The following is a 115343-nucleotide window of genomic DNA, read 5'->3' as shown; positions in this document are numbered from 1 at the left end:
AACCGGGGAGTAGAGCTCGGCCGCCCGGGCCGTGCTGATGTCATCGATACCCCCGACAATCCGGTCATGCTCCCGGATATTCTGGAGCAGCCGGCCCACCATTACCCGCTCGGGAGCGTGTGCAAGAGCAAAATCAACACCTGCCTCAAGGCCCGATCCCTCTTCAAGGATCTCCCGGGCAAGGCCGGTTGTTGTTCCCGGTGTGATCGTGGATTCGAGCACGACAAGCATACCGGGTGTGAGGTACTTCCCCACGTTCCGGATCCCCTCCACTAATGCCGAAAAGTCAGGCAGGAGATCTTCCTTGTTCAGAAATGGGGTCTGGATCGAGAGCGTGACCGCGTCCAGCTCCCGGATCTTCGAGAAGTCCGACGTGCAGGAGAATTTTCCCGAGGCAGTGACTTTTGCAAGGAGCTCTTCAAGACCCGGCTCCTCGCCTTTCAGCGGGCTCTCCCCCCGGTTCAACATCGCGATCTTGTAGCCGGATGACGGCGAATCGCGCTGGAACCCAAAGACCCGGTCAAAGACCGGTGCATCTGCAAACAATGCTGCTGCCGGTATCCCGACATAGCCCATACCGATAACGCCGATCTTCTTGATCGGCCCGCGTTTCCTGATCTGATCTGCAAGCATGAAAATCTCCGGACTCCCCCGGTTATAGCCCTGATAAGATGGTCTCGCACACCCGCAGGTTTTCCATGCCCTGTTCAGGAGTGACCGGGAACGGTTTTCTTTCGCGGACGCATTCAACAAAGGTGGAAAGTTCGCGTTTCAGGGGCTCGAGCTTGTTGACCATCACTTTCTCGATGATATTCTCCTGCACGTACCGCTCCGCCTCGAACTGGTACTGCCCGGGCTTGCGGTAGATGGTGATCTCCTGTGTCATGAAGTCGCCTTCGACCGTGAACTCTTCCTCTTCAATGTAGATCATCCGGATCTTCTTTGAGGATTTGCGGCTGGCCGACAGGGCAACGGGCATGGTCCCGCACGTTGCAAGGACGCTGCAGACATCCGCGTTCCCTGCGCTGTGAATCGTGTCCGGTTTCCCGAACAGGCTTATGAGCAGATCGATATCATGGATCATCAGGTCCTCAACCACCGTGCTGCCGGTCACCCTCGCCGATGCAGGGTTATGCCGTTTCATCTCGACATAGAGTGGCGTGTCCACGATCTTCCGGATCTCCTCGACGATCGGGTTGAACCGTTCTATATGCCCGACACCGACTGTGATTCCGGGCGGGAGATGCGTGAGGAGAGCAGTTGCTTCAGCAGAAGTTGCACAGATGGGCTTCTCGATGAGCACGGATAATCCTGCATCGAAGACCTGCCGGACCACACCTCCGTGGAACTGGGTGGGAACGCAGACGCTCACCGCATCGCAGGCATCAAGGAAGGCATCCATCGACGGGAACGCGGTTGCACCGTGCTGGTGTGCGATCTCCTCTGCTGCAGCAGAATTGAGGTCATATACCCCGACCGATCCCACGCTCTTGAGCTCGGAATAGACGCGGACATGGTTCCTTCCCATCATGCCGGTGCCGATGACCCCGACATCCATTCATCTCACCTTGTTGATGGTATCGCAGATGTAGGCCAGCTGTTTCTGGTCAAGCAGCGGGTGGACCGGCAGGCTCAGGACAGATGCCGAAAGTTTGGTCGAGACCGGACAGGGATCGGGACCGGTTGCCGTATCGTACATTGGCTGGCGGTGAATCGGGATCGGGTAGTGCACAGCAGAACCAATTCCCTTGGTCTTCAGGTAGCCCTGGAATTCATCCCGTTTCATGGGAAACTCTTCCGTGAGCCGGACAACGTACTGGTGGTATACGGGATTGTTGCCGGGCATGACTTTCGGGAGGACCAGCCCTTTTGCGGTGAGGTTGGTATTGTAGTACTCGGCATTCTTTCTCCGGCGGAGATTGAACTTGTCAAGCTTTTTTAACTGGACAATACCGAGAGCCGCGGCCATGTCCGTCATCCGGTAATTGTAGCCAAGCCGGGTGTGAAGATATTTCTCTTTCTGGCCATGGTTGATAATCAGGCGCAACCGGTCGGCAAGTGCCCGGTCATTGGTTGTGACCATCCCGCCTTCACCGGTGCTCATGTTCTTCGTTGCATAGAATGAGAAACAGCCAAGGTTCCCAAGCCCCCCCACTTTTGCATTGTTGCAGGTCGCGCCATGGGCCTGGGCTGCATCCTCGATGAGTTTTAAGTTGCGCGAATCACAGACTTTTTTCACGGCATCGACATCGAAGGGCTGGCCGAACAGGTGGACCCCGATCACGGCCCGGGTCCTTTCGGTAATCCGCTCCTCGATCCGGGCGGGATCGATCATGAAATACTGTTCGTCAACATCCACAAAAACGGGTTTTGCCCCGCACATCGAGACCGCGGTTGCCGTTGCAATGAACGAGAACGAGGGCACGATAACCTCGTCACCGGGACCAATGTCGATGGCAAGCAGGGCCGCATGGAGGGCAGCAGTGCCGTTATTGAGAGCAATCGCGTGCGTTGTCCCGCAGTAATCGCCAAACTTCTGTTCAAACAGGGCAACACGTTCACCAGCGGCAAGCATCCCGGATTCGAGGACTTCGGTTACCGCCAATATCTCTTCCTGGCCTATCACCGGCCGTGCAATGGGTATGGTGTCCACGAGTATTCTCACCACTTCGGATGAATTGTATAAAATTGTGCGTGACCATCCAATAATATCATTCCTGCATGTACCTCAATGGGGACACCGTATTATTTTCTCCCAGGCATACATGCCGACCCGGGGCAAGGATAGATAATTACGGCAGGAAAAACAACAGATCCTGTACACAGAATCAGGGAGGAGTGGGAACGCAGCACATCATTTCCATCGGCGATTTTGACCGTGACGGGATTGACCGCCTGCTGGATCATGCAGGCCAGATAGACAAGAAAAAGTTTGATCCGGATGCACTTGCAGGCAAGATCCTTGCCGTCCTCTTTTTCGAACCCAGCACCCGGACGCGGATGAGCTTTGAATCCGCGATAGCGCGCCTTGGGGGAACATCCATCTCGGTAGGGAGCGTTGATGCCTGTTCCATGGCAAAGGGAGAGACCCTTGCCGACACGATCCGCGTGGTGAGCGGGTACGCGGATGCAATCGTGATCCGGCATCCCAAGGAAGGAGCTGCACGGCTTGCCGCGGAGTTCTCCACCGTACCGGTCATCAATGCCGGGGATGGTGCGGGCCAGCACCCGTCCCAGACACTCCTCGACCTGTATACGATCCGCCAGTCAATGCCCATAGATGGCATAGACATAGCTCTTGTCGGCGACCTCCGGTACGGGCGGACTGCCCACTCCCTTGCTTCAGCGCTCTCCCTCTACAATGCCCGGCTGCACACGGTCTCGCCAAACGGGCTTGAGCTCCCGCAAACCCTTGCCGCGAAATTGCGTGACAGGGGAATGGAAATAATTGAACATGACGACATCCGCGAGGTTATCCCGGATGTGGATGTCCTCTACGTCACCCGCATCCAGCGGGAGCGGTTCCCGGATTCGGCCTCGTATTTCAACGTCTCTTCAAGCAACCGGATCACACCGGAACTCCTTGAGGGTGCCAGGAAGCACCTGATTGTCCTCCACCCCCTGCCACGGGTGGACGAGATCGATCCAAGGGTGGACAATTCCCCCCACGCAAAATACTTCGAGCAGTCCAGGAACGGTGTCCCCATGCGGATGGCAATGCTCCTCCAGGTGTTACAATGAAAACGAACGAATCTGTGGAGAACGAAGGTCTCCTGGTGCGGAGGATCAAGAACGGTACGGTGATAGATCACATCGACGGTGGGGAAGCCCTCAACGTGGTCAAGATCCTCGGGATCACCGGAGCAACGCAGGAAGCCCTCTCCATTGCAACGAACGTGCCAAGCCGGAACATGGAGAGAAAGGATATCGTCAAGCTCACCAACCGCGAGCTCTCCAAGGAAGAAGTCAACCGCATTGCCCTCATCTCCCCTCACGCCACGATCAACATCATCCGGAATTTCAAGGTCTGGGAGAAGAAAGGGGTCGAGATCCCGACCCTGATCGAGGGGATAGTCCGGTGCCCGAACCCCGGGTGCATCTCCAATACAAACGAACCGATAACAAGCAAGTTCGAAGTGACCTCAAAAGGACTGCACTGCAAGTACTGTGACTGGGTTATCACCAAAGACCTGACAAGTCATATCATCTGATTTCCCAATCCTTTTTCTCAGACAACTGGTCATTCCATCCTGCAATGCAGGTTTTCTTGTATACGCTATATTGATCATTCATAGTACCACCAATCGTCTTGAGTGATGGTAATAAATATCATAACATAAATAGAGATTCACGGTGAAAACTATGAGATCGAAAGCACTTTTCTGGTTAGCAGGATTGGTAATCCTTCTGGCCCTGGCATTTCCCGGGGCAATGGCAGCGGATACCACACAAACGGGATATATCGTCGTAGGACTGAGTCCGGTAGCACAGTTTGATGCACACTACGCGTTTTCCACAATCCCGACCCGGGTGGACTTCGTGGACAATTCCCTGGGATCGGCCCCACTCAGTTATTCCTGGGATTTCGGGGATGGAGCAACCTCCACGGAGCAGAACCCCAGCCACATGTATAACAAGCGGGGAACGTACAGCGTGACCCTGACGGTCAAGAATGCATACGGCACCAGCACCGCAATCAAGAAGGATTTCATTTCAATCGGTATGGCACCGGCACCGGACTTCACCGCAAGCCCGACATCCGGCAACGTCCCGTTTATTGTGAAATTCACTGACCTTACCAAGGGACAGGTCACTAAATGGCAGTGGGATTTTGGCGACGGGATCTCGTCTAATGAGAAGAACCCGGCCCACTCGTACCGTAACCCCGGCGTCTACAATGTCATCCTTACCGTAACCAACGATTACGGTATCTCGGATGTCACCAAGACCAAGTATATCACGGCAATTGGCGGCCTCCAGTCAAAATTCCTGGCAGACCCGAATAACGGTAAAGCCCCCCTTGCAGTGAAATTCACGGATCTCTCCTATGGTAATCCCACCTCCTGGAAATGGGATTTCGGTGATGGGGCGGTCTCCACGGAACAGAACCCCAGCCATATGTTCACCAAAGGCGGGGCATTTGATGTCCAGCTCACGGTAACCCGTGACACTACCACGAGTACCTCAAAGCAGGTCGTGAATGTCGGCGGAGTTCCCGTAGTGGATTTCGCAGGGACACCCGTCTCAGCCAACCCGCTTGAGACCATCAAGTTCACGGATAAAACAACCAGCTCACCCACCTCCTGGGCCTGGGATTTCGGGGATGCAGCAACTTCCGCTGACCAGAACCCGAGCCACGTGTACCAGTTAAAAGGTGTTTACACGGTTACGTTGACTGCCAAAAATGACAATGGCAGGGATACGGAAACCAAACAGAGCTATATCAACATCGGCATGGGACCGGTAGCCGATTTCATCCCGACCTTCGCACCGTCAGAACAGTATAATGTACCAATGAAGGTGAATTTCATTGACCAGTCCGTTAACAACCCGACATCCTGGTCATGGAACTTCGGCGATGGACAGACCTCCACTGAACAGAATCCATCCCACTCCTATACCAGCGAAGGGATCTACACGGTCACCCTTACCGTAAAGAACTCCTTTGGGACTGACACCAAGACCATGAAGGATCTCATCACGGTTGGCAAGGGTGCGGCCGTTGATTTCGTTGCTGACAAGACTACTGTCGGGGTTGGCAGGATTGTTACCTTTACCGACCTGTCCAAGAACTCCCCCACGGACTGGGTCTGGGAGTTTGGCGACGGAACCGTTGGAACCGGTTCAAAGCCTGACCACACATACCGTGCAACCGGGGTCTATGATGTTACCTTAAAGGCATCGAACCCGTCAGTAACCAACACGGTGACCAAGAAGGCATATATCAAGGTCCTGAACCTTCCGCTTGCAGACTTTGCAGCAGACAAGACCCGCGGTGGCACGCCCATGACCGTTAAGTTCGCAGATGACTCAACGGGAAGCCCGACTGCATGGAAGTGGGACTTCGGCGACGGGGCATCCTCCACTGAACAGAATCCCAGCCACACCTATTCAAAGCTCGGGATCTATACCGTGACCCTGACCGCATCGAACGTTAATGGAGCGGACACAACATCCAAGGCAGAATACATTGTTACAACCCTTGCCCCGGTGGCAGACTTTACTGCAGACCGCCAGCAGGGAAAAGCCCCGTTCATAGTCCAGTTCAAGGACATCTCAACCGGAAGCCCGACAAAATGGTCCTGGGACTTCGGTGACGGAACATCCTCATCCGAGCAGAACCCGCGCCACATCTACCTGGCAGAAGGAGCATATGATGTCCGCCTGACCGCAACCAACGATTACGGCAGTGACACGATGTTCAAGACGGGAAAGGCGCCCGCAGTTACTGCCGCAGTAACAACGAAGGCACCGGTAACTACGCCACAGACCACTGCCGCAGCAACGGTCGTGACAACCCAGGCAACTCCGACACCAACCAAGTCACCGCTGCCCCTGGCAGTAACCGTCATGGCACTTGCGGTTGCACTCTTTGCAGCGGTGAGCGTGACCAGGAAATAATCTCTTTTTTTCTTTACCGCCGGTTGCGGTCTGTTCCGTTCTAAAAAAACAGGAAAAATGCTAGTGCAGCAGGTGTCCGTGGATATCAATCTCGCCCCGGAAGATCCGGGTGCTGGAGATCCAGCGGCCATCGTCGGCAAGCACGCAGCTGATCTGGTGAATGTCCACTTTTTTTGCCCCTTTCTGCCTTCGGAGCTTGTTGATCTCCACGGCAACGGGAAGGGTCTCCTCAGAGACGACGATCGCATCGAAATCCGCATCAATGGCAGGACCGTACCGGTCGCTCAGGGGCTCGATGTGCCATGAGGCCGGAAACCGGCTGTTTTCAATAAAAATCACGAGTTCTGCTTTTCTCGTGGAAAATGTGCGTATGGGGTGAACCTTCCGGCTCGCAAAAGTGTCCGTGGTGAGCCCGATAGTGACCTGGCCACCGGCTCCTGCCAGTTCGAACGACCGGCCGAGCAGCTGCTTGTGCCCGTCATGAAGCGGGTCGAACGTTCCCCCGACCATAACCTTCATACTCTTTGATTCTTAATTTCCTATGTTATTATGCATATGGATACAAAGGTCTCCGGCGTGCCGTTTTTCAGGGCGGCAAACGCCACGGTCATTGGTGATGTTACCATCGGCAGCAGGGTGGGAATCTGGTTCGGGGCAGTTATCCGGGCTGACAGGGACAGGATCGTGATCGGGGACCGGTCCAATATCCAGGACAATTGTGTGGTCCATACGAGCAAAGGGTTTCCGGTCTGTATCGGAAACGACGTCTCGGTAGGCCACGGGGCCATCCTCCACGGGTGCATCATTGGCGACCAGGTTCTCGTGGGCATGGGCGCAATCGTGCTCAACGGCGCAAAGGTGGGAAAGGGTTCCCTGATAGGAGCCGGTGCGGTTGTGACCGAAGGTATGGAAGTCCCCGAAGGCTCCGTTGTTGTCGGTATTCCGGGCAAGATAATCAAGCAGACCTCCGAGGCCCAGAAAGAGCACATCCTGAAGAATGCAGCATCGTACTATGAGCTTGCCGGGGAGTACGTACACCATGGGTAATGTTGTTGTCATCGGTGCGGGTATTGCCGGCATCCAGGCTGCACTGGATATCGCCGGCCACGGAATCCATGTGGACTTGATCGAGCGGGAGCCCTCCATCGGTGGCCATATGGCACAGCTCGACAAGACCTTTCCCACAAACGACTGCTCCATGTGCATCCTCTCCCCCAAGATGGTTGACGTTGCCCGCCACCCGCGGATAACAATCCATACCTGTACTGACGTTGAGAGTATCGACGGCGAAGTCGGCCATTTCCGGGTTATCCTGAAAAAACATCCCCGGTACATTGATGAATCCACCTGCACCGGCTGCGGCGACTGCATCCAGATCTGCCCGGTTGAAGTGTACAACCGGTTCGATGCCGGTATCGGCGTGCGGAAGGCCATCTACAAACCCCATCCACAGGTGGTGCCGGACCTCGTTATCAAGGACCCGGAACACTGTATTGAATGCGGTCTCTGCTATGACATCTGCGGCCCCGGATCAGTCCTGCATGAGGACAAGGAGAAAACGTTCGAGATCCGGGCTGCCAGCATCCTGATAACCACCGGGTATGCGGTCTTTGACGCCGGTAAAAAATCCCAGTTCGGGCACCTCATCCTGCCGGATGTCATAACAAGTCTTGAACTGGAGCGGATGATCAATGCGAGCGGGCCGACCGGGGGCAAGATCAGGAGGCTCAGCGATGGCAAATCCCCGGAGTCCATCCTCTTTATCCAGTGCGTGGGATCCCGGGACATGACGATAGGCCGGCCCTGGTGCTCGTGTGTCTGCTGCATGCAGGCCTTGAAGAACGCCATGCTCATCAAGGAGAAGAACCCGCAGATGGAGATCATCATCTGCTACATCGATATCCGCTCCTATGGCAAGGGATACGAGGAGTACTTTGAACGGGCAAAAGCGCTGGGCATCCGGTTCCTGCGGGGCATGCCCTCCGATGTCCTCGCCGACAGGAACGGCATGACCGTTCAGGTGGAGAATTCAGAGAACGGGGAGGTTCAGGTCATTCACCCAGGTCTCGTAGTGCTCTCGGTCGGGATGGGCCCTGCCAACGGGACCTCCTCAATTGCTGACAGATTTAACATCCCGGTCGAAGAGAGCGGGTTCATCCGTCCCGCAAACGATGCCGTGGATACGGTCGGGACAATCCGCCCGGGAATCTATGTTGCCGGGGCCGTGACCGCCCCAAAGGACATTCCCGACAGCGTTGCCTCGGGCGAGTCTGCGGCAATGCGGGCCTATATCGATGCCGTCAGGACGCGATCTGCTTGACTGACGAAGCAACAGCAACGCTCTGGTGGGATACCCCCTCACAGAGCATCCGGTATATCGACCAGACCCTCCTTCCGGGAGAGTTCACGATTGTTGCCTGCACAAGCGTAAACCGGCTTGCAACAGCGATCCGGCGACTTGAGATCCGGGGAGCACCGGCCCTGGGGGTGGCCGGCGCATACGGGGTTGCCCTGGCGGCAGCCACCAGCACAAAGACGAATCATACCGCATTCATGGAGGAGGTATCAGCAGCTGCCGGCATACTGCGCTCTACCCGCCCCACGGCCATCAACCTTGCCTGGGGAATCGACCGGGTCCTTGGGAAGATATCGCCATTAACAGATGCCCGTTCAGCCCGGGAATATGCCCTGCAGGAAGCACAAACCATTGCACGCGAGGACACGGACTGCTGCCACGCAATCGGGAAACACGGGTCCACACTTCTTCCCGACACCTGCACGGTTCTCACGCACTGCAATGCCGGGGCCCTTGCCTGCTCATCGTGGGGAACGGCACTCGGGGTGATCCGCTCGGCGGTCCGGGAAGGAAAGAACATAAAGGTCATCTCGTGCGAGACCCGGCCGCTCCTCCAGGGCGCCCGGCTGACCGCGTGGGAGCTTGCGCGGGATGGCATCGACGTAACCACCATAACCGATTCCATGGCAGCCCACTTCATGCGGGCTGGTGCAATCGACGCCGTGATTGTCGGGGCAGACCGGATCACAAGTGATGCCGTCTTCAACAAGATAGGAACCTACATGCATGCGGTCTGTGCCCGCCACCACAATATCCCGTTCTACGTTGCTGCGCCGCTCTCAACGTTCGATTGTGTAAAGACGGAACGGGACGTCATCATCGAAGAGCGAGGGAGGGAGGAAGTTACGACCATGGGGAACCGTGTCTATGTTCCTGACGGTGCCCACGTGCGGAACCCTGCGTTCGATGCCACACCCATGGACCTTGTTACAGCCATCGTGACCGAACACGGCATCGTGCGCCCGCCGCTGGACATCCGGTCGCTTTTATCCCACACCAGCACAATATAATCCTGCATTATCACCATCATGGATTTTGACCTGGCTACCTGGAACCACCTGATGTATCTCATCGGTGAAGTGACGGTCCTTCTCATACTCGGGGCCATAGCCATCGCGTTTGTCCTTGTCGTCATCTCGCTCTATTCCATCAAAAAAGGCAGGCTCTACTTCCCGAGGGTCATCAAAGCCGGGCTCGTCTTTCTCGAGGGCTGGATGAAATCCATGTTCCGGCTCCTTGGCCTTGAGGACCGGGAGATGTTTGCGTTCTTCATCAAGCTGCACAACTCGATGAACACTGCAGCTTTTGAGAAGATCCCCGTGAGTGAACGGGCGGTCTTTATGCCCCAGTGCCTGCGTTCATCCCAGTGCCCGGCCAACCTCACTCCGGAAGGCATCAAGTGCCGCTCCTGTGGTCAGTGCAGCGTTGGCGAAGCCCGCGTGATGCTTGAGCAACTCGGGTACAGGATCTTCATCGTGCCCGGGTCGTCGTTCATAAAAAGAATGGTAAAAAAGTACCGCCCGAAAGCCATTATTGGTGTGGGGTGCCTTGCCGAAGTCAAGGAAGGTATCGACATGGCCGACAAGATGGGTCTTGTCGTGATGGGAGTAGTAACCTTGAAAGAGGGATGCGTCGAGACGATCGTCAACTGGCCGGATGTCTACGAAGTAGCAATTCTGGGGATCGACCCGGCATCAATTCCCGAGGACCTTCATATTCTTGCCAACTAGGTTGCCGCTCTTTATCCGGCCGTGGACAACAATGGTATCCTGACTGGTCACATCCCCGACACTGACCCCCGTGCGCAGGATAACCCTCCCGCCAGCCAGGACGGAATGGATTGTTGCATGGTCCAGGACAACGACATCTCCACGGGCAACTATAGGACCCTTAACCCTGCACTGGCTGCCGATAACCGCGTTTTCGCAGGCAATATCGAGTGAAACGCTGGAGCGGGGACCCAGCTCAAGGTTGCCGACGATGTTGAGCCGGCCCCAGAAATGCGTCCGCGGCGGCACTATAAAGTTGCCGTCAATTTTCACGTTTCCTTCGAAATACGAGCCTTTCTTGGCATAATACGTATTCCCTTTCTGAATTACCGTTGGCATTGTCTCGTATGGTACCTGTGGAACGATCAGGGGATAAACTTGTTGCTCTCATTTCTGTGGGCCGATGGAAAATTCACCCGAGCAGAACCGCAGAAAGGGTAAAAACCACAAGGGAGGCAAACATCCCGTATTTCAGGAAGGTGGCTGCTTTTGAGGCCCGCACGCATGCCGGTGTTTCGCACCGGAGAGCCAGTGCCGCAGCGCCAAGGAGGAGTGCATCCACGATGAGGATACCGGCAATGTACCAGCCGCCCCACCAGGCTGATGGGAGGAGACTCGTGATCGCTGCAAGGACCATGAACCCGAATGCGATACGGGCGGTTTTCTTGACTCCAATCCGGATCGGGAGCGTCGATGCCCCGCAGGCAGCATCCCCGTCCACGTCCTCGGCATCTTTCAAGAGTTCGCGCACCATCATGGCAAGGAAGGTCATGAGCGCTATCGGGATCATGTGGAAAAGCCCGGCCGCGCCATTCAATGCCCCGCCGAACAGGAACATGCTGCCCGCAAGGTAAGCAACGGCAACATTCCCGAAAAGCGGGGTGGTCTTGAGCCGTGCCGCATAAGCGATGAGCAGGAGGGAGTTGATGATCGCAATCCCCATGCAGAGGGGATTTGTCAGGGTGCAAACCCCGATCCCCACAAGGAAAAGGATAAGGGAGTACCAGAGTGCAGCGGAGCGCGGAACCTGCCCCGAGGGGATAGGCCGGTCGCTCCGGTTGACGGCATCGATCTCTGCATCAAAATAATCGTTGATGGTATTACCCGCAGCGGTGATGAGCGCAACAACGATCAGGAGCAGCAGGCTGGAGGGGGTCACCGTTCCCGTTGCAATCAGGTATGCAATTACCGCTGCAATACCGGCAACAAATGCATTTACCGGGCGCGTGATCGAGAAATATCCGTGCAGGCTCATTGGTTTAGACTCCGTCAGACTTGCACATAAAATGAACGATCAGGAAAAACGGGCGAGGGGGGATTTGAACCCCCGGCGTTCAGCTTAGGAGGCTGACGCTATGTCCGGGCTAAGCCACTCGCCCTGCTCATATCCATTGCAGGGGAATATGTATAAGTTTTGCGCGCTGCAACATCTTTCCGCAATGGATTTACAGGAGTCACGGGAAGGGAGCACCTCATTTTTTGTCCCGGTACAGGATGATACTACCCAGTTTCCCCCGGGATCAGCCCCGATCTTCTTCAACCGGCGGATGGAGCTCAACCGCGACATCACCATCCTTCTCCTCTCCCTCCTGGAGCCATCCGATTACCTCGATGCAATGGGTGCCACCGGCATCCGGGGCATGAGGGTGGCCAATGAGTGCGGCATCCCGACAACGATCAATGACCGTGACCCGGCAGCTGTTGAACTTATCAAGCAGAATATCGAACGAACAGACTTCCCCATAACGGTGACGGGGCGGGACGTCAATGCCCTCCTCTCGGAGCAGTCTTTTGATGCCGTGGACCTCGACCCGTTCGGCACCCCCGCATGGATCATTGATGCGGCTATCCGGGGCTGCCGCAGGTTCCTCTTCGTGACGGCAACCGATACGGCACCGCTCTGCGGGGCGCACCTGAAAGCCGGGATCCGGCGGTACGGTTCCCTCCCCCGGAACACGGAATACCACAGCGAGGTAGGTCTCCGCATCCTCCTCGGGTTTGTTGTCCGCGAGACCGTGAAGTACGACCGGGGCATCGAGCCGGTCTTCTGTTACGCCCGCGAACATTTCGTCCGGCTCCACCTCCGGATTCTCCGGGGGGCAATTGCCGCGGATGAGTCATTAAAAAAGCTCGGTTTCGTTCTCCAGTGCCCGGCTTGCCCCTACCGGGTGGAGCAGCAGGGTCAGTTCCCGAGAACTACCCCGTGCCCGGTTTGTGGCGAAGAACTCAAACCAATAGGGCCGCTCTGGCTTGGCAGTATCTGGCGGGAGGGAATTGCAGAAAGCCTCAAGACCCTTGCGGAAAACCGCGAACTGGGATCGAGAAAAGATATCGTAAAACTGCTTGAAACCTGCCGGGAGGAACTCCCCATGTCAAGCTTTTATGACTACCATGTCCTGGCAAAACGACTGGGCTGTTCCCCGCCCAATATTGCAACGGTGCTCGACCGCATCAGAAAAGAAGGGTATGCAGTGAGCCGGACCCACTTCTCGGGGTATGGGATCAAGACCGAAGCACCGCTGTCGGTCATCCTTGACGCGATCAGCGCTCAACAATGATAGACAGGATATCCGAATCCGTGATCGCGTGGGTCAGGCCGACACGCTGGCCGGGGTGTTTGACGGATTTTCCCCAGACCCGGGCATACCGGAATTTCTGGACAAAGTCCCGGTGGAGCTTGCTGCAGATATCCTCAACCGTACTGCCCTTCCGGATAATCAGGGGCTCTTCGAGATCGGCTTCTTCCCCGTGAGGTTTGAGGTAGACCCGGATAAACCCGAGACAATCGTAGATCGCATCTTTGGTTTCCTCAAGATGATACCCGGCAGCGGCGGATATCATGAGAGGCGGACTCCCGAACCGGCCGGCAATATCATGCTCGATCTCCAGGTACCGTTCCTTGTCCACGAGGTCGACCTTATTGACCGCAATGAAGGCCGGGATATAGACCCGGTTGCCCTGGACTGCATCGATAAGATCGTCCTGCGAGGCATTGCCGCGGATAAGGATGTCAGCGTTCATCATCTTGCTCTCGGCAAGGATCGAGCGCACTTCCTCGATATCGAGGTCGAGCGTGCCCACGGCGTTGAGCCGGATTCCTCCGTGCGATGATTTCTTGATGGTGATATCCGGCTTGGGGACATTGATCCGGATACCGGCATCGTAGAGCTCCTTGATGAGCACATCGAAGTGGCGCTCGTTGAAGACGTCTACAAGGATGATGATGATGTCGGCCCCGCGGACAACCGCGATAACTTCCTTGCCCCGGCCTTTGCCCATGGCCGCACCGGCAATAAGCCCCGGTATATCGAGGAGCTGGATCTTTGCACCCTTGTGCTCAAGGGCACCGGGCACGACCGTAAGGGTCGTGAACGCATAGGCACCAACGGCACTGTCCGTACCGGTAAGCTTGTTGAGCAGCGTGCTCTTACCCGTTGAAGGGAACCCCACGAGTACCGCAGTGGCGTCACCGGATTTTTTCACCGAGTAACCTTCACCGCCACCCCCGGACTTCATGGCCCGGTTGACCGCTTCATCCTTGAGCCGCGCGATCTTGGCCTTGACCCGCCCGATATGCTTGGATGTAGCCTTGTTGTACGGAGTCTTGACTAATTCGTCCTCAAGCTCCTTGATCTGCTCTTCAAGACTACTCATTCCTATATTAATCGCCGCATGTCCGAGATATAGTTGTTCCTTTCAAAATCCTGCAGGAGTCATCGGACCCTCCAGGTATTCCGGGGACATATGCGATTATGTGAAGGGGAACAACAGATATGATTATTAACAGGTTCCAAGGAAAGTGATGCATATCCATCCGGCTCGTGAATGGTATGATATCTGTCCTGTACGTTGATGATGAACCCGAACTTCTCGAAATTGGCAAAATATTCCTCGAACAGAGCCAGGAATTTTCCGTTGATACAACAGTTTCCGCACTTGATGCCCTGAAGCGGTTGCAACAGAAAACATTCGATGCGGTCTTGTCCGATTACCAGATGCCGGAAATGGACGGGATCCGGTTTCTGCAGATCCTGCGGAGCCGGGGAGATCCGATCCCATTCATTATTTTTACCGGGAAAGGAAGGGAGGAAGTAATCCTCGAGGCACTCAACAGCGGCGTTGATTTTTATCTTCAGAAAGGCGGAGATCCGACATCGCAGTTTGCCGAACTGAAAAACATCATCAGTAAGTCCGTCCGACAGAAACGTGCTGAAGAAGCACAACGCCAGTCCGAGAAGCGGATCTACGATATCCTCAACCACCTGCCGGATTCCACGTTTGCCATCGACCGATCAGGCCAGGTTATTGCATGGAACCATGCAATTGAGATGATGACCGGGGTTGCTGCCGCAGCAATTCTCGGAAAGGGAGATCATGAATATTCGATCCCGTTTTATGGAGAGAGAAGACCGATTCTCATCGATCTGATCTTTGAAGACTTAACAACAATCGAATCACGGTACGTGAATGTTCAAAGAAATGGGGACATTCTGGTTGCAGAGGCTTCTGTGCCCGGTTCCTTTCAGGGAAAGGGGGCATACCTGTGGGCAATCGCATCCCCGCTCTATGATACAAAAGGAACTATTATCGGAGCAATTGAATCGATACGCGACATCACTGACCGGAAAAATGCTGAGGATGAACTGAGAGCAGCATACGAACAGATCACGGCCACAGAAGAGGAACTCCGGGCACAGTTTGAAGAACTGAAGGCTATCGAAGCAGCGCTCAGGAACAGCGAGAGGAGATTGCAGGGTATCGTGCAGGGCTCCCCAATCCCGCAATTCGTTATCGATAACAACCACAAGGTAATCAGCTGGAACAATGCGCTTGAACAGTACAGCGGGGTTAAGGCAGCGGATGTCCTTGGTACCCGTCAGCAGTGGAGGGCTTTTTATCCGGCAGAGCGCCCCTGTATGGCAGACCTGCTTGTTGAGGGCTCGTTTGATAAAATACCTGAATGGTATGCCGGAAAGTTTCACCGGTCAAAATATGTTGAGGGAGCGTACGAAGCCACCGACTTCTTCCCCAATATGGGAGAGCACGGGATCTGGCTGTATTTTACGGCCTCGACAATCAAAGATCCACAGGGTACCACGATTGGCGCTGTCGAAACACTTGAAGATATCACTGCAATTAAAGAAAAAGAGGCAGCACTCAAAAAAAGCGAGGAGCAGTACAGCTCTCTGTTCTATAAGAACTATTCCATAACGCTCCTCATTGATCCGGAATCCGGCCGAATTGTGGACGCAAACACTGCTGCCTGCACCTATTATGGCTATTCCTGGGAAACTATCACAACTCTGGGAATTTATGACCTGAACCGGCTATCCCAAAAGAAAGTCGTACAGGATTTGCAGAGGGCACGGTCCCAGAAGGAGAAACACTTTTTCTCAACACATTACCTTTCGGGGGGGGAACAGCGGCAGGTCGAGGTCTATTCGGGCCCGATTACGGTCAAGGACAAGCCGATGTTCTATTCGGTAATCCATGACATCACCGATAAAAAAAATGCAGAAGACGCACTCAGGGCCAGTGAAACCAAACTCAGTACACTCCTTCAGGGTTCCCCTATCCCCCAGTTTGTTATAGATGACAATCACCGGGTTATCCACTGGAACCGTGCCCTGGAAAAATACAGCGGGATTCGGGAGAAGGACATTCTCGGATCGAACCTTCAATGGAGAGCGTTCTATCTGGAGGAGCGTCCCTGCATGGCAGACCTCCTTATTGACGGGCAGACCGGGATGATTTCCCAATGGTATTCCGGTAAATATAAAAAAACCACCCTGATCGAAGGCGCATATGAGGCAACCGACTTCTTCCCGCACATGGGTTCATCAGGAACATGGCTCCACTTCACGGCAGCCCCCATCCATGACGGCAATAACAAGATCATCGGCGCTGTCGAGACGCTTGAAGATATTACTGAAGAGAAGAGAGCGGAAGAGGCGGTGCGGCAGAGCGAAATACAATATCGCAGTATTCTTGAGAATATCCAGGATGTTTTCTATCGATCGGATTGCAGCGGGAACCTGACAATGATATCCCCCTCCGGCACTTTACTGCTCGGGTACGATAACGCGGGTGAGATGATGGGATTGAGTATTGCGGGGCAGGTCTATGCAAATCCTGAGGATCGTGACGCATTCCTCAATGCAATGAACGAGAAGGGTTTTGTCCAGAACTATGAGGTGGATCTCAGGAAAAAGGATGGATCCGTGGTTACTGTATCCACCAACAGCCATTTCTATGCTTCCCCGGATGGAACCATTGGTGGCGTGGAGGGAATATTCCGGGATATTACTGATCTTAACCACACAGAAAAATTATTACAGGAGTCTGAAGCCCTCTATCGTACGATCTTCAACAACACCGGTGCGGCAACGATCATCATTGCTCCGGATACCACGATTCTGCTTGCCAATGATGAGTGGGAGAAGATTACCGGTGTCCCTAAACACCTGCAGGAACAAAAAACCAGCTGGACTGCCTTCATTGACAAGGATGATATTGAACGAATGAGGCAGTACCATTATGCCCGCAGAACCGATCCGTCACTCGCACCACGGGTATATGAATGCAGGCTCATCGATGCTCAGGGGAAGGTTCACAGCTGTGTGGCGAATGTGCTCATGATACCCGGCACATCCAACAGTGTGGCATCGCTGGTTGAGATCACGGAACTCAAACAGGCGGAAGAGGCACTCCGCCAGATCAACAAAAAACTCAATCTTATGAGCAGTGTGACACGCCATGACATCCTCAACCAGCTCACGGCCTTGTCCGGGGTTACTGAACTTTTAAAACCGGATCTGTCGAATCCCCGGGATCTGGCATATATTTCCCAATGTGAGGCCGCCATACAGAATATTGAGCGGCAGATTACCTTTACACGATTATACCAGGATATCGGGGTCAACAATCCGGAATGGCAGAACGTGGCAGAATCCATCAGGCAGGCTGAGAGTCACGGGTCGGATGGAACGGCTGTCATCAAAAATGCACTCAATAATCTCGAAATATATGCCGATCCCCTGCTGGTCAAGGTGTTTTACAACCTCATCGAAAATGCACACCGGCATGGGGAAATAACCGCGGGAATTCAGTTTTCCTGTCGGGAGACTCCACCGGATATTGTCCTTGTCTGTGAAGATGACGGCGTAGGTATCCCATATCATGAAAAAGAGCGGATCTTTGACCGGGGTTTTGGCAAACACAGCGGATTTGGCCTCTTCCTCGCGCGTGAAATTCTTTCGATCACCGGCCTTACGATCAAAGAGACGGGTGAACCGGGCAAAGGCGCACGGTTCGAGATTCATATCCCGGCCGGAACATTCCGGTTTGTCGCTGGCAAGGAGAGATAGACCAGACCAATTCCGGGCTGTGAGACTTTCCCCCCACAGACATCTTTAAGTAAAAATATCGCCCACATAATTGGGCAACTGCTGTTATAGTGTAGACCGGCCAATCATGCGAGCCTCTCACGCTCGCGACTGGGGTTCGAATCCCCATAACAGCATTTTGGCGCCGTACATTCTGTTCTCTCCCTGTTTCTTAAAAAGAGCGTAAGCGAGAATTTTTTGGATCCGGAAAAAGACCGATCGGTTTTACCGTTTTTCAGCAGATTCTGAATTCACAGGTTTTGTTCTCGTTGCAGTTCCGGCAGATTATGAGAATTATTTCGCAGGTTGAACAGTTCGGTTTTTTCTCCAGATCGCAATTATCGCAATCCGGTTCTTCCGAATCCTCGCAGACAACGTCAAGACCCCCGGGTGTGCCAGAATTTCCGGTTTTTTTCCTGAACTGTTCCGCACACGCATTACAGATGGCGTCAAGGCAGGATTCGCATTCTTCTGTCAGGGGGGTGCATCCCCAGTTCAGGTACGTCATGAGTGTACCTTACGGTTGATTTCGGGCATACAAAAAACCGATTGCGGGAGTGTGGTTCTATCCACACAAATCGAATTTTCACTCACAAAAATCATACGTTTTTTAGGAAACGACAGTCGCTTATATTTGGATTTCCTTTATATGGTTTTAATTGTCGGTCAGTTTATATTCCTGTTGCAGATGCCACTCCTGCGGGAAAGTGCGTTTTGGCAAATTCCTGACATCGGAAGGGATCCTGTTTTTGCGGGTACGATCGTTAACGAAGGGGGATATACATCATACCAGGGAACCGTTACCCGTTATTCCGCCAGTCCGACCAGTGACCGGATCAGGCTCTGCGTTTCCAACGGGGTTCCGGTCGTATTGACCAGGAATGCGGTTGTCCGCTCCAGCAGGCTTGCGATAAATTTCTGCCGGATGGCGCTCTTCCTGGGGTTATTGACGAGGAGATGGGGATTGAAACAACTGTTTTTGCAAAAAAGCGAAAGAGCTTCATCCGGATCAAGGTGCCGGCTGGTTTTCGGGTCAACAGGGTCCCGCTTGAGGATGATGAGCGTTTTTAAGGTGGTAAACGGGAGCTGACGCCCTTTTCCGACAACCCACCGGAGATTTGCAACAGCCCTCCTCTCGGCATCATATTCATCCGTACCGACAAGTCCTCCGAACTCTTTCCAGATACCGGTCAGGTCTTCCCGTATGTAAAAATTCTTCTCGGATCCATAGGCAAGGATATCCGGGCCGTATACCCGGGCAAAGAACCAGTCGTCGGAGATCACCCGGCAGCGCGGATCGTTGAGAAGGCCATAGGTCTGGGTGGTCTTCCCGGCCCCGGAGGTCCCGATTAAGCAGACCCCCCGGCCCCCGGCATCAACGCAGGCTCCATGAATGGAAGAGATCCCGTGTTCATCCTCAAGGATGTCACCGGCAAGGCCAAGGGCAATGGATTTGATCCAGCCATAGTAACTGAAATTGAACAGGAACGCAGTTTTCGAATAGGGATCCAGCAGGAGGGTATTGGGTGGATAGTCCTGATCGTTAAAAACGAACATACGCCCGTGGGAGCGGATGCTTTCGGACATTGCGTAAAAATTTTCCTGCCAGGTCTCTTTTATGACATGGCTGTCCGAGAGCAGCTTGATGCAGCACCCGTAAATATCGGATTTGATCTCGTACCGGACCCGCGGGAGGTACTGTTCCATCAACGGCTCTTTCTCTTCCGGGGATATCAGGGATATGGTGTAGGTCATGGGAATACCCGTGCAGATCCGCGATCTTATGAAGATAGAGTGTGGTGGATAGTATTATCTTTATTCCCGCGTATTCGAGCCATTTCATGCAGGATACTGACAACAGGGTCTCATGAGAGCCGGTTGAAAAATTCCTTGTAAGAGATACCGCGGCTCATCTCATGCGGATTGACCCAGAACATACCACGCCAGTTCCGCAATGCAGGCCGCTGAGCAGACAATGACGAGAGCGCAATTCAGGGATTTCTGCCGGGAGGTCATATCGGACCACCGGGTTTTCTGCAGCCGGGCTGCGTAACCGATAAGGAGGCCAAAACAGGTGCCGCCCAGGGTGCCGAGTGCAATAATCATCAGGATCTCAAACAGCGTTGCACTCATACCGGATCGTATAATCCCATTGCCTTTTTTTCATTATAAATCCGTGGGAGTCCGGGTTATTCTGCCCGGCATCCCATTCCCTCCTACGGGAATCCAGTTACTGCAACGGCCTGCGATACCAGATCCCCAGAAGGATGGCAAATACGGCTGCACCAATCGGGAGCAGGATGAAACCTGCTGCCCGCAGGGGGGACGTAGCAGACGGAGCAACCGTGGAGAGGACAACCGTAACAGGTACAACCCGGTCCCCTGATACGGTGACATTCTCCTGCGCGGTTATGTACCCCTCGTGACTGACAAGAAGCACATGGCTGCCGGTTGAAAGGTTGGAGAGGAGGATGGGTGCAATGCCCGCATAAACCCCGTCAAGCTGGAGGGTTGCACCGGGGGGAGTGGTATTGACCACAAGTGAACCTGCCTGCGGGACGAGGGGGGCATCTACCGTGGTGGTCTTCCCGGCATCCAGCCGCAAGGGGGTTGTTATCTTTGTGTATCCGAATTTTGAGATGGACAGGGTGTACGTTCCGGGGGTACGGTCCGGAATGGTCAGGGGTGTCATGCCAAGATATTTTTCATTGAGCACAACGGATGCCCCGGCCGGTTCCGTGAGGATTTCGAGGGTTGCCGGTACAGCGGGGGTATCCACGATAATCGTGGGAGTTCCCATGTTCACCGTTATGGTGCTGAATTCCGCTTCGCTTAAGCGGGAGCGATCATTGGGCCCGTTCACTACCCAGATCGTATAAGCACCTGCATCGAGCCGGCCTCCAACGTTTGCCGTGTTCCACTTGTAGGTCCAGCGATCGGTATTCCCATCAACATCCACAATCGTGAAACCCCCTTGGTCGGCCCGCCGGTTGATATTGTCCAGCGCAACGCCGTTTGCCGGGAGGTTGGGACCGGTAAGAAACAGGTAGGCATACTGGCTGCCATAGGAATGACCGGTAAGGGTGACGACATCCCCCATTGCGGTCTGGATGCCGCTTACTGCCGGTACGGTGGCAACAAGTCCCAGACAGAGTAGCAGTCCGATAAGAAAGATTCTATTTTTACCCATGAAAACCCCATGATCCATCAGTAACATCTCCAAACAGGATTTGGTTTTTTGTAGCATAAGAACTAATTCCCGCCGGGGGGAAAATGCCAGGATCGGACATAATTTACTCCCCCTTACCCATGAGAGACCTGCTGTGGAGAACTCACGGTATCTGTCACCATTTCAACGATTCCTGTCAGATGATTGCGGATCCATCGGGATCATTTCTGATACATTCTGGAGCAATACCCCCACCCGTTTTTGCACAAAAAAATTCGCAATCAATCTCCGGCAAAAAAAATTCAATCACCCCTTCACCCCCTGCCCAGAATTTTTCAATCGCACCTTGATTGCATTTTCCTGACCGTCGCGTCGGAGAACAAAAAATTTTGTCGCATGTACCTGCCGATTGTCGGATAATTATCCGATTATCGCCTCATCAACTGACACCCCATGATCGCGATTGAAAATTTTTACGCAGGGTCTGCCATGAAGCTGTGCTTGGAAGCATGTACTAAAAATATGATGCAGGGTTCTGCTCAGGTAATTTTGATCATTTTTTGATGATGGCACGAGTGTATCAGCCATCCATTCTGCCGGAGAAAGATCGCCGGGGAGGACTTCTTTTCGCCATTCCTTCCCCCACACGTTTTTAAAAAGGTCCGCTGCCAAAGCCGTTGATATCCATTGAACACGGCTCAACAATCTTCCGGAAGTCCTTTGTAGTGTTGCCCTCAGCATACCGGGAAAAAACGACCAGGACCTCTTCTTCCTGAACAGGGGAAAGTACCAAATCCATTCATGCGAGATGGATTTCATAATCTTTCCAGAATGGATGTAATCCCTCTTATGGTGTATGGGTTCCGGTGATTTCACTGATTTTTTGAAAAATCTGAAATTGCAGATACTATCGATTCAGATTCCGGAAAATTTCTATAAAATCATGTTTTTTTGAAAATAATAAAAAGGAAATGTTTATTTATTATTACAAATCATTGGCATTATTGCGCGTTAACGGTTTCCTATGTATTCAGTACTCTATGTCGATGACGAACCTGATCTCCTCAACCTTGCCCGGTTATTCCTCGAAGAATCTGGTCTTTTCACGGTGGACATAGCGGATTCAGGGGCGAGTGCGCAGCAGAAACTCAACCGGCAGCGGTATGATGCTGTCGTTTCCGATTACCAGATGCCGGGCATGGACGGGATTGTCTTTCTCAAGTACATCCGGCAGCATTTCGGGAACGTGCCTTTCATTCTCTTCACTGGCAAAGGGCGCGAAGAGGTGGTTATTGAAGCAATCAACAATGGCGCCGATTATTACCTGCAGAAAGGGGGGGACCCGGACTCGCTCTTTGCAGAGCTGATCCACAAGCTCCGGCAGGCAATCCAGCGCCGGAAAGATCAGGCAACCATCCGTATGAATGAAAAGCGCCTGCGGAGGGCACAGGAGATCGGGCACACCGGCTCCTGGGAATATTCGATTGCAAACCAGACGATCTGGGGATCAGATGAGGGATTTCGGATCTTCGGGATCAATTCCCCTGCAGGAGAAGTTCCTGTCGGGCAGGTCGAGGCCTGCATCCAGCAGGCGGAAGTCTCGCGAAAGGCATTGTATGACCTGATCCATCTCGGGAAGGAGTACAACATTGTCTATACCATTAACCCCGCTGATGGCTCACCCCCCCGGAACGTGAGGTCCATTGCAGAGCTGGAAAAAGACGGGCAGGGCAATCCGGTAAAAGTGCTGGGAATTATCCGGGACATCACGGAACAGACAAAAACCCGGTCTGCCCTTGTCGAGAGTGAAGGGAAATACCGGAGCCTTGTCGAACATTCGTTCCAGGGTGTTGCGATCTCCAGGGGCACACAGGTCCTTTATGCCAACAGGACCCTCCTGGAAATGTACGGGTACGATTCTTTTGAGGAATTTGAAAAAATCCCCGTTCTCGACCATCTTACCCGGGAGAGTCGGATCCGATCCATTGATCTCATGAAACGGTTCGCTCGTGGCGAGACCCTGGAAAGCGAACTGGTCCAGGACATCATACGGAAAGACGGGGCGGTCCGGACCCTCTCCTTCAATGTCACCCCGGTCGAGTTTAACGGAGAAAAATGCGAACAACTGACCTTCCTTGATATCACGGGCCGAAAAGAGGCACAGGAGGCGCTCTTCAGGAGCGAACACCGGTTCCGTGATATTTACGAGAATGCCCCGGTGGGGATTTTCCGCTCAACCCTTGCAGGGAGATTCATTCACGCAAATCCGGCCCTCGCGCGGATGCTTGGATTCGATTCTCCGGGGGATCTGATGAGCAGGGTCAACGACTCCGGCATACCGGAGAGCATCTGGGAAGAGGCATCGGGCCGGCCGGATTTTATCCGGGATGTGCTCAAACAAAAAGGCTGGCACAGTTCAGAGCACCGGTTCCGGCGCAATGATGGCCAGATCATCATTGTGAACCTGCTTTACCGTTCTGTTCTCAATTACCAGAGTGGTGAACTGGAACTTGAGGGGTTCTGTGCAGATATTTCCGATCATAAAAAAGCGGTTGAAGCCTTGATGGAGAGCGAGACGCGGTTTAAGGATGTGACAAGGAATACGGGGGAATGGATCTGGGAAGTCGATGCAGATGGCATCTACCGCTACAGCAGTCCTGCGGGAAAGACCATTCACGGATATGATGCCGAAGAGCTGGTGGGAAAAATGCATTTTTATGACCTTTTTGTCCCGGAAATGCGGGAAGATCTCAAACAACAGGCCCTTGGCGCCTTCCGGCAAAAAACCGGATTCCGGCATTTCATCAACGTTAATCTCCGGAAAGATGGCGGGATCGTTATCCTGGAAACGAGCGGGACGCCTATACTGGACGACGAGGGGGCTCTCCTTGGATACCGGGGGACAGATCTCGATATTACCAGTCGGAAAAAGGCGGAAGACGAACTGGTGAAAAATGAGGCCATGTTCCGCCAGCTCGTGCAGCAGCTGCAGGACAGTGTAATAATCATCTCCTATGGCGGGACCATCCTCTTTGGGAATCCCTCCGCGTACAATCTTGTCGGATATCCGGTGAGTGATACCATTATTGAAACCGACCTTTCCCGGTTTGTCGATAAGGCCACATTCGAGCAGGTAATGAGCGACCTTAAGGATATCGCAGCAGGAAATCCCCTGCGGGTTGCCGAATACCGGATAATTACTGCCGCAAACACGAGCCGGTGGGTCGAAGCTTCCGGAACCCGGATCAACTACCAGGGTAAGGATGCGATCATGGTTGCAATCCGGGATGTCACCGAACGCAGGCACGCCCGGGAAGAACTGGTGATGATCAATAAAAAGCTCGAGCTTCTCTCCAGTATCACCCGTCATGATATCATCAACAAAGTTACCGTGATTCTCGGGAATCTCCGGACGGCCCGGAAAACCATGTCCGAACCGGAGATCGTTGCTCTGCTTGACAAACTGGAGTCTGCTGCAAAATCGATCCGAAGCCAGACAGAATTCACACGGATTTACCAGATCCTCGGCAGTCATGAGCCCCGGTGGCAGAGTATTAACGATATCCTTCCGGTCAAATCCATACCCCCGGAGATTCATGCTGAATTCCCGACTGCCAAAATCGAGATCTTTGCCGACCCGATGCTTGAAAAGGTGTTTTACAATCTCCTTGACAATTCGATCAAGCACGGGGGACACGTCACGGAGATCCGGCTCTTTCCTGAACTGGTACCGGAGGGGATACGGATTATCTGGCAGGATAATGGATCCGGGATCCCGGCAGGAGACAAGGAATACATTTTCGAGAGGGGATTTGGGAACAACAGTGGTCTTGGGCTTTTTCTCTCCCGAGAAATTCTCGCTATTACGGGTATCGGGATTAAGGAGACCGGCACATTTTTAAATGGCGCCCGGTTCGAGATAACCATACCCGCAGATCATGCACGAATCCACGAATAAGAAACGAGAAAAGCAGGTGTCCCCCGGAGAATAACCGGGGGATATCCGGAACCGATTATACAATGCAGGTTCGTTCAGGTTGTTTTATGGGCATCGCGGGAACCGGTTGTCTTCCCAATAATCTGCCGCAGCTGGGTGAATTCCGAGTCAGGATCGCCGCCACGGTGGATATAATAATCCGCCCCGCTCTCCATGGCGGACCGTATATCTGAACCGATGTTGTGTCCGGAGTACAGGATGACGAGCGAGATACAACCGTTGCCTCTCAACTGCCGGATGAGCTCAGTGCCGTTCATCCCCGGCATGCGCCAGTCGGCAACGATCACATCGTATTTTTCATTTCTGGTTTTTTCCAGAGCTTCTGATGATGCGCTGCAGGTATCGACAGCAAAGGCTGGATCGTCTTCGAGATCAAGACGCATGATATCCAGTATGTCTTTGTCATCATCTACGAGGAGTATGTGGATCATCCTAGTACCGAAATGCTATTCCCGTATCTCTGTTAAGGACGGTGATATTTATGCATTGTTCTTTATGTGCCGGAATATTGCTTTTTTCCGTACTTTTTCTTTTAAAAAAAATCCCTGAAAATTCACACATCAGTAAGATTCCCTGTAATACGTGTCGGGAATCCCAATCTCAAATCGCGTGCTCGTCCCGTACAAACCGGTTTCCATTAAGGTGATACCGGTGAGGGAGAGGATTTCGCGCGCCATAAACAACCCCCGGTTTCCGAAAGCCTGCACTTCGAAAAGCCCTTCTTTGGCTTCCGGCTTTACCCCGTCACACTCGTACTCGATAACCAGGATGAGACTCCTCTCTTTCCGGATGGAGCCGATGCGGATATGCCGGGGCGCAGCATCCGGCATTATCCCTGACCCGAACAGCCGGTCAAATACGCGATCAATCTGTCCATCGGCATAAATTTCAGTTTCTGGCAGATCGATGGTGAATGTCAGTATTTCCGGATTCTGCTGTCGGATAACCCCATCCAGGACCGACCGGACATTCTGCCACTCGGGGGGCCTTGCCCCAAGATCCTTGAAATCCCGGGTCAGGTTGATCTCGTTTCGTATCGCCTTTGCCGCCAGTTCCTGCCGGTCCAGGTATTCCAGAACAACCGGATCCTTTACCGCTTTCTTTGTCCGTCCCAAATATCCCAGTAAGACCGTAATCTTGTTCTGAATATCGTGTCTGGCTATGCTTGTATAGATGTTGAGTTTCTTGTTTGCTTCCTGAAGTGCCCGTTCCATTCGTGTGCGTTCCGAGAGGTCCCGGGAAAAACAATACGCAAACTCCTTTCCCCGGTATTCCAGGGAGGTGAGAGTAACTTCCGCCGGGAAACGGCTTCCGTCATTCTTTATAAGGACCGTTTCAGAAGACAGGGTACCGGTTTTTTTGAGTCCCGCCCAGATCTCGTCCCAGGATGAAAGAGAGTACAGCGGAATAATCTCCGCAAAAGGAAGATTCAGGATATCCGGGCCGGTATACCCGAGCGTTTTTATCGCAATTGCGTTGGCGTACTGTATGTGAGCATTCCGGTTTACCCAGAAGATCATGTCCGCAGCATGATCTATGGCAAACTGCGTACGGAGCAGTTCCTCTTCCATGGTTTCACGCCGTGCAATCTCTTCATACATATGGCGGTTGATGGTCCGGAGATCTTCAGTCCGGCTGATGATGGTCTCCTCAAGAGTCTCCTGGGTCTTCTTGAGTTTCTGGCCTGCAACCACAATGTCGGTAATATCCATGCCGCACGAGGTGTAGTTTATGACTTCGCCCCGGGTGTTGAAATGGGCGCGATCCTGCCAGCGCAGATGTCGTAATTCTCCGTTCGCAACAATGGCCCGGTACTCGATCGTGCCGACCGGATACTGGACCGTGAGATGATCCAGGTGTTCCCGTATCCGCTCAGAATCATCAGGTGACACGAGGGGTTTGAATGGTCTTCCTACCAGGTCTTCCCGGCTCTTTCCCACCGCTTTACAGTACGACTCATTTGCAAAGCGGATGATGCCTTCGGGAGTGTAGGTAACAATATACTCTATCTCATCATCCAGAAGACTCACAAGATCCTGCGTTGCCTGATCTGCAGGGGACGGTTTTCCTGAGGGTGCAGTATCTTCCATGATCAGGGAAATACCGGGTTTTCCTGTTTCAAAGACAACGGGGAGGAGAAGAAGATTGCAGGGCTGGGTTATTGATCCAACCCGTACCTGCGAACGAACCCGTTGTTCAACACCTTTGAGCGTTCTTTTTAAGACCTGCTGGGACGTGCCCCCTTCCAGGAACTGGATCGGAAGGGAATCAACGGGTTTCTGGAGTACCTGGTCGGAGGAGAGGCCGGAATATGACTGGAACTCCTGGTTCATATCCGTTACAATAAAATCCTGATTACACACAAGAAGGGGTCGCGAACAGACTTTCCGTAAGGAAAATGCAGGAATGCGCTGGGAGTGATAATAGATCTTGGAAGTCCCGATCTTCCGTCCGTCAACAGCACCCTGTATCTGGAGAATATCCATATATTTTGCAACCGAGTTCCGGTTCAGCTGCAATTGGCCGGCTATATCCGTGATACTCAAACCTTCCGGGTGAGTGGAAAGGATCTCTTTGATACGGTCAATCTCGACCCGGTATTCTTCCATAGTACCAACCTGGCAGATATTCATCAAATTTCCATATAAATCTATTTTATTTGCCGTGCGTATTAGCCATGCGCATGCACATATTTATCACAATTTTCTTTCACATGATGATTTGTCATTCTAAAAGGCATGGCAAATCCAATGCACGATTCAAATTCAGGTGAATGAAATGGTAACAGACTCAACAGACGCATCATCCGGTGGAAAGATTTCATTCTCGCACAGGCAAAGCAGGGATGGTCTTCAGGAACAGGTCATCCTCCTGAACCAGCTGTCTGTGAAACTCGATGAATATTTCGCTTTACGGACTTTCGGGCCCGGCAATGACAGGACGGGGTAGTATCATGTTGCCACAGGATATGAAACAGACCGGCCAAGCCGGCCTCTGGAAAGAGATGCCAATCCATGTGAAGAGCACCTCCTCGGATGCAGGACGGGCACAGCTCCTCTACGGCTGGTTACACATCACAGGTATGGACGAGATGAACGAAATTCAGGGAAGTTGGTGATTACGCATGCAGACAACAGTTGATCCAGTATTTAAGAACGAGATGAGAATTTCTGACAACACGGCAAACCCGGGTGCACTGGGTCTACTGGCATTCGGGCTGACAACGATCATCCTGAATTTGCACAACGCAGGCCTTTTCGGTATGGGATCTGCGATCTTTGCAATGGGTATATTCTATGGGGGTATCGCCCAGATCATTGCAGGGATTATGGAGTGGAAGAAGAACAACACGTTCGGTATGGTTGCTTTCATATCCTATGGGTCGTTCTGGATCGCGCTTGTGTTCATGATCCTGATGCCGATCCTGGGATGGGGTGCTGCTCTCCAGAAAGAAGCGCTTGTATCGTTCCTTGCAATATGGGGCCTCTTCTCGCTCGTGATGTTTATCATCACATTCCGGCTGTCAAGGGCACTCCAGATAGTGTTCGGTCTCCTTGTGCTGCTCTTCCTGTTGCTGGTTATTGGCAATGCTCTCGGGAACGAGACGATCCTCCATATCGCGGGTATTGAAGGGGTCATCTGCGGGCTTGCAGCAATGTACACCGGCCTTGGTGAAGTCATGAATGAAGTGTGGAAAGAGAAAATTGTCAAACTCGGGTGAAGATGATGGTAGATCTCCAAGAATTTTCAGAAATGTTTGAAAAGAATCCGCTCGCCCAGGTGGTTATCGATGCGGATCTAAAAATTCAGATGGTGAATGATTCGTTCATGAAACTGGTCGGGTACGGCCGGGATCGGTTACTCGCAATCCGCTTCAGCGATTTCCGCACACAGAACATGATAAAATACCTTAAGGATTCCGGTGAATCTGTTCAGGACGCTATAACAACAAAAAGAATAACACGTGGCGAGAGCACCTTTGAAACCCCTACGGGGATCCATGTCATTGTCAGGGCCAACATCCCCCTTCTGGATGAAAAAGGGAATGTGAAGTACGTTTACATTACGTACAACGAGATCACCAAAATTGTCAAGTCCCGGGAGTTCATGGCAGGTCAGGTTGATATCCTGTCCCAGGCATATGCCAAGATGGCAGCTGGCGATCTCACAATCCGTGTGGATCTTTTAAAACCGGATGAGGATACCAAAGACGTATATGAACAGATCATCAAGCTCCGGGACGCGGTCCGTGGCATTGTAATCAGCCTTGAGAAGAATATCGCAGACGTCAACAAGCAGATGCTGAACCTGACCTCCACGGCAGACAACGCCACCAGGAGTGTTGAAGATGCCTCAAAGAGCGTCAACCAGATCGCAAAGAACTCAAGCGTTGTGTCAGAAAATGCCCAAAAGTCCTCCGAGGGTGTTGAGCAGATGTCCAAGGCTATGCAGGACATGAGCGCAGCTGTTGAGGAAATTACCTCCAGCATGGAAAGTGTCTCCACCCAGGCAAACACCGCAAACGCATCAGCCAAGAGCGGTGCCATCCTTGCAGAAAAAGTCAACAAGGATATGATGGATATCACCACGGAGTCCGGCAGGACATATGAGGTCATCAAGGAAATCGAGAAACAGATGACCGATATCGGCAAGATCATCGTCCTGATCCGCGACCTTGCCAGCCAGACCAACCTGCTCGCTCTCAATGCGGCGATAGAAGCTGCCCGTGCGGGAGAGCACGGCAGGGGCTTTGCGGTTGTTGCATCGGAAGTCAAATCGCTGGCACAGGAGTCCCGTTCAAGCGCGGAAAAGATCGAAGAGATGATCACGCAGCTCAACATTGCCACCAAGAAAGCAGCGGATGGTATGGAAGGTGCCCAGGTTCTGGTCAAGAAAGGTGTAGAGGAGTCACAGCAGGCCCTTGAAGCCTTCAGGACAATCCAGAAAGCTGCAGAGGCGGTTGCGAACAGTGCATCCGAAGTCGCCGCAGCAACCGAGGAACAGGCAGCAACCACTGAAGAGATCACCGCGAGCGTGCACGAAGTGGCAAACCTGATCGAGCGGACGGCCAAGGAGTCCGGAGACACGGCCGCGGCAACAGAAGAATCTGCAGCTGCGATCGATGAGATCACCCGGATGATCCAGACCGTCAATGACGTTGCACTCCAGGCAATGGAAGCCAACAAGAAATTCAAGGTGGATTGACCGGGAGGAAATTGCCCATGACAGCAAAGGTAAGTGAACCTGTTGCAACGGCAAATACCCCCGTTACTTCCGAAAGAGACATGACAAGTACCATTCAGGTTGTGGAGTTCGTGCTGGGAAGCGAGCACTTTGCCGTGGACCTGTTCGATGTGAAGGAGGTTGTGGAGTACACGACCATCACAAAACTCCCCAATGTTCCTTCTTACGTAAAGGGCATCATCGACCTGCGGGGAGAGATCACCATGATCATCGACCTCAAGCACCGGTTGAACATAACCGAAGAGAGTGTGACCAGCATCGATTCGTCCCGGATCATTGTCCTTGATGATAAGATCGCCAGGTCGAAGATCGGGATTCTTGTTGATGATGTGACCTCCGTCTCGACATTTGAGGGGAACCAGGTGGATTATACGTCTGCTTCAGTCAGCAAGGAGGAGACATCCATTATTGGTATCATCAAGCGCAAGATCAAGGTCAAGGACAAGGAGATCAACGAGCTTATCATCTGGATCGATATCAAACAGCTGCTCGGCGATATCGACTCCGGCCTGTAACCGGGAATGGCGGACATATGATGCTGGTGCTGTATGTCGATGACAACCCTGACGCTCTCAAATCAGGTAAGAAACGCCTGGAGGTGTCAGGAGACATCGCGGTAGATACAGCCCTGTCAGCACACACGGCTCTGGAAATGCTAAGACAGAAGTCCTATGATTCGATTGTCTCGGATTTCCAGCTGCCGGATATGGACGGGATGTTGTTTCTCAAAGAGATCCAGAAAAACGTACCCGTACTGCCGGTTATATTTTTTTCATGTGAGAATGCAACAGACCCGGCTCATGGAAACAGGATTTATCCGGAAATACCCGACCAAAAAAAATCCGAAGAAAACACGTCCCGCTATGACGGTTTGTATCGGACTCTTCTGGAAATGAAAAAGGAGTACCGGGAAAAGAAACAGTACCGGCAGATCATTGAGAATGCCCGTGAGGGCGTGCTCCTCGTACGGGAGGGTGTAATTATTTATACCAATTCCTCAGTCAGACGATCTCTTGGGGCATCTGCCAGGGAAGAGATGGAAGGACACCGGCTTATGGAGTTCGTTCCGGCAGAGGATCATAAGATGATTCCGTTGCTGTTGCAGGAACGATCCGGGGAAACCGGGCCGGAAGAAGAGATCACGTTCAGGGCACTTACCCGGTATGGTCTTTTTCGGCTCTTTGTTTGCACAAGACTCTGTATCGATTGGGATGGCCGACCCGCAACCCTGCTGTATCTTTCAGACATAACCGAGCAAAAAATGGCGGAGAATGCATTCGTGCTCGTGAACAAAAAGATCCGTATCCTCAATGAACTTACAAGGCATGATATCGCCAACCGGCTCACGGTTCTGCGTGGAAGACTGAAACGATCGCGGAATGCTGTTACTGACCCGGAGGTAATCCGACATCTCGATGAGGTGGATACTGCCGGAAAAGAGATCTTCAGCCATCTCGAAATGGCCCGTATGTACCAGGAACTAGGCAAGCTCTCCCCACAATGGTTCAACCTTGGTTCTCTCCTTGACGTTGTCATGATCCGGGCGGAAGTGCCGGAACTGAAATTACTGATAGAGACTAACAACATTGAGATCTATGCAGACCCCCTTTGTCCCCGGGTGTTTGAGAACCTGATCGATAACTCCCTGCGTCATGGAAACAATGTTTCAGAGATCAGAATTACCACCAGAGTTGCCGACAACTGCCTCGTGATCACGCTGGAAGATAATGGGAGTGGCATACTGGCAGAAGACAAAGAGCGCATTTTCGAACAGGGTGTAGGGAAACATACAGGCCTCGGGCTTTTTCTCAGCCGCGAGATTCTTTCTATTACCGATATCACCATACGGGAGACGGGGAGCCCCGGTTCAGGTGCACGTTTTGAGATTGCTGTTCCCAGAAGAGTGTACCGTCATAGCCGTCACCGTCAGCAGACCGGGTTGTCCTGCACCTGAATGACACGTATCTGGAGACGGAGCGGGACCGGAATTTAAAAAAAAATGCCCGGCGGGGATTCTGCTTCTATGTGGTAAAACGGTACCCCATTGCCTGTGCGAGGGTTATCATCTCCATGACCTGCTCTTCCTGCTTATGAGTCAGTCTCCTGCCCCTCTGGATGAGTCGGCCCATTCGCACAATCTGCATTCTCTGCTCCTGGGAGAGTGCACCGGAATGATGTGACCAGCGGAGGAGATCAAACCACTGGGCTCGGTTGAAGGAAAAACCGGGTTTAACCACATCATCAGGTTCGCCCGGCATATCCTCCATGGGCTCTTCAGCACTCTCCTCATATTCCGGTCCTGCAGATTCCTCATCATCCGAATCTTCAGTGTACTCTGAACCCTCTCGCACTTCCTGAACATTGTCGAAGGAAACACCCGGTTCTTCATTAAATGAATCCGTTTCGGGCAATACGGATTCAGCTTTTTGGCTGCTGATAACGTAATCAACTGTCCCGGGGAAGGCCGTTTCTGTGGGTTCTTTCCGTACGATCTCAGAAACGGGGACGTCATCTTCAAACAGATCTTCAACCCCGGTGATTCTCACAACATCCGGTTCGGGTTTTTGGGGGATTTTCATGGGTAAAGATGCCGGCCGCACGACCATCGGAAGATCTGGGCCTTTCACAATGACCGCCCGCTTCTTTACCGGTTCCGCTTCTGTATCCTTTGGGAGTGCCGGACCGGCGGGTCGATCCCTCACTTCGGTTGCCACCATCAGCTGTTCCTGGGCATTCATGTGGTCCTCCCATTCATCCGCAAGAGCAGTCCTGGCATGATCGATCTCAGTTGAGAGAGAAGAGATGGTATTTTCAGCAGCCATTTTTTCATTTACGTGTTCTTCCCATTCATCCGCAAGAGCAGTCCTGGCATGATCGATCTCAGTTGAGAGAGAAGAGATGGTATTTTCAGCAGCCATTTTTTCATTTACGTGTTCTTCCCATTCATCCGCAAGAGCGGTCCTGGCATGATCGATCTCAGTTGAGAGGGAAGAGATGGTATTTTCAGCAGCCGTTTTTTCCCTGATGAGAGTCTCAACACGTTCTTCAAGCGTCTTACTGTGGATGCGGGCAGAATCAAGATCTTCAGAAAGATTCTGAATTTTTTCTCTCTGTTGTGCAGCCTCATGTTCCTGCAGTTTTTCCATTTCCGCATGTTTTTCGCTGATTTTTTTCAGGTCTTGTAATGCAGCATCCTTTGCCCGCACTGTATCGGAGGAAGATGCCCTTGCAGATTCCAGTTCTTCAGAAAGAAGCCGCATTTTCTCGTTTTGCTGCAAGACCAGAAGTGACTGTTCTTTTTTTGTTTCTGCCAGTTCTTCACGGATTTTTGCCAGATTTTGTAATGCAGTGTTCCTTTCCCGCTCAGCGTTGTGGGTGGATGCCTGTGCAGCCTCAAAGGCGGCCTCCAGGGAGCCCCGTTCGCCCCGGAGGCGTCCGATATCCAGGCTGGATCGCTCATGGGCCGCAAGGGCAGATTGCATACTTTCTTCGGCAACACGGCGCAACCGCCTTTCCGTTTCCAGCGCCGCGCGGACCTGTTCCAGTTCCTCCCCGAGCGACCGGGCCTGCTGGCCGGCCTGCGCCTGGCCTGCCGAAACGGAGTGGATCTCCTGTTCAAGCAGATGGATCTTAACCTTGGCATCCGTCAGCGTGTTTTCGAGATCGGTTTTTTCCCTGACCACAATGTCAAGGTTGGACCGAGTCTGGACCAGGTCCGTCCGGTGAAGGTCCAGATCGCTTTTTACTTCGGTATGTGCCCCCTCTAGTGAATGGAGCCGGGCAGTCTGTTCAAGGATCACGGTATTGAGTCTCTCCTCAGATCCACGGCGTTGCTCCCTCTCGTACTGAAGTTCGGATTGGATCTCACTCAGTGTTTGGGAAAGGGCTGAGGTGGTGGCAGATGCCCGCTCTTTTTCTGATGTCATCTCAGCAATCTCATCTTCGCGTGCAGCCAGGTTGAGTTTCTCTTCCGTCAGGGCAGACCTTGTGTCTTCAAGTTCAGCGGTGAGACTGCGGACTTTTTCAACAGTCTTGTCCATCTCAAGGTTCAAAGCGGCAAAATTGACATCAAGGGATTTGAAGGCGGTTTCTTTCTCTTCAATGACGCCGGTTGCTGCACTGAACTGGACCTGTAATTCTTCGAGCTGTTCCCGCAGGTCGTCGATCCGGGCACCCAGTGCAGATTCTACCAGTTCTTTTTCTTTTTCCAGAGAGGTGATCTGGACTTCAAGATTTGCACTATGGGCCTTTGCATCTGCAAGATCCTCGTTCAGCCGTGCAATACCCGACTCCTGCTGTTTTGAGACCCCGGTCAGTTCCTCAATCACACGGGTGAGTCCGGTGTTTCGCTCTTCCGTTGAAGTGAGTACGATTTTTATCTTCTCTTCAGCCGCAAGTGCCCGGGTTTTTTCTTTCTCCCAGGCACTTTTCATATCATTATATTCCTGCAAACGGGTGGCAAGTGATACATCAGCCTGATCCTTCTGAACCCTGAGACCGGCCAGATCCTTTTCGGTTTCAGAACACCGGCTTGAAGCGAGTCGGAGGGAATCCGTTACACGTGCATGCTCATGAGTTAAAGAATCTATTTTCCCGGAAAGGTTTGTAATCTTTTCATTCAGGGTTCTGATTTCATTGTTGTGCGAAACGAGCGCAGCATCCCTGGCCTGTGTCAGTGTGTTCAGACTTTTTCTGGTATCCGTGAGAAGAGACTGGGTAATCTCAAGATCTTTTTGGAGGGTCTCTTTTTCCCCTTTCAATTCTGCATTCAGCTGGTCTTTGTCTGCAATCTCCGATTGGAAAACACGGATATCCTGATCTTTTTGATTCACGGTTTTGTTCAGAAGTCGGATGGCCTCCTTGTTTTCCTCAGTAGCGGATTCAAGTTTTTTCACGGACTGATCAAGGAACCGGATCTGCTCTTTTGCCCGCGAGATCTCCTCATGTTTGGTGACCGCAATCTCGAACGAGGAGAGAAGGAACTCGAGGAGTTTCCTGCGATCCGCAGTAATGACGAAGATATGGTCATTATGCTGGATCTTGAACTGAGTTTTGATCTGGTCTGGTGTCGGACGCTCCACGGGGGTATCCCGCATGCCGCCAATGAGTGAGAGGAGATAGGGAAGATCATAGGGAAGTGAGATGAAATTGTCCGCATTGCTGTCCAGCACAAACAGAAGATCCGATAACGCTGAAGCGCCGGTAAGGATAAGGACGGGGATTACCCAGAGATCCCGGTCAGCTTTCATCTGCCGGCAGATATCAAAGGCGGGCAATGCCGAATCCGTTGTATCACAGATGAGGAGGTTTGGTTTTCCCGTTTTTAAGGTTTCAAGGAGGTGTTCGCCGTCATCGAAAAGGGTTACTTGATATCCATTCTGCTCCAGATGCTCCCTGATCATCGGGGCAAGGGTTCCACTGGTACTTAAAACGAAAATATCAACGATACCTTCGTTTCCATTTGGCGGGGGGCCGTTCATCACAATCGCTCACAGGACTGAAATCTCTCACTGGTTTTTATCTTTGTTTATATGTTCTTGTATACTCTATTATAGCATTTCTGGTCAAAATCGGGATGTCGGGGCAAATTCAGCGCTAAAAGCGTGAAATGAACAAATAGCAACAATAGAAAAAATGGATCCATCCGGAACGTTCTCTCGATCATGAGGATGGCTGGATCTCCATTTTTGATCCGGCAATCTATTTATCGTGTTGTTTAGGAGAATCGTATGCCGGATCCCGGAATCGGCATAAGTGAGTATATCGCATACTCCGTCGATCTTCTTCCCGTCCGGCCCCGGGTAACCACCTTTTTAGATCCACCGGATGTTTTTTTAATAGCGTTGCCGGTTACCAGGAAATTCCGGATCACTGCGCTGCGGTGCCGGCGAACCGGTACATCCTTTTGGGAACGGTAATCTCAAACCGGGCACCGGTGCCGGCCTCTCCGGTCTCCCGGATTGCCATACCGGATGCGGAAAGAAATTCATGAGCAAAGAACAGCCCGAATCTTCCTTCCCCCGCAACAACCCGCTCAAAGATGTGCGCTTTTTCCTCTTCCGGAATACCGCTGCCATCGTCATTGCAGATCAGCAAAAGACCCTCCGGGATCTCCTGGTATCCAAAGGAGATTCCTGTTACGGTTCTGCCATGCCGCACTGCATTATCAAGGAGATTTTGAAATACCCTGCCTATCAGGGGATCAGACCAGATCTCGATTGCATCAAGACGGACCGACAGGGTGATCTCCTTATTCCCTGCGAGCACCGAGGCTTCCTTTTGGATAATCTGTTCAAGATTTATCCACCGGGACTGGTCAGCACCCATTCTCAGGTAATCCTTTGTGTTGGTTATGAGGTGGTGGATGGTCTCCAGGATCTCGCTCATGGCAGGAAGAAATGAGACCCGCTCCTGTCCGGTCCCGCTCTTCTTCATGAGTTCCACATATCCTCTCAGGGCGGTAACCTTGTTCTGGATATCCTGGTAAGTGATATCTGTCATAAGGGCAAGGTTGCGGTTTGCGAGAAGAATATTCTCTTCTGCAAACTTGCGCTCAGTGATGTCCTGGACCACACCCATCAGATGGGTGACTTCTGAGTTTTCGTCAACCGTAGCAAACCCTTTCGTGGAAATATACCCCATGGTACCGTCAGGATGGATGATGCGGTATTCACCGGGTTCATAGACATGCGTCTCTGCCGCGGCTGCAAGGATCCGGTCGTGTTTGTCGAGATCATCGGGATGGATCCGTTCCCGGATCTTTTCCAGGTCCAGAACAATCCCGCCGGGTCTGTACCCGAAGATCCGGTAGAGTTCGTCCGACCAGGTAATGACATTCTGCCGGAGATCATAGTGCCAGGAGCCAACATGCGCGAGTTCCTGCGCCTGGGAGAACGCCGTATTGGTTTCCCGGAGAGCTTTTTCTGCGTTCTTACGTTCCGTGATATCCCGGAGGAAGAGGACAAGACCTCCCTGGATCTTATCCGAATACACGACACTGACTTCAACATCGATAAGGTTTCTGTCCCTGCACCGGTACTGGGTCTCGAACCGGTCTGAACCCGTCCGGGTGATCTCCTGTATACGCTCCGTGATCTGATTGGGTGTCAGTTTTGTCTCAATCTGGTGAAGGGAACGGCTCTGCATCTCCTCCCGGGTATACCCGAGCATTTTGCACAAGGTGTCATTCACTTCGATGAACCGGCCGCTCCTGTCAATAATGCAGAACCCGTCCAGAGCGGTCCGCAGGATCGTACGATACCGCTCTTCGCATTCCGGCATCCCGACGTCCCCCGATCCGTTTTTTGTGATATCATCCATTGTATGTGCCCGTATGCTGCCACACTTTTGCCGTGAGCGGGATCATATGACCGTGGCTGACGATATCCGCTGGTCAGTTGTGTTCTGTGCGTCAAGGGATATAGTTTTTTTCGGCATGTTTTTTTCATGGACCGTAATGTCAAAACCTTCCGGAAGTGTTGGTTTCCTGCGTGCGACCCCGGGTTCCCGGGAGTTCAGGACCTGAAAACCCCCTGAAAACTATCTCCTCTTAAAAATGCCCCGTTTGCCAATTGGAGCCCGATTTGCAAAACCGTCTTTTTGAGGGTCGCATTTTCTGGCGAATTACAGAACACGGGTTTTAAACTACGGCAGCATTGGCCGTTTTTTATCCGTTTGTGGTGCATTTTGACCTCTGAAAACGGCCTTTTTAGTCCCTTTCCAGCAGAGGTCCGCCAGTTTTTCCGGACGGGTGGTTGTCCGGAGAACCGGTGGGGGGTTATTCCGGACTCAACGTTTTACCGCACCTGAGCATCCTGCCAAACCGTGACTTGTGATCCAGAAAACCCCGTAAAACGTCCGGATTGCCAAACGGGGCATTTCCGAAAAACCACGTAAACCGCCCGGATTCCATCGGTGCTCCATTCGGGCCCGAAATGACGTAAAGGAACTATTTTGCCCTTTTCAAAACCTGCGTGAGTTTTCACATCCTTTTTTTCGTTGGACTGAAGGTCGCACGAGCGAAATGGAAGCCTGCCAAACGCTGCTATGAGGCTCCGGAGTGCATTATATGCGGCCCAATTTGAGCCCGGTTTGGGTAATGGGGGACGATTTGTGGGTTTTTCTTCGACGGAGAGTCAGTTTTACGACGGTGGGGGAAATGTGGATGTCCTGACCGGAATCTCCGTTATGCGGTGAATGGTTTGAACCGATACGCATGAAATAAAATAATTCAAAACACTTTCACCCGCTATCGTCCACCATTATAACCAATCAAAATCCTATTCGTTGTTACATAAAAAATTTCAGACCCGGAGGAATTTTTAATGACCGGAAAACTATGCGAAGGAAAAATTCCCGTCACGGGCGGGAAGGTCTGGTACCGGATATTCGGCCCGGAAAAAACCGGAACACCGCTGCTCGTGCTGCATGGCGGCCCGGGCATACCGCACGACTACCTGCTGCCGCTTGCAAAACTTGCGGACGAGCGGCCGGTCATCTTCTACGATCAGCTGGGGTGCGGGAACTCCGGCCCGGTTCCGGATGAATCGCTTCTCACGGTTGAACGCTTTGCAGAAGAACTCGCACAGGTACAGAACGCTCTTGGTCTTGATACGTTTCACATTCTCGGCCAGTCCTGGGGGAGCATGCTTGCCGTGGAGTACATGCTCCGGAAGCGGCCCGCGGGAGTGCAGCGGTTAATTCTCTCAGGCCCCTGCCTCGCGGCCTCGCGCTGGAATGCCGACCAGCGGCAGTACGTGAGCGAACTTCCAAAAGAAACCCGCGATATCATTCTCCGCCACGAAACAACCGGGGACTTTGAATCACCGGAGTACCAGGACGCGATGATGGCATACTATCGCCTCCACATCTGCCGGATGGATCCCTGGCCGGACTGCCTGATGCGCTCAATGGAGCGGTTCGCGATCCCGGTGTACCGGTACATGTGGGGCCCAAGCGAGTTCACCTGCACCGGGACCCTCGGCTCGTTCGATGTTACGGCCCGGCTCCGGGAGATCACCGTTCCCGTGCTCTTCACCTGCGGGCGGTACGATGAAGCGACACCGGCCTCAACTGCGTATTACCAGAAAATGCTGCCGGGTTCGCAGATCGCAGTTTTCGAGGACGCTTCGCATGCCCACCACCTGGAAAAAGAGGACGAGTTCCTCGCGGTCGTGCGGACGTTCTTACGCGGTGCGTGAACCGGCCGGCATTCCGTTCACCACGGCGCAGGGCCGGAACCGGCCATCCCCTTTACCCCACAACCATCAGCCAGCCCGCGTACACGATCAGCTGCAGCACCGTTAAGGGGAGCCCGACTTTTAAAAATTCCATGAACGTCAGGGTCACGCCCTGCTTCTCCGCGTTCTGGATAATGATCACGTTGCTTGCAGCACCGAGGATCGTGAGGTTGCCGGCAATCGTGCTGCCGGCAGCAAGCGCCATGAGCTGGGCCGTGCCACTTCCTGCTGCCATAACAAGCGGCTGGAAGAGCGCAACGAACGGGACATTGGAGATGAACTGGCTGAAGACGATACTTGTTGCAAGCAGCGCCGGGACGGAAGTGAGCATCCCGTTGCTGACCAGGGACTGGAAGACGCCGGTCTGCCAGACGCTCGCCATCAGGACGAACATTGCAGCAAAGAAAACAAGCGTGCACCAGTCGATTCCCCGCAGGATGACAAACCGCTTCTCGGAAAAGAGCAGCACGGGCAGGGCTGCCCCGATCGCGATCAGCGGCAGGGTAACGAGCATGGAACCGGTGAGGAGCGAGGCGAGGATGTTGACTACTGCGAGCACGAGGACGACTGCAAGCGAGATCTTTGCAAGCAGGGCAAGCCTTGGATCGGGTTGTTGCACGGCCTCCGCCTCAAAGGTACGGGGCTGGAACTCGTCCCGGTAGAACACGCGGAGCACGGCATACGCGATAGCGAGACAGGCCAGCGTCGGGATAGCAAGGTAGAGCGCAAACGTGACAAATGGCGAGGCCATCCCTGAGTTTATCGCAACAAGCAGGTTCTGCGGGTTTCCTATCGGGCTCATCACGCTGCCGGTGGTGATCGCAAACGCAAGCGCAAGCAGGAGCAGTTTCTTTGATATCCTCCGGCCTGCGGCAAGGGCAAGGACAAGAGGCGTGCCGATCACGGCGAGCGTGTCGTTCATCAGGAGCGCCGAGAGGATGCCCATCCCGAAGAGGATGCCAAGAACAACCTGGTCGGGATTTTTTGCCCGGGAAAAAAAGCGGTTGGCAAGACTGGAGAGGTACCCGCTCGAAACAAGTGTCTCCCCGACAACGAACATGCCGAAGAGGAAGAGCATAACGTCCGGATCAATTGCCCGGAGTGCATCGGCGGGTGCGATCTGGCCGGTCAGGAGGACTGCGATCGCTCCGCCCAGCATGATCTGCCAGATCTTCAGGCTGAACCTGCCAACCTGACGTATGGCGATTAAGAGGAATACGATTGCAAGGACGATGATGGCGATGTACGTATACCAGTGTTCAGTTGTTAAGGGAAATGAGCCTTGGGTTCTTGTAAAAAAACACTGTTGACCGTGGATTAATCGAAAAGAAAATTGGCTGTTACGTGCTGCAGCACAATCACCGTCTCGACCGGCCAACCCTCAAGGCCAGGAAATTACCCGCTCCGGCTCAATGAGGGCTATGGTCATGGACTTACGCATACCGTAGGCATATCTGACGGGATTTTTGCTGTCCTCGTTGCTTACGCTGTTCGCGGGCGCGGTGGAGCGCAGGGTGATCCTTGTCGGGATTACGGGCGTGGCCAGCTCATGTTCGGGGGCGGTTGGAGCGCAGCTTGCTGCATCGGGAGATCAATGACAACGTAGTGGACTCCTGCAATAATACAACCGAGAATCGCCAGATAAACCATTAACAGAACAATTTTCTTAATAACTTCGTCCATAGCATCCAATGGTATGGTAGTAGATAAAAATAATTTCGGTCTATAGAATTCCTCGGTAACCTCTAAAAGATAAAGATCGTGAGAATAATTTTCGGGATGTTGGAGAGGATCAATTTAATTATAAATTTATAACCGTCAACAATGTGTTCTTAAAAAAAATTTTCGGAGAGACGCCGGTTATTCTTCACACTTGAACTCGATGTCCTCATTCATGTGGTCATACCCCCAGTTGCAGAGCTGGTCGAGGATCGGGATTAAGGATTGTGCTGTTTCCGTGAGAGAATACTCCACTTTCGGCGGAACCTGCGGGTACACCTTTCTCGTGACAAGGCCGTCTTTCTCCAGTTCGCGGAGCTCTTTTGTCAGCATCCTCTGGGTGATCCGGGGTGTTACCCGGTCTGCGATCTGGCTGAAACGCAATGTCCCGTCCCTGAGCTGGTAGATGACCAGCGGTTTCCATTTGCCCCCGATCACATCCAGGGTTGCCTCAATGCCCCAGCTGTACTTGTATTTTTTCGGCGTAGACTCAATAGTTTCATTCATGTTAGTATGACACATCTTTGTCTGTATGCACTATATTTGCCATACATACTAGATATATACTGTAGTTACATCCGCGATACGGGCAGAAGCGGTTGAAGGAGGAGTTAATCAATGAACCAGAACGTGTTAGTTTTATCAGCGAGTCCAAGGAAGGGTGGAAATTCCGACCTGCTCTGCGACCAGTTCATGAAAGGTGCAACGGAAGCCGGAAACCGTGCAGAGAAAATTTTCTTGAGAGAGAAAAAGATCCATTTCTGTCTTGGTTGCATGGCATGCCAGAGTAACGGAGGGAAATGCGTCCTGAAGGATGACATAGCCGGAATCCTTGAAAAAATGACTGTGGCCGATGTTCTCGTAATGGCAACTCCCGTATACTTTTACACCATGAATGCGCAGATGAAGACACTGATTGACAGGACACACCCGAAATATCCTGATTTCGGCACCAAGGACATCTATTTCATCGTCACTGCAGCGGACCCCAGCAGAGACGCGCTTGAAAGGACGATTGAAGGATTTAGGGGATTCACATCCTGTTACCGCGGCCTGAATGAGAAAGGGATCATCTTTGGGACCAATGCAGGGAATATTGGGGCCATCAAAGGGAGCCCGGCGATGGAGCAGGCATATGAAATGGGAAAGAATGTATAAGGCTAGAAAACGGGTAACCGATTGGCAATTTTAGAAAATAGTAACGAGAATGCGAGCATGAATAGAAAGAAAATCCATACAAATACTGCAAAATGCCTGATCGCGTATTTCTCGCGCCCGGGCAACAACTATGTTGGCGGGACAATCGTTAACCTGCCGATCGGCAACACCGAGTCGTGGCAAGGATGATCCGCGAAATGACCGGGGGCGACCTGTTTCCCATTGAACCGCTGCATGCCTCCTGAGGATTATTCAAAAGCCACCGAAGCAGCCAAGGAAGACCTTCGCATCAATGCCCGGCCGAAGCTTTCCCGCCACCTGGCAACCCTGGATCCCTATGACCGGATCTTCCTCGGTTACCCCACCTGGTGGGGAACAATGCCGATGCCGGTCTTCACCTTTCTGGAGGAGTACGATCTCGCGGGAAAGACCATTGCACCCTTCTGCACGCACGAGGGAAGCGGCCTTGGGGGAAGTGTCGCAGATATCAAAAATCTCTGCCCGAAGTCAGTCGTTCATGACGGTCTTGCCGTCCGGGGCCGTGCGGTATACGAGGCAGCAGATCAGGTTTCTTTATGGCTGCGGGAACTCGGGATGACGAAATTAAAACCATCAGGATAATCATGCCGGAAAATTCCAGTATCATGAACCGTCTGAAAAAAAATGTGAAAAAGAGCGTGAATGAACATGTTATACCGGAAAATTCCCAGAAGCGGGGACGAACTTTCCATCCTCGGGTTCGGATGCATGCGTCTTCCCATGAACCCGGACGGCTCGATCGACGAAGAGAGGGCCACACGGCAGGTACGTTACGCAATCGATCAGGGTGTGAACTATGTGGATTCGGCCTGGCCCTATCACATGGGTGAGAGCGAGCCATTTTTAGGTCGCGCCCTTGCAGATGGATACCGTAAGAAAGTAAACCTCGCAACAAAACTCCCGTCATGGCTTATTAAGAGCAGGGAGGATATGGACACGTACCTGAATGCCCAGCTCGAAAAACTCCGGACCGATCACATCGACTATTATCTGATCCATGCCCTTGTCGGGGACCTCTGGGACACGGTAGAAAAACTGGGGGTGGCTGATTTCCTTGACAAAGCCAAAGCAGACGGCCGCATCCGGAATGCAGGCTTCTCCTTCCACGGGGCTGGCGAGGATTTCCGGCGGATCGTGGACGCCTGCCCCTGGGACTTCTGCCTGATCCAGTACAATTTCCTTGACGAAAAGAACCAGGCCGGTACCGCGGGCTTAAAATACGCTGCCTCAAAAGGTCTTGGCGTCATCATCATGGAGCCCCTCCGCGGAGGAAACCTGACAAAGAACGTACCGCTGGCTGCAAAAAAGATCTGGGATGAAGCTGATTACAAGAGGTCGCCTGCGGAATGGGCCCTCCGCTGGGTCTGGAATCACCCTGAGGTCAGCGTTGTCCTTTCAGGTATGAACGAGGAAGAGCACATCGATGAGAATCTCCGGATCGCTGATCAGGCATACCCGGATTCGCTGACAGACGCGGAACTGGATCTTGTAAGGCGCGTTGAAATGAAATACCGTGAACTGATGAAAGTCGGTTGTACCGGCTGCCGGTACTGCATGCCCTGCCCCTCTGGAGTGAACATTCCCCTCTGTTTTGAAATTTATAATAACCTGAATCTGGTTGAAAATCCCGACGGGGAAAAATTCATGTACGCTGCCCGGCTCGGCGGTGTGGTTGCACTCGGGACTCCCGAGTTTGCATCATTATGTGTCCAGTGCGGGCAGTGCGTGGAACAATGCCCCCAGCATATCGACATACCGGCCGTGCTCGAATCCGTTGTAGCAGAACTCGAAGGACCCGATCTGGAAGAGCGGGTTATGATGGCAAAAAAGATCTTCAATCCAATATAAATTCGGGAATGGTTCTTAACTCTGGCATATGTTCCCCTCCTCCGGTGTTCTGAACTATTGCAGGATTACCTGTATGACTTATGAGAGTTACCCTCCCCTCTCGCGGTTTTTAAAATGTTTTTGGCAGAGGAGTCTGGATCCCCCGAGGTATCTGCCGGCTTTGCCGCGTGTGAGCTGCCTGTCCGGAAAATCCGGTGCGCGGTTTCTGTCTCAATGCTGTTCCTGAGGCCTGCAGGTTCTCCGGGCTTCGGCCGGTATCACAATTATCAAATATTCTTCCCGCGGAATGCTTGTCATGAAACTACGATTTCTGTTTATCGCATTCGTGCTGATTGCAGTAGCGCTCGTTGCTGCCGGATGCACATCCCCGTCAACTCCCGCACCGGCTGCAACGCCGGCCCAGACTCCCGCTGTTATCGAAACCACCGCAGCCCCGACCGCGGTTGCGACTGCAGCCCCGACAAAGGCTGCAGGTTCCCTTGAGCCGTCCCCAACGGATGTTGTTCCAGAGGGCCAGGCCGTCTCCGTCAGCGTTGAAAAAGCCGGAACCTACTCAACAACGATCATGACCTCGTTCAATGGTGGCAAGGGCCTGATGTCCGTTTCCCGCATGGATGTCCGCGTCACCAAGCCCGATGGCACCGTTGAAACAAAAGGTGTTGACAAGCCCGTTATGGGTACCATCGTTGAGATCGAGGGAACGAAGGGCAATGACCGGACGGAAGTTATTCTCACCATGAGATCCGGCAGTGTCTACAAGGTCTACGACCAGCTCGTTGCCTACAAAACCAGAAGCTGAATCAGGGCGGGAACATCCCTCCTGATATCTTCTTTTTTTAGAAAATTTGGGACTTATGGAACCTGTACCGGTTATCCGGCAGATGGTTTGTAGTCCGGTCTGGAAGTCAAAAAAAAGGATGAAAAATTATTCCGGACGCAGGACTTTCCAGTGCAGGAGAATACCGTCTTCGATCCTGCGGGACTCAATCAGTGTGAGCCTGCAGAACTCCGATTCCTTTACGAATCCTTCCCCGTCCGCAAGCGTGGGAGCATCCCTGCCCCCGATGATGATGTTGCCGATAAAACTGTAAATCTCGTCAACCAGGCCGGCTGCAATCAGGCCGGCGATCAGGGTACCGCCGCCTTCCACCATCAGGCGCTGGATTCCCATGACCCCCAGTTCTTCGAGCAAGGCCCTGAGATCAACTTCTTCCTCTCCGGCTATGATCACGGTCGCATGCTTTCTGAGTTCGGCCACATGCTTCTCATCGGCCTTTCGGGAAACGGCGATGATCCGTCTTCCCTGCCCTTTGTGCAGGATGGAGGCTGAAGGGGGTGTCCGTGCCCGGCTGTCCACCACGATGCGGGCCGGGTGTTCATCGGTACCCCGCTCTTTCCTCATCCTGCGACAGTCCTCAGATTTCACGGTAAGCGAGGGGTCGTCGGCAAGAACGGTACCGATCCCGACCATGACCGCATCGCAGCCGGCCTTGAGCCGGTCAACGCGGGTAAAGTCCTGCGTGCCGGAGATCTTGACCTGCCGCCGCTCCCGGGTTGAGAGCTTGCCGTCGGCACTCATGGCCGCGTTGATTACAACATAGGGACGCATCCATTACCGGGTTACCCTGCGGGTTATAAGAACCCACTGATCGGCAGGTTCCTATTTTTGTCCTCTGCCGCCACGGAAAAGTCTGTTGCCAACCTGATATTTTAATAATCTGTATCCCAATACAAGAATAACCAATGACCCGTACAACGATGGACAATACAATAATTCCGCACATTCATCGTTCTGTTACTGACACCGACCTGGTTCGGTTTTTTGTCATCGTGTCGCTTGCGGTCTGCTGTACGCTCATCACGGCCCTCTCCTTTTACCGGTCCCTGGGTTTTGTCAATTATCCGCTTTTCTTCCTCCCGATCATCTACGCGGCCTACTTCTACCCGAAGAAAGGGATCTATGTTGCAGCGCTCTGCGGCATTGCGTTCCAGGCCGTTGGGTATTATTTCAATTACCCGGATTTCGTTGCCATGATTGGCGTTACCCTGGAAGCCATCTTCTTTATCGTCATTGCGGTGCTCATTGCTACCTTCATTGAGAAGATCCGCTCTGGTGAGATCCGGTACCGAACGGTCTTCGAACATTCCCAGCTGGGCATTGTGCTCTTCGACCGGGACAACTTCTCCCTGCTCCAGGCAAACACCCGCTTTTTCTCCATGCTCCATTACAGCGAGGAAGAGATCCGGTCGCATACCCTTCTTGGCCTGCTCCACAATCCCCGCGAGAAAGAACGCTTCCTTGAGCGGATCCAGAATGAGTCCTCAACCGAGGATTTCGAGACCCGGTTCACCACAAAGGAAGGGGATGCCTGCTGGGTCAACCTCTCCTGGAGTTCCGTTGATGACAAGACCTTCAGCTGCACGGCTATCAATATCAATGGCCGGAAGCTTGCGGAGAAAGCCAACAACGACAATATGATGAAGTACCGGCAGCTCACCGAGCATTCCCCGACCGGTATCCTGATCATCGAGGATGGCAAGATCCGGTTCTCCAACCCGGCCTTCTCCGACTTCTCCGGGTTCAAACCCGTTGAGGTCATGGGAAAAGACCTTCTCCAGCTCATCGACCCGGAGGACATGGAAAAGTATACTGAGTTTTCGTCAGGGTGGGGGAAAAAATCCCGCATGCCGGAAAAAGCCCAGTTCGTCTTCATAACCCAAGGTGGTGAGAAACGGATTGGTACCCTGTTCACGATGCCGATTGTCCATGTTGGCAAACCTGCCACGATGATAAGCCTGGTTGACGTTTCAGAGAAACAGAAACTCGAGGAGAAGATCCGGCTCGACAATGAACGGCGGCGGGGGATCATCATCACGGTTGCCCACGAGATGCGCACACCCCTCCAGCCGATCCTCGGGTACTTAAACCTCCTTACCTCGGATCCCGCCGGTTTCGGCATTACGGACGAGACGAAAAAGATTCTTGACCGCTGTCTTGTCAGTGTTGACCGGGAACGACAGATCATCGACCAGATGCTGGAACTCTCGGTGCTGGAGAGCGGCAGGCTCAATCTCAGCTACTCAACCTTTTCTCCTGCAACTCTTGTAAGGAGCGTTATCGATGCCGGGGGATACCCGGCCAAAGCCGAGATAGCGCTCGACATCCCTGCAGATCTCCGGATCTCTGCCGACAGGGACCGTTTGTACAGTGTTTTTGACTCGCTCTTCTCGAATGCCATCAATTACTCCAAGCCTCCGCGGAAGATCGGGGTGTCTTACCGACCGTCACCCGATGGATCGCATCACCTTATCTCTGTCCGGGACAATGGTATTGGTATTCCGGAGAGCGCCTTATCTTCCATCTTCGAGCCGTTCCAGCTCGCGGATGCAGCAAAGTTATCGCGCAAATATGACCGGATCGGGCTGTCACTCTCGATTGCCAAACGGATAGTTGAGATGCACGGGGGAGACATTTGTGTGGAGAGCACCGTGAACGCCGGAAGTACGTTTACCATTCACCTGCCCGTGGAGGCACACCATGTTGCATAAGATCATGCTTGTCGAGGATGATTTGCCCATCCTTGAATTGATGGAGCTCCTGCTCGGGCGGCTCGGCTATGAACCGGTTCTCGTACCGGATGTACTTGAAGCACTTGTCCGCATCCGTACCGAGCCGCCGGATCTTCTCCTGCTCGATATCATGATGACGCCCATGAACGGCTGGGAAGTTTTGGAAAAGGTCCGCGAAGAATATGGCATGAAAGATCTCCCGGTGCTCATCTTCTCGGCATCCCCGTCAGTTGACGAGAAGATTGCCACCCTGAAAGATAAAAATCTCGGGGTGCTCCAGAAGCCGGTAACCCTTGCGGAACTCAGGTACGGCATTGAGCGTTTCCTCGGGCCGTTGTCCTGATTGCCCGCTGTTTATTCGTTGTTCGCTGTTGCTGATGGTGCGGGGGATGGCTTCTGGACTTCCCGCGAGACCTCCGGGCCGGGCCGTTTAATCCCGCCGTTCAACTCATCGATCTCCTTTCTTATCTCGGTTTTATGGATCTCTTCTTCGGTCCGTTTCATCTCTGTTTTAATTTCATCAGAAAGGTCCATCTCTTAATTTCTCTCCGTAGTCCTCTTACGTTTATCGTACAGGAATAAATCCTTGTCCGCTTAAAAAAAACGTCCGGGCCACAGGTCAGTCCGGCTAAAAAAGATGGTTATTTGTATATGAGGTGGTTGACCGGCCTTGGTGCCCGGGGTTTTGCCCTCCCGAAGAGTATCGTGAGGATACCGATGATGATTGCAAAGATTCCAATCATCGTGACCAGGAGAAAACTGTCTATAGCCTTTGGGGCTATGAGGATGAGGACCCCGGCTCCGAGCGTAAGAATGCCGGTTGCCGCCTTGATGCTCCGCTCGGCTCCCATGATTGAGGAAAAGACAAAGATGATGTCGCTTGCGCCGGCGACAATCGCCCAGATGCCTACGATATCCATGGCACTGACTGCCATGATCCTTGGTGCAAAGATGATCGCAAGCCCGATAAGTATCCCGACAACCCCGGCAAGGGTAAAAAGCCACCCCTGCCTGCGGTTCCCGCTCTTCAGGGCAAGCCCGGTCATGACCAGGTTTGCCGACATGATGATTGCGTAAATCGCAAATACGTATTCCAGGAGTGAGAATGCAAGCACCGGAAAGATGATTGCAATGATCCCGAGGATGATTGCAGCAATCCCTGCAATGATACTCATCTGCCCTTTCGGCATTTCCCATGTGGTCAAGACTGTGCCTCTTATCCACTGATAGACAACGAGCCTATATATCGGTTGCGAAAAACCGGTGTATCCCCGTACCCATGGGCTCAGTCCTGTTTCTGGTCCTGGCCCGGAAGATCCTCCGGCGGGATCCCGATGCGTTCTGCCGTTTCCAGGTAAAATGAGGCAAAGCCGCGGTAATCGCCCCACCGCTCCGAAAAGAGCCGTGCCTCCGCAGGTGAGACCTTTGCACCGTTTAAGTAAAAACGCGAGATGAACCTGCGGACCGCCACGTCGTCAGCCGGGAACGCATCCGCCCGGTGAAGCCCCCGGAGGATGGCAAGTTCGGCAGTCCAGCGCCCTATGCCCCGTATCTTCACAAGTTCGCTGATAACCGGTTCCGTATCCGGATCGTTCCGGAAAGCTTCCGGGTCAAGGTTGCCTTTGAGAATCTCCCGGGAAATCCCCCGGATATACTCGCCTTTCCGGAGCGTGAGGCCGCAGGAGCGAAAGACCGTGTCCGGCACTTCCGCAAGAATCGCTGGTGTCGGGTAGCAGTAATAGATCCGGCCCTCCTGCGAGAGGGATCTTCCGACTGCCTTAATGAGACGGTTCTCGGCACTCCTGGCTGCAACCAGGGAGATCTGCTGCTCGATGACCGAGTCAATGACCGCCTCGAAGACCGTGGGTGTTCCCGGACAACGGAGCCCGCAGAGCCTCCGGGTAAGGGCGGCCATGACCGGGTCAGCCGCCATTGCCCGGTAAAACAGCGCAGGGTCATCAGCAGTACTGAAGATTGTTGCAACTGCCTGGCGGATCGTTTCCATGGCAGTTTTCCTTATCGGCCTCTCCGCGTGGCAGGTGACAAGGATCTGCGGCTGATCCCTGGTTCCCACTGAACGGACTTCTACGAGAACCGCTGTGCTTTGGATATCCAGCGCCTGAAAGAAGAGGCCGTCCTGGAAGATGCGGATCTGCGGGTCGCCGGTGGCAAAGATCGCGCTCGTGAGATCGAAATCAAAGGGCGGGATTGGATCAAGCGTGAATGTGGCAGTACTCATATGGCCGGCCGCTCCGTATCCTTAAATACACCTTTGAGGGCGGCATTATTCTCCTTTTTCCCGTTCAAATAGTGAAGACATGGCCTGTGCGGTCTGGTCTGTTATGAACATGATGAGGACTTCTCCATCCTGGAGTCTCCGGGTGGGAGCGATATGGCTCGTGGTCTTCCCCTGGCTCCGGATCCCGACTTCCATGACCCCGAAACGGGATCCAAGACTCAGTTCGCCGAGGGTCTTTCCCTCCGCCTCGGACCCGGGCTCGACATGGAACGAGTGGATATGCCGGTCGTGGAACATGGTGTTGGGATCTTCGAGTTCCGCCTCGCCATCGTCGCTCTTCGTGAACATGGTCTTGCCCAGTACTTTTGTCCGTTTGATGATGTAGCCGATCTCTTCTTCGGGGATCTCGTAATTCCTGAGCGCCCGGGTAAAGATCTCCAGCGACGCCTCGAACTCCTCGGATATGATCTCATCAGCACCGAGCTCCAGCAGGTAGCGTGCCTGCCGGACATGCCGTGTCCGGGCCAGGATATGGATGTCGGGGGCCATCTGCCGGGCCGTGTGGATTATTCTTGGGATCGCTTCCTCGTCCGAGATAACGATGACCAGCGTGCGGGCATGGTGGATGCCGGCATGTTCCAGTATCTCCTCCTGGACCGCGTCCCCGAACAGGAAGTTGGGGCGGAAGGTGGAGCGCTCCTGGCGGATGATCTCCGGGTTCAGTTCGACGACCATGGAGGGAATGCCGGCAATGGCTGCTGCCCGTGCAACGCTTTTGCCGGTGATACCGTAGCCTATGATGATCATGTGATCGGAAAGGCCCTTTTCTTTCACCTCTTCAGTATCCACCCTTTCCCGGGAAAGCCGGCCTGGTGCGATCCGGTAGATCAGGTCAACCACTTTTGGCGAGGCGTTCATGGCAAAGGGGGTCAGGGCCATGGTGATGATAGCTCCTGCAAGGAAGATCTGGTAGACGGTATCCGGTATGAGTGCGTTATCGAGCCCGTTCTTTGCAAGGACAAACGAGAACTCCCCGATCTGGCAGAGGGCAAGACCGGTGAAGACGCAGACCCGGGTGGGCATCCCGAGAACCTTCGCAGCAAGAACGCCGGTCAGGATCTTGAAAACAATGATGATGAGCACCATCATTGCCACGTAATAGAAATCGACAAAGACGGTCCGGGTGTTGAGCAGCATACCTATGGAGAGGAAGAAGATGGCTGCAAAGACGTCCCGGAACGGGATGATATGGCCCAGCGCATCGATGTTGTATTCGGACTCCCCTATGATGAGGCCCGCGATGAAGGCCCCGAGCGTGAACGAGAGTCCCGCCTCGTTTGTCAGCCAGGCAATGAGTATGCAGGTGCCGGCAAGGGTGATGAGGAAGAGCTCCCGGTTCTTCTCCCGGGCTACCCGGAAGAGGAAGGCCGGGATGATCCACCGGGCCATGACGATGATGATGAGGATGATGAGCGCGACTTTTCCCACCTGGTAGGGAAGTGCATTCATGTCGGGCCCCCCGCTCCCGACAAGCAGGGGGGTTATGAGCATCATCGGGATGATGGCGAGATCCTGGAAGATGAGGACCCCAAGCAGGGTCCGGCCCCGGAGGGTGTCCACCTCGCCCTTCTCCTGGAGGATCTTCATGACAATGGCCGTACTTGAGAGCGAGACGATGAACCCAAAGATCAGGGCCTCGTTGAACGGCATCCCGGAATATCTGGATATGAGGGTGATTGCAATGATTGTGGCCAGGACCTGGACCGTGCCGCCGATGATCACCGTCCGCCAGGACCTCATGAGTTTCTTGAACGAGAACTCAAGACCTATCGTGAAGAGAAGGAGCACGATCCCGATCTGACCGAAGGTGTCGATGGATTCCTGGTTGGTGATGAGCCCGAGGCCGAATGGCCCGACAAGCATCCCGATGATGAGAAAACTGACAATGCTCGGCATCCGGAGACGCTGGCCAATGTACAGGAGAGCTATTGCCAGCAGCAGAATACTCACCGATGCTATCAGAAGGTCCATACGAAAGTCCCCCGGCTATCGTTCGCCGCTACAGAAATAACGATGAGATCTCTATTATAGTTTATGCGGTAGAGCACGTTGTACCACTTTCTGGATTTCTCCCTATGCCGGAGTCCAAAATATCTCGGAGCCCAAAAAGCCCCTGCGCACGAAAAATATGACTATTTCAAGCGTAAAACAACAAAAGAAGTGCCCCAGGCCTGATTTGAACAGGCGACAACTAGATCTTCAGTCTAGCGCTCTCCCAAGCTGAGCTACTAGGGCAGGACTATAGTGTTGTCACTTTTGATTAATAAATGATCTGTTCCGGCATGCCCTTTTGGCTCCCGTTCTTTTTTTATATACGGGGATGACAGTATTAACCAATGTCGCTCCCGAAGGATGGTGCAGGGGACAGCGGGCTTCTGAATGCGGTAAAAAGCCGCACAGCGCATGTTGTCCACCTGACGCATAATGATCTCGATGCCGTGGGAGCGGATGCGATCCACCGGATGAAATACGGTACCGGCGGGGTCTTTACCATCTGGAGTTCTGTCGGGAAATTTACCGCACTCTTCTCCCTTGTGGCTGCCTGCGAGGGCAAAGGGGACATCCTCTCGATCTCGGATCTCGGGTACCACCGGGGGACGGAGGAGACAGCCGCACAGGCAAAAAAGAACGGCTGGGTCGTGGAGTGGCGGGATCATCACCGCTGGCGGGATGAGGAAGTGAGCCTGATCGAGCCAATCGTCTCCCTGCTCCACATCGATACGTCGGTCTGCGCAACCGGGATTGTTGCCCGCGACCTTGCGCCGGAGAACCCGGTGGCGGGAGAGGTGGCCCGTGTTGTCTGCGATTACGATCTCTGGAAGCATGCAGACCCGCGTTCTGCCGTGCTCGGCCAGGTGCTCCAGCGCAAGAAGAACCGGGACCATGTCCGCGACTGCCTTATCACCGGTATCTTCAGCGACGAGCAGATCGACCGGGAAAACCGGGAGATCACTGCCGAGATGGAAGAGATGATGCACCGGAGCCTCAAGCAGGCTACCTTCCTTGGGAAAAAATACCGGATCGCGTTTGCCCCGCTCTATGGCTACCCGAGCGAGACTGCCCATTTCATCCGGGACGAGAAGAAGACGGATATCGAAGTGATCATAGGAAAAGACGGGAAGTTCTCGATCCGCTCCGTGCCGCCGATAAGCCACCTCATTGCCCGCCAGTTCGGGGGCGGTGGGCACCCGGGCGCTGCCGGGGGCTCGTTCAATTTCACGGTGGTCGAACGGTTCACCTGGTGGCTTTTTAAGAAGAGCCGGCATTTCAGCGAACTCGTCCGGGTGGCAGAAGAGCTCTGATCCGGCCCGCGGTTTTCCGGATCCCTCCATTCCGGGCTTATTCGCCACGAAGCATTTAATCTTGGACTGTCAATCTAGATCCGATCATCTATGAAAAGGGTTTACCTATTACTTGCGTGCCTGTGTCTTCTGGCATTCGCAGTCATGCCCGCCCAGGCCTTCACCGCCAAGTCGCTTACCGTAACGCTCGCACCGAACGGCGATGCAGTCATTGATATGCAGTACGATCTCTCGTTCCTTGAGCAGAGCGCCGTCTTCTTCCGGATGGCCGACCCGGCAACCGAACTCAAGAAAGCCTTTGACTCCAATACCAACCAGCAGATCACCGTCAACAGCGTGACGAGCTCCTCGGCAAATATTCTCGTGCCCTCCTATGCACGGGTCTCCCAGAAGGATGGCTCTACAACCCTGTCCACTCCCGCAATCTCGTTCGAGAGGGCAGAGACCGTGCTGAAAACCTACTGGTTTGCACCGCTCATCTCCGCGGATTTCTCCCCGGGCGTGACAACCATCATCTTCCCGGACGGGTACAAAACAATCTATTACGAAGCCCTCTCGATGCCGACCGTCACCCATACCCTGAGCGCATAAGCGTTCTTTTTCCTCTTTTTTTTCGTGACTCCTATAAAAACGATCCCCGCCCACCAGGCAGTACCATCGCCGGAACCAGTCATATATTAATTTATACAAACCCGCCCATTATTCCGGTATACAATCGGTAGTGATGCTATGAACCAGAACCACGGAATTTTCATCCTTCTGACACTTACTCTAACCGGCCTTCTTGTACTTCCCGCTTCAGCGGCACTTCCCGGGGGCGGGACTGCTCTTGTCTTCCAGTGCGCTAGCGATCTCACGTCATCATCCTGCAATGCCAACGGGGCCTCGGTCTCCATTGGCGGAACGGTCATGGGAACGATCTCCGGCGGGCAGCTCGAGATCCCGTACGAGAGCGGGTATTCAAGCTACCTGATCACAAAAGACGGGTATTACGACCAGTCCGGGACCATTCCGGAACCTGCACCGGGTTCGAGCGGCGACATCACCGTCACGGTCTCCCTCTCCGAGAAACCGGTTGGGAGCGGCAAGGGCTGGCTGAAAGTCCAGGCGAACGTTGCCGACGGCACGGTAGCGTTCAACGGGGTCTCGCAGGGAATCATGAGCGGGACCACCGAGAAATCCTTCGAGGTTGCAACAACCGGAACCCAGTACAGCACGTTCACGGTCAGCAGGAACGGGTACGTGACCTACCAGGGGACGATTGCCCGGATGCCTTCCGATGGCGAGACCATCACCCTGTATGCAACCCTGAACCCGTCCACAACTGCGACAACTGCGGTCCCGACAACTGCAGAAACGCTGATCGGCGGGGATGTGAGCTGGATTGCCGTGCACGAGAGTATTGATGGCGCTTCTGTCTATTTTGACTCAACCTACAAAGGCACCATCTCGGGAGGAATCCTCACCGTTCCCGTCTATACCACGGGCACGCCTTACAAGACCTACCGGGTGGAGAAGAGCGGGTACGTGACTGCCTCCGGCTCCCTGCCGTCAGCTCCTGCCAAGGGACAGACCGCGGGAGTCTGGGTCACCTTAACGCCGGTCTCCTCGCCTACCTATGTGACCGCACCAACCACCGCCACCCAGATCCCGGGAAGCGGTCAGGGATACATTGCCATCCACTGCTCCGTTGAAGGAGCCAAGGTCCTGCTCGGGTCCACCCCATCAGGATTCATCCACAGCGGGATCCTCACCATTCCGGTTGCAACGACCGGTACCCCCTTCTCCCAGTTCACTGTGACAAAAGACGGGTATGCAACGGCAACCGGCACGATCCCAAGGCAGCCCGGTGTTGGTGAGACCGTTGATATCTATGTCACTCTTACCCCGGGAACCCCGACCCCGGCACCAACTACCCAATCACCGGTTTCGCTGCCGGTGATTGTTGCCGGTATCCTTGGTGCCGCGTTTGTTCTCGTCACCCGCAGAAACTAACGAACACGGAATAATCCTCTCTTTTTTCATCCGGCAGAACACCCGCAACCCCGTCTATCCCCTCAAATCGATCCCTTGGTTTCGGGAACCGAAACGGGGATTATTATAACTCCTGCCATCTATCGATCATTTAACCTCCTGGTATCAACACCAATCTCCATGAAGAGACTTTATCTTGCCGTGGCGGGACTCATAATCCTGGCATGCACCGTTATGCCCGCCTCAGCCTTTACCATGAAATCCCTCAGCATCACCCTTGCGGGAAATGGTGATGCACAGATGGATATCACTTATGACCTCTCGCTCGTGGAACAGACCGCGGTCTTCTTCCGGCTCGCCGATCCCGAGGCTCAGCTCAAATCCGCGTTCGAGGCCGGGGGTGTCTGGCAGCCAACCGTCAGTGACGTCAGCAGTTCGTCAGCCCATCTTGTGATCCCGTCCTTTGCGTCCGTGAATCCTGTTGCCGGCAAAACCACTTCGATAACAACACCTTCATTATCGTTCGAGCACGCCCAGGCAGTCCTCAATACCTACTGGTTCGCTCCGCTCGTATCCCCGGATTTCTCTCCGGGCGTGACAACCATCACGTTCCCGGACGGGTACCGGGCCACCTACTATGAGCAGATTACTATCCCCTCGGTCACCCACCAGGTGTCCGGGTAATAATCCCCCACATTTTTCACGGGATGGGAAAACAGGGGGGTATGGGCAGAAAAAAGAGTGAAAGATCAGCGTCTATATACTGCCGCTGCCACAAGGTCTTTCCAGTAATCCTCTCTCTCTTCCGTGCAGTATCCTCCGCAAACAACCTGATCCGGATCGAGATGCGACAATGCGAGATCAATGGACCGGGGATCCGGGTCGATGATAAAGACCTTCTGGAGCGTGTATTCTTCCGTAAGACCAAAGAGCATCTCCAGGTACTTCTTCCCGATCGCAACCTGTCGCTGGCATTCCATAAGGTTAGCGAGACTTTCCCGGTCGGGTTCCGGCTGGAAGAAGAAGACGTTCTGCCGGGATAATGCGGCAAGTTCCTCTTTTACCATGCAGTCCCCGATGAGCACGTGGCCGGCAACCCCGGTATCCCGCATGGTCCGCATCAGCGTGCGGTACGTGCCGCAGAGGGCGTCGCTCCACTCCTCGTCGTCATCGTAATACGTATCGGTGATGCTGAGAACATGAGGTGCGGGGATGGCACACCAGGCCCCTTTTTTCTGGACAACGATCCCGGCTGCATCCTCGATCAGGTCGGCGGTGTCCAGGTAGAGTTCCCCGGTTGCCCTCCGGTCGCTGATGCCGGCAATGCACTGCAGGATACGGTCTGCGTAGAATTTCCCGCCCGCACAGGGTGAGAGGATCCCTGCGGGGATCTGGGGTGCAAGCGATCGGTCGAGCCGGAACGTGAGGATATCCGCCATCCGGCCCCGGTGTTCTTTGATCCAGGCCGCGAGTGCGGCCACATCCGGCACCCCGGGTTCCGACCCGAATGCCCGCGTTGCCAGGTTGTGCCGTTTTACCATATACAGATCTTATTACCCATAAGCATCTAAAAAGTACTGATGAATCAACAGCCGCTGCTCGTCACCTGCGGGCTTCCGTATACGAACGGACCCTGCCATCTCGGCCATCTGCGAACGTACGTCCCTGCTGACGCTTACGTCCGCTACATGCGGCGTGCGGGTGAAGAGGTCCTCTTCGTCTGCGGTTCCGATAACCACGGGACCCCTATCGTGGTCTCGGCCGAGGAGTCGGGTATCTCCCCCCGGGCGCTCTCGGAACGCTACCACAAACATTTCGACGAGACTTTCAAGCGGATGAATGTCATGTTCGACCGCTTCGGCATGACCGACGACCCGGCAACCCACCACCGGGCGCAGGCGATTGTTGCCGAGCTCGAGAAGAACGGCTACATCTACAAGCAGGTAGTCCACCAGGCGTACTGCACGAAATGCAAACGCTTCCTGCCCGACCGGTACGTTGAGGGGATCTGTCCCCACTGCGGCAAGCCCGCCCGTGGCGACGAGTGCGACCAGGGCTGCGGCAAGCACCTTGAACCGGGCGAGATCAAGGATCCGGTCTGCAAGGTCTGCGGCACGAAAGCCGAGTTCCGCGACCAGGAACATTACTTCTTCAAGCTCTCGGAGTTCAAGGACTTCCTCCTCACCTACCTCGACACCGTCCGGGGCACGACCAATGCCAAGAACTATGCCATCGGCTGGATAAAGGACGAGCTCCACGACTGGTGCATCACCCGGACCCTTGAATGGGGCGTGAAGTTCCCGGGCCGCGATGACCTTGTGGTCTATGTCTGGGTGGATGCCCCGATCGGCTACATTGCGTTCACCGAGGAATGGGCGAAAGCAAACGGCAAGGACTGGAAGCGCTACTGGTGCGGAGAGAACCGGGTCACGCATTTCATTGGCGGCGACATCATCTACCACCACTCGATCTTCTGGCCGGCGCTCCTCAAGGGGGCCGGCTACGGGGTTCCCCACGCAATTGTCGCAAGCGGGATGGTCAAGGTGGACGACCACAAGTTCTCGAAATCCCGGGGCTACGTTGTCTGGACCAATGACGATTATCTCGACAAGGGCCTCTCTCCCGACTACCTCCGGTATTACCTGCTCGCGTACACGAGCCATACCAAGGAACTGAACTTTTCGTGGAAGGTCTTCTCCGAGCGGATCAACAACGAGGTTGTCAACATCTTTGGCAACTTCGCGTACCGCACGCTCTTCTTTGCCCACAAAGAGTTTGCGGGTATTCCGGAAGGTCCGGTTGATCCCGCGATCATGGCCGAGATCGCAAAGACGCTTGCCAATGTTGACACCCTGATGCGGGACTACGAGTTCAAAGGCGCTGTTGACGCGATTATGACGCTTGCCGCGTTTGGCAATACCTATATCCAGACGAATGCCCCGTGGAAACTCATCAAGACCGACCGGGCAGCAGCAGCGCAGGTGATAAAGAACAGCGTCCAGATAGTCAAGGCCCTTGCGCTCCTCCTTGAACCGGTGATGCCCGATGCAGCCGAGCGGTGCTGGAAGATGCTCGGGTTCCTTGACCACGTGGCAGCGCACCCGGTCAGCGATGCCGTGCACCCGGTGCCCGAGACCTGCCTTGCCGCCCCGGCCCCGCTCTTTGCCAAGATGGAAGATTCCCAGGTTGCAGAGCTCGAAGCCCTGCTCCAGAAACGTGTCGCGGAGGCGAACAAAAAGATGGAAAAGACACCCGCAATAACCATTGAAGATTTTGCAAAAGTTGAGATGAAGACCGGTAAAATTCTTGCAGCTGAGGCTATCCCGAAGTCCAGCAAGCTCTTAAAGTTACAGGTGGATATCGGCGGCGAGACCCGCCAGATTGTGAGCGGCATTGCCCAGTTCTACAAGCCAGAAGAACTTGTGGGCCAGAACGTGATCGTGCTCACGAACCTGGCACCGGCCAAGATCTTCGGTGTCGAGAGTAACGGCATGATCCTTGCGGCCGGGGATGCGGCATCGCTCTTAACTCCCTTAAAAACCGTAGAGCCGGGAACAAAAATCCGGTAATTTCTCTTATTTTTTGAATTTTTTTAAACCTGCATGCCGGGCATTGCTCCCGGCACCGGTTTCTGGTGAAGAAATGCTGGTTACTGTTGTTCTGGAACACATCTGTATGGGGCGGAACTGCACGGGTGATGATCTGTAGGAAGCTGGTGCAGTGCCGGTTTCTGGCTGGTCTCAAAAGCCCAACCGGCACCTGTGTCCCGTGCAGTTTCTCATTTGTCGGGATTGCATTTTTGAATTCATGGTGTAATCTTAAGGCCGCTCTGGCCATGCCCGTGTGCAGTCAGGCAGGATGGCGGCCCTGGTTTTTCCCGCCGCAATCCGGGATCCGGGTGGGGCAGATCTGCCAGGGAAAGCGATCCGGCAGACCTGCCCGCGTCCCGGGTCTCTGGTGGTTGGGGGATATCGAGTGCCTGGCAGGTTTCCCTGTGCCACACACTCTGATCAGGAATTATGTGCCGGCGCACTTATAATGGTAAAATGGCCCGGGTGCATGGGTTGCACCTATCGGTTCAATGGCAGAACCAGAAAAGAAAAAATGCGCATCCACGCGGTTTGTCTTCCTTTCGGCTGCCCTTACACTCCCGCGGGTTTTTTGTTACTCGTCAACCTGCCGGCTCGTGCAGTATCCCCGGGCGCATTTCTCGTAGAACTGCTGGTGGCACTCCTCTGCCGGCCAGAATTGTGATGCAGGTATCACTTCGGTGACGACCGGCCTGTCCCGGTATTTCCCTGACCGGCTCAGGCGCTCCCGTGATGCGAGGGTTGCCACTTTCTGATCCAGATCCTGGTAATAGATCGCGGAACGGTACTGGGGACCGGAATAATCCCCCTGGTCTTCCTGTCGGGTTGGATCGTGCATTGCCCAGAATGCGTTGAGCAGCTGGTCGTAGGCAATCGTTCCGGGATCAAAGATGATCTCGACTGCTTCCGCGTGACCGGTGGTGCCTTTACTCACCTGCTCATACGTGGGCTCCGGGAGGGTACCGCCGGTATACCCGGTCCTGGTTGCGACAATTCCGTCCAGCCTGCGGAACGCGGCCTCGGCATCCCAGAACGATCCTGCGGCAAAGGTTGCTCTCCGGTACCGGTTGGCATCCTCCATGCCTACACTCTTGGGCCCGGGTATTTTTGGGTGTTGCGATCCGGTAACTCCCGTGCCAACCGGCACCTTTTTGCCCCGGGACATTCCAGCGTCTGTTCATGGTACTGCGGCAGAATGACGATAATGAAGAGCTGACCGATGCGGCCAAAAACTGGCTGGCCATTGACGGCCTCTGGTTCCAGGCAGTTGAGCAGGCCTATGGCATGGATGCTGCCGTGGCAATGGACTGTGATGTCTGGAAACTGTTCGCAGCAATTGAAGCCCGGCGGATCAGAAAACGCCTCCACCTTCCGGAGCAGGGTGGGCTGGACGCTCTGGAGATCGCGTTGAAGAACCGGCTCTTCACGCATGTCAATGAATACGAGATCCGGCGGCCGGATGGAACGACCCTTATTGTTGCAACGAAGACCTGCCGGGTCCAGGCTGCCCGGGAACGAAAGGGATTGCCGCTCTTTTTCTGCAAGGCCGTAGGGCTTGCAGAGTTTCCTGTCTTTGCCCTGACTATCGATTCACGGGTTGTTACCGAATGCCTGTCGTGCCCGCCCGAGCTACAGCCCGGGACGCCGTATTGTTCCTGGAAGTTCACCCTTGCAGCAACGCGGGTAAAACCACCCTTTCCGGATAAAGAATACGAAGAAAAATAGGAGAAATGAAGATAGGATTATGCTCTCTTTCCGCTGGATTTCTTGGCATCGTTCTTTGCTGCTTCGGGCGCAGTCTTTGATGCGGGAGCAACTGCCTTCTTTTCTTTATTCGACGTGATTATCACTTCCTTTTCAGTTATTCGTTCGTTGTGGTTTTTGCCACATACTCTTGTTCTCTTGGTACCGGGATATACGCTTTGTCCCTGTACTGGAATTTAAACGATGGAAACGGTTTATTTTTATGGACCGGGGGCAAAGAACGCGCCGGGGGAATTGAGGATGCTCTCTCGCTCATGCTGATTGGGATCGATCGTTCTCTTCATTGATTCCCCGGAATTATTCCCCTGCCTCACCATCGATCACCGCGCTTCCATGTACCTAAACTCATGGGGGATCAGGCCCGGCTATCTCTTCTCCGGGATTTTCCGGATCATCTGCACATCCTGCACCGTGACAAGCCCGTGCTCTACCATAGCTTCAACTTCGGGCAGAATTTCCTGTATCCGCTCGCGGGTGTCGACAACATCAATGACCACCGGCAGGTCAAGCGAAAGGTGGAGGACATCAACGGTCCGGATCAGTTTCTCATGGCCAAATCCTGTCATTCCCCGGGTTACCGTGCAGCCGGGAAAATTTCTCTTCAAGAAAAAATCTGTCAGGTACTTGTAGCCCGGCACGGAATGTATCCGGGCCGATTCCGCCATGTAAATCCTCAGAAGCATACCGTCCTGCATTGTCCTCATCCCGTTATACCCAGACCCGTGCAGATGGCAAGCGCAGCCATGACGCTGAGAATGCTGCCTGCCCCGTTCGTGAGGATGTTCGATACCATTCCATAATAATCCTGATCCTCCAGCATCCGGAAGGTCTCGTAACTGAATGTCGAGAAGGTTGTAAAACCGCCCATGCCCCCGATACCAAGGAAGTACATGAGATCGGCCGGCGCCCGGGAGAAGACAACGAGGCCGAAGACAAAACTGCCGAGCACGTTTACGAGCAGCGTCCCTGCCGGGAGTCCCCGGAACGGCTGGATCTTCGAGCACTCGTACCTCAGTATGGATCCAAACGCCCCTCCCAGTCCGACAAGCAGCACCGGGTCCATATCAGCGCCTCCCGTGCAGGCCTACGATGGTGCGGCCCAGGAGTATACCGAAAAGCCCGAGCAGCAGGGTTGCAGCAACGTAGACTGCCGCAACCACAGGTGGTTGTTCGACTGCGATCAGCGCAAGACCTGAGAATGTTGTAAATGCCCCGAGAAACCCGATGCCGATGAGCATCCGGGCATGGCGGCTGAACCGCCCGGTTGCCATGGACTCGAACATGAAGATCCCCATGAGAACCGAGCCGAGCGTGTTGACGATGAGGGTGCCGGGCAGCGTGGAGAAGACCGCGTTGATAGTATAGTGCAGGACCGATCCGCAGAACCCTCCGGTGCCAATGAGCGCCCAGGGGGTGAGGTTGAGATCCGGCCACGGCGCTGGATTTCCGGTCATAATGCAATCGTGTCCTATCCTGTTAGCTTCAGGTAATGATAAGGTTCATGACCCGGCATACATATCGCCAAAAACCCGCCGGCATCCTGATGGAGCGGATAGACCTGCGCTCCTTAATGCGGATGATGTTTGCGTTAAAAAAAAGGGATCGATTCACTGTTTTTTGCTGGTAAATTCCAGTGCCCCGGTCTCCGCCATCTGTTTTGCGGTGATCAGCCAGTGCAGTTCCCCGGAAGGCAGCCCGGTAAAAGAAAAATTCCTGATCTTTGCAAGCCCGCCTTTCGTCATGACGATGCCTGCCCCCTCGCCACCGGTGATTATCCTGCTGATGAGCGTTGAGAGGAGCGGTTCATGCCCAACGATCAGGATCCGGTTGTCTTTGGGAAACCGGCTGATCTCGTGGCAGACGGTATCCGGGTCTCCCCCGGGAACAAGGCACTCCCAGGTTGCAACCTTCTTTGGCCCGCCAAGGGTTTCTACAACTATCGCAGCCGTTTCCTGCGCCCGGATGAGCGGGCTTGCGGCAATCACGTCAAACTGGTATTCCTGTAATGCCATCCAGAGCGCAACAGCCAGGATATCGCCCTGCCCTTTTTTGGTCAGGCTGCGTTCTTCATCGGCCATTCCTTTGCCGGGTGTCTCTGCTTTCCCGTGACGGAGAATAAAAAGGTCCACACGATGACTGAAGCCTGCGGAAAAATAAACCTTGTGCTAAAAAAAACGAAAAAAAATTTGAAGAAATGGATTATTCGAAGAGCCGGTAGTTGGGCGCTTCGTCAGTTATCATGATGTTGTGTGGGTGGCTCTCGGTCATGCCCGCATTCGTGATCCGGACAAACCGTGCGTGCGTGTGCATATCGGCAATGGTCTTTGAACCCGTGTAGCCCATCGCCGATTTGAGCCCGCCGACAAGCTGGTAGATGACCTCGCTGACATGGCCAACGTAGGGGGTGACACCCTCGACGCCTTCGGGCACGAACTTCGTGCTGCCGATTCCCTTCTTCTGGAAATACCGGTCGCTCGATTCCCCGCTGTTCATCACGCCAAGGGAACCCATGCCCCGGTACTGCTTGTAGCGCCGGCCTTTCATGCTGATGACTTTGCCGGGCGACTCGTCCGTCCCGGCAAACATGCTGCCCATCATGACGGTATCTGCACCGGCGGCAAGGGCTTTTGCCACATCGCCGCTGAACCGGATGCCGCCATCCGAGACAACCGGCACATCGGCAGCATGAGCAATATCGGCAACCTGTGCAACGGCAGTTATCTGGGGGACACCGGTCCCGGCAACGATCCGGGTAGTACAGATCGAACCCGGGCCGATCCCTACCTTTACACCGTCAACTCCGGCATCAACAAGGGCTATTGCCGCCTCCTTTGTGGCAATGTTGCCGGCAACCACTTCTGCCTTCATGCTTCCCTTGATATCCTTGATGGCCGCAACGCAGCGCATGTTGTGCCCGTGTGCGGTATCCACGACAAGCACGTCCACGCCGTTCTGGTCGAGAAGTTCGGCCCGGGCAAAATCGAACGGACCTACCGCGGCTGCCACCCGGAGGTTTCCTTTGGCATCCCGGCAGGCCTGGGGGTACTGGCGCTTCTCAAGGATATCCTGCATCGTGATGATCCCGATGAGTTTGCCCTTGTCGTCTACTACCGGCAGGCGCTCGACCTTGTTCGTGTACATGATCTCGAGCGCTTTTTCAGCAGAGATATCCTCTTCGGCCACGATCGGTTTCTTCGTCATGATCGCGGTGATCTTCTCGTCCCCGCGCTTCTGCACGATTGCCCGGACATCCCGCCTGCTGACAATCCCGATGATCTTCCCCTTGTCGATGACCGGGACGCCGCCGATGCTGTACTGGTGCATGATGCGTTCAGCGTCGGAGACGGTTGCAGTACTTTCAACGTAGAGAACTTCGCGCTCAATGAGTTCCTCTGCCTGCTTGACGAACGTGACTTCCTGCAGCGATCGTTCTGCGGGCATATTGCGGTGGATGACGCCAATCCCCCCCTCGCGGGCGAGGGTTATGGCCATGGTCGCTTCCGTGACCGTATCCATTGCTGCAGAGACAAGCGGAATGTTCACGCCAATCTTCTTCGTGAACCGCGAGCTGACATCCGCTTCGGAAGGCTCGAGCCACGAGGCCCGGGGTTCGAGCAGCACATCGTCAAACGTTAATGAGAGGGGGACATCCAGTTTTTCAACGTACATAATTCACCTTATCATGGCGAGTGCGGTCTTGATCAGATCCTCGCGGACAACCGCATTCCGGTCGCCGCCACAGACCATGCCCCGCACACCGATAATTTCCGGGTTGATGCGCTTTAAGGCATCAATATCTTCAAACTTCAGGGCACCGGCAAGAGCGGTCCCGAGACCGAGTTTCCGGTTCTTCTCCGCAAATGAGCGGAGCGTCTCCTCGTTCATGAACGCAAACGTGCTCTGCCGGTCTTTTATGCCGGTATCGACCATGGCAAAATCAGCCCCGCATTCGGCGGCAATGGGTGCCATGTCAAACGGGGAGATGGAGTGCATCCGTTCAAAATCCGAGTAAGCCGCAATCACGACGAATTTTTCCGGGAACTCGTCCTTGACCGCCTTGACAACGGCATCAATCACATCGTTTGCCTTCTCCACGCCATCGAATGCAAGACCGATCTTCACGTAGTCAGCCCCGGCACAGGCCGCCCCGTAGGCAGCCAGTGAAGCCCCGCCGGGTTTGTAATCGAAGTCGCCAATCGCCGCACTTACCGGCTTTTTTGCAAACGATTTGATCTCGCGGATAATCCAGGGGAAATTGGCTCCCAGGGATCCTTCGGATGGCTTTTTAACATCGACTATGTCAGCGGCAGTGGAGTGTCTGGCTTCATTGATAGAGCTTGGGCTGACCAACAATTGCATAAAGTTTAATGATCTTTTATCCTAATAGTGGTTGCGTTCTCTATGGATCTGGTCCTTGCTCTTGATTTGCGCCATAATCTGGTCGTGCACGGGAAATCCGGGCACCGTGAGACTTACAAACCGTTAAACTGGGGCTGTTCCCCGACGGCAGAACCGCTGGGTTTTCTCAAAGCCATTGCCCCAAAATATATCTATATCGCGGACCTCGACCGGATCGAAGGTGATGGGGCGCATGATGCCATTGTTGCGGAATGTGCCCGGCAGGTCAGCGCCTGCTATGTTGACCGGGGGTGCCGTTCTCCCGGTGACATGCTCCACGGGGAGAACATTGTTAATATTGTCGGGACCGAGACCGGGGGGTCCGACCTGTCGCAGTACCACGAGGGATACCTCAGCCTCGATATCAAGGACGGTCGGGTCATTCCTTCCTTAAGCAACCCGGCGTTGATGCTCCGGAAGGCGGACTCCTGGGACTTTGACGGCTGCATCATCCTGAACATCGCGGCCGTGGGAACCCGTAACGGCCTTGATCCCGGGTTCCTGGAAACCCTGCGATCTTCGTATAACGGGCGGCTGTTCTATGGCGGGGGTGTGGCTACCGTCACCGACCTGGAGCTGCTCAAAAAGGCCGGGTTTGACGGGGCGATCATTGCAACGGCACTTCATTATGGGGCCGTGCCACTGGAATGGATCCGGAGGGGAACCCTGTGTTAATCACCCTCGAAGGAATCGACGGGAGCGGCAAGAGCTCGCTTCATGCGGCCTTAAAAGAACTCCTCTCCGACCTGGACCCGGTCTTCACCCGGGAGCCCGGGGCAACCTGGGTGGGTGACCAGGTCCGGCGGGCCATTGCCGAACAGATCGATCCCATCACGGAGGCAACGCTCTTTGTCGCCGACCATGCAGCCCATCTTGCGAAGGTTGTCCGGCCGGCCCTTGCCGAAGGCCGGCTTGTCATCTCCGACCGGTACAGTGACAGCCGGTTTGCATACCAGTCCGTAACATTGCAGGGTATTGTCCCGAATCCCGAGGGATGGATGCGGGCCATGCACAATGGCTGGACGGTTATTCCTGATAAGACGTTTCTCTGCGTTCTCCCTGTTGACGATGCCCTGACCCGTCTGAAACCGGATTCTCAGCGGGAGCATTTCGAGAAGCGCGAAACTCTGGAAAAAGTGCAGAACAATTATCTGTCCTATGCCCGGAATGAGCCCGGTCGGTTTGTTATCGTGGATGCGATGCTTCCCAGGGAGACTGTTGCCCGGTTCGTGGCGGATGCTATACGGATGATGGTGGCGGAAGGGAAGAAGAAGCGGAAGAGATAACACCGGGCCCCACTCTTCGAAAAACGGTCGATACGATGCGGCTCTCCACTGAAAATCCCCCTATTTTACGGGAAATAATCCTGAACTGCTTCCCCGTCCAGGGAAGGGTTTGCAGGTCCGCTCCTATTCCGGGCCGGAAGGCAGGCTTTCGGCAGGGAAGAGCCATCGGGCGAAGAGCCGGGAGGCAAATGGCATGACGACCCATGTGAGCAGGACAACCAGGAGAGTGACGAAGACCACTTTCTGGACCAGGAACGACTGGGAATCGAGAAATGGGCCGGTGATGAGCGAGATGATGATCGAGACCGGAAGTGCGGCTATCCAGGTCACGGCAGCCTGGCGGGCCTTTGTGGGAGGTTTCAGGATATTCTGCCCGGGGAGCGTGAACCAGGTCTCGAGGCCGGTGAGTTCTTCTGTGCGGGGCGGGGCGATTGTGAGCGCCGTCTCGGTTTTCATCCATGCAAGATAGGTGGGCGAGGCATGCCACCGGTCGAGTTCCGTCTTGGATGCGAACTTGTAGACTATCCGGTACACTCCGTCATGATGCAGTCCCGGCCGGAATATCGAGATCCCGAGGTTGGCCGGTATGGCAGTGAATTCGTCCATGTGTTTTTTCAGTTCCGCTTCGAACTGCGGTTCGCAACCTTCCTTCACGTAATGGATGCGGACAACCGTGATCGGTGTGTCAGGGGATGCAGCCAGTCTTCTCACCTGTCGGGATATTGCTGATGGCTTCCGCTTAAACCTGTCGAAAAATACCCGATAATTCCTCCCACTCCCTGATGGGGGTCGCCGCGACGCCTCGTCGCGTCGGAGCTGGGCAGATTACCTGCATCGGATTATTTGATAAGGAGATCGCTGTGGGGGCGCCCCAATTCGGAGGTTGTGAAAGGGCATCGTAATCGTATACTCCAAAAAAGGACGGAATATATTATCTCTGCTGAAACAAAACTGAAGCATTACAGGATTCCCGGACAACGGAATTTCCGTATCTGGCCGCCCGATGCAGCGGACACTCCGCGTTGAACGGAATACGTTTCACGATTCTTGTATTTCTGCCGGTGATGTCTCTTGGGAATATCTCTGTATACAAGGAAATGTGCCAACAGCCGGGTTATGAGGAAGTGAGAGTACGTGATGAAACCATCCGGGCAATGTGCAAGCAGGATCGTATACCTGCTGTGCATTGTCCTTGTCCTTGGTATTGCAGCGGGTATGGGGGTTCCGGTCTGTGCAGGAGCCGACGGAAATTCCGGGGAGACTTCGGAGTATCAGGGAACACATACAATCATGCATTTCACAAAAGAGCAGCTGGATCAGATACAGAATGCGATCGACACAGCACCAACCTATTCTGCTCCAGCGCGACGTCTTCTCCGATCCTCCCCCGCCCGTTCTGTAACCCTGCTCCCCTATCTTCCCTATATCCCGTCAGAACGAGACCAGGGGAATTGTGGAAACTGCTGGATCTGGGCATCAAACGGCGCCCTTGAGATCGAACATAATGTAAACAACGGGATACACGACCGGCTATCAATCCAGTACGTCAACTCGAAATACCAGTACAATACGGGCATATATGCATGCTTTGGGGGGTATGTGCAGAACTTTACCGCGTTTTACAACCAGGACAAGTCCCCGATTCCCTGGACAAATACGAATGCATCGTATCGCGATTACCATCCGAATCCCGATGGTTCAACTGCAGTACCGTTTCGCTCCATTGCAACCTCCCCGTCTTACTCGCTCAATTCCCTATCAAATTCCACAATAGTAACCTTCGGGGTGGGGAACTCGACTGCGATTACGAATATCAGGGCAGCCCTGGATGCAAATCATCCCGTCCTGTATTTCTTCTATTTACCCTTGGCCGGATTTATGGATTTTACTGATTTCTGGGGTTATGGATCAAACACGTCCATGTTTGACCCGTCCCCCTATAGTGGCCAAGAGCTTGCCGGGGGACATGGCGTGATCATTGTTGGTTACAACACTACGGATCCGGACAACCCGTACTGGCTTGCTGTGAACAGCTGGGGCGCACCCACAAACCGGACGGATGGCACGTACCGGCTCAACATGACGATGAATTATGATGGCGTGGCGTATGAATCCGGTACCCCCCTTCAGCAAAACTCTTTCCAGATCCTGACGTCGGTGTTCACGGATACCTCCGCGGTTCCGGTCGTGAGCAGTGTCTCACCGGGTTCCGGCATGGCTGTCGGCGGCACTGCGGTTACCATCACCGGCATGGGCTTCACCGGAACAACGAATGTCACCTTCGGGAGCACCCCGGCAACGTCGTATACATTCAGCACGGCGGATACCGATTCCCAGATGACCGCGATCGCCCCGGCCGGGAATGCCGGGCCCGTTCACATCACCGTTACCAATGCCTATGGTACATCCACCCCATCACCCGCCGACCAGTACACCTACACAGAACCCCCCCTTGATGGAGGATCGGATAACGGCCCGGCAGCGCCAGCGGCACCGGCTGTCCGGCAATCTGCCACAACGGAAGTGAACGTTGGCGGGAACTCTGCCGTAAGCCGGGTTGACGTAACCGGCACCGGTATTGCCGATCTGATCGTCACCGGCACGGTGCCGTCGGCCCTCCCCGCGGGTGTCTCCCCTGCCCCCGGCAGCATTTACGAGTATATCAGTCTCGTGCCGGCCCGGTATACAACCATCACCGGTGCAACGATCACCTTCACGGTGCCGGACTCGTATCTCGCGGAGCACCACCTGTCCCCGCAGGATATTGTGATGTACCATTACACCGGAACCGGTTGGACCGCCCTGCCGACAACGGTCGGATCAACGGCGCAGGGTGAGGTTACGTTCACGTCAACGAGTACCGGGTTCTCCCTCTATGCGATCAGCGCGTTGCCCGGGACCGGCGGGAACAAAACAGCCGTACTATCCGGAACAACAATTGGCGATCCTGTAACAACGTCTCCAGCGGTTACTGTGTCACCGGAAATTTCTTTACCGGTAACGCCGGCACCGGCCGTGCAGCAGACTACAGTTGCTCCGGCCTCACAACCGGCATCGGTTTTTTCGCCTGCCACTATCGCAATTGTGGGGGTGGTTGTCCTGGTACTCATCGGAAGCGGATTCCTTATCCTGCGCTGGTGGAGACGCAGGCAGAACCCGGCACTGTTCCGGTGATATGATTAGAAGAGACCACCTGCCTCATTTCCTTATCGAACCGGAAACGGTTGTGCGGATGCGGCCTGCCGACCCTGGGAAATTATTCTCTGGCGGGGGGTCACTCCCTTCCTGAAAAACAAAGGCCGGGGGGGTCCGATCATTTTAAAAAAATAATGGTGGGGGGGTTACCCGGGGACCCCCCTCCTCAAAAGTGGTATTGCACAGGTATTGCACACCAGAATGTGTGCCCGGTTCCGCAGGCCTCCGGCGTGATCGTTTTCCCGGCGGGCTACTTGATCCTGATAGGGGGTGGTCCTTTTGATCTGAAGGGGGGAGGGGGTCGTCGGCATACCACCCCCCTGTGTGGGTGGGGGGGTCCGGCCGGTTTTGAAAAATGATGGAGGGGGGGTAGGTGGGCTACCCCCCCTACTTTGTACTGATCTTAATTACTCCGGAAAATACCGGAAATAAAAATTATCCCCTGAGTGAAACTTCACCGGCAGAGGAAGGTGGCGCATGCACCGTTTTTTCCGGCGGTCGTGCCACACAACACCCTCAATTTTCCGGGAGATTACTGCGATCAGGTTATCGGTTGAAACGTTTCGTTTGAAGATCCTCAACGGCCTCAAAAGTGAAATCGCCAGATTTATGGGGTAAATAATCCAGAACGCAACAACATATGTCTCCCGTGGATCCAGATACTACACTAATGGATGAAAAAGACCCGGATAACAATAAACGGGGGAACGTCTTCAGAACTGTGTTATCGCTTTTTGCTATTATTGCCATAGTTTGCGGTCTTTTTCTATCGCAATTTGCAGGACCAACCTATTTCATACTTGGCGTGTGTCTGCTGGGAGCTGGGGGTATCATCTTTTTGTTCCTGACCTTTGGCACAAATAATTGATCAAAAAAGGAAACTGGTTATTTTCATTGCTTGGCAATCGTCACGATCACATCGCCGACCGTGATAACCTCAACCTTCGCACCCTCTTCCATGTAGGAATATTTTGGCGTAAACACGTTCTCGGGCATGGGGGTTTCAATGCCGTTGAGCATAATTGTCTTGGGCGGGTTTGCGAGCTGCTCGGGGGACAGGGCCTTCACCGCGTCCATGAAGGCCTGCCCCTCTTTCTTGAAGGTCTTGCCAACGATCGAGCGGTTGAAGTCGATATCGGTGATCACCCGGTCGAGCTTTGCAATATCCGTGCGCCAGTGGACGTCCGCGTTGAGCGCCCGGCCGGTATCTCCCTCATCGTTCACCGTATGCGGGGCATAGATGGTGACTTTGCCGAGCGGGGCGTTGAGGGCGAGGCCGGCATCGTGCTTGTACTTGCGCACTCCGGCTACTACCTGAATGAGCAGGTTGCCTTCCTTTCGTGCGGCTTCGTCATCGTAGGTGAACGAAACCCACGGCTGTTTGTGGACGCTCTCGCCTTTCAGGTATGAGTAACACTCCTCGGCAAAGTAGGGGGTGAACGGGGCGAGCAGCCGGCAGAGTGCATCGAATGCGGTGTGGAGCACGAGGCAGGCGCTCTTACGTGAATCGTCCTGCAGGTAGAGCCGGCCCTTGACCAGCTCAATGTAGTTGTCGGCAAGCACATCCCACGCGAACTCGCGGATCGCCTTGAGGGCGATATCGAACTGGTAGTCCTCCATTGCCTTGCTGACCTGCTCGGCCGTGTCCGAGAGCCGGACCAGAAGCCAGCGGTCGGCAAGCGCCGTGACCGGCTGGTTCTCATCAAACCCGCCCTTCTCCAGCTGCATGAGGGCAAACTTGGTTATGTTCCACATCTTGGTCTGGAACCGGGAGGCTGCGACCACGTCGTTCCAGTTGAACATGATGTCGGACCCGGTGGCCGCGCCCATGGCGCCCCACTGCCGGAGGGCGTCTGCGCCGTACTTGACCAGGATCTCCTCGGGCACGATGATGTTGCCCCGGCTCTTGCTCATCTTGAAGCCATCTTCGCCAAGCACCATGCCGTTGACCAGGATCTCGTCCCAGGGTTTGGATCCGGTGAGCGCAACCGAGCGCAGGATCGTATAGAATGCCCAGGTCCGGATGATATCGTGGCCCTGCGGGCGGATCTGGGCCGGGAAGAACGGTGGCATACCGCTGCCGGTCCAGCCGGTCACGTTGAGGACCGAGATGGAGGAGTCCATCCAGGTGTCGAGCACGTCTTCTTCGCCTTTGAACGTGGTGCTGCCGCACTTCGGGCAGGCATGTTTTGGCTGGATGAGGGTCGGGTCTATGGGGAGGTCCTTCTCATCGGGGAAGACCATCTCGCCGCACTTCGTGCAGAACCAGACCGGGATCGGGGTCGCGAAGATACGCTGCCGTGAGATGCACCAGTCCCACTCCATCTGCTCCACCCAGTTCTCCATCCGGCGGAGCATGTGCTCGGGGTACCACTCGACCTGGTGGGCGGCCTTCTGGATCTCCTCGGGCTTGATCCTGACAAACCACTGGCGTTCGGAGAGGATCTCGATGGGGGTCTTGCAGCGCCAGCAGGTGCCAACGCGCTGGGCGAGTTTCTCCTGACGGTGGAGGATCTTCTTCTCCTTCATGTCGGCAAGGATTGCAGCCCGGCATTCCGTTGTATTGAGTCCCTTGTACTTGCCGGCAATCTCGGTCATCCGGCCCTTGCGGTCAATGGCCTTCCTGAGGGCGAGGTTGTGCTGTTTCCACCAGTGGACATCCTGCTTGTCACCAAAGGTACAGATCATCACGGCACCGGAGCCGAAGGCCGGGTCAACCGCCTCGTCCTGCACAACCGGGACATCGTGGGAAAAGAGCGGCACTTTCATGGATTTGCCTTTCAGCTTGTGGTAGCGCTCATCGCCGGGGTGCACGGCAACGGCCACGCAGGCCGCGAGGAGTTCGGGCCTTGTGGTTGCGATCTCCACGCCATCGAAATCAAAGTAATTGAGCTGCGTCTCGCGGTCCTCGTACGAGACTTCCGCAAACGCGATCGCGGTCTCGCACCGGGTGCAGTAGTTGACCGGGTGCTCGCTCTGGTAGATGTAGCCGGACTTCTGCATGCGCAAGAATGAGAGCTGCGTCTTGCTGAAGTACTGCGGCATCATCGTGATGTACTCGTTGCTCCAGTCCGTGGAGAACGCCATCTTCCGCAGGGTGATGCGCATGGCCTCGATGTTCTTGATCGTGAGATCGCGGCACATCTTCCGGAACTCTTCCCGGGACACATCGTTCTTTGTTATGTGGTTGAGTTCCTCTACCTTGACTTCGGTGGGAAGCCCGTGGCAGTCCCAGCCCTGCGGGAACATCACGTTGAACCCCTTCATCCGCTTGTAGCGGGCAAAGAAGTCGATGTAACACCAGTTCAGTGCGTTACCGATATGGAAATTGCCTGTCGGGTAGGGCGGGGGGGTATCGATCACGAACTGCGGCTTTTTCGAGTTCTTGTCAAAATAGTGATCCTCATCGCGCCAGATCCCTCTCCAGCGCTCCTCCACTTCAGCGAAATCATAGTTCTTCGGCAGTTGATCAGATGGCACCATTCGGGAGAAGGTTGGCTCTTGGATAAAATATAGTGATCGTATCTGCCACCCGGCTAACGGGAGCCGGAGACGCAGATCCCCTGCTCCTGACAATGCCTGGCATAATAAAACTCTTTTTGCTTGAAGACAAATGACTGATTAATGCAACGGCAGCGGGGACTCGGGTTCGCTTCAGCACTGGTAGGTGGCACGATCATCCTGGGACCTTACCTCCAGCCCGCGTGGCTCATGGCCCTCATCATCATCCTCTTCTCGCTCCTTCTCTGGCGGTTCTTTGATACCAAATACCTGAGCTATACGTTCTGTCTCCTTGCCGCACTCTACGGTGTCGGGCTCCTGCCGTTCTTTGTCGTGGCAACCACCCTTGCAATGCTTGCTCTCGGCGAACTGGTATTCCAGCGGGGGGCCGACGATCTCAATACCTATCTCTACTACATCATCTCCACGGGATGGGCCGGCGTGCTCGTCATGACCTATCTCCACACGAACGCGATTCTCACCATCATCTTCGGTATCATTGCGGCTGTGCTCCTCAAGGTGATCCTGCTCAAGTACGAAGACTCCCTCATGATCGAAGGCGTGGGGATAGCGATGACCATGTGGCTGATCCAGGAGCTCAACTACCAGGCAAACCTCCAGATGGTGGTTGCTGCGGTCATTGTCGGGTTCACCTTTGGCTATTTTGCGTTCCGGTCAAAAACTGCCGACCTGTCCGGTCTCTTCTCTGCGGCCCTTGTCGGGATCATCCTGCTCGTCTTTGCCGATACGCGCTGGTTTTTGATCATGCTCGTCTTCTTCATCCTCGGTTCTGCGGCAACCAAGTACAAGTTCGAATACAAGAAACGGATCGGGGTTGAGCAGGGCCAGAGCGGTGCCCGGGGATACAAGAATGTGTTTGCAAACGGCATTGTCGCAGCCGCGGCAGCCGTCCTCTTCGGCGTCTTCCAGGAGCCGATCTTCATTGTTATGTACGTTGGCTGCGTTGCAACGGCGGCAGCAGACACCCTTGCGAGCGAGATCGGCGTGACCGGTGGCGTGCCGTTCATGATAACAACCCTCAAAAGGGTTCCCATCGGGACAAACGGCGGGGTTACGCTCGTTGGTGAGGGTGTTGCTCTTCTCGGGGGTTTTGTAGTCTCGCTTGCAGCGCTCCTCCTTGGCGTGATCGACCCGTGGATGCTGGTCATCTGCACTCTTGCAGGTTTTGTCGGCACCAATATTGACAGCCTTATCGGGGCAACGCTCGAGAACCGCGGGTTTTTGGGAAACGCCGGCACCAACCTGCTCGCAACAATTGGCGGCGGTCTCTTTGCGGTGGCGGTTTTCCTGCTCGTGAAATTATGAGGGCCCTTCAGAATATCGTAACCTACCTGGAAACACCCCCGTGTTTCCCAGAAAACACATTTCTTATGAAATGATGATGGGGGCTGATCCCACCATCCCCCCCGTTGCGATGCTCACCCACAGTTTCAACGGGGCCCGCGACGGATCCGTGACAACATATGATTCCGATATTGCCCCATCGTACCGGAACCCGGTGGTCAGGAGTACTCCTCCAATAAGGTTTTTCATGGTCCGGGTGTCACCCGCGGTTCATGTGCGTTTCTATCGTTCCGATATCAGCATCCACATACGGCTGAGTCTTCTCAAAAAAAGGGTGTTAATATTTGTACCAGCGGCCCTTGCTGTCATATTCGCCGGACACCGGCTGCTGCTCGATGGTAATCGTGCTGCCAGCGCTTCCGGCTGCAAGGTTCCGGAAGAAGCAGGCCTTGTAACAGTAGAGCACGGGGACGAGCAGGAAGCCGGCAAGGAAGAGGACTGCCGCGGTGATTCCCGTGCTGTCCGGGCCCAGGAGGGCGATGAGCTGGTCCGGCGTGATTGCCTGGATCTGGGCCTCCGTGTACCTTGTGAGGGGTTCGAGTTTGTCGAAGAGGAGCCCCTCCCAGAGGATCATGAGGGGGAAGATGATGCAGAACGCCGCCATTGCGCTGATCACGAAATAGGCAATGACCTCGGCAAACCGGGTTGAGACAAGCTCAATGCTCCGCTTGATCGATGCAAAGACCGGGCGATCTTCAAACACTGCGGCCGTGTCGAAGAAGAACGTGAAGATGATGACCGGGATCGCAATCCCGAAGATCGTTCCGCCCAGTATCGCTGAGTCTGCACCGAGGCCGATGAGCGCAAGCGTTGCTGCGAGCAGGAAAAAGACGATCAGGATCGAGAAGATGATGACGAGCATTGGCAGGAGCACCCGGAAAAACTGCCGGACGCCCCCGCGGACCAGGGCTGCGAGGCCCGTTGTGTTCTCTTTTACTGCAGCAAGCATGCCGGCAACAAAGAGCAGGATTACCAGTCCCGCGATGACGAGCAGCCGGGCTGCAAAAAACAGGCCGGAGAGCATCAGCATGACCCAGATGAGTGCGGCACAGGCCCCTGCAACCAGCCCGGGAATCCAGAGGACCGGCGATCGGGCCAGGAGCTGAATGGCTTCCTTGAACTCTGCAACCGCCATTGTTACCGGACCCTTGGCATGGCCACGATCTCGCGCACCTGGAGATCAAAGAAGTTCGCGGTATTGGCAGTGCGGATAACGCAGACCGTATCTGCACCGGTTGCGGTGCCGCCGACTGCGATGACCTCGTCCTCAATTCCAATCGTTCCATTGTCTGCGGCAATCAGGACACATTCGACAGCAACTTTGAGGCCGATGGCAACTACTTTCCTGAGCGCCTCGGCAATGGCTTCGGTACGGGAGCCCCCGCCAACTTTCGGGGACCGCGAGAGTGCGCGTTCAAGACCCGAGAGGGCGTGGGTGCCGGTGACGATCGTTACTCCCTCTGCCCGCAATGTGGCGGCAGTCTCCTTTGAGAACTCCCAGACGCCCGGTTTTGCAAAGCCAAAGACATGGGTCACGACAACGAGGCGGAGGCCGGACCCCTTCATGGCCGCATGAAATACTTCGGCGGTTGTGCCTGTTGTGCTGGCAACGACCAGGGTTTTTATCCCGAGTTCCCGGGCCCGCTCAACGGCGAACCGGGCCGCGTCAGCGGAGTTCTCCGCCCCCGGCTTGTCAAAATAATAGCATTTTTTCGCAACGAACGTCATAAGTACCTTTTAATAAGCCGGGATGAAAAACTTTGTCAGATTTTGTCCGGCCGGATTGTGCCGGAATCTGTTATCATAAATCCGAGGACCCCTCACATGATTACCCTTGCCCTTGCAGGAAAACCGAACTGCGGAAAATCGACCTTTTTCAAGGCAGCAACCATGGCCAATGCCGAGATCGCCAACTACCCGTTTACCACCATCAACCCCAACTTCGGGGTTGCCTACGTGCGGACGAAGTGCGCCTGTTCAAATCTCCCGGTCAAATGCAAACACTGCACGGACGGCAACCGATTCGTTGCCGTCAACCTCATCGATGTTGCCGGGCTCGTGCCCGATGCCCACAAGGGCAAGGGGCTGGGCAACCAGTTCCTCGACAACCTCCGCCAGGCAAATGCCATCCTGCATGTCATTGACGCGAGCGGCGGGACCGACAGCGAGGGAAACCCGGTGGGTGCCGGTAACCATGATCCCGATGAGGATGTCTCGTTCCTCCTGTACGAGATGACGATGTGGGTCCATGGGATCCTCGACAAGCACTGGTCCCGGATCAGCCGCCAGTCGCAGGGGAAGGGCGCGGTGATCGAGCAGGGGATTGCCGACACTTTCGTTGGCCTCGGCATCACGCTCGAAGATGTGCGCGACGTGGCCTTACAACAGAAGCTTGATCTCGTGCACGCGAACATCGAGGACCTTGTCCCGCTCTGCGCCGAGATGGTGAAGATCTCAAAGCCTATGCTGGTTGTAGGGAACAAGTTCGATGAGGCGCCGGAAGCACTGCGCGTAAAACTTGCCGCGCAGAACGTGGCGTTTGCAAGTGCAGCATCCGAGCTGGCACTGCGCAATGCGGTGGCTGCGAACGTGATCCAGTACCTGCCGGGCGACGAGCAGTTCCGGGTGGGCAATGAGGTCACCCTCTCTCCCGCCCAGAAAGCCGGCCTTACGAAGATCGCCGATGTCATGAAGCAATGCAAGGGCACCGGTGTCCAGCAGGCCATCAACCGGGCAGTCTTCGAGCTCCTCGACATGATCGTTGTCTACCCGGTTGAGGACGAGAACCACTACTGCAACAAGCAGGGCGATGTGCTGCCGGATGCCTTCCTGATGCGGCGGGGCTCCACGCCCCACGATCTCGCGTACCAGGTGCACACGGAGATCGGCAAGGGATTCCTGTATGCAATTGATGCCCGCACCAAGATGCGGATCAAGGAAACCCACGAGCTCAAGGATGGCGACATCATCAAGATCGTGTCCGCTGCCAAATAGGAATCTCCTTTTTTTTTAATGCGCTGCTGAATACAATCAGAGCGCGTAGTTTTTTTTTTAAGGATTCATGCATCGTGGTGGATACAACATCAGGAACCCTGGCACGTCCATGGGCGCCCGTAAAGGATGGAACAGCGGTTCAACCGGGTGATGGGAGATTATTCCCCAGGCATCGATGTGCCTGAAGTGCGGGATGAGGGTGAAGGATTACCAAGACTTTATCACACCGTCTTCCCATGAGATGTATATCCGGAGATGGAGAGATGTCCGAAGCACAGCAATCCGATACACTGAACAATCTCGTGAAATTCATCATCTGTCTTGCCATTCTCGGCACTATTCTTGCACTCGCATGGTATTTTGCCGTGGACCTGCCCGTTCAGCAGATGGCGATTCACGCGCCGATGAACATCCGCTGATACCCGGTACAATGGAGCCGGGAGACCGGTTAATCGTTTCCCGGCAGGATTCAAAGATACAACCGGTCCTTACGAGGACTTGTGCGGCGGGTTGCCGGCGGAGTCTGACAATTGTCATGCTGCTGTCTGACAAATCACCCGCCCCATTGCCGCTCTTTTCGAAAAATACCCCCTCTCCATCCATTTTTTCCCGCTCAAAGGGCATTTTCCCCACAAGGTTTATAACCCGAAAGTGTGAACAGGAGATTTACCGAGAGGATGAAGAACGGTAGGAGGTGGATTCATGAGTGGAGAGATATACCAGGCCCAGGTGATTCGGAATTTCTTTGACTGTATCACCGGGACCGACCGGAACCTGACCCGCATCTACATGTGTGTCATGAGCCTTGCAAAACTCCGCATGGAATCTCCTGAAAAGATGACAGCCCTGATCGATCAGCTGAGGAAGAGCAAGATCCAGAAGGAGCTGTCGGTCGACATCCTCGATTACATGTGCGATGCGGCAAATGCGCTCGAACTTGAACAGGTGCAGACTGCGTTCGGGGTCAAGGATATCAAGTCGGTTGCGCAGGACTTTGCCGGGATCAGTATGGACAGTTTGTAAGACCGGGCTTGAGATGGTCATTTTAATTTTACGGACGGTTAGCCGTAAATATAAAAAATATTATAATGGTTCGAATCCCCCAACAACACTTTAACATCGATAATACGGCTCTAAATTTTGAATAATAAAAAGAAATAGCGAAAGTGGACTCATTCTCTCATTATTTTTGCATAGCTCTGAAAAAATGAGATGTTTAATTTATCAGATTTCTCATTTCTTCAATACTCAACACATTATTTCGAAATCTATGAATCATGCGATGACAATTTGAACATACGGGTACTAGGTCAATTTTTGGATCCACTTCCACTTCCTTTTCAAAGGTACTAATCGGTTTGATATGATGAATCTCAATAAAGCCTTGACCTCTTTGTTTATACTGTTGAGAGAAATCGAATCCACAAACTGAACATTGCGTTCCATGATATTTGATGGCCGCTGTCCGGTTTTTTGGATCCCGTTCATAGCGTTTCCCATAATAATACACGAAACCCCCTTCTTTTGCCCGCCGCTCTTCTTCAGAAGGATCTATATCCAAATCAACGTCTTCTTTCATTTGAGGATATACTGATAATTTTCTTTTCTCAATCTCTTTGGATAATAATTCCCATTCAGATTCGGTTACGGGAAAATTGGTTCCGTTATGCTGTCGCATTATTGAAAGATCAGATAATTCTATTATTGTTTTAAGTTCCGATTCAAGCAATGGGGGCTCTAACACGGTCATATAGCCTAAATCAACTATTAATTCCTTATAGTCCGTCTCATCAGTTTTCTTTAGATTGACCCAGGATTCATCAATGTTGACTTTTCGCATTAGAGGTTCGGAGATAATGTCAGATATTGCATAAATTCCACGTTTTTGTCCCGCTATCCACAATAAGGCCAAATCACCCTTCGCAATTTTGTTTTTATATTGTCGTATGGGCCAGATTGAATTCATCTTCGATAAATCATCAAAATCTTTTATGAGATCATAATATTTTGGATTCGATTGAAATATCCATACATTCGGTTTTCCTTTATGCTGTTGCGTTTTTTCTCTTGATTGAAAAATTTCTGGATGGTTTTCAATTGCTTTAGTTAACTCGGGGCGCAATATCCAAGGGAAATTATTGCCCTCTTCATATCCTAAAAATGGAACATGCCACCATCGAGGCTTTCCGTCTTTTCTTAATGGAGGTTGTGCTTTAGTTTTTGCGATTACACGTTTACTAAACCAACTTATGAGTGAATTTATCGGACCGTGATGTGTATAACTTGTCATCGGTACGATTTCTGAAGCTCTAATTTCATGATTTGGACTTTCGTATACAATTTTTATAATTTCTAAATCTTTATCAGTAGTAACTTTTTTTGTTCGTAAGTAAATCAGTCCAATCTTCAACACTTATATCAAGATGATCATTATAAAACATAAAATCTCGACGACCTATTATACTAATAATGATTTGTTATAATTCAATTTTATTATTGACTTTTTCAATTATTATCCTGTGGTTTATTCTATATGAACCAAGGTTAGACCCCAAAGGTTTTTACAACTTCTCGGGGACATCCGATTGGTGTGATCGGCCTATTGCGGTGCATCTTTTTTACTATCATCCCGGATCCCGGTAAGTGCGTAGCGCAAAACCCGCCGAGGCGTTTTGCGCGTAAGGCATCGCTCCGGTGGAATGAATCGGACCGGTCCTTTCAATCCCGGCCCGGCTAAAAAATATTTCAAGAAAAAATTTTTAGAAATTTTTTCTGATCGATCACTGTTGCCACAATTTTCTATCGCATTACGATGCCTACCGCCGCCCCCGGCGGGGCGCCCCCGCGGCGGTTCAATTACCGGGAACCTCCGGCCAACTCATTCCAAAACCGGGAAAAATTCTGTCAATCCCCGCTCCCCCGTCTCCGTCGTAAAACCCATCCTCCGACGTAAAAACAACTCCCATACACACCCAGAATGCCAAACAGGGCATAAATTGGACCGCATATAATGCGTTCCAAGGCACCATAGCATCGTTTGGCGGGCCTTTTTCTTGGACCCCCGACCTTTGGTCTCACGAAACATCCGGAGCGAAAATTCACCCTGCTCCTGAAAACGACCAATTATGCTCTATTCGCTATTCCGGGTCACATACGTTGCCCGATGGCATCCGGGTCCGTTTCGGGCATTTCCGGGAAATGGTCGGATTGGCAAACCGGGCATTTTGCGGGTTTTTCTGGGTCTTATCTCCTATTCTGGCATGGAGGTGGGGGCAGGCACCACGGATGATATTTGGTGAATAACCGTGGGTTGTCGGGGTCTTCCTGGGAACCCTGTTTTGTAACGACCCCGCTGAAAAATTTTCAATCATGGTGCGCTCAAAAAATTTCCATCAAAGTCTGCCGAAAATTTTTCAATCAAGGTCCGGTTAAAAAATAAAAATCAAAGTCTGATTGATCCGGATCCGGTTTTCAATCGCGATCGTGATCGCGCTGATTTTTTTTAATCAAGGTTTGACGAAAATTTTTCAACCAGGGTCTGCCCAAAAAATTTCAATCATGGTGCGGTTGTGAAAAGTTAACCACTATGCCTCAACCGGACCTGAGCGTATCAGGAGTGAATGCGTCCGTTTGTCTCATTTTTCAATCATGGTGCGCTGAAAAAATTTCCATCAAAGTCTGCCAAAAATTTTTCAATCAGGGTCCGGTTGGAAAATAAAAATCAACGTGCGGTTGATCCGGATCCGGTTTTCAATCGCGATCGTGATCGCGCTGAGATTTTTGAAATCAATATGTGAAGAAAAAAGATGGGAGTTATTCCAGCCCCAGCGCTTTTTTGTAATCGGACAGGATCCGGACAATGAGCTTGCGGTGCTCCTCAAGAGCTTCTTCGTCATCCTCGGACGTGATGAGGGCAACCACGTAGATCATCACGAGCGCATTGTCGAGTTCGAGCGTGCCCGGGTCCTCATTCTTGTCCGCGGGAATAATCACGGGAACAAACGCCCGTTCGGCCTCCGTGAATGCAACCGAGAGATCCGCAGTCACCTGCGAGTTGTTCCGGTCCGCGGCATTGGCGCTCACAATGGCGAGTGCCTTTTTCAGGCCGGCATTTGCCGGGCTGTCCGGAATGAGCGCTATGGCATGGGTACACTCGCGGACCGCATTTTCGTACAGGCCGAACTTGTATGCCAGGAATGCGGATGCAATCTCGTGCGCTGTTGCAGGGGGAAACCCGGGAAAGCGGGTTCTCATTCGTTCGATATATGCGTCAAGGAATCGTTCCATGGATTGTGGCCTCGTGGTTTTTGGATTCATGCCCTGCCGCAGACCGGGCCCGCGGGCTGGGACATGCAATCCCGTTACCCATACGTTTGACGAGGTCTCACATCAACGTATTCACAGACAAAAGCCATTGGTTGAACCGTAACCATCCTAGGTATATATGAAAGAGAAGATCCAATAATTTCGCTACCGGTATGGGTGCCATAATATTTTCTGACGTGCACGCAGATGCAGCCGCGATTGGTGCGCTTGCAACCTGCATTCGGGATCCGTCATTCTCCGAGACATTTGGTCCAGTCGATCTCCTGGTGAACCTTGGCGACCTCCTGCATCGCGGCAGCCGCCCCCAGGAGACGCTGGAGAAGGTCCATACCCTCTCGCAGGAACACCGCCTCGTCTCGATTCTCGGCAACCATGACCACGCCTTCCTTCATGGTATCCTCGTGAGCGGCAGCGACGCCGCGAGCACGTACCGCCACGAGCAGCTGCGGGACTCCCCGCTCCTCTCCATCTTCAATACCATGCCCATGGAGTGGACCGACCGCGAGATGCTCTTTGTCCACGGGGGGCCTCTCGACCTCGGGAACGATACGCTCCGGCTCAAGTGCTGGCAGCGCCTCTCGCACGAGGCCGGCGACTTTTTCACCGGCTACCATTACACGGCCCCCATGGCCTTCGAGAACCTTGAACAGCGGGGGCTCACCCACATGTGCTGCGGCCACCAGCACGCCCACATCTGCTGCCGGAAGACAAAAGACGGCATTGTGAAGCACGAGCTCGATTTCCAGCCGGTGACCCTGGCGTCTGACCGGAAGATCCACCTTGACGTATGCCGGGTGCCGCTGGATGTCCCTACGCTCCTGCGCGTGGGGGGCTGTCACGGGTATGCCCCGGAGTTTGCGTACACCGACTCTACCACCTTCTCCTTTATCCGGTTTGCATCCCGCTGATGCAGTCCGCATCGGACGGCGCTCTTTTCCCCCGCGGTACCCAGTCGCATCCCGTACGATATCGCGGCCGGGTAATTCCGGGGGGCGGCCGCGAGCACAAAAAAGCAATTCCAAAAAAGGTGTGAGGGCCGGTTGCACTCACGGAAGAGAGCGATCAGGACCCGGTTATCTTAACCTGCACGTTCTCACCGGCAAGAAGGCCGGCCTTTTTTATGAGATCCTCAAAGATGACCGGCATCTCATCTTCGGTTTTTTTCCGCCACTCTGCCAGCTCGTCCTTGTTCTGCCCCTCTTTTGCAAGCATGGACTGCTGCTGCTTTTTCTCCCGTTCAAGGGACTGGATGCGGGAGAGGAGCGGATGTGCTGCAAGGTTCTTGCCGGCAGCAATGCAGGCCTCATCGTGCGTCCGAACCTCCCGGCTTGCTGCGCACATATCCGAACAGAACCGGGGGGTGTCGGAAAAGAGCGCCCGCTCCTCTTTGTTTTTTAAAGAGATGTCCCCGCTTTCGATCATCCGCTCGGCAATAGGGCAGGCAGCTTTCAGCGCGCCTGCAAGATCGTTTTCGTCCGGGATGTCGTGATCCGAGAGGAGTTCCATAACCCGGCGGAGTACTGCGGTCTCCGGCGGGTGGTGCTGCTTCTGCGAGATCTTGTCCGCCTTGCGGAAGACATGCGATGCCGTCATCGAGAGCGCGGCATACTGCCGGACCGCATCGTCGCGGGTTTGCTCAAGCATGGCGAGCGCGGATCTCTGCGCCTCGATCTCCAGAGCATTCTCACCGGTATTAAGGTTGGCAAGCTCTTTTTCAATGGCTGCTACCCGGGCGGTAATTTCATGGATCCGGTTATCCGACCGTGCGTCTTTCTCAATGGACCGGGCAAGATCCTCTTTCATGGTGCCAAGGGTTGTGTGCAGGGAGCGGATCTCCGTAGTGAGGGTTATCTCCTGCCGGTACGCTGATAACGCGGAGGTGAGCCCGTTGATCTCGCGACCCATGGTATCGATGCCGGTCTTGACCGACTTCATCTCTTCGGGAAATACGATCTGGAGGTAGCGCCCCTGTCCCCGCATGCTGTTCAGGCAGCTCTTCACGCATTCCACTGCGGCAAGGTAAAACTCCTCCCGGTCGTCCGGCAGTTCCTTTGCCAGGGACGAGTTCATCGCCTTCACAAAGAGGGGCAGGGAATTTTTTGCAATGCTCTTGATCTTCGGGTGGAGCACGGGATCGTCCTCGGCCCCTGCGATATTGTTCACGATGAGCTGGAGCCCGGCTGCCGCATTCCGGATGTTCCGGACCGGCTCTTCCGTTATGGCAACGAGCCGCTCATGCGCCCTCTTCTCGCGGTCATCCAGCCAGGAAGGAACCGCGCTGGATGCAAGGGTGAGTGTCTCGGGCTCTTTTCTCGTGAAGAGTTTCTTTATCAGTTTGTACATCTGGACTCCATCTGGGAATTCAATCCTCGCGTGCAATCTGCCGCAGTCGTTTTACCCCGTCTATTTCCTTGATGACCTGGACAACCTCGGGGGGGACAAGTTTCTCCCAGGATTTGCCCGCGAGCATGCGGTTGCGTATCTCGGTACCGCTCAGCAGGTCCCGCTCGTACATTGCCGGCGACTGGACTTTGATGCCCGCATCGCGGAAGAGCTGGACAACGAGCGGGTTCGAGGAGTAACAGATATCGAATGGCGGGGCCATGGACCGGACATGGGCTACCCAGAGGGCGTTGCGCTGGATATCCTCAATCGGAATCACATAGCACGGGCATCCCAGGTCATGGAGCGAACGCGTGATCATGAGCACCCGCTCGCCCGCGGTGAACGGGTTGTCCACCTGGTGCGAGAGCTGTGCGCTGCCAACGCCGATGATGATCTCGTCCACTTTGCCTGCTATGTGTTTGAGCACGGTCTGGTGCCCGTTGTGGTATGGCTGGAACCTCCCGACATAAAATCCGCGCTTCATGGTTTTACCCCCATATTTGCTATCCGTGCGGCAAACGCCCCGGCCGTGAACCCCGCGTCGATGTTGACCACGGCCACGACCGAGCAGGACTGGAGCATGCTCGCAAGAGCCGCCTGCCCCTGCCCCATGTAGCCGTATCCCACGCTCACCGGCACACCGATAACGGGCTTGTCGACAAGCCCCGCCACGACCGCAGGAAGCGTTCCCTCCCTGCCGGCGCAGACAATAAATGCATGGGCCGAGAGGAGCGGCTTTAATGCCGGGAAGAGCCGGTGGATCCCGGCCGCGCCGACATCGTAGGCGATCTTCACGTCGCATCCCATCTCTTCGGCAATGACCCGCGCCTCTTCGGCAACGCGGATGTCGGACGTGCCTGCGGTGATGATCGCAACAATCCCCCCGGCCGGTGCCGGTGCGGGCCGGCTGCCGAGGATCAGGATCCGGCCGGACTCGCGGTGGGTAACGGGGATGCTCTCGGACTCGGCCCGGCCCTGGACTGCGAGCACCTGCTCGGGAGTGACACGGGTTATGACACAGCGCCCCGCGGATCGGGCGAGCCGGACTGCGATCTCCGCGAGATGGCCCGGATCCTTGCCTTCGGCAAGCACCACCTCCGGCATGCCGCACCGGACATTGCGCCCCAGGTCGAGGCACGCGAAATCGCCGACCCGCTCGAGCCGGAGCCCTTCTATGGCTTCGGCCGCAGCTTCGGCACTCAGTTCCCCGCATTTGTACTGGTCAAGCAGATCCTGCAACGCCCGGTTTGCTGGCATGATTGTAATAATACAGATATGGATCGGCGTATAATAAGTTAGTTCATTGAAATGTCGTATCTCATCTATATCGCGATGTTTGGTTTTGGCGCCACGATCTTTCTCTGGCTGCGCGATGCCCGGATCTTTTTCCGGACCGGTCTTCGGGGATACCGGAAGGCGGCATACTGGGGGGTTCTCTACGGTGCCCTGTCGCTTCTGGGCCTCCAGATTGCCCTGCATGTGCCCGACTTCGAGATCCTGGGTCTCGGCCTGATCCTTGCCGGCATTTACCTCATAACCAACCGGAAAAAGGAGAAGATCTGGACAAACGAGGGAACTCTCCAGAGGTTCCTGGGCAGCGTGCCTATCAACAGGACGAATAAGAAATAAGAGATACCATAAGTACAGGACAGGGATTTTTCATCATGCTCCAGAAACCACGGGGAACACGGGATTTTTTACCGGATGAGATGGAAGCGCGCCGCGCTGTCGAGTGGCGCCTGCGGGAAGTTGCGCGCCGGTGGGGCTACCGCGAGGTCTGCACGCCGGAATTCGAGGATCTCGAACTCTTCACCATGCGCTCGGGCGAGGGGATCATCGGCGAGATGTATGTCTTTGAGGACAAGGGCGGCCGCAAGCTCGCGCTCCGGCCCGAGATTACGGCTGCCGTTATCCGGATGTACGTCAACGAGGCAAAAGTTGCCCCAAAGCCGCTTCGCTGGTGCTATTATGCCGACTGTTTCCGGTACGAGCGGCCCCAGAAGGGACGCTACCGCCAGTTCTGGCAGTTCGGGGTAGAGCTGATCGGCGCCGATACCGCAGCTGCGGATGCGGAAACGATCCTGCTCGCGTCCGATATGCTGAACGCAACCGGTGTAACCTACGAGCTCAAGGTCGGCCACCTCTCGCTCATGAGGAACCTGGTAAAAGACCTTGAACCGGTCATGCAGCGCAAGGTGCGTGCCCACCTGGACAAGAAGGATTTCGACGGCCTGAACGCGACCCTTGAGTCCCTCAACCGGACCGACCTTGCAGCCTCATTAACCGCGCTGGTTTCCACCCGTAACCTGGCCGAGGCATTCGAGATTGCAGGAGCGATCCCGGAAAAAGAGCGGCTCGAGCAGACCGTGGAATCGCTCGATGCCTCAGGGGTAAAATACGAGCTGAACTTCGGGATCGCCCGGGGCCTTGACTATTATACCGGCATCGTCTTCGAAGGTTTTGCCCAGAACCTTGGGGCCGAGAACCAGATCCTTGGCGGCGGGGCGTACCGCCTTGCCCAGTTGTTTGGCGGCGATGATGTTGCCTCGTGCGGGTTTGCCGTGGGTTTTGACCGGGTGATGGTCTCCCTTGGCGAGACCGCGCTGAACCGGAAGGACACGGTTGTCGGCCTTGCCTGCATGAGCGAGGGGAGGAAACGTGCGCTTGCAGTAGGTCGGGCATTCCGCGATGCCGGCATCCGCACCGAGATGGACCTCATGGAACGGGGGCTCGGGGCCCAGCTGGCCCATGCCGCGAAGTCTGCGGATTTTGCAGTCGTCATCGGCAAGCGGGAAGCCGAGACCGGCGAGGTGACGCTCAAGAACCTCCACACCGGCGAACAGAAGACGGTCGGACTCGACGAGGCCATTGCCGAGGTGCGTGCCCATGGTGCTCGCTGATGAGCTCGCCAAGCAGCAGCGCAGCATCAGTGTAGCGGAATTCTTCGAGAAGAACAAGCACCTGCTCGGGTTTGACTCCCCCACCCGGGGGGTTATCACCACGATTAAGGAAGCGGTGGATAATTCGCTGGATGCCTGCGAGGAAGCGCAGGTTCTTCCGGACATTTTTATCAGCATCAAGAAGACCGGCACCGATCTCTTCCGGATCATTGTCGAGGACAATGGCCCGGGGATCGTCCCGGCGCAGATCCCCTTTGTTTTCGGGAAGCTCCTCTATGGATCACGGTTCCACCAGATCCGCCAGACCCGGGGCCAGCAGGGTATCGGGATCTCGGCAGCGGTCCTCTATGCCCAGCTGACGAGCGGTCTTCCCACGATCGTCATCTCCCGCACCGGGCACAAGGAGCCGGCGCACAGGTTCGAGATCCAGATCAAAATTGAGACGAACGAGCCGGATATCATCTCCCAGGGACCGTTCGAATGGGACCGGATCCACGGCACCCGCGTGCAGATCGAGTTCAAGAGCACGATGGCGGCGAAGAAGAAGCTCATCGAGTACCTCCGCTACACCTCCGTGGTCAACCCCCACGCCCGCTTCCGGGTGGAGCTCGATGACGAGGCCTTCACGTTCGAGCGGGTGAGCCAGGAAGTTATTGCCTGCCCGGTTGCCATCCAGCCCCATCCCCACGGCATCGAATTCGGCCAGCTCAAGCGGATGGCTGCCGCAAGCAATGACAAACTCCTCGAATTTCTCATAAACGGGTTCAGCCGGGTGGGTAAGAAGTCGGCGCAGGACATGTGCGACCAGGCCGGCCTGAAAGCCACCCTGAAGGTAAACGGGCTTACCGCAGAGCAGCTCAAGGCGCTGCTTGCGGCCATGCAGGCGATTGCCGTTCCCGCTCCCCCGACGTCCCAGTGCCTCTCCCCCATTGGCGAGGAACTGATCCGGCGCGGTCTCGACAAGGAGTTCCAGATGGATTTTGTGGCCGCCCGCACCCGCCCGAGCTCGGTCTTCTCCGGCCACTCGTTCATGGTCGAGGCTGCGATCGGCTACGGGGGAAAACTTCCCTCCGAAGGAAACGCGATCATCCTCCGCTTTGCAAACCGCGTCCCGCTCATGTACCAGCAGGGCGCCTGCACGATCACGGACTGCATCTCGCGGGTGAACTGGAAATCCTACAACATCTCGCAGCAGGGCCTCCCGATGGGCCCAATCCTTATCCTTGTCCATGTCGCATCAACGAACGTGCCGTTCACGAGCGAGAGTAAGGACGCCATTGCGAGCATCCCGGAGATCGAGAAGGAGATCATCCTGGCACTCCAGGATCTCGGCCGCGATCTCAAGCTCTTCGTCTCCCGCCGGGATAAGGGCAAGCTGGCCGAGGACCGGGCCCGGGCAGTCTGCGCCATCATCCCGGAGATTGCCGAAAAGGTATCCGAGATCGTTGAAAAACCCCTGGTCGATACCACCCCCATTGAAGGAAAACTGATGCGGAAACTGATCGTCAAGAAAGGAAATCGCGACGGCAGGGTGGCAATCGAACTCGCCAACTACAGCAATTTCGATGGCGAGATCTCGGTCTACGACATCTCGGCGGACAATGCTGCCGATGCAATCCCGAAGGCCGACTTCGTGAGCGAGATGGACGGGCAGTTCACCAAAGTGTGGAAGATCGTTGTCCCCCCCAAGGACGTGGCCCGGATTGCCTATTCCGGGAAGGGCGGGGGCATCCTGGAAATCCGGGGCATAGACGACAACAAGAAGATGGTGGTGGATCTCGATGTCTAAAGAGGAACTGGACAAGAAGTCGATGGCAGCCCTGCTCGGCATTGCAAGCGCCTGGTACGAGCAGATGAAATCCGGCGAGATCCCCTCGATCTCGCTTCCTTCCCGTACAAAATACAATATCGAGTTCGACGATGCAAGCGAGGTCTGGAAGTACGGGGACAAGGAGAGCATGCGGACGGCGGCGTCTGCCAAGAGCGCCACCCACCTCCTCAAGATGGCCTACGTTATCGGGTTCATCAAGCAGCAGCTCAGAGAGAACCGCTCCTCAACACTCAGGGAGATGTATTACATCTCCGAGGGCTGGAAGCGGGCGAAGTTCGGGGCACAGGATGAGAGCAACTTCTTAATTGAAGATCTGGAAATCCTCTCGGACGTGCCGCGCGAAGGGTTCCATCTCCATCCCGAGGAGAACGGGGCATCGATCTACGGCCCTATGCGGATCCGGGAAGAGACCCGGCGCGGGATGAAGACCCTCCACTGCCAGGACGATGTCGGGCAGGCCGGGTATACCATCCCGAACAATGTGGAGAACATCGAGTTTGTTGACCACGATGCCAAATTCGTGATTGCCATAGAGACTGGTGGTATGTACGACCGGTTGATCGAGAACGGGTTTGACGAGGAGTACAACGCGATCCTCGTCCACCTCAAGGGCCAGCCGGCCCGTTCTACCCGGCGGATGCTCAACAAGATCAGTTCGAACTGGGATCTTCCCGTTCTCGTCTTTACTGATGGCGACCCGTGGTCCTACCGCATTTTTGGGTCTGTTGCCTATGGCGCTATCAAGAGTGCCCACATGTCGGAACTGCTCGTGACCCCGAAAGCCCAGTTCATCGGCCTCCAGCCGAGCGATATCCGGGACTACAACCTCCCGTCCGATAAATTATCGGACAAGGATGTTGAAGCATTGAAGGCCGAACTGACGGATCCCCGGTTTGCAACAGACTACTGGAGAAAACAGATCAACCTGCAGCTCAGCCTGGGCCTCAAGTCGGAACAGCAGGCCTTTGCTGCCCGGGGGCTGGATTTCGTAACGAAGAAGTACCTGCCGGCACGGCTGACTGATATGGGGATACTGAAGAGCTGAGGGATTATGAGTTCCGGGAATATGTACACGGACGGGGACTATCTGAAGAATAACCCGACCTGGGATAGTGAGGATGCCCCCTGGAAAGCCGATCTCATCTTCCGCATGATCGAAAAACACCAGATCCAACCAAAAACAATCTGCGAAGTGGGGTGTGGTTGTGGCGAGATCCTGTTCCAGCTCCAGAAAAGACTTCCGGACTCCACCCGGCTTACCGGCTATGAAATCTCTCCCCAGGCAATTGAACTCTGCAAAGGGCGATCGAATGATCGACTGTCATTCAGCCTGAAAAATTATTGCGATGAGCCGGATAATTCCTGTGATCTTATCCTTCTCATCGATATTATCGAGCACCTGGAAGACTATTTCCGGTTTTTGCGGGAGATCAAACCAAAAAGCCCGTATAAAATCCTCCACATCCCGCTCGAAATGTTTGCACTCGCGGTCCTCCACCAGCAGTTCCTTCTCGGCCAGCGGAGAAAAGTCGGCCATCTCCATTTTTTTTCACGGGATATCGCCCTTCAGGTGCTCTCCGACCTGGGGTATGAAGTTGTGGATTTTCAGTATACCGCGGGGTATTTGCTGGCTCGCGAATACGGGTTGAAGGACAAGCTTTTGAAAATCCCCCGGTTCCTCCTGTTTCCCCTCTTCCCGGATTTCACCGTAAGGGTTTTTGGGGGATACTCACTTCTTGTACTGGTGAAATCATGACGATACCCGTGCACCGGGAAAACCGGATAACACCGGGGGCCGGTTATGCCTGACTATACGCTGGGTCTCTTTGCCAACATGTACCCGGCGTTTGAGGGGGACTACCGGGGGATCTTCATCCACCAGATGGTTCAGGATCTTACGGCGCGTGGCGTCACGGTAAAAAAAGCCGTGAAAACCGGGCCATCCGCTTTTGGATACGCACCGTTTTATTTTGATTCTCTTCTCATTGCACGGGACAAAAGTCTGGATCTTATGCAGGCGGAATACATTCCCCACAGCAGCCTGGTACCGGCCATCTTCGGGCGCCGTAATGTTCCCCTTGTCCTCAAGTTCCACGGGGACGATGCACGGATATTCCCGTTCAGGAATCCGGTGTACCGGCATATCACCCGGTCAATGATCCGGCGGGCTGCGTTTGTGATCACGGCAAGCGAGGAGATGCAGAAGCCATTGCTGGAACTGGGACTGGACCCCGACCGGTGTGCAGCGGTCCATACCGGCGTGGATACCCGCTTCTTCATCCCCGGATCCAAAGAGGAAGCCCGCGGGGTGCTCGGGCTGCCCGTGGAGAAAACAATCTTCCTTTTTTTAGGCAGGCTCCATGCCTGGAAAGGGATCTTTGAGATTATCGAGGTTGCACGGATGTGTCCGGACTATTCCTTTATCTTTGTCGGCCCCGGGCAGATCCCGGATCATCCCTCCAACTGCCGGTTCACCGGCCAGAAGAACCGGGAGGAGATAAGGACCTGGCTCACTGCTGCGGACTGTCTCCTCCTGCCGACTTACACGGAAGCGGCTCCTGCCGCAGTCATGGAAGCGTTTGCCTGCGGTCTTCCGGCAATAACCTCCGATGCCGGCGGCTGTCCTGAGATTGTCGAGGAAGGGAAAAACGGGCTCCTTGTTCCGGTACGGAATGTACCTGCCCTGAAAACGGCCGTGGAGTGGATGCACCGGAACCCCGGTGACCGTCAGCGCATGGGCCCCCGTGCGAGGATGACTGTCTGCGAGCGGTATGACCATGATGTCCTGACGGAGAAACTCATTTCCGTCCATTGGCAGCTGCTGGAAAAATAGACGGGATAATAAACGGGGTTAAGGAGTTTTTATCTTGAACACATGTTCATAAAACTCTTTTTTCAGCTCTTCGAATGCAGCATTGCCTTTCTCATCAAAGGTTTCAACCAGGCGTATCCGATCAAAGTCGGGATCCGGTAACATCGTGTACAGCGGAAATGCCCTCTGGATCCCTTTCAGTTGCTGGTAACTGAGGGGCTGGTTTTTCAGTTCCGTCCCGTAGATGAGCTGATGAACTGCTGCATCGGGCTCAAGGTATCCCTTTTCAACACAATAATCGAAGAGCGGGGTTCCCCGGTATGCTGCAAATATATACACATTCACCGTTGTGGGATGGACCTGGCGGATGATATCGATGGTGTCAAAAATATTTTCCCTTGTCTCATCAGGAAAACCGATAATGTTGTTGAGGGTGTACTGGATCTGGTATTTATCGAGGATCTGGAGGCCTTTGAGGATATCCTCGTTGGAATAGGTTCGTTTTAAAACCCGTTTCCGGAACGCTTCACTCCCGCTTTCAATCCCGATATTCATGTTTTTGCAGCCCATGTCCTTTAACAGCGCCACTTTCTCGTCATTGAGGGTCTCTGGACGGGTCTGGCACCAGAACGGGATGCCAATCTCTTTTTTATACCGGGCTGCAAAATGTTTCAGATCCTCAATGGGCCGGGCAAGGAATGTCTCGGAGTTGAAATCAATGTAGCCGGGACTATATTTTTTCACGAGGGCTACCATCTCGTCCAGGACCCGGTCAACATTTTTCTGCCGGTAATACTTCCGGCTGGTCCGGGTCTGGTACAGCTCTCTTAACCGCGGAGAAGCGCAATAGGAGCAGTTGTAGGGACAGCCGCGATCGATCTCGATATGGATCATTGCATACATCTTCCCCTGCATGGGCCGGTAAAGACGTTCTTTTTCAAAAAGATCAAAGTCAATGTAGGGAAGTTTATTGATATCCGACGGTCGTCGTATCTCGTTTTTAATGATGCCCTGATCGGTTTTGAACCACAGATTTTTGATGGATTTCACATCTCTCTTCCGGTACATACCTTCACAGAGTTCGAGAAGCGCCTCTTCCCCTTCACCAACACAGATAATGTCAATGCCCTCAATGGAAATGGCCTCTTCGGGACAGAGGGTTGGAAACACCCCTCCGGCAATCACGGGAATATTCGTATCGCTGATTGAAGCGAGCAATTGTTTTGCAATGCCAATGGTATCCTGAACTATGCTGAACGAGATCAGGTCGGGTTTGTATTCATTAACCAGCTGAACAAAATCTGCCGTCATATCCGTTTTTTTAACGGTGACGCCGACATCCTCGTAACTGAATTTTCTTAACTGGAGGAGGTCGACTTTTTTCATGTCGAAGGTGGTTTCTTCGGTTTTGTAGAGGGTGGTATCAAAGAGTTTTGTCTGGAATCCAGCATTTTTGAGGCATGAATGGAGGACGGGTATTCCAACCGGCAGCAGGGTAATTAACATTACATTGGGGTAAACAAAGAGGACCCTGAAATCCTTGTGAGGGCTGATGGGTTGCATCTAATCATTAATTATTATCGTTGATTTAAAAAATCACTCTTTTCATGAGAGACCGGAGTATTTTGGTTTTTCCTGTACATTTTTTGATAATCACGACGGGTTTTGGGTGATGAGGTGAAAATGGCTGACGGGAAAGAATTTTTTATTAATTTCACCCATCCTTATAGAGTAGTGAGTTGCAGAATACCTGAGGATCGTTCCATGAAAAATTTTTATGCGGGGAAAAATATTTTAATCACGGGCGGGGCTGGCAGTGTCGGCCAGGCACTCTGTGAAAAACTGCTGGAGTATCAACCCAAAACCATTGCCCTTTTTGATATCAATGAGAACGGGTTATTCAACCTTCGCCAGAAATACGGCACGGAATATGGCAACCGGATCCGGTTCCTGCTCGGGGATATCAAGAACCTTGACCGGCTCCAGTATGCCTTCAAGGGGATTGATATCGTAATCCACGGGGCTTCCTACAAGCACGTTCTCGAATGTGAATATAATCCGCTCGATGCCGTTGAAACCAATATCAACGGGACAACAAATGTCATCCAGGCCGCAATTAACCAGGGCGTGAAAAAAGTTGTTTTCACCAGCTCCGACAAGGCAGCAAACCCCTCAAACACGATGGGAACAACCAAACTCCTTGCAGAGAAACTGATCATTGCTGCAAACGATTATGGAGCCCGGACAACCGTTTTTTCCTGCTGCCGTTTTGGGAACGTTGTCGGGACCAGCGGTTCGGTTATCCCCCTCTTTAAAAAACAGATTCTTGAACAGGGAAACCTCACGATCACCGACCCCGTCATGACGAGGTTCATGATCACCCAGGAAACGGCCATCGACCTCGTCCTCAAGGCGGGGGTTCTTTCTGAAGGCGGCGAGATCTTTATTTTCAAGATGCCGGTTGTCAGGATCGGGGATCTGGCGGACGTTATGATCGGGCGATACGGAAAAGCCAAAAAGACCATCATCGGCAAAAAACCCGGTGAGAAGATGTACGAGGAGATCATGACCGAAGAAGAGATGTCGCGGGCTCTTGAAGGAAGCGATATGTACGTCATCCTCCCCCAGATAAAAACCGGGGATTTTGCCAATTATGCGGATTATGCTCCGGTAAAAACCATGAAGACCTCTTCCCAGATGGACCTGCTCAAACCTGCGCAGATCCAGCAGCTCCTCGATGAGGCAATGGTATGAACGTTCTTGTTACCGGCGGAGCAGGTTTTATCGGGCGCTGGGTTGTCAGCCGTCTTTTACAGGAAGAAAATTCCGTTGTTGTCCTGGACGACCTCTCCAATGGAAGCCTGGAAAATCTCCGGGAATTTTCAAACAACCCGAACCTGGTTGTAAAAACGGGAGATATCAAAAACAAAAAAACCCTCTCCGAGATCTTCCGGAATAAATTCGATGTTGTCATCCACCTTGCGGCAAATATTATTGTCCAGGAAAGCATCGACAACCCGCAGAAAGTGTTCGACAATGATGTTATCGGTACGTTCAACCTTCTTGAAGAAGCAAGAAAGACAAACTCCCGGTTTGTATTCATGAGTACCTGCATGGTGTATGATACAGCCTCCTCGAAAGGAGCGATTGGCGAAACCCACCCCACAAAAGCCGCCTCGCCCTATGCCGGTGCAAAACTTGCCGGTGAGAATATGGTCCAGTCGTACTTCCATGCCTACGGGCTTCCCACCGTGATCCTCCGCCCGTTCAATACCTACGGCCCGTTCCAGAAAAGCACCGGCGAAGGTGGCGTTGTCTCGATTTTCATTGACAAAGCGCTCAGCAGGGAACCGCTCAGCATCTATGGTGACGGAACCCAGACGCGTGACCTGATGTATGTGGAGGACTGCGCGGAATTTGTTGTAATGGCTGCGATGAGCGGGCAATGTACCGGGGAAATCCTGAATGCCGGCCTTGGAACGGATATTACCATCAATGACCTTGCAGCAATGATCTGCACCGATGAATCCCGGATAAAACATGTCCGGCACATCCATCCCCAGAGTGAGATCCCCCGGCTCCTGTGTGATCCCTCAAAGGCAAAACGGTTAATCGGCTGGGAACCAAAAACGTCTCTTCAGAAAGGAATAGGAAAAACCCAGGCATTTATCAAAAAATCCCGTTCAGGATAATTTTTTTTAAACGCACCAATAAAAAAAAGCGGATTATTTGTAATTCATCTTGAACACTTTTTCATAAAATTTCGCTTTGAGCTCTTCAAAGATCCTGTTACCTTCATCATCGAACACTTCTGCTCTCCGGATCAGATCATAATCGGATTCCGGGAATTTTGCATAGAGGGGAAATGTCCTCTGGAGACCCTTGAGTTCTGCATACGACAGTGGCTGGTTTTTCAGTTCCGTGCTGTCCAGCAGCTGGTGAACCTCGGCATCCTTGTCCAGGTATCCGTTTTCCACACAATAATCAAACAACTGCGTTCCCTTATAGGGGGTAAACAGGTAGACATTCATGGTTGTCGGATTGATCAAGCGGTTTATTGCGATCGTATCAAAGACGAGCTCCCGTGTCTCTCCGGGAAAACCAATGATGTTATTGACCGTGTATTCAATCTGGTATTTCTCAACGGTTTTCAATGCCGCGAGCATCTGTGCATTGGAATGGGACCTGTTGAGAACCTTTTTCCGGAACTCCTCATTTCCCTGTTCAACCCCGAACTGCAGGTTCTTGCATCCCATGTCTTTCAGGATTGCAATCTTCTCGTCCGTAACCGTCTCAGGGCGTGACTGGCACCAGAAAGGCAGTTTTATCTCCTTTTTGTACCGTTCGGCAAATTGTTTCAGCTCAGGAACCGGGCGGGCGAGGAATGTCTCGGAATCAAAATCGATATACCCCGGGTTGTACTTGTCACAGAGGTATTTCATCTCATCAATAATCCGATCGGTTGATTTCTGCCGGTAGTAATTGCACCCGGTTTTTTCCTTGTACTGCTTTTTTAATTCCGGTGCACCGCAGTAGGCACAAAAATAGGGGCATCCCCGGTCCAGCTCCACGTGCAGCATGGCATAGATCTTCCCCATCATCGGGCGGTAAATCCGCTCCTTATCAAAAAGGTCATAATTGATGAAGGGGAGGCTGTCGAGGTCAACCGGATCGCGGATCGTGTTTCTGACGATCCCGTTTGGTGTCTTGCAATACAGGTTTTGTACTGAAGAATAATCTTCCTGCCGGGACATCTTCCGGCAGAGTTCGACAAGGGCCCCCTCTCCTTCGCCAACGCAGATGATATCAATGCCATCAATGGCCAGTATCTCTTCAGGACTGAAGGTAACCGCAACGCCTCCGGCAATTGTCGGGATCTTCCAGTGCCGGATGTGGCTGACCAGGTCTTTTGTCAGGTTGAGCGTGTCCTGGACAATCGTAAAGGCAATCAGGTCCGGCTGGTATTCCGCGATCATGGTATTGAGATCGTCGAAAATGTTTGTTTCTTTGAATTTTACCCCGGTGTCCTGGTAGCTGAATTTCTTGATCTGGAGGAGCTGGACTTTCTTTTGCTCGAAATTGATCTCTTCTGTGTGGTAAAACGTTGTATCGAACAATTTTGTGTCGATCCCTTCCCTTTGGAGGCAGGCATTCAAAAGCGAGATATTGATCGGGAGCAGCGTTGCCATCATGGTGTTCGGATACACGAACAACACCCGGAATTTTCTATCAGTCTTGTTTTTCATCAACCCACCTCTTCAGGATGCCAGATACGGTTTTCATCGATTTTTTATCGCCAATTGATATTCGTATGCACTGCCTGAGGATGCCCCAGTTATACCCGGGACGGATAAGTACGCCATTATCTTCGAACTTTTTGATCAGGGGCTGACACTGCGCCTCCCCAACAACAATGTTGACAAAATTCGTTCCTGACGGCAGGACGGTCAGCCCGAGGGCTTCTACATTGCGGACAAAATCCTTTTTGTTTTTCAATAACTGCCGGACGGATTTTTCTACGACTGGATAATGTCTGATCAGGGTTGTACAACACAGTACCCCTAACGAATTAACCTCGTACATTGGTTTGAATTTTGCAAGGAGACCAATTATCTCCGGGCGGCCTATGGCGTATCCGACCCGTGCTGAAGCGAGCCCGAATGCCTTCGAGAACGATCGCAGGACAATGAGATTCGGATATTCCTTTAACAGGTCAACAGCGGTAGTTCCGGATATCGGGTAATATGCCTCGTCCACAAGAACGCCGGCGTCACAATCCGATGCTGCATCAAGCAGTTGCCTGATCTGATCATTTGAGAGGAGAACCCCGGCAGGACTGTTGGGGTTTGAGACGATAATGAGACGGGTTTTCCGGCTGATCTTTTTGATTACCTCGCTGATGTCGAGGGTCAGTTTTTCAGGATGGTAAAAAACACTGATCTCTTTGGCCTGGTACAGGTTTGCATACACCGTATACATTGCAAAGTTTGGCTGGATGTTGATAATTTCATCCCCGGGTGAGACAAACGCATCAAATGTGGCCCGGATAGCCCCGTCGGAACCCGCTGCCGGAAGAAAATGATCCTGGGGAAGGGAATGGAAGTCGGAGAGGGCATCGTATAATTTGTAGACCTCGGGATAGCAGGACAGGAAATCCGGTGAGATCTCATTTTTGATCCGGGCCAGTAGCTTCTTTGGAAGGGGAACGGTCCATTCATTTTTATCCAGGCGGATATATGAGGAGCGGGGCGTCCTGTCAACAGGGGTGCGGTAGATGTCCGGCAGGTGCGCTTTTGGGATCACGGATCAACTCTCCTTTTTTCCCTGCCGGTATTCCTTGATCCAGTATTCCACCTGCGGCAACTGCCACCGGTAGTCCACGTCGCATCCTCCCCACTGCTTGAGGGGATAGATATTCTGGCCCATCCATTTCTGGGGGAGGAGCCCGTTTTCGATATGGTCAAGGCAGCGCGGACGCACAATGGATACACCCATATCCGCAAACCAGACATCTCCCTGTGAATCCCTGTCACAGTTCAGGGTTTTTGGATTCCCGAAGGTTTCGAACGGAACAAAGGGATGAAGCAGTCCGTCAGATCCGATCTTTCGTGCCCGCAGCGGGCTCCACATATTATACCGGGATACCGTGACTGCGGAATCATACTCGGGATTTTTACGGAGAACTCCGACACCCTCGTCGATAGTTTCCGGAAGGATTGTGGGTGAATTGCAGTGCATCAGGATGATCTGTTCAATGGATTTGTTTTCCTTTGCCAGTTCCTCTTTGATAACCTGGTAGCCGTGCACAAAGACATTCTCTCCGAGTGCCTTGTTTCCGCACAGTTCATCCGGGCGATCGATGATCGAAGCCTGATGCTTCCGTCCGATCTCCTTAATTTTCTCGGAATCCGTCGAGATGTAAACCTTGTCAACGGTTTTTGCCTCAACAGCTGCTTCCAACGGGTATTCCATCATGGGTTTTCCAAGGATGGGATAGATGTTCTTCCCGGGAAATCCCTGGCTTCCTTCCCTGCCAATGAGTAATGCAACGATCATGGTATCAGTTTCCTTGTAATTTCCGGATTTCGCTCTCCCGGTAAGGGCAACGATCACAGCGCTGGATCATGTGGGCATTGCATTCCCGGTGGAGGTTTCTGAACTCGTTTTGCCGGGCACTTGTCCAGGCATCGGCAATTGAAATATCACCGATCTTTCCAAACGAGTCCCATTCGAAAATGTCATGGATGCAGGGCAGGATCTTCCCGTCCCAGGTTATGGTCATCCGCTGCCAGAGCATCGGACATGCCCAGTCACTGTGTATTCCCCGGTGATCCGGGTTGCCTGCTTCGCTTTTCATGTCAAGATAGGCCACTTCATCCACTTTTGAGGCCCAGAACGCTGCATATTCGTTCTCTTTTCCCTCAAGTTCCGGTACGAGGACGGTCTGGATCCGGACCAGCGGGGATTTGAGGCCGAGCTCTTCTTTGATGCTTTTGAGAAGTTCCAGGTTGTGAACAACGGTCTCAAAGGTGGATCCGACCCGGTACTTCTCATAAATCTCTTTTGTATATCCCTCAAAAGAAACGGAGATCCGATCCAGCCCGGAATTCAGCAGATCCCGGATGGTCGGCTCGTCCAGCCGCAATGCATTTGTATTGAAATACACATCCTGGATGCCTGCATTTTTGGCATAGGATACCATCCGGGCAAGGTCGTTGTGCAGCAGGGGTTCGCCGCGAAACGTGAATTTGAGTGAGTTCAGTTCCTTTTTTCCCGCTTCATCAAGAATCCGTTTCCAGATCTTCTCTTCCATGAACCCTTTTGCATATTTGTTATACGTTGTTGCACAGAATGGACACCGGAGGTTGCAGGCATTTGTTGGCTCAACATCCAGGTGAAGGGGAAAATCCCCATACTGGCCGGTCTCCGGCCATTCGTTCCATTTCTTCCGGTAATCTTTATACCGGGCATCCTCTCTCTGCACGACACTGTGCCCTGCAATGGTATGTAAAATTGAATCAACTGCCTTTGCCATTCAGATGTCTCCCGGTTTTCCTGATTCCTGCTGATCAATCTCGTTCTGGACCGCCCGCAGGCAATCGAGAATCCCTTCGCTGATATCGATGTATTCCGACAGGTTGATTCGCGTGGCAACATCCGCTTCGAATGAATATGGCGTCATGACATAATGGGACTGAACCAGTTGCGGGTTGTAATGAATTTGTATCTTTTTGCCCACGATCTCCTCAAGCATAGCAAAAAGTTCTTTGATTTTTATCCGCTGATGCCCGGTGATCAGGACTGCTTTATTGGCAAATTCCTTTTCACTCGCAATCCTGACGGTCTCATGTGCGGCATCGTTGATATGGATATATTCCCGTTCTGATTCAGGGGAACTCATGTACGTGAATTCGCCGGTGGTGAGGACCGCCTTGCAGAGTCCGTAAATGAAGTTCCACTGATTTGATTCACGCCCGTAGAGGCTGCCATAGCGAAGAATGGTATATTCCAGTCCATGCTCTTCGTAATAGGTTTTACAGAGCGCTTCACTTGCCTGTTTTGAGACCCGGTAAAATGAGCCCTTTTTCCCGGCAGTATAGGCCGAGCTGGCATAGAGAAAGCGGGAAATGGCATGCTTTTTTGCAGCTTCAAGGCAATTCACGGTTCCCATCACATTGATCTGCATTGTCCTGACCGGCTGATGCCGTGACTCTTCAATATCCGCGATTGCCGCTGTATGGAATATGGTATTGCATTTTTTTACTGCACCATCCACCTGATCATAATCCAGGACATCGCCCTGGATATAGTCAATTAACGGGGAATTTTTCAGAGTGGGGTTCTGATCGAAAAAATCCGATGGTTCGGCAAGATCAAACACAACTGTTTTGATCTTTTGCTTTACCAGTTCGTTTACGATATGGTGCCCGACAAAGCCCGCACCACCCGTGACAAGAGCTCTCATTTGCTATTCCTCAAACGCCGTAATAATATTATTAACCGCTTCTATTTCCATCTGCTGTCGTGATTCATCCGTATTCGATGCAACGTGGGGCGTCATTACAACCTGGGGAAATTCAAGCAATCTTCCCGAATATGGCTCATGGGAAAATACATCCAGACCCGCTCCCGCGATCCGCCCGGATGAAAGTGCGTGGATCAGCGCAGGCTCATCAATGAGGGATCCTCTTGCGGTATTGATGACGACAGCGCCATTTTTTATCAGACTGAGTGACTCCGTATCCAGTAACGGCTTTTCGCTCTTATGAGGTGTCATATGGAGGGTCACGATGTCTGATGTTTCCAACAGCTGTTCCATGGAAGAACAGGCCTGCCAGGTTTCCGAAAGCCCGGTCATTCTGAACGGATCGTAATATGCGATGGTACACCCGAGTGCACTGGCAAGAGTGGCAACCCGGGTGCCGATCCTTCCAAGCCCGATTATTCCAACCCGTTTACCGGCAAGCATCCGGCCGGTCTCAACATGGAAATCCCCCCGGTGGATATTCGTGTTGTAGGCGGTGATTTTTTTCAGCAGATCCAGTATCAGTGCAAGGGTATGTTCTGCCACGGCCTGAACCGGCGCATCAGGGGTATTTTTAACGGCAATTCCCCGCTCTTTTGCGGCATCCAGGTCAATTGAATCCAGTCCGACACCAACCCGTGATATCACCCTGAGATCGGTTGCGGATTCAATAACCTGGCGGGAAAAGGGTTCCGTGCCGGCAATCACACCTTCAATGCCTTTGAGGATCTCAGACAACTCCGGTCCGGTCAGACGGTTGCCGGTTGTATTGATATACCGGAGACTGCAGGTTTTCTGGAGTTCCTTCTGGTTTTTAAGATTCAATCCAAACGATCGGATGGTGATTGCTATCGGGTGTTTTTTCATCGGGGAATGCCTCGGGCATGGTTGTTGCTGTGCTATAAAATGGATAGTGCACTTACTTATTTATCACGATAGAACCTTAATTTTTAAGGTAATTAAGGAATTGCGATGGGCCGAGACGGGAAGAGAAAAATTATCATATCGTATGCCGACGAGCACATAATACAGAATTTTTTAGCCGGCAATTCCAATCCGGGGGCTTTTTCCTGGCTCTATCTTGGGAAAAATGTTCCTCTCTGTCTCTCTCTTGAAAAAAAAATGCCCGGGCAATCCTCACGAATCGATATTGGCAACGATCTTCAGGATAGCGCCCTGCGGCTCCGCCAGGATTTTATTGATTATATCGGGCAGCTTTCCTGCAACGGAACCGGCGTGTCCTGGTGGTGGACCTCCTTATCCGAGAAAAATCCCTTCATTTCCAATGCCTTCCTCCATTTTTGTTATCTTGATGTTGCCGTAAGGGTAGCCCAAAAAGAACCTGGAAATCTCCTTATCCTCTGTGAGTCCCGGGGTGTTATGGCAGGTATCCGCGATGCCCTCTCCCATGATCCTGCAATCGACCTCGTCCTCCTGGATTCACCGATTAACCTGTATTGGAAGAAGAGCAGGATGCTGGTAATCTCTCTGGTAAAAATGGCATATTTTATCGTAAGGTGGAGTGTCCGTTCAATTCTCGCACGTATTTTTGGTCTGATTTGTTCCCGTTACCGAAAATCCTGGCCGCGGGAAAATGTGAGTCTTATTCATTCGTTAATCGACAACCGGACCTTCCGGAATGAAGGGAAATTTGACGATATTTTTCTCGGAAATCTTGGAACCCTGTTAAAAGAAAAAAACCAGAATGTGATGTACCTCTGCACGGTTCTGCCAACCCTGTTTTACCCGGTTGCCCTCACAAGCCTTTACAAAACCCGCGAAAAGTGTTTCCTTTTAGAGGAGTTCATCTCACCCCTTGATCCCCTTTTTGCGCTGGTTACCACCCATAACGGCTATCCGCGGATACCTTTTGCACCCCTCTTTCATAACCGGAATGTTGATCCCATTATTCAGGAAGAGATTCATGAAGATCTGTTGAACACCCGATCGGCCCAGACATTCCTCTATTACCGTGCTGGTGAGCGACTCGCAAGGAAGGTATGGATCTCAGTTTTTATCTATCACTTTGAAAATCTCATGTGGGAGAAGATGTTTTGCCGGAGTATCCGGAATACCCGGCCGGACTGCCGTCTTATCGGGCACCAGCATTCCCCGGTAAGCCCGATGGATATGATGTATACGCTTTCGAAATCGGAATTACCCGCTATTCCATTACCTGATTTAATCGTGGCAAACGGAGTCCGGGCACAAAAAACACTCGTTGATGCAGGATTTGATCCCGATCATATCATTATCGGGGGTGCGTTCAGATATTCTGCCCTGAAAACCTCGAGGAAACCTTTGCCAAAGGTAATACCTTACCCTGTACTGGTCGTCACTACGGATGATGTCAGCCTCTCTCTCGAACTGGTAACCAAGTGTATCCATGCATTCGGCGAGAAAAAGCAGTTTCATGTGACCATCAAATTCCACCCTACCCTCCCCCTCCGGAAGATTATGCCGTTTATTCCTCATCTTCCGGGAAATTTTGAGATACGGAATCAACCCATCGACATCCTGCTTTCAACCACACATCTCATTCTCTACACGGCGACAACCGTTTCTGTGGAAGCTCTTGCACAGAAAATACCCCTTATCCATATTCGTTCGGACATGGTAATTGACCGGGATATTTATGATGAATCAGATTCCATCCCGTCCGCTGCAACGCCAAAAGAGATCTACGACACCGCTTGTTACCTGCTCGAAAAAACCGACCCGGCACCTGCGGCATCGTCCCGGATCGCAGAGGAGTTTTTTACGCCGGTTACTGAAGAGTGTTTAACCCTCTTTTTCCCCCACACTTCATAGGGAGGAACGCGGGAGTTTGGGAAAGAGATTGCTGGAGGGAAGATCTGTTTTTTAAATATCGGCTAAAACCATGACCGGTGATCCATCCTCCGCCCCGAGAATCCAGGGATAGACATGGAGGTGAAAGGGCGTCACGGTTTCCGGCAGTGTGCGCAGGTCCGCATCCTCAAGAAGAAGAATGCCCTGATCTCCGCATAAAAATGCCCTGTGGCAGTCATGCCCCATTTTCCGGTGATCCGGCCGGGAAACTGACAGGATATCGATACCAAACAGCCGGAGGTGCGGATATGTATTCCTGAGAAATTCCGGAACATCCGGATGGACCCAGGGATGATTATCCCGATACTTCAACGGCTCCTTATCGCGGATATGACAATATCCCGTCCGGAGTATCAGTGCATCAATGTCCGTGATGTTCTGCAGTTGTTTACGGATGCAATCGGCAGTTATGCAGGTATCTGATCCGGCGGGAATGCTGATACAGATGGTTTTTTCATAAACCCCTTGTGTTTGCAGGCATTCTGCCAGGGTCTTTCCCGTGGGGCAGAAATGACGGGGAGCATCAATGTGAGTGCCGGAATGTGTCCCGAACGTGACAACACTGGAATTTGCTGAATCCCCGAACTCCATTGACCGGTTTTTTGTGATGGTAACCTCCGGATTCCCGGGATACAGCGGAGAATCTTGCGTTAACGGGTAGGAAAGAGGAATCAGCATGTTACATCCCTGATGTACCTGTCAAGATCCTGGAGGTTATTAATCCTGTACTCAATACCGGCCAATCCCATAAACCGGTCCGGTTCATCCTCCTTGATTCTCGCGATAAACCTTATGCCCGCTTCTTTTGCCGCACTATAATCATTCCGGGCATCTCCGACAAAGATGAATGTCGAGGGATCGCAGGAGGAGCGACTCGCAATATTTCTGAGATGAACCGCCTTTTTTTCCGGGGCCCCGTGAACACTTCTGAAATACCGGAGCAGGTTCCGCTCCTCAAATATCTCGAGCAACTCCCCTTCAGGTGTTGCCGAGACAACATGCAATGCCAGCCGGTTGTGATACGATTCAAGGAACTCTTCTGCCCCGACAACAAATGGTGATCTGACCACGTTCTGATGGACAAGTGATGCAAAATTATGGGAGAGCTCTTCAAACCGGCTCTCCGTAAGCGGTTGTTTCAAAATATCTGAGTAAATATATCGGAATTTATCATACCTTGACATTCCGCCGTTATTGAGATGATATGCAATAATCTCCTCTTTTTTTCCGGCAGCAAAGGAAAAAAGTTCAGCAAAGGCATCTGTTTTGACTGAAACCGATTCAAGGATCACGCCATCGCAGTCAAGAATTACGGTGGTAACCGGTCCCGGAGTTGTTTTTGGATCTTGTCTGAACATCATCACTGCCCCCTCTTTTGTGCACCCGTTTTTTTATGCCTGTTTTCTGAAATTCACATCAACCTGGACCATATCCCCTTTTATGATCCGGTACAGGCCAGTGATATTACCCGCAGCCAGCAAAAATCCGCTCCCATCCAGGTCCCGGATACTCTGCAGGATATTGATCAGAATTTCCCCAAAGGATGCCCAGAAAAAAAACAGGACTGAAAGTTCTTTGTTTTTTGTAACAAAATAGTAGCGATTGATAACGGCCATCATCCCCAGTTGTTTCTGTTTTGTCTTGTTGAACGGGGGTGGGTTGTGCGTTACTTTTGCGGAATGTATTCCGGCAAGCCGGTAGTGTTTTGACACCCGGTAACTGAAATCCGCATCCTCGTGATATGCCCAGCCGGCAAACCATTCATCAAAGGAGAATGTTTTGAAAAGTTCACGTCTCCAGACTGTTGCACCCCCGCAGAGCCAGTTACAGTCAACATCAGCATCCATGGGGAATATGGAGGTACAAAACCCGGATTTCAGTACTTTTCCCGGAACATCCCCATCAATTAAAAACAACTTCCGGATGAATGTGATGAGCTTCTTTTTTGGGGGGACATTGATAATATTGAACGAGGCACCTCCCATATCCGCAGGTGCCGTCTCAAAGAACGAGAGAAGAGCCTGGACGGCGGCCGGTTCCAGCTCAATATCATCATCCAGGTACCCGATCAGGGTGATATTTTTATCCAGGTGTGCCAGTCCGGCATTTCTTTGTTTTGTGAGGGATGGCGGGAAACAATGAACATAGATTGTATTGTCCGGAAAAAAAGCTTCAATCCGGCTCCTGATCGGGAGATCGCTGCCATCGACAATGATGGTCTGGTCGGGCAGGACATCCTGCATCTGGATGCTCCCAAGCAGCTTGAGCAGGATTTCCGGGCGGTTGCGTGTCGGGATAATAAGCGCGAACTTATTGCCGAATGGTTTTGACGTAAGGGGGTCCATTATTCCTCGTATTGGGGATCATCCCTGGAACTGTTTTTTTTGATTTGTCTGCTTTTTTTAACCATACATGATGGATAAAACAACACACGGGATCAGGAAAAAGGATCTTGGGAGGCTGTTTTCAAGGCTTCCTGCTCAAGCTTGTGACAGATCCCAAGCAGTTTTTTCCGCATGCGATCTCCCTCCTCTGTGGGGGTCTCAGCAATTTTCAGATCCTCGAAATATTTTTCCGGTAATTGTATATACAGATTAAATGTTCGTACCATTCCGGCGATCGTATCGGCGAATTCCTTTGGGAATTTTAAGACTGACTGCTCATCCTGATCCTGCGAGGAGGTATATGCCTCGTCACCCAGCAAACCGTTCTCCTTGCAGATGGTATAAAGGTCACATCCCCTGAATGGCGTGAATACACAGACATTGCTCTCCAGTCGCGGATTGCGCTCATATAACTGTCTGTTCAGGCGGATTGTATCGAAAACAAGTTCCCGGGTCTCAAACGGAAATCCGATGATGTTATTCAATGTGGCACCCATGCCCAGATCCCGCAGAATTTCCATCCGTTCAAGAAACAGCTTGTTCGTATATTTCCTTTTGAGAATGGTTGTCCGGAATTCCTCGTTCCCGTGTTCCAGACCAAGGGTGATCCAGAGTAACCCGATCTCCCGTAATGCCTCGAGCCGCTCTTTTGTTATTGTATCAATCCGGGTCTGAATCCAGAATGGTATTTTTATTTTCCGGTATTCGGTGATAAACGTCTGGAAATCGTCTTCTTTCATTGACAGGAAATTTTCTGTCGAGAAATAGATAAAGTCGGGATTGTGGACCTTGATCTCGTATTGGATATGCTCAATCAGTCTTTTTGCCGTGAGATGCCGGTAATATAATCCACAATCGTATTGCTTGAAAAATTTTCTTAACTGGGGTGCACCACAAAACGTGCACTGGTTCGGGCATCCCCGCGACGATGCGATATTGATCATTTTATACATTTTTCCCTGCATGGGTTTGTAGAAAAGACGGGGATCAAATTCCGTAAAATCGGGAAACGGGAGGGTATTGATATCAAGAAGTCTGGGCGGATCGTTTTTATGGATGACTCCGTCTTTCTTTACCCAGAGTCCCGTCACATCAGTATAGCCGGATTTTTGCGCGAGCCTTTCGCACAACTCATTGAGAATTGTTTCCCCTTCTCCAAGACAGACCATATCAATGGATTCTTCTGCGATAACAATATCCGGTGAAAGTGTTGGAAAAACTCCCCCGGCAACGACGGGTATGGTATTGAAGTGTTTTTTTATAAACCGTGACAGTTTCAGGCTCTGGTCATAGGTTGGTTCAACAATGGAGAATGCGATGAGGTGCGGCTGGTATTTCCTTATGGTTTTAAGAAGATCTTCTTCAACCGTTGTCTGGTTTACGGGCATATAATGATCTTCGTCCGTAATCGGCTTGGACATCAGGCGTTCGGTGCGGACGATGGTCTGGCTCTTTTCTTCCGTAGACCCATAAAATGCAGTATCAAAAATTTTTACCGAATGGCCATGGGCCTTTAAAAAAGCGCTTAATGATGCGAGCCCCATGGGAAGGCCGGTAATTCTAAAGCCCGTGGGATATATAAAAAGGACTCTTGATTTCATAATATCAGTGTTACATTTGCTGTGCACATTTTTAATTATGCGGACTATCCGTCTGAATAAAAAAATGTATTGTGGATTATCCGCGATAACCGGGTTTTTCTTTTTTTCCTCCGATACCATCAGGAGTTATTTCCTGTTCTTAACTGGTGCGGGGGTAAGAGATCGAAACGGCTATGGGCTGGCAGGATATCAGGTCATGGACAGAGAATGATCACCGCTGCACCGATGAACATCAGAGTTGATCCAACCAGTCTTGGTTTGATCTCTTTTTCAGCAAGCATGATTGTCCCATAGAGGACCATAAAAATTATGCTCAGCCGCTTGATCGCGATAACATAGGGGACAATCTGCAGGGTGAGCGCAATGTTGATGGAAGCTGCTTCGATAGCGATGAAGATCGCCATGAGTGGTATCAGCCACCAGTACGAATGCTTTGATCGTCTGTGGATGCTGCCATTTTGTTCATTCGGTGTATCAGCCGACGGTTTCGTTTGTCCTGAAATCAGGCTGCTGATCCGTGAGGAACCGGCCAGGATACAAAAAGCAAATCCGGTTGCAATGAGGGATAAGGCCATACCGAAAAAGGGATCGGAGTTGGTGATCACGATTTTATCGTAATTGATCGAGATCGAGAAGAGAAATGCTACGAGCAGCATGATTATGCTGCTACGGTTTTTTATCATTGAAAAAACAGGGTCTCGGAGACGGTTGTGGCTGCCGGCAATATTGAGCACATACGATCCACCAACAATGATACAAATGCCGGTAACCCCGGCAGCAGATGGCAGTTCGTACAGGAGGAGGAATGAAGTACAAATCAGGAAGACCGGCGTGAAGGACAGGAGGGGTGCCGACAGAGAGAGATCCGACGATTCAAGGACTTTGAATATCAGGCTTAAACAGACGATATTAAGGATCGTTGTTATTGCCACCGCAGGGAAAAAATCCGGCCCTGTCTGGGGAAAACCCTGGATTTTTGAAAAAACCAGTAACAGGCATCCCCCCATTGCAAAACTGGTCCCTGTCAGGATCCTTGGATCCAGGTGCCGGCCATATCTCTTGATGATAATGTAGTAAGCCGCATTCGAAGCAGCACCCATCAGTGCAAGAACCAGCCAGAGCATCATGGAGAATCTGAATTATACTATCCTGTAATGACGTATCGGTTTTTCCTTTTTAGATAATTACTTTCAGACTCAAACAAGAATATGGAACTGCCCTCATGGGAACTCATAGTAAAATTCAGGAAATTGTCATTATCCCTGTGGCAATCTGGCCAGATCTGCAGGACTTGATGATTATCCGGATTCCAGGGGTTGGGTGGCATCGCGTGTAGAACATTGATTCCATGAATGAACTAATAAAAAAAAGGGGGTTACCCCAAATGGATGATCCCCGGATCAGGATTAATTCCCCAATGACTGGTCGCCAAATGCCCACGTGGGATGCTCAATAAATCTTGACATTGTCATAAAAAACTGAGCAATCCTGCCACGACCTCTGAAATTTGGGATTTTCCTGCCATTGCGAATGATTGACTGCAACTGACTTTGGATATACTCTCCTTCAGCACTCTGGAACATTGAGGCCGAATGATCTAACAGTTGTAATGCATAATCATAATACCCGTAAATTAGACAAACCGAGATCGCTTTTACAATTTTTTCTTTTCTCCGGGATGCGTCATGATCTTCTGATACCTGCTGATAAAATGATTCAATATTTTTCAGGTAAAGTGCGTCGCCGACGATAAGCTGACCTTTGTCATTCCCGTATTTTTCCCCGATTGCACGTTTCCAGTAACCTCTCCTTATATCGAACAGTTCAAAGCCATGTCCCCGTAAATACTGGTCAACATCAGAGAAAACCGGCATTTCGTAACGTATCTGTGCAAAATAAACTTCAAGTTCGATACCGAAAATCTGCTCCGATAATGTGTTTTTTGCCCCATTCAGTATTGCTAATTCGTTCCCGTCGGTATCAATTTTCAAAAAATCAACATCCGTCTTGGGTCCATCAGACAAAATATGGTCAAGGGAATCAACAGTAATTTTTTCAAGGCCAATAACTTCAAGCCGTTCAGCTCGTGGAAACTGTTTTAACAACGCTGTTTTTGGTTTGTAAATGGATGAGGCAGTCTGTTGCCGGTAAAGGTTAAAATCAATTATATTTTTTTCTGAATGAACCCCGATGTTGAAATATTTTATTCGCTTATTATCTGCTGCGGCCAGCTCTTTATACGCCCGGGGATCCGGTTCAAATCCAATCACTTCAAGGGATTCTTCAAATGGTTGCCAGTTCGGGTTCAACCCCCCACTGGCCCCGATATCAACCAGTTTGATTGGATTTGTTGGAAAAAACTTTTTTGATAGATTATTAACAATTGCCCCGCTTTTTGTCATGAGAGACTAGTTTATTTTTTTATTATTTATTATGTACGAGACGATTAAAATAGCTGCCTGGATAAACCTGATCTTCCGGCTCGCTGATTTCTTAATTGTCTCCTTCCTATTTAACGACACATTAAATGAAGGAGATACTGTATCTTAGATCTCCGGTTGTCGGTACAACGTTGTTTTTGATTAGGATTTCAACAGAGCAGGCATTTTACTATTACCGGGTCTGATTGTTGTCCAAAATACAAATTCGGCATAACTCTTGCAGATCAATGCAGCCTTACTCCCTCACTGTAATGCCGGTTGAAATGAATCTCGACTCGCTCCATGCGACCGGAAGATATGTTGTTATCGAATCATAAGTACAAAAAAACATTTCGGATCCCGGTAAATACTACATACGAGAGTCTGATACGTTTTTGCATTGAAGGAAATAAGGAAACCGGTTAACCTTTTTTCCATCAACATAACTCATGGCTTATCTACCCAGATAATGTTCCTTGAATTTTTTTACGATCAGAGAAAAATTTCCTTTTTTTATGTAGTCAAAAGCACTGATACTATGAGAAATGATTACAGGTCTCCCAACTCCAAATATGGAATTAATAATTACCGATTTCACATGCAAATATCCCAGTATCAATACCGGAAAAATCCCTTTTGAAAAAACTGCCGTTTTCACCGTTTTGTCATTTTCATTGTTGGTTCCAATCAACCAGATTATATTTTTAAGGGCATTTAACCGTGAAACCGGAAATAATTTGGACCGGTATCTCCAGTTTTTCATTGTTTTTTCAATTAAATTTTCCATGTGGGATTCATCCGGTTTAATGATATTGTCCTGTATTGCCCGGTTCGTTAAAGGATAATTCGGGAAAAACTGCATTGAAAAGAAATTAATATGCAGAGGCTTTGGTAATTCATATAACAGTTTGATGGTTTCTTCCAAGTCTGCTTCAGTATCATAAGGTCCATCTAAAATCAAATCAAATTTTAGCGTTATGTTCCGCTTGACAATCTCTTTTGCAAGCGGGATAATCTCTTTATTGGTCCCTGGCCGGTTGTAGATCACATTTCGAACGTTATCTGATCCCGATTGGATTCCAAGATCAATGGTATCCAATCCGGCAGCGACAAGGGTGTCTAAAAGTTCTACATTAAGCAATTTCGGATGATATTCAACGTAAAATGGTAGGCCAATTTGAGTTGGATATTGTTTTATGAATTCATCCAGCCAGGTTTTATCAATGGAAAAAACTTCATCGACAAAAAGGATATATTTCGTGATCCCATTTGTTTTTTCAAGGAATTCTTTTATCTCGGAAATTACATTGCCAACCGATTTTCTCCTGACAAACATGCCGAGATCCTTATACAATGGTTTCATCAGGCTGTTGACACAAAATGAGCATCTCCATGGACAGCCTCTTGATGACTGTATCAAATATACGCTATTAGATAAGATTGGATCTTTTTTTGATGTTGAATTATTCTCAATAAAAAAGAATGCGTCACTTCCATACAAGGGAGTTGGGAGCGAGTCAAGGTTCTGGATTAGCGGACGAAGGGGATTTTTAACGATTTTGTCATCCGTTTTGACCCACAAATTGTTGATGTCACAATACGACTCATTTTGCTGGATTTTTGTTACAAGATCAACTATCGCGCCCTCTCCTTCACCAACACAGACAATGTCTGCTTCGTTGACACAACTTTCTGGATAAATCGTGGGATGGATCCCGCCCCAGATAATAATAATATCCGGTTGCTGCTGTTTTATCAAAGATGATAATTTTTTTGCTACAGAAAAATAGGGGGATAGTACGGTAAAAGAGACTATTGTTGGATTCAATTCGCGGATCTTTTCCAAAAATATTTTCTCTTCGATCGTAGTCGGATGGTCAAAAGTATTTACCTCACAATTTTTCAGAAAAACCGAGTACGTTTTTACATCTGGTTTTTCTCTTTCAAGTAATGGATGCAAGATCCGTACAGGAAAATTTTGGTACGAGTATAATGCAACAAAAACAACTACCGTTTTCATACGTATTCACCGCATCATTTTTTTGTTATTATTGCTGGAAGGGAATCACATATTCATGATTTTGAATGTGATTATTTCTGATAAAAATCTGAAATTATACAATTTCATTATCTGTGACTATAATCATTTATAGAAATATTCATGTATATATCATATTCTATGTTATTCGCGGTATTGTACAAATCGCAAATCCGATCAGTGATTGTCCAAATGAGCCTGAATTCTGGTGGAATTATGTCATACAACTCCCCTGCAAAAATTAACAATCATCTGATATAGGACTTATGCACATTCTCCAGAAAAATTAGAGTGCGTATTTTGGATGAGCCAGATCGTCCTGTATGGGAGATCTGCCAGCAGGAATCAGGGATTTTTTAAAAACCCGGGAAGTATCCTTTCAGCGGATCCGGGCAGGTGCCCGGTCTTTGCAAATGTGCTGCAATCCGTCCTGCGGTGCCACGACCCGCACAAGGCTGGACCGGGCTAAAACATACTTTGGGGAGCTGGCAAGCCGCCCACGTATCAACGGGGGTCACAAGGTACGGGGATGGGACTCCTCTCCGGTACGTGCTTTTCCTATTCACAAACAGATTACGGGTTCCGGAAAACAAGAGGACGGTTTATCTCTTCTGATCATAGTTCCGGAACAGCGCCGGGTTCTGTCTCCGGATCCACCAGCGCCGGATCAGGAAAACGGCACCGGCAAGCACCAGGATGATCACAGCACCCGCCGCAATGGCAGGAAGCGGGACGCCGGATGGTGGCGGGGATGCCGGTACGGCTGTTGTCTGCCGCACGACAGGTGCCGTTGTTGTGTATGACGGAATTTCGGACCGCGTCGAAACCGGTGTCAGATCTTCGATAATCCCCGTGGAGGCAGATGCTGTCTGGTTCCCTCCGGTCCCGGGTGTTGCGCTGATCGCGTACAGGGAGAACCCCGTACTTACAGACGTGAACGTAACCTCCCCCTGCGCTGTGGACCCGACCGTTGTCGGCAGGGCTGTCCATCCGGTGCCGGTGTAATGGTACATCACAATATCCTGCGGGGTCAGGTGGTGCTCCGCGAAATACGAGTCCGGGATGGTGAAGATTATCGTTGCACCGGTGATGGTCGTATACCGGGCCGGGACGAGACTGATATACTCGTATATGCGGCCCGGGGCAGGGGAGACACCTGCGGGTAGAGACGACTGCACTGTACCGGTGACGATCAGATCGGCAATCCCGGTGCCGGTCACGTCAACCCGGCTTACCGCAGAGTTCCCGCCAACGTTCACTTCCGTTGTGGAAGATTGCCGGGCTGCCGGTTCCGCATGCGTTGCCGGGCCGTTGTCAGATCCACCATCAGTGGGGGGATCTACGTAGGTGTACTGGTTGGCGGGTGAGCGTGTGGAGGTGCCATAGGCATTGGTAACGGTGATGTGAACGGGTCCGGCATTCCCGGCCGGGGCAATAGCGATCATCTGTGAATCGGTATCAGCCGTGCTGAATGTATACGACGTTGCCGGGGTGCTGCCGAAAGTTACATTCGTTGTTCCGGTGAAGCCAATGCCCGTGATGGTAACTGCAGTACCGCCGGCAGCCATGCCGGAACCCGGTGAGATCCTGCTCACGACCGGGGCTGCGGTGTTTGCCGCGAACTCCGGATTCAAAAGAAAAAACGTGTTCTGCTGGATGAATGTACCGGAACTATTCAGTTCCGCATCATAATTCAGGCTCATATTCAGCCGGAACGTGCCATCCGTCCGGTTTGTGGTTGTGCCCCAGCTGTTCACAACAAGCCAGTACGGGAGGAGCGGATCCGTGGTATTATAGCCTACGATAACAATGCCATGTCCTCCGCCATATTCCTGCCCATTGTATGGTGACGGGTCAAACTGAGACTCGTTCAATCCATACCTCCAGAACCTGGAGAAATCAGTCCATCCGGCTGAAGGTAATCGCATCGAATAATAAATGGCTTTATGCGCATCCAGGGCGGCCCTGATATTTGTAATGGCGGTGGAGTTCCCCACCCCTTTGGTTGAAATAACCGAATACGACACTGAATTCAGGGTGTAGGCGGGAGAAGTCGCAATGGTACTGATGGGTACCTTTGTTGAATAATCGGGATTTGGATAATAATCGCCATACGATGCATTTGTATTTGTCCAGGGGATGGGAGACTTGTCGGTAGAATACCAGTCTGAAAACCTTGATGCCGATCCCCCGTCGCACGCAAAGTCTCCCGTGTCATTCTGGAATTTTGAGTTGAAGTACTGGATGGAAAGCCGGTCCCAGACCGAATTGTTCAGGGAATGCTCGATCTCAATGACCCCGGTCGATGCCCAGACCCAGCAGTTTCCGCACTGCCCCTGGTTTCTTTCTGACGGGATATACGGAAGATCGGGAAGAAGGCTTACAGAACCCGGGGGGGATGACCGAAGACGCCGCACGGGTGCAGAATATTTTGGCGCTGCATCGATTTGTCTCTGCTCCTCCAGCAGCTGCTCGTGCGTGAGATGCATGACCGTATACGTTTGCGGATCATCAGGTGTTGTTTCAGCACGAACCGTAACGCCAATACCGGCCGCGACTGCCAGCACCAGAACAATGCACAGTACGAATACGAGCCTCTCCGCACCCCCCCGGAACGAGTTAATCACGACATCCCACTTCCACTAACCAGATAGTTGTTCCATGTATGATGTGATAATCCCAACGTGTATCCGCAGCAGAAAAATAATGCCCGACAGACAAACCTGTTGAACGCGCCGGGTTCATCGGGGCGTCAGATGCCGGAACGCCATTATGATGCTCTCCAATGCATCCTTTCCTGGAGTGAATGACGATTCCCCTCACGGCATTTTTTTATGTGGGATGGAGCCCGGCCCGACATTTGGCCCGGTGCCTGTTACGGCTACAATCAATTATATGAAGATGGGAGTGAACACGGATACTTGTCAAGAGAGATGATGTATGCACCACTACCAGATCGCCATTATTGTCGGGAGCCTCCGGAAGGATT

The 115343-nt window shown here is 52.8% G+C and carries 105 protein-coding genes and 3 tRNA genes (2 of these 108 cut by a window edge); 49 read left to right on the top strand and 59 right to left on the bottom strand.

What is annotated here, in order from left to right; translation table 11 throughout:
• The 3 genes in view from WC598_RS01385 to WC598_RS01375 are tightly spaced (at most 22 nt apart) and all read right to left on the bottom strand, a layout consistent with a single transcriptional unit that may run on beyond the window.
• Window positions 1-633, bottom strand: partial view of a nucleotide sugar dehydrogenase gene (locus WC598_RS01385; protein ID WP_372959671.1) — the 5' portion only. The gene continues 795 nt to the left of window position 1, outside the view; 633 of the gene's 1428 nt are visible here — the first part of the coding sequence; it begins with the start codon at window positions 631-633; the stop codon falls past the left edge of the window.
• Window positions 634-655: 22 nt separating this feature from the next.
• Entirely contained in the window at window positions 656-1558 is a 903-nt protein-coding gene (locus tag WC598_RS01380) for a Gfo/Idh/MocA family oxidoreductase (protein WP_372959670.1), read from the bottom strand.
• On the bottom strand, window positions 1559-2653 hold the full coding sequence (locus WC598_RS01375) for a DegT/DnrJ/EryC1/StrS family aminotransferase (RefSeq protein ID WP_372959669.1): 1095 nt from the start codon (window positions 2651-2653) through the stop codon (window positions 1559-1561). It lies immediately after the preceding gene.
• A gap of 185 nt (window positions 2654-2838) precedes the next feature.
• On the opposite strand from WC598_RS01375, the gene pyrB reads away from it, so the two are divergent.
• From pyrB to WC598_RS01360, 3 genes are all read left to right on the top strand, one after another.
• Window positions 2839-3741, top strand: a complete 903-nt coding sequence (pyrB, locus tag WC598_RS01370; RefSeq protein WP_372959668.1) for an aspartate carbamoyltransferase — start codon at window positions 2839-2841, stop codon at window positions 3739-3741.
• On the top strand, window positions 3738-4211 hold the full coding sequence (pyrI, locus tag WC598_RS01365) for an aspartate carbamoyltransferase regulatory subunit (RefSeq protein WP_372959667.1): 474 nt from the start codon (window positions 3738-3740) through the stop codon (window positions 4209-4211). The genes pyrB and pyrI overlap by 4 nt, the downstream gene beginning before the upstream one ends.
• Before the next feature lie 151 nt (window positions 4212-4362).
• Window positions 4363-6621, top strand: coding sequence for a PKD domain-containing protein (locus tag WC598_RS01360; protein ID WP_372959666.1), 2259 nt, complete (start codon window positions 4363-4365; stop codon window positions 6619-6621).
• A 60-nt stretch (window positions 6622-6681) separates the two neighbouring features.
• Here the strand turns inward: WC598_RS01360 and WC598_RS01355 are convergent, their stop codons facing one another.
• Window positions 6682-7140, bottom strand: a complete 459-nt coding sequence (locus WC598_RS01355; protein ID WP_372959665.1) for a phosphopantetheine adenylyltransferase — start codon at window positions 7138-7140, stop codon at window positions 6682-6684.
• 30 nt (window positions 7141-7170) lie between these two features.
• On the opposite strand from WC598_RS01355, the gene WC598_RS01350 reads away from it, so the two are divergent.
• Genes WC598_RS01350 through WC598_RS01335 form a run of 4 tightly spaced genes read left to right on the top strand, consistent with a single transcriptional unit; the run spans window position 7171 to window position 10707 of the window.
• Window positions 7171-7668 (top strand): gamma carbonic anhydrase family protein, encoded by a 498-nt coding sequence (locus WC598_RS01350; protein ID WP_372959664.1) that lies wholly within the window; start codon window positions 7171-7173, stop codon window positions 7666-7668.
• Window positions 7661-8941, top strand: a complete 1281-nt coding sequence (locus WC598_RS01345) for an FAD-dependent oxidoreductase (RefSeq protein ID WP_372959663.1) — start codon at window positions 7661-7663, stop codon at window positions 8939-8941. Before WC598_RS01350 ends, WC598_RS01345 begins: the two co-directional genes overlap by 8 nt.
• Window positions 8938-9987, top strand: a complete 1050-nt coding sequence (mtnA, locus tag WC598_RS01340) for an S-methyl-5-thioribose-1-phosphate isomerase (protein ID WP_372959662.1) — start codon at window positions 8938-8940, stop codon at window positions 9985-9987. Before WC598_RS01345 ends, mtnA begins: the two co-directional genes overlap by 4 nt.
• Window positions 9988-10005: 18 nt before the next feature.
• Window positions 10006-10707 carry a DUF116 domain-containing protein gene (locus tag WC598_RS01335; RefSeq protein ID WP_372959661.1) on the top strand — a complete coding sequence of 234 codons (702 nt, stop codon included), beginning with the start codon at window positions 10006-10008 and terminating at the stop codon, window positions 10705-10707.
• On the opposite strand, the gene WC598_RS01330 is transcribed toward WC598_RS01335, so the two are convergent.
• From WC598_RS01330 to WC598_RS01320, 3 genes are all read right to left on the bottom strand, one after another.
• Window positions 10672-11085: a polymer-forming cytoskeletal protein gene (locus WC598_RS01330; RefSeq protein ID WP_372959660.1), complete on the bottom strand. Its 414-nt coding sequence runs from the start codon at window positions 11083-11085 to the stop codon at window positions 10672-10674. The two genes, WC598_RS01335 and WC598_RS01330, sit on opposite strands and share 36 nt — an antisense overlap.
• Window positions 11086-11158: 73 nt before the next feature.
• On the bottom strand, window positions 11159-12001 hold the full coding sequence (locus WC598_RS01325; protein ID WP_372959659.1) for a geranylgeranylglycerol-phosphate geranylgeranyltransferase: 843 nt from the start codon (window positions 11999-12001) through the stop codon (window positions 11159-11161).
• Window positions 12002-12050: 49 nt separating this feature from the next.
• Window positions 12051-12125 (bottom strand) — tRNA-Arg (locus WC598_RS01320).
• Window positions 12126-12185: 60 nt separating this feature from the next.
• On the opposite strand from WC598_RS01320, the gene WC598_RS01315 reads away from it, so the two are divergent.
• Window positions 12186-13304 (top strand): tRNA (guanine(10)-N(2))-dimethyltransferase, encoded by a 1119-nt coding sequence (locus tag WC598_RS01315; RefSeq protein WP_372959658.1) that lies wholly within the window; start codon window positions 12186-12188, stop codon window positions 13302-13304.
• Here WC598_RS01315 and WC598_RS01310 read toward each other — a convergent pair.
• Window positions 13288-14400, bottom strand: coding sequence for an OBG GTPase family GTP-binding protein (locus tag WC598_RS01310; protein WP_372959657.1), 1113 nt, complete (start codon window positions 14398-14400; stop codon window positions 13288-13290). The two genes, WC598_RS01315 and WC598_RS01310, sit on opposite strands and share 17 nt — an antisense overlap.
• 176 nt (window positions 14401-14576) lie before the next feature.
• Here WC598_RS01310 and WC598_RS01305 point away from each other — a divergent pair, with 176 nt between their 5' ends.
• Window positions 14577-18113, top strand: coding sequence for a PAS domain S-box protein (locus WC598_RS01305; RefSeq protein WP_372959656.1), 3537 nt, complete (start codon window positions 14577-14579; stop codon window positions 18111-18113).
• Between the two features lie 80 nt (window positions 18114-18193).
• Window positions 18194-18268: transfer RNA gene (locus WC598_RS01300), tRNA-Glu, on the top strand.
• Window positions 18269-18366: 98 nt separating this feature from the next.
• Here the strand turns inward: WC598_RS01300 and WC598_RS01295 are convergent.
• From WC598_RS01295 to WC598_RS01275, 5 genes are all read right to left on the bottom strand, one after another.
• Window positions 18367-18639 carry a hypothetical protein gene (locus WC598_RS01295; RefSeq protein WP_372959655.1) on the bottom strand — a complete coding sequence of 91 codons (273 nt, stop codon included), beginning with the start codon at window positions 18637-18639 and terminating at the stop codon, window positions 18367-18369.
• 299 nt (window positions 18640-18938) lie between these two features.
• The gene (locus WC598_RS01290) at window positions 18939-19886 is read right to left on the bottom strand and encodes an aldolase (protein WP_372959654.1); all 948 of its coding nucleotides are present in this window, start codon (window positions 19884-19886) and stop codon (window positions 18939-18941) included.
• A 159-nt stretch (window positions 19887-20045) separates the two neighbouring features.
• Window positions 20046-20264, bottom strand: a complete 219-nt coding sequence (locus WC598_RS01285; RefSeq protein WP_372959653.1) for a hypothetical protein — start codon at window positions 20262-20264, stop codon at window positions 20046-20048.
• Window positions 20265-20361: 97 nt separating this feature from the next.
• Window positions 20362-21321: a PEGA domain-containing protein gene (locus tag WC598_RS01280; RefSeq protein ID WP_372959652.1), complete on the bottom strand. Its 960-nt coding sequence runs from the start codon at window positions 21319-21321 to the stop codon at window positions 20362-20364.
• Between the two features lie 631 nt (window positions 21322-21952).
• Entirely contained in the window at window positions 21953-22099 is a 147-nt protein-coding gene (locus tag WC598_RS01275) for a hypothetical protein (protein WP_372959651.1), read from the bottom strand.
• Window positions 22100-22324: 225 nt separating this feature from the next.
• Between WC598_RS01275 and WC598_RS01270 the strand changes: the two genes are divergently transcribed.
• On the top strand, window positions 22325-25258 hold the full coding sequence (locus WC598_RS01270) for a PAS domain S-box protein (protein ID WP_372959650.1): 2934 nt from the start codon (window positions 22325-22327) through the stop codon (window positions 25256-25258).
• A gap of 74 nt (window positions 25259-25332) precedes the next feature.
• Here the strand turns inward: WC598_RS01270 and WC598_RS01265 are convergent, their stop codons facing one another.
• Entirely contained in the window at window positions 25333-25728 is a 396-nt protein-coding gene (locus WC598_RS01265) for a response regulator transcription factor (RefSeq protein WP_372959649.1), read from the bottom strand.
• A 129-nt stretch (window positions 25729-25857) separates the two neighbouring features.
• Window positions 25858-27930: a PAS domain S-box protein gene (locus WC598_RS01260; protein ID WP_372959648.1), complete on the bottom strand. Its 2073-nt coding sequence runs from the start codon at window positions 27928-27930 to the stop codon at window positions 25858-25860.
• A gap of 320 nt (window positions 27931-28250) precedes the next feature.
• On the opposite strand from WC598_RS01260, the gene WC598_RS01255 reads away from it, so the two are divergent.
• The 5 genes from WC598_RS01255 to WC598_RS01235 are packed head-to-tail and all read left to right on the top strand — an operon-like array spanning window position 28251 to window position 32495.
• Entirely contained in the window at window positions 28251-28415 is a 165-nt protein-coding gene (locus WC598_RS01255) for a hypothetical protein (protein ID WP_372959647.1), read from the top strand.
• A gap of 6 nt (window positions 28416-28421) precedes the next feature.
• Entirely contained in the window at window positions 28422-29018 is a 597-nt protein-coding gene (locus WC598_RS01250) for an acetate uptake transporter (RefSeq protein WP_372959646.1), read from the top strand.
• A gap of 32 nt (window positions 29019-29050) precedes the next feature.
• Window positions 29051-30502, top strand: coding sequence for a methyl-accepting chemotaxis protein (locus tag WC598_RS01245; protein ID WP_372959645.1), 1452 nt, complete (start codon window positions 29051-29053; stop codon window positions 30500-30502).
• Between the two features lie 17 nt (window positions 30503-30519).
• Complete coding sequence (locus tag WC598_RS01240; RefSeq protein WP_372959644.1) at window positions 30520-31056, top strand: chemotaxis protein CheW; 537 nt, start codon at window positions 30520-30522, stop codon at window positions 31054-31056.
• A gap of 17 nt (window positions 31057-31073) precedes the next feature.
• Window positions 31074-32495: a response regulator gene (locus WC598_RS01235; protein ID WP_372959643.1), complete on the top strand. Its 1422-nt coding sequence runs from the start codon at window positions 31074-31076 to the stop codon at window positions 32493-32495.
• A 67-nt stretch (window positions 32496-32562) separates the two neighbouring features.
• Here the strand turns inward: WC598_RS01235 and WC598_RS01230 are convergent, their stop codons facing one another.
• The gene (locus WC598_RS01230) at window positions 32563-36021 is read right to left on the bottom strand and encodes a response regulator (protein WP_372959642.1); all 3459 of its coding nucleotides are present in this window, start codon (window positions 36019-36021) and stop codon (window positions 32563-32565) included.
• Between the two features lie 388 nt (window positions 36022-36409).
• Complete coding sequence (locus WC598_RS01225; protein WP_372959641.1) at window positions 36410-37822, bottom strand: PAS domain S-box protein; 1413 nt, start codon at window positions 37820-37822, stop codon at window positions 36410-36412.
• A 1043-nt stretch (window positions 37823-38865) separates the two neighbouring features.
• On the opposite strand from WC598_RS01225, the gene WC598_RS01220 reads away from it, so the two are divergent.
• Entirely contained in the window at window positions 38866-39741 is an 876-nt protein-coding gene (locus tag WC598_RS01220) for a proline iminopeptidase-family hydrolase (RefSeq protein ID WP_372959640.1), read from the top strand.
• 52 nt (window positions 39742-39793) lie between these two features.
• Here WC598_RS01220 and WC598_RS01215 read toward each other — a convergent pair whose 3' ends face one another.
• The 3 genes from WC598_RS01215 to WC598_RS01205 all read right to left on the bottom strand — a co-directional run bounded on the left by WC598_RS01215 (window position 39794) and on the right by WC598_RS01205 (window position 42006).
• A complete protein-coding gene (locus tag WC598_RS01215; protein ID WP_372959773.1) occupies window positions 39794-40981 on the bottom strand; it encodes an SLC13 family permease in 1188 nt (395 codons plus the stop codon).
• A 329-nt stretch (window positions 40982-41310) separates the two neighbouring features.
• Window positions 41311-41463, bottom strand: a complete 153-nt coding sequence (locus WC598_RS01210) for a hypothetical protein (protein WP_372959639.1) — start codon at window positions 41461-41463, stop codon at window positions 41311-41313.
• Between the two features lie 177 nt (window positions 41464-41640).
• Window positions 41641-42006, bottom strand: a complete 366-nt coding sequence (locus tag WC598_RS01205; protein WP_372959638.1) for a winged helix-turn-helix transcriptional regulator — start codon at window positions 42004-42006, stop codon at window positions 41641-41643.
• A 111-nt stretch (window positions 42007-42117) separates the two neighbouring features.
• Here WC598_RS01205 and WC598_RS01200 point away from each other — a divergent pair, with 111 nt between their 5' ends.
• The 5 genes from WC598_RS01200 (at window position 42118) to WC598_RS01180 (ending at window position 45343) form a co-directional block, all read left to right on the top strand.
• A complete protein-coding gene (locus WC598_RS01200) occupies window positions 42118-42657 on the top strand; it encodes a flavodoxin family protein (RefSeq protein WP_372959637.1) in 540 nt (179 codons plus the stop codon).
• A gap of 57 nt (window positions 42658-42714) precedes the next feature.
• Window positions 42715-42846: a hypothetical protein gene (locus WC598_RS01195; protein WP_372959636.1), complete on the top strand. Its 132-nt coding sequence runs from the start codon at window positions 42715-42717 to the stop codon at window positions 42844-42846.
• A 45-nt stretch (window positions 42847-42891) separates the two neighbouring features.
• The gene (locus tag WC598_RS01190) at window positions 42892-43278 is read left to right on the top strand and encodes a flavodoxin (protein WP_372959635.1); all 387 of its coding nucleotides are present in this window, start codon (window positions 42892-42894) and stop codon (window positions 43276-43278) included.
• A gap of 66 nt (window positions 43279-43344) precedes the next feature.
• Window positions 43345-44544: an aldo/keto reductase gene (locus WC598_RS01185; protein WP_372959634.1), complete on the top strand. Its 1200-nt coding sequence runs from the start codon at window positions 43345-43347 to the stop codon at window positions 44542-44544.
• 295 nt (window positions 44545-44839) lie between these two features.
• Complete coding sequence (locus tag WC598_RS01180) at window positions 44840-45343, top strand: hypothetical protein (protein ID WP_372959633.1); 504 nt, start codon at window positions 44840-44842, stop codon at window positions 45341-45343.
• Window positions 45344-45469: 126 nt separating this feature from the next.
• Here WC598_RS01180 and WC598_RS01175 read toward each other — a convergent pair whose 3' ends face one another.
• Window positions 45470-46153, bottom strand: coding sequence for a 2,5-diamino-6-(ribosylamino)-4(3H)-pyrimidinone 5'-phosphate reductase (locus WC598_RS01175; RefSeq protein WP_372959632.1), 684 nt, complete (start codon window positions 46151-46153; stop codon window positions 45470-45472).
• Window positions 46154-46287: 134 nt separating this feature from the next.
• Between WC598_RS01175 and WC598_RS01170 the strand changes: the two genes are divergently transcribed.
• Entirely contained in the window at window positions 46288-48093 is a 1806-nt protein-coding gene (locus WC598_RS01170) for a PAS domain S-box protein (RefSeq protein WP_372959631.1), read from the top strand.
• Window positions 48083-48457, top strand: coding sequence for a response regulator (locus tag WC598_RS01165; protein ID WP_372959630.1), 375 nt, complete (start codon window positions 48083-48085; stop codon window positions 48455-48457). Before WC598_RS01170 ends, WC598_RS01165 begins: the two co-directional genes overlap by 11 nt.
• 11 nt (window positions 48458-48468) lie before the next feature.
• Here the strand turns inward: WC598_RS01165 and WC598_RS01160 are convergent, their stop codons facing one another.
• From WC598_RS01160 to WC598_RS01140, 5 genes are all read right to left on the bottom strand, one after another.
• Entirely contained in the window at window positions 48469-48648 is a 180-nt protein-coding gene (locus WC598_RS01160) for a hypothetical protein (protein WP_372959629.1), read from the bottom strand.
• 107 nt (window positions 48649-48755) lie between these two features.
• Entirely contained in the window at window positions 48756-49289 is a 534-nt protein-coding gene (locus WC598_RS01155; RefSeq protein WP_372959628.1) for a DUF308 domain-containing protein, read from the bottom strand.
• Between the two features lie 110 nt (window positions 49290-49399).
• Window positions 49400-50353 carry a DNA-3-methyladenine glycosylase gene (locus WC598_RS01150; protein ID WP_372959627.1) on the bottom strand — a complete coding sequence of 318 codons (954 nt, stop codon included), beginning with the start codon at window positions 50351-50353 and terminating at the stop codon, window positions 49400-49402.
• Window positions 50354-50398: 45 nt separating this feature from the next.
• On the bottom strand, window positions 50399-52384 hold the full coding sequence (locus WC598_RS01145) for a cation:proton antiporter (RefSeq protein ID WP_372959626.1): 1986 nt from the start codon (window positions 52382-52384) through the stop codon (window positions 50399-50401).
• 190 nt (window positions 52385-52574) lie between these two features.
• A tRNA-Phe gene (locus WC598_RS01140) sits at window positions 52575-52648 on the bottom strand.
• 101 nt (window positions 52649-52749) lie between these two features.
• On the opposite strand from WC598_RS01140, the gene WC598_RS01135 reads away from it, so the two are divergent.
• The 4 genes from WC598_RS01135 (at window position 52750) to WC598_RS01120 (ending at window position 56373) form a co-directional block, all read left to right on the top strand.
• Complete coding sequence (locus tag WC598_RS01135; protein ID WP_372959625.1) at window positions 52750-53715, top strand: phosphoesterase; 966 nt, start codon at window positions 52750-52752, stop codon at window positions 53713-53715.
• 90 nt (window positions 53716-53805) lie between these two features.
• Entirely contained in the window at window positions 53806-54306 is a 501-nt protein-coding gene (locus tag WC598_RS01130) for a hypothetical protein (protein WP_372959624.1), read from the top strand.
• Between the two features lie 138 nt (window positions 54307-54444).
• Window positions 54445-55710, top strand: a complete 1266-nt coding sequence (locus WC598_RS01125; RefSeq protein WP_372959623.1) for a hypothetical protein — start codon at window positions 54445-54447, stop codon at window positions 55708-55710.
• A 159-nt stretch (window positions 55711-55869) separates the two neighbouring features.
• Window positions 55870-56373, top strand: a complete 504-nt coding sequence (locus WC598_RS01120) for a hypothetical protein (RefSeq protein ID WP_372959622.1) — start codon at window positions 55870-55872, stop codon at window positions 56371-56373.
• 65 nt (window positions 56374-56438) lie between these two features.
• On the opposite strand, the gene WC598_RS01115 is transcribed toward WC598_RS01120, so the two are convergent.
• Complete coding sequence (locus tag WC598_RS01115) at window positions 56439-57230, bottom strand: hypothetical protein (protein ID WP_372959621.1); 792 nt, start codon at window positions 57228-57230, stop codon at window positions 56439-56441.
• Window positions 57231-57269: 39 nt separating this feature from the next.
• Here WC598_RS01115 and metG point away from each other — a divergent pair, with 39 nt between their 5' ends.
• Window positions 57270-59258, top strand: a complete 1989-nt coding sequence (metG, locus tag WC598_RS01110; RefSeq protein WP_372959620.1) for a methionine--tRNA ligase — start codon at window positions 57270-57272, stop codon at window positions 59256-59258.
• A 595-nt stretch (window positions 59259-59853) separates the two neighbouring features.
• Here the strand turns inward: metG and msrA are convergent.
• Window positions 59854-60444, bottom strand: a complete 591-nt coding sequence (msrA, locus tag WC598_RS01105) for a peptide-methionine (S)-S-oxide reductase MsrA (protein ID WP_372959619.1) — start codon at window positions 60442-60444, stop codon at window positions 59854-59856.
• A gap of 14 nt (window positions 60445-60458) precedes the next feature.
• Between msrA and WC598_RS01100 the strand changes: the two genes are divergently transcribed.
• Window positions 60459-61004 (top strand): DUF6125 family protein, encoded by a 546-nt coding sequence (locus tag WC598_RS01100; RefSeq protein ID WP_372959618.1) that lies wholly within the window; start codon window positions 60459-60461, stop codon window positions 61002-61004.
• Window positions 61005-61408: 404 nt separating this feature from the next.
• Here WC598_RS01100 and WC598_RS01095 read toward each other — a convergent pair whose 3' ends face one another.
• The 6 genes from WC598_RS01095 to WC598_RS01070 all read right to left on the bottom strand — a co-directional run bounded on the left by WC598_RS01095 (window position 61409) and on the right by WC598_RS01070 (window position 65402).
• On the bottom strand, window positions 61409-61726 hold the full coding sequence (locus tag WC598_RS01095) for a DUF190 domain-containing protein (protein WP_372959772.1): 318 nt from the start codon (window positions 61724-61726) through the stop codon (window positions 61409-61411).
• 17 nt (window positions 61727-61743) lie between these two features.
• Window positions 61744-62106 carry a fluoride efflux transporter CrcB gene (gene crcB / locus WC598_RS01090; protein ID WP_372959617.1) on the bottom strand — a complete coding sequence of 121 codons (363 nt, stop codon included), beginning with the start codon at window positions 62104-62106 and terminating at the stop codon, window positions 61744-61746.
• Window position 62107: 1 nt separating this feature from the next.
• A complete protein-coding gene (locus tag WC598_RS01085; protein WP_372959616.1) occupies window positions 62108-62497 on the bottom strand; it encodes a CrcB family protein in 390 nt (129 codons plus the stop codon).
• Window positions 62498-62650: 153 nt separating this feature from the next.
• On the bottom strand, window positions 62651-63172 hold the full coding sequence (sixA, locus tag WC598_RS01080; protein WP_372959615.1) for a phosphohistidine phosphatase SixA: 522 nt from the start codon (window positions 63170-63172) through the stop codon (window positions 62651-62653).
• Window positions 63173-63242: 70 nt separating this feature from the next.
• Entirely contained in the window at window positions 63243-64712 is a 1470-nt protein-coding gene (gene guaB / locus WC598_RS01075) for an IMP dehydrogenase (protein ID WP_372959614.1), read from the bottom strand.
• 3 nt (window positions 64713-64715) lie between these two features.
• On the bottom strand, window positions 64716-65402 hold the full coding sequence (locus WC598_RS01070; protein WP_372959613.1) for a (5-formylfuran-3-yl)methyl phosphate synthase: 687 nt from the start codon (window positions 65400-65402) through the stop codon (window positions 64716-64718).
• 42 nt (window positions 65403-65444) lie between these two features.
• Here WC598_RS01070 and WC598_RS01065 point away from each other — a divergent pair, with 42 nt between their 5' ends.
• Both WC598_RS01065 and tmk read left to right on the top strand, forming a co-directional pair.
• On the top strand, window positions 65445-66116 hold the full coding sequence (locus WC598_RS01065) for a HisA/HisF-related TIM barrel protein (RefSeq protein WP_372959612.1): 672 nt from the start codon (window positions 65445-65447) through the stop codon (window positions 66114-66116).
• Window positions 66110-66727 carry a dTMP kinase gene (gene tmk / locus WC598_RS01060; protein ID WP_372959611.1) on the top strand — a complete coding sequence of 206 codons (618 nt, stop codon included), beginning with the start codon at window positions 66110-66112 and terminating at the stop codon, window positions 66725-66727. Before WC598_RS01065 ends, tmk begins: the two co-directional genes overlap by 7 nt.
• Window positions 66728-66850: 123 nt before the next feature.
• Here tmk and WC598_RS01055 read toward each other — a convergent pair whose 3' ends face one another.
• Window positions 66851-67438, bottom strand: coding sequence for an antibiotic biosynthesis monooxygenase (locus WC598_RS01055; RefSeq protein ID WP_372959610.1), 588 nt, complete (start codon window positions 67436-67438; stop codon window positions 66851-66853).
• A gap of 426 nt (window positions 67439-67864) precedes the next feature.
• Here WC598_RS01055 and WC598_RS01050 point away from each other — a divergent pair, with 426 nt between their 5' ends.
• Complete coding sequence (locus WC598_RS01050; RefSeq protein ID WP_372959771.1) at window positions 67865-69901, top strand: PGF-pre-PGF domain-containing protein; 2037 nt, start codon at window positions 67865-67867, stop codon at window positions 69899-69901.
• Window positions 69902-70813: 912 nt separating this feature from the next.
• Here the strand turns inward: WC598_RS01050 and WC598_RS01045 are convergent.
• Complete coding sequence (locus WC598_RS01045) at window positions 70814-73405, bottom strand: valine--tRNA ligase (protein ID WP_372959609.1); 2592 nt, start codon at window positions 73403-73405, stop codon at window positions 70814-70816.
• Between the two features lie 141 nt (window positions 73406-73546).
• Between WC598_RS01045 and WC598_RS01040 the strand changes: the two genes are divergently transcribed.
• Window positions 73547-74749 (top strand): TIGR00297 family protein, encoded by a 1203-nt coding sequence (locus WC598_RS01040; RefSeq protein ID WP_372959608.1) that lies wholly within the window; start codon window positions 73547-73549, stop codon window positions 74747-74749.
• 63 nt (window positions 74750-74812) lie between these two features.
• Here WC598_RS01040 and WC598_RS01035 read toward each other — a convergent pair whose 3' ends face one another.
• The 3 genes from WC598_RS01035 to WC598_RS01025 form a co-directional block, all read right to left on the bottom strand.
• Window positions 74813-74977, bottom strand: coding sequence for a hypothetical protein (locus tag WC598_RS01035; protein ID WP_372959607.1), 165 nt, complete (start codon window positions 74975-74977; stop codon window positions 74813-74815).
• A gap of 88 nt (window positions 74978-75065) precedes the next feature.
• Window positions 75066-75923, bottom strand: a complete 858-nt coding sequence (locus WC598_RS01030; RefSeq protein WP_372959606.1) for a hypothetical protein — start codon at window positions 75921-75923, stop codon at window positions 75066-75068.
• Window positions 75924-75925: 2 nt separating this feature from the next.
• On the bottom strand, window positions 75926-76516 hold the full coding sequence (locus WC598_RS01025; protein ID WP_372959605.1) for a pyruvate kinase alpha/beta domain-containing protein: 591 nt from the start codon (window positions 76514-76516) through the stop codon (window positions 75926-75928).
• Between the two features lie 96 nt (window positions 76517-76612).
• Here WC598_RS01025 and WC598_RS01020 point away from each other — a divergent pair, with 96 nt between their 5' ends.
• The 3 genes from WC598_RS01020 to WC598_RS01010 all read left to right on the top strand — a co-directional run bounded on the left by WC598_RS01020 (window position 76613) and on the right by WC598_RS01010 (window position 78805).
• Entirely contained in the window at window positions 76613-77782 is a 1170-nt protein-coding gene (locus WC598_RS01020; protein WP_372959604.1) for a redox-regulated ATPase YchF, read from the top strand.
• 263 nt (window positions 77783-78045) lie between these two features.
• Window positions 78046-78201 carry a hypothetical protein gene (locus WC598_RS01015; protein WP_372959603.1) on the top strand — a complete coding sequence of 52 codons (156 nt, stop codon included), beginning with the start codon at window positions 78046-78048 and terminating at the stop codon, window positions 78199-78201.
• A 283-nt stretch (window positions 78202-78484) separates the two neighbouring features.
• The gene (locus tag WC598_RS01010) at window positions 78485-78805 is read left to right on the top strand and encodes a hypothetical protein (protein WP_372959602.1); all 321 of its coding nucleotides are present in this window, start codon (window positions 78485-78487) and stop codon (window positions 78803-78805) included.
• A 193-nt stretch (window positions 78806-78998) separates the two neighbouring features.
• Here the strand turns inward: WC598_RS01010 and WC598_RS01005 are convergent, their stop codons facing one another.
• Entirely contained in the window at window positions 78999-80192 is a 1194-nt protein-coding gene (locus tag WC598_RS01005) for an EVE domain-containing protein (protein ID WP_372959601.1), read from the bottom strand.
• Between the two features lie 1210 nt (window positions 80193-81402).
• On the opposite strand from WC598_RS01005, the gene WC598_RS01000 reads away from it, so the two are divergent.
• Window positions 81403-81579, top strand: a complete 177-nt coding sequence (locus WC598_RS01000; RefSeq protein ID WP_372959600.1) for a hypothetical protein — start codon at window positions 81403-81405, stop codon at window positions 81577-81579.
• Between the two features lie 16 nt (window positions 81580-81595).
• Here WC598_RS01000 and WC598_RS00995 read toward each other — a convergent pair whose 3' ends face one another.
• Window positions 81596-82069 carry a hypothetical protein gene (locus WC598_RS00995; RefSeq protein WP_372959599.1) on the bottom strand — a complete coding sequence of 158 codons (474 nt, stop codon included), beginning with the start codon at window positions 82067-82069 and terminating at the stop codon, window positions 81596-81598.
• A 191-nt stretch (window positions 82070-82260) separates the two neighbouring features.
• On the opposite strand from WC598_RS00995, the gene WC598_RS00990 reads away from it, so the two are divergent.
• Window positions 82261-83016, top strand: coding sequence for a metallophosphoesterase (locus tag WC598_RS00990; RefSeq protein ID WP_372959598.1), 756 nt, complete (start codon window positions 82261-82263; stop codon window positions 83014-83016).
• A 154-nt stretch (window positions 83017-83170) separates the two neighbouring features.
• Here the strand turns inward: WC598_RS00990 and WC598_RS00985 are convergent, their stop codons facing one another.
• From WC598_RS00985 to larB, 3 genes are read right to left on the bottom strand one after another with little or no spacing between them, the layout of a single operon-like run.
• On the bottom strand, window positions 83171-84451 hold the full coding sequence (locus tag WC598_RS00985; protein WP_372959597.1) for a hypothetical protein: 1281 nt from the start codon (window positions 84449-84451) through the stop codon (window positions 83171-83173).
• 19 nt (window positions 84452-84470) lie between these two features.
• Window positions 84471-84977 (bottom strand): nicotinamide-nucleotide adenylyltransferase, encoded by a 507-nt coding sequence (locus tag WC598_RS00980; protein ID WP_372959596.1) that lies wholly within the window; start codon window positions 84975-84977, stop codon window positions 84471-84473.
• The gene (larB, locus tag WC598_RS00975) at window positions 84974-85750 is read right to left on the bottom strand and encodes a nickel pincer cofactor biosynthesis protein LarB (RefSeq protein ID WP_372959595.1); all 777 of its coding nucleotides are present in this window, start codon (window positions 85748-85750) and stop codon (window positions 84974-84976) included. The genes WC598_RS00980 and larB overlap by 4 nt, the downstream gene beginning before the upstream one ends.
• 51 nt (window positions 85751-85801) lie before the next feature.
• Between larB and WC598_RS00970 the strand changes: the two genes are divergently transcribed.
• Genes WC598_RS00970 through WC598_RS00945 form a run of 6 tightly spaced genes read left to right on the top strand, consistent with a single transcriptional unit; the run spans window position 85802 to window position 92057 of the window.
• Window positions 85802-86122, top strand: coding sequence for an ABC transporter permease (locus WC598_RS00970; RefSeq protein ID WP_372959594.1), 321 nt, complete (start codon window positions 85802-85804; stop codon window positions 86120-86122).
• A gap of 35 nt (window positions 86123-86157) precedes the next feature.
• Window positions 86158-87393, top strand: a complete 1236-nt coding sequence (gene hisS / locus WC598_RS00965) for a histidine--tRNA ligase (protein WP_372959593.1) — start codon at window positions 86158-86160, stop codon at window positions 87391-87393.
• Entirely contained in the window at window positions 87380-89182 is a 1803-nt protein-coding gene (locus tag WC598_RS00960) for a DNA topoisomerase VI subunit B (RefSeq protein ID WP_372959592.1), read from the top strand. Before hisS ends, WC598_RS00960 begins: the two co-directional genes overlap by 14 nt.
• Entirely contained in the window at window positions 89175-90269 is a 1095-nt protein-coding gene (locus tag WC598_RS00955) for a DNA topoisomerase IV subunit A (protein WP_372959591.1), read from the top strand. The genes WC598_RS00960 and WC598_RS00955 overlap by 8 nt, the downstream gene beginning before the upstream one ends.
• Window positions 90270-90275: 6 nt before the next feature.
• The gene (locus WC598_RS00950; RefSeq protein ID WP_372959590.1) at window positions 90276-90980 is read left to right on the top strand and encodes a class I SAM-dependent methyltransferase; all 705 of its coding nucleotides are present in this window, start codon (window positions 90276-90278) and stop codon (window positions 90978-90980) included.
• A 45-nt stretch (window positions 90981-91025) separates the two neighbouring features.
• Window positions 91026-92057 (top strand): glycosyltransferase family 4 protein, encoded by a 1032-nt coding sequence (locus tag WC598_RS00945; RefSeq protein WP_372959589.1) that lies wholly within the window; start codon window positions 91026-91028, stop codon window positions 92055-92057.
• Between the two features lie 18 nt (window positions 92058-92075).
• On the opposite strand, the gene WC598_RS00940 is transcribed toward WC598_RS00945, so the two are convergent.
• On the bottom strand, window positions 92076-93599 hold the full coding sequence (locus WC598_RS00940) for a radical SAM protein (protein ID WP_372959588.1): 1524 nt from the start codon (window positions 93597-93599) through the stop codon (window positions 92076-92078).
• 201 nt (window positions 93600-93800) lie between these two features.
• On the opposite strand from WC598_RS00940, the gene WC598_RS00935 reads away from it, so the two are divergent.
• Together WC598_RS00935 and WC598_RS00930 are read left to right on the top strand one after the other, a co-directional pair.
• Window positions 93801-94790, top strand: coding sequence for an SDR family NAD(P)-dependent oxidoreductase (locus WC598_RS00935; protein WP_372959587.1), 990 nt, complete (start codon window positions 93801-93803; stop codon window positions 94788-94790).
• Window positions 94787-95728, top strand: a complete 942-nt coding sequence (locus WC598_RS00930) for a dTDP-glucose 4,6-dehydratase (RefSeq protein ID WP_372959586.1) — start codon at window positions 94787-94789, stop codon at window positions 95726-95728. Before WC598_RS00935 ends, WC598_RS00930 begins: the two co-directional genes overlap by 4 nt.
• Before the next feature lie 33 nt (window positions 95729-95761).
• On the opposite strand, the gene WC598_RS00925 is transcribed toward WC598_RS00930, so the two are convergent.
• Genes WC598_RS00925 through WC598_RS00900 form a run of 6 tightly spaced genes read right to left on the bottom strand, consistent with a single transcriptional unit; the run spans window position 95762 to window position 101928 of the window.
• Complete coding sequence (locus tag WC598_RS00925; RefSeq protein WP_372959585.1) at window positions 95762-97282, bottom strand: radical SAM protein; 1521 nt, start codon at window positions 97280-97282, stop codon at window positions 95762-95764.
• Window positions 97266-98339 carry a histidinol-phosphate transaminase gene (locus tag WC598_RS00920; protein WP_372959584.1) on the bottom strand — a complete coding sequence of 358 codons (1074 nt, stop codon included), beginning with the start codon at window positions 98337-98339 and terminating at the stop codon, window positions 97266-97268. The genes WC598_RS00925 and WC598_RS00920 overlap by 17 nt, the downstream gene beginning before the upstream one ends.
• Before the next feature lie 3 nt (window positions 98340-98342).
• Window positions 98343-99092 carry a cytidylyltransferase domain-containing protein gene (locus WC598_RS00915; RefSeq protein ID WP_372959583.1) on the bottom strand — a complete coding sequence of 250 codons (750 nt, stop codon included), beginning with the start codon at window positions 99090-99092 and terminating at the stop codon, window positions 98343-98345.
• A 4-nt stretch (window positions 99093-99096) separates the two neighbouring features.
• A complete protein-coding gene (locus WC598_RS00910; RefSeq protein ID WP_372959582.1) occupies window positions 99097-100071 on the bottom strand; it encodes a radical SAM protein in 975 nt (324 codons plus the stop codon).
• The gene (locus tag WC598_RS00905) at window positions 100072-101001 is read right to left on the bottom strand and encodes an NAD-dependent epimerase/dehydratase family protein (RefSeq protein WP_372959581.1); all 930 of its coding nucleotides are present in this window, start codon (window positions 100999-101001) and stop codon (window positions 100072-100074) included.
• Between the two features lie 3 nt (window positions 101002-101004).
• Entirely contained in the window at window positions 101005-101928 is a 924-nt protein-coding gene (locus WC598_RS00900; protein WP_372959580.1) for a phosphoglycerate dehydrogenase, read from the bottom strand.
• A gap of 105 nt (window positions 101929-102033) precedes the next feature.
• Here WC598_RS00900 and WC598_RS00895 point away from each other — a divergent pair, with 105 nt between their 5' ends.
• A complete protein-coding gene (locus tag WC598_RS00895) occupies window positions 102034-103872 on the top strand; it encodes a hypothetical protein (RefSeq protein WP_372959579.1) in 1839 nt (612 codons plus the stop codon).
• A gap of 51 nt (window positions 103873-103923) precedes the next feature.
• Here WC598_RS00895 and WC598_RS00890 read toward each other — a convergent pair whose 3' ends face one another.
• The 8 genes from WC598_RS00890 to WC598_RS00855 form a co-directional block, all read right to left on the bottom strand.
• Window positions 103924-104589 carry a cyclase family protein gene (locus WC598_RS00890; protein WP_372959578.1) on the bottom strand — a complete coding sequence of 222 codons (666 nt, stop codon included), beginning with the start codon at window positions 104587-104589 and terminating at the stop codon, window positions 103924-103926.
• The gene (locus WC598_RS00885; protein ID WP_372959577.1) at window positions 104583-105272 is read right to left on the bottom strand and encodes an HAD family hydrolase; all 690 of its coding nucleotides are present in this window, start codon (window positions 105270-105272) and stop codon (window positions 104583-104585) included. Before WC598_RS00885 ends, WC598_RS00890 begins: the two co-directional genes overlap by 7 nt.
• Window positions 105273-105302: 30 nt before the next feature.
• Complete coding sequence (locus tag WC598_RS00880; protein WP_372959576.1) at window positions 105303-106256, bottom strand: glycosyltransferase family 2 protein; 954 nt, start codon at window positions 106254-106256, stop codon at window positions 105303-105305.
• Between the two features lie 92 nt (window positions 106257-106348).
• A complete protein-coding gene (locus WC598_RS00875) occupies window positions 106349-107839 on the bottom strand; it encodes a radical SAM protein (protein ID WP_372959575.1) in 1491 nt (496 codons plus the stop codon).
• A gap of 251 nt (window positions 107840-108090) precedes the next feature.
• Complete coding sequence (locus tag WC598_RS00870) at window positions 108091-109023, bottom strand: EamA family transporter (RefSeq protein ID WP_372959574.1); 933 nt, start codon at window positions 109021-109023, stop codon at window positions 108091-108093.
• Between the two features lie 279 nt (window positions 109024-109302).
• Window positions 109303-110298, bottom strand: a complete 996-nt coding sequence (locus WC598_RS00865; RefSeq protein WP_372959573.1) for an FkbM family methyltransferase — start codon at window positions 110296-110298, stop codon at window positions 109303-109305.
• A 472-nt stretch (window positions 110299-110770) separates the two neighbouring features.
• A complete protein-coding gene (locus WC598_RS00860; RefSeq protein WP_372959572.1) occupies window positions 110771-112336 on the bottom strand; it encodes a radical SAM protein in 1566 nt (521 codons plus the stop codon).
• A 620-nt stretch (window positions 112337-112956) separates the two neighbouring features.
• A complete protein-coding gene (locus WC598_RS00855) occupies window positions 112957-114981 on the bottom strand; it encodes a PGF-pre-PGF domain-containing protein (protein ID WP_372959571.1) in 2025 nt (674 codons plus the stop codon).
• A 313-nt stretch (window positions 114982-115294) separates the two neighbouring features.
• On the opposite strand from WC598_RS00855, the gene WC598_RS00850 reads away from it, so the two are divergent.
• Window positions 115295-115343, top strand: partial view of an NADPH-dependent FMN reductase gene (locus WC598_RS00850; RefSeq protein ID WP_372959570.1) — the 5' portion only. The gene runs 506 nt beyond the window's last position; 49 of the gene's 555 nt are visible here — the first part of the coding sequence; its start codon is at window positions 115295-115297; its stop codon lies off the right edge, out of view.

Source organism: Methanoregula sp. (assembly GCF_041645475.1).
Taxonomy (GTDB): Archaea; Halobacteriota; Methanomicrobia; order Methanomicrobiales; family Methanospirillaceae; genus Methanoregula.
This window is presented reverse-complemented; position numbering and strand designations above follow the sequence as displayed.

Bases quoted from the DNA above. Each gene is read 5' to 3' on its own strand.
- WC598_RS01165 (WP_372959630.1), top strand. From the start codon at position 48,083: ATGTTGCATAAGATCATGCTTGTCGAGGATGATTTGCCCATCCTTGAA.
- WC598_RS00880 (WP_372959576.1), bottom strand. From the start codon at position 106,256: ATGGACCCCCTTACGTCAAAACCATTCGGCAATAAGTTCGCGCTTATT.
- WC598_RS01015 (WP_372959603.1), top strand. From the start codon at position 78,046: ATGTCCGAAGCACAGCAATCCGATACACTGAACAATCTCGTGAAATTC.
- WC598_RS01235 (WP_372959643.1), top strand. From the start codon at position 31,074: ATGATGCTGGTGCTGTATGTCGATGACAACCCTGACGCTCTCAAATCA.
- WC598_RS01000 (WP_372959600.1), top strand. From the start codon at position 81,403: ATGCGTCCGTTTGTCTCATTTTTCAATCATGGTGCGCTGAAAAAATTT.
- WC598_RS01360 (WP_372959666.1), top strand. From the start codon at position 4,363: ATGAGATCGAAAGCACTTTTCTGGTTAGCAGGATTGGTAATCCTTCTG.
- WC598_RS01145 (WP_372959626.1), bottom strand. From the start codon at position 52,384: ATGGACCTTCTGATAGCATCGGTGAGTATTCTGCTGCTGGCAATAGCT.
- WC598_RS01125 (WP_372959623.1), top strand. From the start codon at position 54,445: ATGAACCAGAACCACGGAATTTTCATCCTTCTGACACTTACTCTAACC.
- WC598_RS01115 (WP_372959621.1), bottom strand. From the start codon at position 57,230: ATGGTAAAACGGCACAACCTGGCAACGCGGGCATTCGGGTCGGAACCC.
- WC598_RS01025 (WP_372959605.1), bottom strand. From the start codon at position 76,516: ATGACGTTCGTTGCGAAAAAATGCTATTATTTTGACAAGCCGGGGGCG.
- WC598_RS01220 (WP_372959640.1), top strand. From the start codon at position 38,866: ATGACCGGAAAACTATGCGAAGGAAAAATTCCCGTCACGGGCGGGAAG.
- WC598_RS01380 (WP_372959670.1), bottom strand. From the start codon at position 1,558: ATGGATGTCGGGGTCATCGGCACCGGCATGATGGGAAGGAACCATGTC.
- WC598_RS01120 (WP_372959622.1), top strand. From the start codon at position 55,870: ATGAAGAGACTTTATCTTGCCGTGGCGGGACTCATAATCCTGGCATGC.
- WC598_RS01260 (WP_372959648.1), bottom strand. From the start codon at position 27,930: ATGAATATCTGCCAGGTTGGTACTATGGAAGAATACCGGGTCGAGATT.
- WC598_RS01205 (WP_372959638.1), bottom strand. From the start codon at position 42,006: ATGAATGAAACTATTGAGTCTACGCCGAAAAAATACAAGTACAGCTGG.
- WC598_RS01065 (WP_372959612.1), top strand. From the start codon at position 65,445: ATGGATCTGGTCCTTGCTCTTGATTTGCGCCATAATCTGGTCGTGCAC.
- pyrI (WP_372959667.1), top strand. From the start codon at position 3,738: ATGAAAACGAACGAATCTGTGGAGAACGAAGGTCTCCTGGTGCGGAGG.
- WC598_RS01315 (WP_372959658.1), top strand. From the start codon at position 12,186: ATGGATTTACAGGAGTCACGGGAAGGGAGCACCTCATTTTTTGTCCCG.
- WC598_RS01045 (WP_372959609.1), bottom strand. From the start codon at position 73,405: ATGGTGCCATCTGATCAACTGCCGAAGAACTATGATTTCGCTGAAGTG.
- WC598_RS01070 (WP_372959613.1), bottom strand. From the start codon at position 65,402: ATGCAATTGTTGGTCAGCCCAAGCTCTATCAATGAAGCCAGACACTCC.
- WC598_RS00995 (WP_372959599.1), bottom strand. From the start codon at position 82,069: ATGGAACGATTCCTTGACGCATATATCGAACGAATGAGAACCCGCTTT.
- larB (WP_372959595.1), bottom strand. From the start codon at position 85,750: ATGCCAGCAAACCGGGCGTTGCAGGATCTGCTTGACCAGTACAAATGC.
- WC598_RS01150 (WP_372959627.1), bottom strand. From the start codon at position 50,353: ATGAGTACTGCCACATTCACGCTTGATCCAATCCCGCCCTTTGATTTC.
- WC598_RS01230 (WP_372959642.1), bottom strand. From the start codon at position 36,021: ATGAACGGCCCCCCGCCAAATGGAAACGAAGGTATCGTTGATATTTTC.
- WC598_RS01200 (WP_372959637.1), top strand. From the start codon at position 42,118: ATGAACCAGAACGTGTTAGTTTTATCAGCGAGTCCAAGGAAGGGTGGA.
- WC598_RS00910 (WP_372959582.1), bottom strand. From the start codon at position 100,071: ATGGCAAAGGCAGTTGATTCAATTTTACATACCATTGCAGGGCACAGT.
- WC598_RS00940 (WP_372959588.1), bottom strand. From the start codon at position 93,599: ATGCAACCCATCAGCCCTCACAAGGATTTCAGGGTCCTCTTTGTTTAC.
- WC598_RS01290 (WP_372959654.1), bottom strand. From the start codon at position 19,886: ATGACCTACACCATATCCCTGATATCCCCGGAAGAGAAAGAGCCGTTG.
- WC598_RS01195 (WP_372959636.1), top strand. From the start codon at position 42,715: ATGAATAGAAAGAAAATCCATACAAATACTGCAAAATGCCTGATCGCG.
- WC598_RS01095 (WP_372959772.1), bottom strand. From the start codon at position 61,726: ATGCTTCTGAGGATTTACATGGCGGAATCGGCCCGGATACATTCCGTG.
- WC598_RS01170 (WP_372959631.1), top strand. From the start codon at position 46,288: ATGACCCGTACAACGATGGACAATACAATAATTCCGCACATTCATCGT.
- WC598_RS01295 (WP_372959655.1), bottom strand. From the start codon at position 18,639: ATGACGTACCTGAACTGGGGATGCACCCCCCTGACAGAAGAATGCGAA.
- WC598_RS01010 (WP_372959602.1), top strand. From the start codon at position 78,485: ATGAGTGGAGAGATATACCAGGCCCAGGTGATTCGGAATTTCTTTGAC.
- WC598_RS01350 (WP_372959664.1), top strand. From the start codon at position 7,171: ATGCATATGGATACAAAGGTCTCCGGCGTGCCGTTTTTCAGGGCGGCA.
- WC598_RS01245 (WP_372959645.1), top strand. From the start codon at position 29,051: ATGTTTGAAAAGAATCCGCTCGCCCAGGTGGTTATCGATGCGGATCTA.
- WC598_RS01305 (WP_372959656.1), top strand. From the start codon at position 14,577: ATGATATCTGTCCTGTACGTTGATGATGAACCCGAACTTCTCGAAATT.
- WC598_RS00885 (WP_372959577.1), bottom strand. From the start codon at position 105,272: ATGATGTTCAGACAAGATCCAAAAACAACTCCGGGACCGGTTACCACC.
- WC598_RS00875 (WP_372959575.1), bottom strand. From the start codon at position 107,839: ATGGGGCTCGCATCATTAAGCGCTTTTTTAAAGGCCCATGGCCATTCG.
- WC598_RS01270 (WP_372959650.1), top strand. From the start codon at position 22,325: ATGTATTCAGTACTCTATGTCGATGACGAACCTGATCTCCTCAACCTT.
- metG (WP_372959620.1), top strand. From the start codon at position 57,270: ATGAATCAACAGCCGCTGCTCGTCACCTGCGGGCTTCCGTATACGAAC.
- WC598_RS00930 (WP_372959586.1), top strand. From the start codon at position 94,787: ATGAACGTTCTTGTTACCGGCGGAGCAGGTTTTATCGGGCGCTGGGTT.
- WC598_RS00935 (WP_372959587.1), top strand. From the start codon at position 93,801: ATGAAAAATTTTTATGCGGGGAAAAATATTTTAATCACGGGCGGGGCT.
- crcB (WP_372959617.1), bottom strand. From the start codon at position 62,106: ATGGACCCGGTGCTGCTTGTCGGACTGGGAGGGGCGTTTGGATCCATA.
- WC598_RS01275 (WP_372959651.1), bottom strand. From the start codon at position 22,099: ATGGATTTGGTACTTTCCCCTGTTCAGGAAGAAGAGGTCCTGGTCGTT.
- WC598_RS00960 (WP_372959592.1), top strand. From the start codon at position 87,380: ATGGTGCTCGCTGATGAGCTCGCCAAGCAGCAGCGCAGCATCAGTGTA.
- msrA (WP_372959619.1), bottom strand. From the start codon at position 60,444: ATGTCCCGGGGCAAAAAGGTGCCGGTTGGCACGGGAGTTACCGGATCG.
- WC598_RS01180 (WP_372959633.1), top strand. From the start codon at position 44,840: ATGAAACTACGATTTCTGTTTATCGCATTCGTGCTGATTGCAGTAGCG.
- WC598_RS01175 (WP_372959632.1), bottom strand. From the start codon at position 46,153: ATGCGTCCCTATGTTGTAATCAACGCGGCCATGAGTGCCGACGGCAAG.
- WC598_RS00915 (WP_372959583.1), bottom strand. From the start codon at position 99,092: ATGATCGTTGCATTACTCATTGGCAGGGAAGGAAGCCAGGGATTTCCC.
- WC598_RS00860 (WP_372959572.1), bottom strand. From the start codon at position 112,336: ATGAAAACGGTAGTTGTTTTTGTTGCATTATACTCGTACCAAAATTTT.
- WC598_RS01265 (WP_372959649.1), bottom strand. From the start codon at position 25,728: ATGATCCACATACTCCTCGTAGATGATGACAAAGACATACTGGATATC.
- WC598_RS01255 (WP_372959647.1), top strand. From the start codon at position 28,251: ATGTTGCCACAGGATATGAAACAGACCGGCCAAGCCGGCCTCTGGAAA.
- WC598_RS01355 (WP_372959665.1), bottom strand. From the start codon at position 7,140: ATGAAGGTTATGGTCGGGGGAACGTTCGACCCGCTTCATGACGGGCAC.
- WC598_RS01240 (WP_372959644.1), top strand. From the start codon at position 30,520: ATGACAGCAAAGGTAAGTGAACCTGTTGCAACGGCAAATACCCCCGTT.
- WC598_RS01210 (WP_372959639.1), bottom strand. From the start codon at position 41,463: ATGGACGAAGTTATTAAGAAAATTGTTCTGTTAATGGTTTATCTGGCG.
- WC598_RS01160 (WP_372959629.1), bottom strand. From the start codon at position 48,648: ATGGACCTTTCTGATGAAATTAAAACAGAGATGAAACGGACCGAAGAA.
- WC598_RS01040 (WP_372959608.1), top strand. From the start codon at position 73,547: ATGCAACGGCAGCGGGGACTCGGGTTCGCTTCAGCACTGGTAGGTGGC.
- WC598_RS01185 (WP_372959634.1), top strand. From the start codon at position 43,345: ATGTTATACCGGAAAATTCCCAGAAGCGGGGACGAACTTTCCATCCTC.
- WC598_RS00970 (WP_372959594.1), top strand. From the start codon at position 85,802: ATGTCGTATCTCATCTATATCGCGATGTTTGGTTTTGGCGCCACGATC.
- WC598_RS01325 (WP_372959659.1), bottom strand. From the start codon at position 12,001: ATGAGCCTGCACGGATATTTCTCGATCACGCGCCCGGTAAATGCATTT.
- WC598_RS01085 (WP_372959616.1), bottom strand. From the start codon at position 62,497: ATGACCGGAAATCCAGCGCCGTGGCCGGATCTCAACCTCACCCCCTGG.
- WC598_RS01250 (WP_372959646.1), top strand. From the start codon at position 28,422: ATGCAGACAACAGTTGATCCAGTATTTAAGAACGAGATGAGAATTTCT.
- WC598_RS00950 (WP_372959590.1), top strand. From the start codon at position 90,276: ATGAGTTCCGGGAATATGTACACGGACGGGGACTATCTGAAGAATAAC.
- WC598_RS00925 (WP_372959585.1), bottom strand. From the start codon at position 97,282: ATGAAAAACAAGACTGATAGAAAATTCCGGGTGTTGTTCGTGTATCCG.
- WC598_RS01155 (WP_372959628.1), bottom strand. From the start codon at position 49,289: ATGAGTATCATTGCAGGGATTGCTGCAATCATCCTCGGGATCATTGCA.
- WC598_RS00985 (WP_372959597.1), bottom strand. From the start codon at position 84,451: ATGTACAAACTGATAAAGAAACTCTTCACGAGAAAAGAGCCCGAGACA.
- WC598_RS01310 (WP_372959657.1), bottom strand. From the start codon at position 14,400: ATGAGTAGTCTTGAAGAGCAGATCAAGGAGCTTGAGGACGAATTAGTC.
- WC598_RS01035 (WP_372959607.1), bottom strand. From the start codon at position 74,977: ATGAAAAACCTTATTGGAGGAGTACTCCTGACCACCGGGTTCCGGTAC.
- WC598_RS01130 (WP_372959624.1), top strand. From the start codon at position 53,806: ATGAAAAGGGTTTACCTATTACTTGCGTGCCTGTGTCTTCTGGCATTC.
- guaB (WP_372959614.1), bottom strand. From the start codon at position 64,712: ATGTACGTTGAAAAACTGGATGTCCCCCTCTCATTAACGTTTGACGAT.
- WC598_RS00895 (WP_372959579.1), top strand. From the start codon at position 102,034: ATGGGCCGAGACGGGAAGAGAAAAATTATCATATCGTATGCCGACGAG.
- WC598_RS01225 (WP_372959641.1), bottom strand. From the start codon at position 37,822: ATGCCGGAATGCGAAGAGCGGTATCGTACGATCCTGCGGACCGCTCTG.
- WC598_RS01335 (WP_372959661.1), top strand. From the start codon at position 10,006: ATGGATTTTGACCTGGCTACCTGGAACCACCTGATGTATCTCATCGGT.
- WC598_RS00905 (WP_372959581.1), bottom strand. From the start codon at position 101,001: ATGAGAGCTCTTGTCACGGGTGGTGCGGGCTTTGTCGGGCACCATATC.
- WC598_RS01020 (WP_372959604.1), top strand. From the start codon at position 76,613: ATGATTACCCTTGCCCTTGCAGGAAAACCGAACTGCGGAAAATCGACC.
- WC598_RS00990 (WP_372959598.1), top strand. From the start codon at position 82,261: ATGGGTGCCATAATATTTTCTGACGTGCACGCAGATGCAGCCGCGATT.
- WC598_RS01330 (WP_372959660.1), bottom strand. From the start codon at position 11,085: ATGCCAACGGTAATTCAGAAAGGGAATACGTATTATGCCAAGAAAGGC.
- WC598_RS01345 (WP_372959663.1), top strand. From the start codon at position 7,661: ATGGGTAATGTTGTTGTCATCGGTGCGGGTATTGCCGGCATCCAGGCT.
- WC598_RS00870 (WP_372959574.1), bottom strand. From the start codon at position 109,023: ATGATGCTCTGGCTGGTTCTTGCACTGATGGGTGCTGCTTCGAATGCG.
- WC598_RS00945 (WP_372959589.1), top strand. From the start codon at position 91,026: ATGCCTGACTATACGCTGGGTCTCTTTGCCAACATGTACCCGGCGTTT.
- WC598_RS01190 (WP_372959635.1), top strand. From the start codon at position 42,892: ATGCCTCCTGAGGATTATTCAAAAGCCACCGAAGCAGCCAAGGAAGAC.
- WC598_RS00955 (WP_372959591.1), top strand. From the start codon at position 89,175: ATGTCTAAAGAGGAACTGGACAAGAAGTCGATGGCAGCCCTGCTCGGC.
- WC598_RS00890 (WP_372959578.1), bottom strand. From the start codon at position 104,589: ATGCTGATTCCTCTTTCCTACCCGTTAACGCAAGATTCTCCGCTGTAT.
- WC598_RS00900 (WP_372959580.1), bottom strand. From the start codon at position 101,928: ATGAAAAAACACCCGATAGCAATCACCATCCGATCGTTTGGATTGAAT.
- WC598_RS01280 (WP_372959652.1), bottom strand. From the start codon at position 21,321: ATGGGTAAAAATAGAATCTTTCTTATCGGACTGCTACTCTGTCTGGGA.
- WC598_RS01100 (WP_372959618.1), top strand. From the start codon at position 60,459: ATGGTACTGCGGCAGAATGACGATAATGAAGAGCTGACCGATGCGGCC.
- WC598_RS01050 (WP_372959771.1), top strand. From the start codon at position 67,865: ATGAAACCATCCGGGCAATGTGCAAGCAGGATCGTATACCTGCTGTGC.
- WC598_RS01285 (WP_372959653.1), bottom strand. From the start codon at position 20,264: ATGAGTGCAACGCTGTTTGAGATCCTGATGATTATTGCACTCGGCACC.
- WC598_RS01030 (WP_372959606.1), bottom strand. From the start codon at position 75,923: ATGGCGGTTGCAGAGTTCAAGGAAGCCATTCAGCTCCTGGCCCGATCG.
- WC598_RS00865 (WP_372959573.1), bottom strand. From the start codon at position 110,298: ATGACAAAAAGCGGGGCAATTGTTAATAATCTATCAAAAAAGTTTTTT.
- WC598_RS01135 (WP_372959625.1), top strand. From the start codon at position 52,750: ATGTCGCTCCCGAAGGATGGTGCAGGGGACAGCGGGCTTCTGAATGCG.
- WC598_RS00980 (WP_372959596.1), bottom strand. From the start codon at position 84,977: ATGAAGCGCGGATTTTATGTCGGGAGGTTCCAGCCATACCACAACGGG.
- hisS (WP_372959593.1), top strand. From the start codon at position 86,158: ATGCTCCAGAAACCACGGGGAACACGGGATTTTTTACCGGATGAGATG.